82 protein-coding genes and 3 pseudogenes (2 of these 85 running past the window's edge) are annotated in these 115,343 nt (G+C 72.5%); 33 read left to right on the top strand and 52 right to left on the bottom strand.

Features of this window, described 5'->3' with window-relative positions:
• Both ACSP50_RS15460 and ACSP50_RS15455 read left to right on the top strand, forming a co-directional pair.
• Positions 1-12, top strand: partial view of a hypothetical protein gene (locus tag ACSP50_RS15460; protein ID WP_014690155.1) — the 3' end only. It extends 183 nt beyond the left edge of the window; the window shows 12 of its 195 coding nt (coding positions 184-195); its start codon lies beyond the left edge, outside the window; its stop codon occupies positions 10-12.
• Between the two features lie 106 nt (positions 13-118).
• The gene (locus ACSP50_RS15455) at positions 119-835 is read left to right on the top strand and encodes a hypothetical protein (protein ID WP_014690154.1); all 717 of its coding nucleotides are present in this window, start codon (positions 119-121) and stop codon (positions 833-835) included.
• Between the two features lie 36 nt (positions 836-871).
• Here ACSP50_RS15455 and ACSP50_RS15450 read toward each other — a convergent pair whose 3' ends face one another.
• Together ACSP50_RS15450 and ACSP50_RS15445 are read right to left on the bottom strand one after the other, a co-directional pair.
• A complete protein-coding gene (locus tag ACSP50_RS15450) occupies positions 872-1,534 on the bottom strand; it encodes a response regulator transcription factor (RefSeq protein WP_014690153.1) in 663 nt (220 codons plus the stop codon).
• Positions 1,535-1,642: 108 nt separating this feature from the next.
• Positions 1,643-2,776 (bottom strand): sensor histidine kinase, encoded by a 1,134-nt coding sequence (locus tag ACSP50_RS15445; protein ID WP_014690152.1) that lies wholly within the window; start codon positions 2,774-2,776, stop codon positions 1,643-1,645.
• 130 nt (positions 2,777-2,906) lie between these two features.
• Here ACSP50_RS15445 and ACSP50_RS15440 point away from each other — a divergent pair, with 130 nt between their 5' ends.
• Positions 2,907-3,347, top strand: a complete 441-nt coding sequence (locus ACSP50_RS15440; protein WP_014690151.1) for a DUF6069 family protein — start codon at positions 2,907-2,909, stop codon at positions 3,345-3,347.
• Between the two features lie 50 nt (positions 3,348-3,397).
• Positions 3,398-4,201 carry a sugar nucleotide-binding protein gene (locus ACSP50_RS15435; protein WP_014690150.1) on the top strand — a complete coding sequence of 268 codons (804 nt, stop codon included), beginning with the start codon at positions 3,398-3,400 and terminating at the stop codon, positions 4,199-4,201.
• Here ACSP50_RS15435 and ACSP50_RS43390 read toward each other — a convergent pair.
• Positions 4,130-4,480 (bottom strand): low temperature requirement protein A, encoded by a 351-nt coding sequence (locus ACSP50_RS43390; protein ID WP_080127838.1) that lies wholly within the window; start codon positions 4,478-4,480, stop codon positions 4,130-4,132. The two genes, ACSP50_RS15435 and ACSP50_RS43390, sit on opposite strands and share 72 nt — an antisense overlap.
• Positions 4,481-4,601: 121 nt before the next feature.
• On the opposite strand from ACSP50_RS43390, the gene ACSP50_RS15425 reads away from it, so the two are divergent.
• Positions 4,602-5,180, top strand: a complete 579-nt coding sequence (locus ACSP50_RS15425; protein ID WP_014690148.1) for an alpha/beta fold hydrolase — start codon at positions 4,602-4,604, stop codon at positions 5,178-5,180.
• Here ACSP50_RS15425 and ACSP50_RS15420 read toward each other — a convergent pair.
• The 3 genes from ACSP50_RS15420 to ACSP50_RS15410 are packed head-to-tail and all read right to left on the bottom strand — an operon-like array spanning position 5,177 to position 7,563.
• Positions 5,177-6,037: a HEAT repeat domain-containing protein gene (locus ACSP50_RS15420; protein WP_014690147.1), complete on the bottom strand. Its 861-nt coding sequence runs from the start codon at positions 6,035-6,037 to the stop codon at positions 5,177-5,179. The two genes, ACSP50_RS15425 and ACSP50_RS15420, sit on opposite strands and share 4 nt — an antisense overlap.
• A complete protein-coding gene (locus ACSP50_RS15415) occupies positions 6,027-6,614 on the bottom strand; it encodes an RNA polymerase sigma factor (RefSeq protein ID WP_014690146.1) in 588 nt (195 codons plus the stop codon). The genes ACSP50_RS15420 and ACSP50_RS15415 overlap by 11 nt, the downstream gene beginning before the upstream one ends.
• Positions 6,556-7,563 carry a CPBP family intramembrane glutamic endopeptidase gene (locus ACSP50_RS15410; protein WP_014690145.1) on the bottom strand — a complete coding sequence of 336 codons (1,008 nt, stop codon included), beginning with the start codon at positions 7,561-7,563 and terminating at the stop codon, positions 6,556-6,558. Before ACSP50_RS15410 ends, ACSP50_RS15415 begins: the two co-directional genes overlap by 59 nt.
• Before the next feature lie 200 nt (positions 7,564-7,763).
• Here ACSP50_RS15410 and ACSP50_RS15405 point away from each other — a divergent pair, with 200 nt between their 5' ends.
• The gene (locus tag ACSP50_RS15405) at positions 7,764-9,938 is read left to right on the top strand and encodes an RICIN domain-containing protein (protein WP_014690144.1); all 2,175 of its coding nucleotides are present in this window, start codon (positions 7,764-7,766) and stop codon (positions 9,936-9,938) included.
• A 122-nt stretch (positions 9,939-10,060) separates the two neighbouring features.
• On the top strand, positions 10,061-10,555 hold the full coding sequence (locus ACSP50_RS15400) for a CAP domain-containing protein (RefSeq protein ID WP_014690143.1): 495 nt from the start codon (positions 10,061-10,063) through the stop codon (positions 10,553-10,555).
• 53 nt (positions 10,556-10,608) lie between these two features.
• Here the strand turns inward: ACSP50_RS15400 and ACSP50_RS15395 are convergent, their stop codons facing one another.
• Positions 10,609-11,271: a hypothetical protein gene (locus ACSP50_RS15395; protein WP_014690142.1), complete on the bottom strand. Its 663-nt coding sequence runs from the start codon at positions 11,269-11,271 to the stop codon at positions 10,609-10,611.
• Between the two features lie 17 nt (positions 11,272-11,288).
• Entirely contained in the window at positions 11,289-11,525 is a 237-nt protein-coding gene (locus ACSP50_RS15390) for a CU044_2847 family protein (RefSeq protein ID WP_014690141.1), read from the bottom strand.
• A gap of 41 nt (positions 11,526-11,566) precedes the next feature.
• On the opposite strand from ACSP50_RS15390, the gene ACSP50_RS15385 reads away from it, so the two are divergent.
• The 3 genes from ACSP50_RS15385 to ACSP50_RS15375 are packed head-to-tail and all read left to right on the top strand — an operon-like array spanning position 11,567 to position 15,125.
• Entirely contained in the window at positions 11,567-12,946 is a 1,380-nt protein-coding gene (locus tag ACSP50_RS15385; RefSeq protein WP_014690140.1) for an MFS transporter, read from the top strand.
• Positions 12,947-12,986: 40 nt separating this feature from the next.
• Positions 12,987-13,862 (top strand): LLM class flavin-dependent oxidoreductase, encoded by an 876-nt coding sequence (locus ACSP50_RS15380; protein ID WP_014690139.1) that lies wholly within the window; start codon positions 12,987-12,989, stop codon positions 13,860-13,862.
• Positions 13,863-13,871: 9 nt separating this feature from the next.
• Positions 13,872-15,125: an LLM class flavin-dependent oxidoreductase gene (locus ACSP50_RS15375; protein ID WP_014690138.1), complete on the top strand. Its 1,254-nt coding sequence runs from the start codon at positions 13,872-13,874 to the stop codon at positions 15,123-15,125.
• Positions 15,126-15,252: 127 nt separating this feature from the next.
• Here the strand turns inward: ACSP50_RS15375 and ACSP50_RS15370 are convergent, their stop codons facing one another.
• The 4 genes from ACSP50_RS15370 to ACSP50_RS15350 form a co-directional block, all read right to left on the bottom strand.
• Positions 15,253-16,590 (bottom strand): trypsin-like serine protease, encoded by a 1,338-nt coding sequence (locus ACSP50_RS15370; protein WP_080127836.1) that lies wholly within the window; start codon positions 16,588-16,590, stop codon positions 15,253-15,255.
• Between the two features lie 65 nt (positions 16,591-16,655).
• Positions 16,656-17,894, bottom strand: a complete 1,239-nt coding sequence (locus ACSP50_RS15365; RefSeq protein WP_155123740.1) for an IS701 family transposase — start codon at positions 17,892-17,894, stop codon at positions 16,656-16,658.
• Between the two features lie 611 nt (positions 17,895-18,505).
• Positions 18,506-19,336: a hypothetical protein gene (locus tag ACSP50_RS15355; RefSeq protein WP_014690135.1), complete on the bottom strand. Its 831-nt coding sequence runs from the start codon at positions 19,334-19,336 to the stop codon at positions 18,506-18,508.
• Positions 19,337-19,345: 9 nt separating this feature from the next.
• Positions 19,346-19,912, bottom strand: coding sequence for an NADAR family protein (locus ACSP50_RS15350; RefSeq protein ID WP_014690134.1), 567 nt, complete (start codon positions 19,910-19,912; stop codon positions 19,346-19,348).
• Between the two features lie 86 nt (positions 19,913-19,998).
• Between ACSP50_RS15350 and ACSP50_RS15345 the strand changes: the two genes are divergently transcribed.
• Positions 19,999-20,793 (top strand): SAM-dependent methyltransferase, encoded by a 795-nt coding sequence (locus tag ACSP50_RS15345; protein ID WP_014690133.1) that lies wholly within the window; start codon positions 19,999-20,001, stop codon positions 20,791-20,793.
• 1 nt (position 20,794) lies between these two features.
• Here ACSP50_RS15345 and ACSP50_RS15340 read toward each other — a convergent pair whose 3' ends face one another.
• The 6 genes from ACSP50_RS15340 to ACSP50_RS15315 all read right to left on the bottom strand — a co-directional run bounded on the left by ACSP50_RS15340 (position 20,795) and on the right by ACSP50_RS15315 (position 26,642).
• The gene (locus ACSP50_RS15340) at positions 20,795-21,439 is read right to left on the bottom strand and encodes a DUF4232 domain-containing protein (protein ID WP_043514203.1); all 645 of its coding nucleotides are present in this window, start codon (positions 21,437-21,439) and stop codon (positions 20,795-20,797) included.
• A 38-nt stretch (positions 21,440-21,477) separates the two neighbouring features.
• Positions 21,478-22,611, bottom strand: a complete 1,134-nt coding sequence (locus ACSP50_RS15335; RefSeq protein WP_043511484.1) for an NAD(P)/FAD-dependent oxidoreductase — start codon at positions 22,609-22,611, stop codon at positions 21,478-21,480.
• The gene (locus ACSP50_RS15330) at positions 22,608-22,811 is read right to left on the bottom strand and encodes a ferredoxin (protein WP_014690130.1); all 204 of its coding nucleotides are present in this window, start codon (positions 22,809-22,811) and stop codon (positions 22,608-22,610) included. Before ACSP50_RS15330 ends, ACSP50_RS15335 begins: the two co-directional genes overlap by 4 nt.
• The gene (locus tag ACSP50_RS15325; RefSeq protein WP_014690129.1) at positions 22,805-24,010 is read right to left on the bottom strand and encodes a cytochrome P450; all 1,206 of its coding nucleotides are present in this window, start codon (positions 24,008-24,010) and stop codon (positions 22,805-22,807) included. The genes ACSP50_RS15330 and ACSP50_RS15325 overlap by 7 nt, the downstream gene beginning before the upstream one ends.
• A gap of 249 nt (positions 24,011-24,259) precedes the next feature.
• Positions 24,260-24,991, bottom strand: a complete 732-nt coding sequence (locus ACSP50_RS15320) for a hypothetical protein (protein WP_014690128.1) — start codon at positions 24,989-24,991, stop codon at positions 24,260-24,262.
• A gap of 10 nt (positions 24,992-25,001) precedes the next feature.
• Complete coding sequence (locus ACSP50_RS15315) at positions 25,002-26,642, bottom strand: serine/threonine-protein kinase (protein WP_080127833.1); 1,641 nt, start codon at positions 26,640-26,642, stop codon at positions 25,002-25,004.
• A 195-nt stretch (positions 26,643-26,837) separates the two neighbouring features.
• Here ACSP50_RS15315 and ACSP50_RS15310 point away from each other — a divergent pair, with 195 nt between their 5' ends.
• Positions 26,838-28,028, top strand: a complete 1,191-nt coding sequence (locus tag ACSP50_RS15310) for a putative acyl-CoA thioester hydrolase (protein WP_014690126.1) — start codon at positions 26,838-26,840, stop codon at positions 28,026-28,028.
• Here the strand turns inward: ACSP50_RS15310 and ACSP50_RS15305 are convergent.
• The 10 genes and pseudogenes from ACSP50_RS15305 to katG form a co-directional block, all read right to left on the bottom strand.
• Positions 28,022-29,164, bottom strand: a complete 1,143-nt coding sequence (locus ACSP50_RS15305) for an acyl-CoA dehydrogenase family protein (protein ID WP_014690125.1) — start codon at positions 29,162-29,164, stop codon at positions 28,022-28,024. The genes ACSP50_RS15310 and ACSP50_RS15305 overlap by 7 nt on opposite strands.
• A 1-nt stretch (position 29,165) precedes the next feature.
• A complete protein-coding gene (locus ACSP50_RS15300; protein WP_043514200.1) occupies positions 29,166-31,037 on the bottom strand; it encodes a biotin carboxylase N-terminal domain-containing protein in 1,872 nt (623 codons plus the stop codon).
• Positions 31,037-32,630: pseudogene (locus tag ACSP50_RS15295) on the bottom strand (acyl-CoA carboxylase subunit beta); the annotation flags it as partial. The gene ACSP50_RS15300 and the pseudogene ACSP50_RS15295, both read right to left, overlap by 1 nt.
• Positions 32,608-34,500, bottom strand: coding sequence for an acyclic terpene utilization AtuA family protein (locus ACSP50_RS15290; protein ID WP_014690122.1), 1,893 nt, complete (start codon positions 34,498-34,500; stop codon positions 32,608-32,610). The pseudogene ACSP50_RS15295 and the gene ACSP50_RS15290, both read right to left, overlap by 23 nt.
• Positions 34,501-34,572: 72 nt before the next feature.
• Positions 34,573-35,205, bottom strand: a complete 633-nt coding sequence (locus ACSP50_RS15285; RefSeq protein ID WP_014690121.1) for a TetR/AcrR family transcriptional regulator — start codon at positions 35,203-35,205, stop codon at positions 34,573-34,575.
• A 139-nt stretch (positions 35,206-35,344) separates the two neighbouring features.
• Positions 35,345-36,082: a YqjF family protein gene (locus ACSP50_RS15280; RefSeq protein WP_014690120.1), complete on the bottom strand. Its 738-nt coding sequence runs from the start codon at positions 36,080-36,082 to the stop codon at positions 35,345-35,347.
• A gap of 265 nt (positions 36,083-36,347) precedes the next feature.
• Complete coding sequence (locus ACSP50_RS15275) at positions 36,348-37,319, bottom strand: phosphotransferase family protein (RefSeq protein ID WP_014690118.1); 972 nt, start codon at positions 37,317-37,319, stop codon at positions 36,348-36,350.
• Positions 37,320-37,534: 215 nt separating this feature from the next.
• Positions 37,535-38,527, bottom strand: a pseudogene (locus tag ACSP50_RS44800) (WD40 repeat domain-containing protein); the annotation flags it as partial.
• 74 nt (positions 38,528-38,601) lie between these two features.
• Positions 38,602-40,765 (bottom strand): annotated as a pseudogene (locus ACSP50_RS15270) (NAD(+) hydrolase ApTIR).
• Positions 40,766-41,201: 436 nt separating this feature from the next.
• On the bottom strand, positions 41,202-43,394 hold the full coding sequence (katG, locus tag ACSP50_RS15265; RefSeq protein ID WP_014690115.1) for a catalase/peroxidase HPI: 2,193 nt from the start codon (positions 43,392-43,394) through the stop codon (positions 41,202-41,204).
• Positions 43,395-43,974: 580 nt separating this feature from the next.
• On the opposite strand from katG, the gene ACSP50_RS15260 reads away from it, so the two are divergent.
• Positions 43,975-44,988: a ketopantoate reductase family protein gene (locus tag ACSP50_RS15260; RefSeq protein WP_172898757.1), complete on the top strand. Its 1,014-nt coding sequence runs from the start codon at positions 43,975-43,977 to the stop codon at positions 44,986-44,988.
• Between the two features lie 5 nt (positions 44,989-44,993).
• Here ACSP50_RS15260 and ACSP50_RS15255 read toward each other — a convergent pair whose 3' ends face one another.
• From ACSP50_RS15255 to ACSP50_RS15240, 4 genes are read right to left on the bottom strand one after another with little or no spacing between them, the layout of a single operon-like run.
• On the bottom strand, positions 44,994-45,956 hold the full coding sequence (locus tag ACSP50_RS15255; RefSeq protein WP_014690113.1) for a hypothetical protein: 963 nt from the start codon (positions 45,954-45,956) through the stop codon (positions 44,994-44,996).
• On the bottom strand, positions 45,931-47,307 hold the full coding sequence (locus ACSP50_RS15250; RefSeq protein WP_014690112.1) for a CHAT domain-containing protein: 1,377 nt from the start codon (positions 47,305-47,307) through the stop codon (positions 45,931-45,933). The genes ACSP50_RS15255 and ACSP50_RS15250 overlap by 26 nt, the downstream gene beginning before the upstream one ends.
• The gene (locus ACSP50_RS15245) at positions 47,304-50,252 is read right to left on the bottom strand and encodes an NB-ARC domain-containing protein (RefSeq protein ID WP_014690111.1); all 2,949 of its coding nucleotides are present in this window, start codon (positions 50,250-50,252) and stop codon (positions 47,304-47,306) included. Before ACSP50_RS15245 ends, ACSP50_RS15250 begins: the two co-directional genes overlap by 4 nt.
• 1 nt (position 50,253) lies before the next feature.
• Positions 50,254-52,563, bottom strand: coding sequence for an NB-ARC domain-containing protein (locus ACSP50_RS15240; RefSeq protein WP_080127830.1), 2,310 nt, complete (start codon positions 52,561-52,563; stop codon positions 50,254-50,256).
• 428 nt (positions 52,564-52,991) lie between these two features.
• Here ACSP50_RS15240 and ACSP50_RS15235 point away from each other — a divergent pair, with 428 nt between their 5' ends.
• From ACSP50_RS15235 to ACSP50_RS15225, 3 genes are all read left to right on the top strand, one after another.
• Positions 52,992-55,988 carry an FAD-linked oxidase C-terminal domain-containing protein gene (locus ACSP50_RS15235; protein ID WP_014690109.1) on the top strand — a complete coding sequence of 999 codons (2,997 nt, stop codon included), beginning with the start codon at positions 52,992-52,994 and terminating at the stop codon, positions 55,986-55,988.
• A complete protein-coding gene (locus tag ACSP50_RS15230) occupies positions 55,985-56,389 on the top strand; it encodes a GNAT family N-acetyltransferase (RefSeq protein WP_014690108.1) in 405 nt (134 codons plus the stop codon). Before ACSP50_RS15235 ends, ACSP50_RS15230 begins: the two co-directional genes overlap by 4 nt.
• Before the next feature lie 153 nt (positions 56,390-56,542).
• Complete coding sequence (locus ACSP50_RS15225; RefSeq protein ID WP_014690107.1) at positions 56,543-57,568, top strand: hypothetical protein; 1,026 nt, start codon at positions 56,543-56,545, stop codon at positions 57,566-57,568.
• A 279-nt stretch (positions 57,569-57,847) separates the two neighbouring features.
• Here the strand turns inward: ACSP50_RS15225 and ACSP50_RS15220 are convergent, their stop codons facing one another.
• Positions 57,848-60,094, bottom strand: coding sequence for a catalase (locus ACSP50_RS15220; protein WP_014690106.1), 2,247 nt, complete (start codon positions 60,092-60,094; stop codon positions 57,848-57,850).
• A gap of 244 nt (positions 60,095-60,338) precedes the next feature.
• Between ACSP50_RS15220 and ligA the strand changes: the two genes are divergently transcribed.
• Positions 60,339-62,447, top strand: a complete 2,109-nt coding sequence (ligA, locus tag ACSP50_RS15215; protein WP_014690105.1) for an NAD-dependent DNA ligase LigA — start codon at positions 60,339-60,341, stop codon at positions 62,445-62,447.
• Between the two features lie 149 nt (positions 62,448-62,596).
• Here the strand turns inward: ligA and ACSP50_RS15210 are convergent, their stop codons facing one another.
• Positions 62,597-63,136, bottom strand: coding sequence for a hypothetical protein (locus ACSP50_RS15210; RefSeq protein ID WP_014690104.1), 540 nt, complete (start codon positions 63,134-63,136; stop codon positions 62,597-62,599).
• 10 nt (positions 63,137-63,146) lie between these two features.
• Here ACSP50_RS15210 and ACSP50_RS15205 point away from each other — a divergent pair, with 10 nt between their 5' ends.
• Positions 63,147-63,518, top strand: coding sequence for a hypothetical protein (locus ACSP50_RS15205; RefSeq protein ID WP_014690103.1), 372 nt, complete (start codon positions 63,147-63,149; stop codon positions 63,516-63,518).
• Here the strand turns inward: ACSP50_RS15205 and ACSP50_RS15200 are convergent.
• A complete protein-coding gene (locus ACSP50_RS15200) occupies positions 63,500-64,114 on the bottom strand; it encodes a class I SAM-dependent methyltransferase (protein ID WP_014690102.1) in 615 nt (204 codons plus the stop codon). The genes ACSP50_RS15205 and ACSP50_RS15200 overlap by 19 nt on opposite strands.
• 155 nt (positions 64,115-64,269) lie before the next feature.
• On the opposite strand from ACSP50_RS15200, the gene ACSP50_RS15195 reads away from it, so the two are divergent.
• The gene (locus tag ACSP50_RS15195) at positions 64,270-65,127 is read left to right on the top strand and encodes an AraC family transcriptional regulator (RefSeq protein WP_043514188.1); all 858 of its coding nucleotides are present in this window, start codon (positions 64,270-64,272) and stop codon (positions 65,125-65,127) included.
• A 283-nt stretch (positions 65,128-65,410) separates the two neighbouring features.
• Here ACSP50_RS15195 and ACSP50_RS15190 read toward each other — a convergent pair whose 3' ends face one another.
• From ACSP50_RS15190 to ACSP50_RS15180, 3 genes are read right to left on the bottom strand one after another with little or no spacing between them, the layout of a single operon-like run.
• Complete coding sequence (locus ACSP50_RS15190) at positions 65,411-66,511, bottom strand: DegT/DnrJ/EryC1/StrS aminotransferase family protein (RefSeq protein WP_197688140.1); 1,101 nt, start codon at positions 66,509-66,511, stop codon at positions 65,411-65,413.
• Between the two features lie 17 nt (positions 66,512-66,528).
• Positions 66,529-67,494 carry an NAD-dependent epimerase/dehydratase family protein gene (locus tag ACSP50_RS15185; RefSeq protein WP_014690099.1) on the bottom strand — a complete coding sequence of 322 codons (966 nt, stop codon included), beginning with the start codon at positions 67,492-67,494 and terminating at the stop codon, positions 66,529-66,531.
• The gene (locus tag ACSP50_RS15180; RefSeq protein ID WP_014690098.1) at positions 67,491-68,549 is read right to left on the bottom strand and encodes a Gfo/Idh/MocA family protein; all 1,059 of its coding nucleotides are present in this window, start codon (positions 68,547-68,549) and stop codon (positions 67,491-67,493) included. The genes ACSP50_RS15185 and ACSP50_RS15180 overlap by 4 nt, the downstream gene beginning before the upstream one ends.
• Before the next feature lie 252 nt (positions 68,550-68,801).
• On the opposite strand from ACSP50_RS15180, the gene ACSP50_RS15175 reads away from it, so the two are divergent.
• Positions 68,802-69,401: an acyltransferase gene (locus ACSP50_RS15175; RefSeq protein ID WP_014690097.1), complete on the top strand. Its 600-nt coding sequence runs from the start codon at positions 68,802-68,804 to the stop codon at positions 69,399-69,401.
• An 86-nt stretch (positions 69,402-69,487) separates the two neighbouring features.
• Here ACSP50_RS15175 and ACSP50_RS15170 read toward each other — a convergent pair whose 3' ends face one another.
• Positions 69,488-71,248, bottom strand: coding sequence for a hypothetical protein (locus tag ACSP50_RS15170; protein ID WP_043511474.1), 1,761 nt, complete (start codon positions 71,246-71,248; stop codon positions 69,488-69,490).
• Between the two features lie 162 nt (positions 71,249-71,410).
• Here ACSP50_RS15170 and ACSP50_RS43935 point away from each other — a divergent pair, with 162 nt between their 5' ends.
• Positions 71,411-72,664, top strand: a complete 1,254-nt coding sequence (locus ACSP50_RS43935) for an acyltransferase (RefSeq protein ID WP_014690095.1) — start codon at positions 71,411-71,413, stop codon at positions 72,662-72,664.
• An 889-nt stretch (positions 72,665-73,553) separates the two neighbouring features.
• Here the strand turns inward: ACSP50_RS43935 and ACSP50_RS15160 are convergent.
• Together ACSP50_RS15160 and ACSP50_RS15155 are read right to left on the bottom strand one after the other, a co-directional pair.
• Positions 73,554-74,771, bottom strand: a complete 1,218-nt coding sequence (locus ACSP50_RS15160) for an MFS transporter (protein WP_014690093.1) — start codon at positions 74,769-74,771, stop codon at positions 73,554-73,556.
• Positions 74,772-74,779: 8 nt separating this feature from the next.
• Positions 74,780-75,889 carry a DegT/DnrJ/EryC1/StrS aminotransferase family protein gene (locus ACSP50_RS15155; RefSeq protein ID WP_014690092.1) on the bottom strand — a complete coding sequence of 370 codons (1,110 nt, stop codon included), beginning with the start codon at positions 75,887-75,889 and terminating at the stop codon, positions 74,780-74,782.
• A 329-nt stretch (positions 75,890-76,218) separates the two neighbouring features.
• On the opposite strand from ACSP50_RS15155, the gene ACSP50_RS15150 reads away from it, so the two are divergent.
• From ACSP50_RS15150 to ACSP50_RS15140, 3 genes are read left to right on the top strand one after another with little or no spacing between them, the layout of a single operon-like run.
• Entirely contained in the window at positions 76,219-77,154 is a 936-nt protein-coding gene (locus tag ACSP50_RS15150; RefSeq protein WP_014690091.1) for a thiamine pyrophosphate-dependent dehydrogenase E1 component subunit alpha, read from the top strand.
• Positions 77,151-78,161: an alpha-ketoacid dehydrogenase subunit beta gene (locus ACSP50_RS15145; RefSeq protein ID WP_014690090.1), complete on the top strand. Its 1,011-nt coding sequence runs from the start codon at positions 77,151-77,153 to the stop codon at positions 78,159-78,161. The genes ACSP50_RS15150 and ACSP50_RS15145 overlap by 4 nt, the downstream gene beginning before the upstream one ends.
• Before the next feature lie 10 nt (positions 78,162-78,171).
• Entirely contained in the window at positions 78,172-79,278 is a 1,107-nt protein-coding gene (locus tag ACSP50_RS15140; RefSeq protein ID WP_014690089.1) for a biotin/lipoyl-containing protein, read from the top strand.
• Positions 79,279-79,281: 3 nt separating this feature from the next.
• Here ACSP50_RS15140 and ACSP50_RS15135 read toward each other — a convergent pair whose 3' ends face one another.
• Positions 79,282-80,619 (bottom strand): lipase family protein, encoded by a 1,338-nt coding sequence (locus ACSP50_RS15135; RefSeq protein ID WP_014690088.1) that lies wholly within the window; start codon positions 80,617-80,619, stop codon positions 79,282-79,284.
• Between the two features lie 504 nt (positions 80,620-81,123).
• On the opposite strand from ACSP50_RS15135, the gene ACSP50_RS15130 reads away from it, so the two are divergent.
• Genes ACSP50_RS15130 through ACSP50_RS15115 form a run of 4 tightly spaced genes read left to right on the top strand, consistent with a single transcriptional unit; the run spans position 81,124 to position 99,463 of the window.
• Positions 81,124-81,327, top strand: coding sequence for an MbtH family protein (locus tag ACSP50_RS15130; protein WP_014690087.1), 204 nt, complete (start codon positions 81,124-81,126; stop codon positions 81,325-81,327).
• A 36-nt stretch (positions 81,328-81,363) separates the two neighbouring features.
• A complete protein-coding gene (locus tag ACSP50_RS15125) occupies positions 81,364-87,630 on the top strand; it encodes a non-ribosomal peptide synthetase (RefSeq protein ID WP_014690086.1) in 6,267 nt (2,088 codons plus the stop codon).
• A complete protein-coding gene (locus ACSP50_RS15120) occupies positions 87,627-98,249 on the top strand; it encodes a non-ribosomal peptide synthetase (protein ID WP_014690085.1) in 10,623 nt (3,540 codons plus the stop codon). Before ACSP50_RS15125 ends, ACSP50_RS15120 begins: the two co-directional genes overlap by 4 nt.
• Positions 98,246-99,463 carry an MFS transporter gene (locus ACSP50_RS15115; protein WP_014690084.1) on the top strand — a complete coding sequence of 406 codons (1,218 nt, stop codon included), beginning with the start codon at positions 98,246-98,248 and terminating at the stop codon, positions 99,461-99,463. Before ACSP50_RS15120 ends, ACSP50_RS15115 begins: the two co-directional genes overlap by 4 nt.
• Before the next feature lie 63 nt (positions 99,464-99,526).
• Here ACSP50_RS15115 and ACSP50_RS15110 read toward each other — a convergent pair whose 3' ends face one another.
• Genes ACSP50_RS15110 through ACSP50_RS15080 form a run of 7 tightly spaced genes read right to left on the bottom strand, consistent with a single transcriptional unit; the run spans position 99,527 to position 109,606 of the window.
• Positions 99,527-100,561, bottom strand: coding sequence for a glycosyltransferase family 2 protein (locus ACSP50_RS15110; protein ID WP_043511471.1), 1,035 nt, complete (start codon positions 100,559-100,561; stop codon positions 99,527-99,529).
• Positions 100,562-100,620: 59 nt separating this feature from the next.
• Positions 100,621-103,815 (bottom strand): DUF4082 domain-containing protein, encoded by a 3,195-nt coding sequence (locus ACSP50_RS15105; RefSeq protein ID WP_172898756.1) that lies wholly within the window; start codon positions 103,813-103,815, stop codon positions 100,621-100,623.
• Between the two features lie 26 nt (positions 103,816-103,841).
• Positions 103,842-105,032, bottom strand: a complete 1,191-nt coding sequence (locus ACSP50_RS15100) for a hypothetical protein (RefSeq protein WP_014690081.1) — start codon at positions 105,030-105,032, stop codon at positions 103,842-103,844.
• Entirely contained in the window at positions 105,029-105,829 is an 801-nt protein-coding gene (locus ACSP50_RS15095; protein ID WP_014690080.1) for a glycosyltransferase family A protein, read from the bottom strand. Before ACSP50_RS15095 ends, ACSP50_RS15100 begins: the two co-directional genes overlap by 4 nt.
• Before the next feature lie 12 nt (positions 105,830-105,841).
• Positions 105,842-107,335 carry an oligosaccharide flippase family protein gene (locus ACSP50_RS15090; protein WP_014690079.1) on the bottom strand — a complete coding sequence of 498 codons (1,494 nt, stop codon included), beginning with the start codon at positions 107,333-107,335 and terminating at the stop codon, positions 105,842-105,844.
• Complete coding sequence (locus ACSP50_RS15085; protein WP_014690078.1) at positions 107,332-108,714, bottom strand: O-antigen ligase; 1,383 nt, start codon at positions 108,712-108,714, stop codon at positions 107,332-107,334. The genes ACSP50_RS15090 and ACSP50_RS15085 overlap by 4 nt, the downstream gene beginning before the upstream one ends.
• Positions 108,689-109,606 carry a hypothetical protein gene (locus ACSP50_RS15080; RefSeq protein WP_014690077.1) on the bottom strand — a complete coding sequence of 306 codons (918 nt, stop codon included), beginning with the start codon at positions 109,604-109,606 and terminating at the stop codon, positions 108,689-108,691. The genes ACSP50_RS15085 and ACSP50_RS15080 overlap by 26 nt, the downstream gene beginning before the upstream one ends.
• A 228-nt stretch (positions 109,607-109,834) precedes the next feature.
• On the opposite strand from ACSP50_RS15080, the gene ACSP50_RS15075 reads away from it, so the two are divergent.
• From ACSP50_RS15075 to ACSP50_RS15060, 4 genes are all read left to right on the top strand, one after another.
• Positions 109,835-110,494, top strand: coding sequence for a hypothetical protein (locus tag ACSP50_RS15075; RefSeq protein ID WP_043511466.1), 660 nt, complete (start codon positions 109,835-109,837; stop codon positions 110,492-110,494).
• Between the two features lie 64 nt (positions 110,495-110,558).
• Positions 110,559-111,803: a glycosyltransferase family 4 protein gene (locus ACSP50_RS15070; RefSeq protein WP_014690075.1), complete on the top strand. Its 1,245-nt coding sequence runs from the start codon at positions 110,559-110,561 to the stop codon at positions 111,801-111,803.
• Positions 111,800-112,639 (top strand): glycosyltransferase, encoded by an 840-nt coding sequence (locus ACSP50_RS15065; RefSeq protein ID WP_014690074.1) that lies wholly within the window; start codon positions 111,800-111,802, stop codon positions 112,637-112,639. The genes ACSP50_RS15070 and ACSP50_RS15065 overlap by 4 nt, the downstream gene beginning before the upstream one ends.
• A complete protein-coding gene (locus ACSP50_RS15060) occupies positions 112,632-113,294 on the top strand; it encodes a polysaccharide deacetylase family protein (protein WP_014690073.1) in 663 nt (220 codons plus the stop codon). The genes ACSP50_RS15065 and ACSP50_RS15060 overlap by 8 nt, the downstream gene beginning before the upstream one ends.
• Here ACSP50_RS15060 and ACSP50_RS15055 read toward each other — a convergent pair.
• A complete protein-coding gene (locus ACSP50_RS15055) occupies positions 113,186-114,103 on the bottom strand; it encodes a DMT family transporter (protein WP_155123505.1) in 918 nt (305 codons plus the stop codon). The genes ACSP50_RS15060 and ACSP50_RS15055 overlap by 109 nt on opposite strands.
• Before the next feature lie 81 nt (positions 114,104-114,184).
• Between ACSP50_RS15055 and ACSP50_RS15050 the strand changes: the two genes are divergently transcribed.
• A complete protein-coding gene (locus ACSP50_RS15050; RefSeq protein WP_014690071.1) occupies positions 114,185-114,640 on the top strand; it encodes an Lrp/AsnC family transcriptional regulator in 456 nt (151 codons plus the stop codon).
• 18 nt (positions 114,641-114,658) lie between these two features.
• Here the strand turns inward: ACSP50_RS15050 and ACSP50_RS15045 are convergent, their stop codons facing one another.
• The gene (locus tag ACSP50_RS15045; RefSeq protein ID WP_014690070.1) at positions 114,659-114,841 is read right to left on the bottom strand and encodes a hypothetical protein; all 183 of its coding nucleotides are present in this window, start codon (positions 114,839-114,841) and stop codon (positions 114,659-114,661) included.
• 54 nt (positions 114,842-114,895) lie between these two features.
• Positions 114,896-115,343, bottom strand: the end of a protein-coding gene (locus ACSP50_RS15040; protein WP_014690069.1) for a glycosyltransferase. Its footprint extends 476 nt past the window's final position; 448 of the gene's 924 nt are visible here — the last part of the coding sequence; its start codon lies off the right edge, out of view; the stop codon is at positions 114,896-114,898.

The following is a 115,343-nucleotide window of genomic DNA, read 5'->3' as shown; positions in this document are numbered from 1 at the left end:
TTCGCTGTCTGATCTTTTCCGGCTCCATTCCGGCCCCGCCGCTTCCGCGTTTCGGCCGATTTCCATCCAGCTTTTGCCAGCTTTTCATCAGTCTTCCGTCAGCTTTCCCGGAGGAACAATGCTGCTCGCCGACTCCATCGCCTCCGTCGCGATCTGGCTGGTTCTGCTGCTGTTCGCCCTGCCCGCCCTGCTCCTGCTGGCCAACCCGCAGGCGGTGCGCCACCCCCGCGAGTTCGCCCTGGAGGCGCTCGGCCTGGCCCGCTCACGGCGGGAGGCCGCCGAACTCGCCCGGTACGCCGAGGAGATCCAGGTCGCCGCCGACCGCGCCGACCACGCCGCACAGCGCTGGCAGGAGCACCGGCAGCGGGCCGAGACGCACGCCGCCGACACCTGGCACGCCTGGCAGGCCGCCGAGCAGCGTCTCACCCGGGCCCGCGCCGCGGCCGCCTTCGCCCCGCCGGACAGTCCGCGCACCGCCGCCGAATACGCCGACCGGGAACGCTTCCTGCACCGCTCGGTGCGCGCCGCCGTCGACCGCGGAGACCTGCCGTCCGCCGCGCTGCCCGCCGCGATCGCCGGACGCGACGGCTGGAACCCGCGCCTGCACCCGGCCGACCAGGAACTGATCCTGCTCACCGCGGTCACCGCCCACCGCCGCACGATCCACCGGCAGGCCACCGTCGCCGAACGGACCGCGGCGCACGACGCCCGGCTCGCCGCCGCCACCCGGCACAGCCTGCGTCGCGAGGCGGCCACCCTGCGCCGCTTCCTGCCGGCCCCGGAGCGGCGCACCGCCCCGTCCCTCGCCCGCGCCTGGGTTCAGCGCACCGCCTGACCGGCGCACGCCCGGCTTCGGTGACGGTGGCGGAGATCAGGCGAGGCCGGCGTCGTGGGCCAGCAGCGCGATCTGGGTGCGGTTGTCCAGATCGAGCTTGGTCAGGATGTGCGAGACGTGGGTTTTCACGGTGGCCAGGGTCATGTCCAGCGCGGCGGCGATCTCCGTGTTGGACCGACCCCGGCCGATCGCCACCACCACGTCCCGTTCCCGCGGGCTCAGCGCCGCCAGCGTGTTCCGGGCCCGCGCATACGCTCCGGCCTGCACCGCCACCCGATCCATCAACCGCCGGGTGATCCCCGGCGACAGGATCGGCTCCCCGGCCGCCACCTGCCGCACCGCCTCGGCGATCCGCGCCGGCGGCGTGTCCTTGAGCAGGAACCCGCTGGCCCCGGCGCGCAGCGCGTGCAGGATGTCGTCGTCGGTGTCGAAGGTCGTCAGCACGATCACCTCGGGCGCCCGCGGCCGGCCGCGCACCCGCCGGGTCGCCGTGATCCCGTCCACCCGCGGCATCCGCAGATCCATCAGCACCACATCCGGCGCGTGCGCGTCCACCACCGCCGCCACCTCGTCGCCGTCCGCGGCCTCCCCCACCACCGCGATCCCCGGCGCGCCATCGAGCATCATCGTCAGCCCGGCCCGCACCAGCGCATCATCATCCACCACGATCACCCGCACCGGCCGCGTCATGCCGGCCATGCTAACGACGCCCGCGGACCACTGTCGGGGAGACCGTCAGCGGCCGGAAGGCGGCCGGTCCGGTGCCTGTCTGACGCGGCACACCACCGTCTGTCACCGGCGCGACGGTCACCGGGGCCAGGGCAGGGTAGCGTACAGGTGGAATTCGCCGGCGGTGGACTCGTGGTCGAGGTGGCCGCCGGCCAGGTGGACGCGTTCGGTGAGGCCGACCAGGCCGGCGCCGCCGCTCCAGCCGGGTGGGGTGGGGTGGTCGGGGGCCAGCTCGTTGCGGACGTCGATGAGCAGGCCCGCGCCGGGACCGCCGCGCAGCTCGACGCGGACCGCGCGGCCCGCGGCGTGTTTGCGGGCGTTGGTCAGAGCTTCCTGGATCACCCGGTACGCCGTGCGGGCCACCGCGGGCGGCGCCTGACCCGGCTCGGCGACCGTGTCGCGCAGCCGCACCTCGGTGCCGGCCGCCCGGCTCTCCTCGACCAGTCGCGGCACGTCGGCCAGGACCGGCTGCGGCCGGCTGCCGTCGTCGTCCGCCGGGGTGTCGTCGCGCAGCAGCGAGATCACCTCGCGCAGCTCCTCCAACGCCTGGTGGACGCCGTCGCGGACCACCCCGGCGGCCGCCGCGACGCGCTCCGGCGGTGCGTCGGGCCGGAACTCCATCGCCCCGGCGAAGGTGGCGATCAGCGACAGCCGGTGCGCCAGCACGTCGTGCATCTCCCGGGCGATCTTGCGGCGTTCCAGCATCCGCGCCTCGGCGACCCGGCGGCCCTGTTCGGCCTCGGCGCGCCGGGCCCGCTCGCGCAGGGACCGGACGAGTTCGTCGCGGGCCCGCCACCAGGCGCCCCAGCCGAGCAGCGCGCCGTAGCCGACGGTGACCAGGGCCAGCCACCAGCCGTACGACATCCCGTCGTTGGGCCGCCACCAGCCCTGCACCGCGTGCGCCACGACGCCGGCCGCCGCGCCCGCGAGCCCGACCGGGAACCGGTGCCGCCGGGCCACGTGCAGCGCGACGATCGTGGCCGGTGGGCTGGCCGCCGGGGAGAGCGCGGCCAGCACGGCGAGCACGCCGGCGACCGGCACCGGCCGCCACAGCATGAGCGGGGTGATCAGACAGGCGAGCACGCCGGCCACCACGTCCAGGGTGAGCAGCGGGGCGACCATCGGGCGCCCGGCCCACCAACCGGTGACGGTCGCGGTGACCAGGGCGCCGGACACCCCGAGGACCATGCCGACGGCACCGTTGGTTTTCACGCGGTCACCGTATCGGCGGCGCTGCCGGCGCCGACACCGACCAAAGTAGGAGAGGCTGCAACTTAGGAGAGCGGCGCCGCCGACTTCGGTCCGATGTGGGCGACCGGCCGGGTCGGCCAGGCTCATCGGCATGACGAACCAGACGCACCGTCCCGCCACCGCCACCGACGCCGACTGCCCCCGTCCCGCCCGGCGCCGCGCCGGCCGGGCGATCACCGTCGCCGCCGGCGCGGCCGGAGCCCTGCTCCTGTGGACGGTCACCGACCCGTGGGGCGGCACCGACCTCACCGTCCGCTCAAGCGGGGGCACGACCCACATCGGCCCGGCCGCCGTCGTGATCACCGCGCTGCTGGCCGGCCTGGCCGCCTGGGCGCTGCTCACCGTCCTGGAGCGCCGGACCCGGCACGCCACCCGGACGTACCGGATCATCGCCTTCGTGGTGTTGCTGCTGTCGCTGGCCGGCCCGCTCGGCAGCGCGGTCGGCGCCACCGGCACGCTCACCCTGATCGGCATGCACACCACCGTCGGCCTGGCCCTGATCCTCGGCCTGCCCGGCCGCCGCGGCTGCTGACCGGTGAAGCCGTGGGCGACGGTGGCGACGCGGGCGCATACGATCCGGCGATGCGACTTCTGGTGATCGGTGGCAGCGGGTTGCTCGGCCGGGAGGTCGTCCGGCAGGCCCGGCTGGCCGGGCACCGGGTGACGGCGACCGCGTTCCGCCGGCCGACCGGTCCGCGGCTGGACATCCGGGACCGGTCCGCGGTCGCCGCTCTGGTCGCGGCCGATAATCCGGAGGTGGTCGTCAACGCCGCCTATCTGCAGTCGGATTGGGCGACCACCGCTGACGGCGGCATGCACGTGGCGGCGGCCGCCGCCGGCTGCGGCGCCCGGCTCGTGCATGTCTCCAGCGACGCCGTCTTCTCCGGCCGCGCGCCGTCCTATGCCGAGACCGCGGCGCCCGACCCGGTCACCCCGTACGGCGCGGCCAAGGCCGCTGCCGAGGTCGCGGTCCGCGGCCTGGTGCCGGCCGCTGCCGTGGTGCGTACGTCGTTGATCATCGGCGCCGGTGATTCGGTGACCGAGCGGCACGTCCGCGATCTGGCCACCGGCCGGCGGTCCGGGGTCCTGTTCACCGATGACGTCCGCTGCCCGATCCACGTCACCGACCTGGCGGCCGCCCTGCTGGAGTTCGCCGCCCGTCCGTCGCCCGGCGTGCATCACGTGGCGGGCGCCGAGGCGGTCAGCCGGCACCGGCTGGGGGTGCTGATCGCCCGCCGTGACGGTCTCGACGAGTCGGCGCTGCGGACCGCCCGGCGGGTCGGCAGCGGCCTGCCCGGTGCCGTCGACGTACGGTTAGATTGTCGTGCGACGCAGCGCCGGCTGGTGACCCGCCTGCGCGGGGCCGGTGAGTTTCTGTCGCTCTGACAGCGGGGGCCGCAGCACCAGCACCGCGACGACCGCCACCATGATCACTGCGGTGAGCAGGACCGGGACCCCGGTGATCGGGTCGAGCAGGACGAGCAGCGCGCCGAGCGGGACGGCGAGGTCGTCGCTCAGCGCGTGGTGCAGCTCTCCCGCCGCGATGCTGACCGCGACCACGAACACCAGGTCGAAGAAGAGTTCCAGGGGTGTCGCGGTGCGTCCTGGTTCGCCCGGATCGCGGGGTCGCATCGGGGTGAGTCGGAAGGATGTCGCCGCGGTCACCGCGGCAGCGTAACCGGTGGCCCCCCGGCGCTCGTTACATCCGTAGACCCGCCGCTTTATCCCATCCGCGACCGAAAAGTGCGGGTTCCGGCCGCCGTCATCCTCAGGGAAGTCCGACTTCGTGCATCCACAGCCGCCACGCCGCACCACTCACGCCCACGGAACACCGCACAACCGGCTCGTCTACGACCGCTGGGGGCGGTTCGGCCGCCCGGTGGTCCTGCTGCACGGGCTGTTCTACGACCGGACGATGTGGTGGCCGGTCGCCGCCGAACTGGACGCGGGCTGCGCCGCGGTCGCGGTCGACCTGCCCGGACACGGCGAGTCCGCGCCGCGCGCCGACCTCAGCCGGCTCACCGAGGACCTGGCCGCGCTGATCCGCGGGCTGGACCTGCACCGCGCCCCGATCCTGGTGGCGCACGCCGGGGCGGCGCGGCTGGCCCGGGCCTTCGCGGAGAAGTACGCGGTGCAGCACGTGCTGACGGTGGACGACGGGACGGACACCGACCTGTCGGTGGTGCCGGCCGCGTACCGGCAGTTCGCCGTTCCCCGGCGACCGGATCGGGCGGTGACCGCCGCCTACCGCGAGTGGGCGGCGGTGCCGGTCGGCGCCGGTCACCCGGCGAGCCGGGCCGAGGGCACGTTCCCGCACCTGCGGGATCCGGCGGCTTTCGCCGCCCTGCTGCACAACCTCGTTTAGCCGGGCCACCCGGGAGCCAGCGCCGCGAGCCGGTTCTCCAGCCCGAACGCGATGTAGGGCGGCGGCGGTTCCCACCGGATGCCGTCCGGCGCATCGATCAGTGCGGCCTCCACGAGCGCGACCGCGCGCGGATCGCCGGCCATCGCCGGGGACAGCGCCGCGCACGTGCGGATCAGCCGGTCCGGGTCGTCGAGCAGCACCCCGGTGTCGACGCCCGCCCCGGCCAGCCCGAGGACACTGTCGACCCGCACGTCGCGACAGCCGTCGCCGGTGGCGATCTCGCGCAGGCGGGCGATGACCGGCTCCGGCACGGGCGGGCCGAGCGCCGCCCAGCAGGCCGCCGCGTACCGGGCCCGGCCGCGTTCGTGCGGATCGTCGGCGTCCAGCCACGGCGTGAGCGCGGCCAGCACCGCCGGCGCCCGACGCACGCAGGCCGCCTGGACCGGGCCGGCGATCAGGATGGCCGGGTCGCCCTCGAAGTCGTCCCACACCTCGGGGAAGGCGGCGGCCTCCGGATCGTCGCGCCGGATCGCCAGCATCGTGCTCTCCGACTCGGACGCATATCCGCCGCACCACGCGCCGACCTCGCCGAGCAGCGCCAGCAGCGACGCCCGCATCGACCGGCCGGCATCCGGGTCCGGTACGCCCAGCCGGTCGTCGGCCAGGATCCCGGCGACCGCCTCCACCATCGGGCCGGTCGCCGGATGGATGGTCTGGCGGTGGCAGACCTCGTGGTACAGGTGCCGCAGCGCCCGGGCCCGCGCCGCCGGCTCGACGGCGGTCAGGTCGCGCAGGTGTCCCGGGGTGGCGACCGCCGGGCCGTACGCGTGCGTCGTGCGCCCCCAATCAAGATCCACGCTGGTGAGAGTAGTGAGCGGCCCGATCCTCGTCGAGCAGCAGGCGGCGTAGCCGGCCCAGAGCACGTGCCCGGGTCGGCCCGATCGCGCCGACCGGGATGTCCAGCCGGGCGCTGATCTCGGTGTACCGCGCGTCCGGGTCGGTCGCCATCTGCCACAGCAGGCGGCGCTGGCGCTCCGGCAGGCGGGCCAGGGCGCGGCGGACCGTGGCGGCCTGCTCGGCGCGCAGCAGGTCCGCCTCCGGCGCCTCACCGGGCTGGGTCAGCCACTCGTCGAGGCCGGTCACCGGGCATTCCCGGTCCCGGCCGGCGACCGCGTGCAGGCAGAACCGCCGCATGGTGACGGCCAGCCAGGCGCCGACCGCCTCCGGGCACTGCAGCCGGCCGATCCCGTTGAACAGTTGCAGCCACGTCGCCTGGACCAGGTCGCCGGCCTGGTCGGGCGGGATCCGGAACCGCCGGGCGATCATCCGCAGTCGCGGGTCGTAGGCTTCGACGAGCCGGCTCCACGCCCGCTCGTCACCGGCCCGAGCCTCGCGGACCACCGTGGCAAGATCCTCCGCCACCGCCTGTCGCATAGCCGTCTCCCCCCACCTCGCGCCGGTCGCCGGCCGGGCACGACCGCCGGTCGCCGACTCCTGAAGCCTGCCGACGGTCGCGGCTGTTTCGCGCCGGGGAAATCCCCGGTGTCATGCGATCGGGTGAGTTCCGGCGCTCCACCGGGGGGCATTCATTCATCCGGCCGCCCGGGCCGGTCCCGAACACCGGCGACCCGAGTAGGGGCAGGCAGAGCAGCGCCAGCCCCAGGTCGGTGCAGATCAGCGTCTGCACGCTGGTCAGCCCACCGAGCAGCTGCTCGGACACCATGCTCATCACCACGTTGTTGCCGGAATGGGCGAGGCTGGTCACCCACACCGAGCCGCTACCCGCGTACAGCCAGCCGAGCAGCACCTCGAAGAGCAGGAACATGACGGTCCACAGTGGAATGCTGACCGCCCGGTCGGTGAAGTCGGCGTAGCCGAGAAAGGCCAGCGGATAGTGCCAGAACGCCCAGATCAGGCCGGTGGCCAGCAGCGACAGCCGGGGCCGGCCGGGCACCAGGCGCGGCCAGAGGAAGCTGGTCCAGCCGAACTCTTCGCCGAAATAGGCCGGGATGAGCACCACCTGGACGGCGAGCAGCATCGGCACCCCGCCGGGCCCGCCGGCCGGCCCCACGCCGGACCGCCACCAGCCGGCCGAGTACGCGCAGCCCAGCATGACCGCGGTGGCGGCGAGCGGGGCCAACCAGCCGGCCGCCCACAACCGCCACGGCGCGCGCAGGCGCAACCCGGCGGTGGCGAAACCCTCCCGGGTGACCCAGCGGCGCACCACGGCCGCGCCGATCGCCGGCACGAACGCCACCGGCAGCTGGACCAGCGGATCGACCAGCGACCAGCCGAAGCCGAGCCGGACCACGAACAGGTACGGCCACACCCCGCCGAAGGCGATGGCCAGATAGACGACGATTCCTCTACCCCGTGACGACATGCCGGAAAGTCGATCATCAGCCGCCCTGCGGGGTCACTATCGATGGCCACCGTCCTGCGGTATGCCCAGCTACACCCGGGCGGCTCTGAAACAAGTCAGAAAGATTGTTCCGGAACCATTAAGGGAGTCTTAAAGAACATTGAGGACCGTCCGGCGTACGGAAATCCTGTCCCCGTCTCCCCCGACGGAAGGTCCCCACCATGCCCCTGTCCCGCAGAAGCTGGCTCGCCGCCGGCACGATGACCGTGGTGGTCGCCGGCCTCGGCGTCGCCGGCATCACCGAGGCGCTGGCCGCCAGCAGCGGCACCCTCGTCAGCTCGGCCAACGGCAGATGCCTCGACGTCACCGACGGCAGTACCGCGAACGGCAACCAGCCGCAGATGTGGCGTTGTTCCGGCGGCCCGAACCAGAACTGGACGCTGGCCGACAACGGTCAGGTGCGGGCGCTCGGCAAATGTCTCGACGTGGCGAACAACGCCACCGCCAACGGCGCGGTGGTGCACCTGTGGGACTGCTATGACTCGGTGGCCACCCAGAAATGGACGCTGACCGCCTCGAAGGACCTGGTCAACCTCGCGGCGAACAGGTGCCTCGACATCAAGGACGGCAATCTCGCCGACGGCGCCAAGCTGCAGCTCTGGGACTGCTCCGGCGGCGCCCACCAGAAGTGGACGTTCTCCGGCAGCGGCACCACGCCCCCGACCACCGTGCCGACCGACCCGGCGAACCCGGACCTCGGTCCCAACGTCACGATCTTCGACCCGTCGATGCCCGCCTCGACCATCCAGAGCAAGCTGAACGCGGTCTTCAACGGCCAGGTCAGTAATCAGTTCGGCAACGCTCGCCATGCGCTGCTGTTCAAGCCGGGCGTCTACCCGGTCGACGCGAACGTCGGGTTCTTCACCCAGGTGGCCGGGCTCGGCCTGACCCCGGACCAGGTGACCATCAACGGCCACGTGCACGCCGAGGCGGACTGGTGGCCGGACGGCTCACAGAACGCCACGCAGAACTTCTGGCGGTCCGCCGAGGGCTTGTCGGTCAGCCCGGCGGACGGGCTGGACCGCTGGGCGGTGTCGCAGGCCGCGCCGTACCGGAGAATGCACGTACGCGGCAATCTTGCGCTCTCCGACGGGGGCTGGTCGTCAGGTGGGTTCATCGCCGACTCGAAGATCGACGGTCAGATCCAGTCGGGCACCCAGCAGCAGTTCCTGACCCGCAACTCGGCGATGGGCAGCTGGTCCGGCTCGAACTGGAACCAGGTGTTCGTCGGCTCGCCGGGCGCACCCGCGCAGAGCTTCCCGTCCCCGCCGTTCACCACCGTCGGCTCGGCGCCGGCCATCGCCGAGAAGCCGTACCTGTACGTCGACAGCGCCGGCGCCTACCAGGTCTTCGTTCCCGCCGTGCGGACCAACGCGTCCGGCCCCACCTGGGCGAACGGCACGCCCGCCGGCACCTCGCTGCCGATCGGCGGCTTCTACGTGGTGAAGTCCGGTGACACCGCGGCGACCATCAACGCGGCCCTGGCCGCGGGCAGGAACCTGCTGGTCACGCCGGGCGTCTACCACCTCAACCAGACGCTGAACGTGACCCGGGCCGGCACCGTGGTCCTCGGCCTGGGGCTGGCCACCTTCGTGCCGGACGGCGGCGTCGACGCGATGCACGTCGCCGACGTCGACGCGGTGCGGGTCGCCGGGCTGCTCTTCGACGCCGGCACCACCAACTCGGCCATCCTGCTGCAGGTCGGCCCGACCGGCTCGACCGCCACGCACGCGGCGAACCCGACCGTGCTCTCCGACGTGTTCGTCCGGATCGGCGGCGCGATCGCCGGCAAGGCCACCGTCAGCGTCCAGATCAACAGCAACGACGTGATCGGCGACCACGCCTGGATCTGGCGCGCCGACCACGGCAACAGCGGCACGGTCGGCTGGACCACCAACACCGCCCGCAACGGCCTGGTGGTCAACGGGAACAACGTCACCTTCTACGGCCTGTTCGTCGAGCACTACCAGCAGTACCAGACGATCTGGAACGGCAACGGCGGCCGGACGTACTTCTACCAGAACGAGATGCCGTACGACCCGCCGAACCAGGCCGCCTACCTGAACGGCGCCACCCGGGGCTGGGCCGCCTACAAGGTGGCCGACACGGTGACCAGCCACGAGGCGTGGGGGCTGGGCAGCTACTGCTACTTCGCCGTGAACCCGTCGGTGGTCAACGCCCGCGCCTTCGAGGCCCCCGCGGTCAGCGGCGTCAAGTTCCACGACATGGTCACCGTCTCGCTCGGCGGCACCGGCACGATCAGCCACGTCATCAACAACACCGGCGCGGCCGCGAACAGCGGCCACCAGGTCACCGACCTGACCAGCGGCCCGTAGCTCCGGCAACCGGACAGCGACCCGACAACCACCGGCCGGCAATCACCGGAACCGGGCAGGCGACGAAGAGAACGGTGAGCCCGGCGCCACGCCGGGCGCCACCTCTCGAAAGGGTCCACGTCTTGCGCTCTCTCCTCCGCAGCTTCGCCCTGGCCGCCCTCGTCGTCCCGGCCGCGGCCGGCGTCATGATGACCGCGTCCCCGGCCCAGGCCGCGCCGGCGAAGGCCAAGGCGGCCGAGCAGGCCCTGCAGGCCGACATCAACCGGCTGATCAACGAGCAGCGGGTGCAGCACGGGTGCGGCGAGCTGACCGAGAACGCCGCGCTCACCCAGGCGGCCCGCGCGCACAGCGCGTGGATGGGGCAGACCGGCGAGTTCTCGCACACCGGCCGGGGCGGCTCCAACTTCGTGGCCCGCGACCGGGCCGCCGGGTACGCCCGCCCGTCGGCGGAGAACATCGCCTGGGGCTACCGGACCGCCGACGACGTGGTCACCGCGTGGATGCACAGCCCGGGCCACCGCGCCAACATCCTGAACTGCCGGTCGAAGACGGTCGGCCTGGGCGCGGTGTACGCCGCGGACGGCACCCCGTACTACACCGAGGACTTCGGTTACTGACCACGAACGCCGGCCCCGTCGCTCTTCGCGGCGGGGCCGGCGTCGTCGTCGGCTCAGAAGATCGGCCCCAGGTTGGCGACCGTGAACAGGTGGTCCTCGGCGACCTGGTCGGCCGGCGGCGCGGTGACCCGGACCGGCAGGCCGTAGTCGGCGTAGCTCACGGTCATCGCCGGGTCGGTCAGGGTGATCCGGCTGAACCGGCCGGCCACGTCCAGCTCGGCGGTGCCCCCACCCAGCCGGAAGCGGCCGGAGGCGCCCGGGGCGGCGCCCGGTTGACCGGCCAGCGTCCGGGCCGCGGCCCACGGGAAGCCCTCGGCGAAGGCCGGGGCGGCATCCGTCGGGACCGTGGTGTGCACCCACCGGCCCAGGTCGTCGGCATACTGGCCGGGATACATGCTGTGCGCCGGCTCGGCGGTCAGCCGGACGTAGACGGCCGGCCCGATCCGGCGTACGACATAGCCGTCCCCGGTCATCTCCCAGTTGCCGGTGGCCGGGTCGATCACCCCGGTGGCCCGCTCGGCGGCGCCCAGGGTGACGGTGAAGCGGGCCGTCTCGGTGCCCAGCCGGGTGGCCGCCTGCGCCAGGGTGGGCGCGGCACCGGACGGGGTGGGAGCGGGCACGGACTGGGCGGACGCGTGGGCCGAGCAGCCGGCCGCCGCGAGAACCCCGGCCAGCAGCAGGCTTCCGGCGACGAGCCGTCGTGAGTGATCATGCACGGCGGCAACTATAAGGGTCAGTCGAGTCCCAGGCGGCCGACCAGCCGGTCGCTGATCCACTCCAGGTGGACGGTGAAGTTCGCCTCGCTGGTCGCGCGGGCGCTCACCACGCCGGCGTCGACGGTGACCCTGACGCCGAAGTCGACGGCGATCCGGTCCGGCGGGTCGCGAATGGCGCGCCGGCTGTCCCGGATCGTCCGGCACCGATCATCGTCGATGACCGCCGGCCGCGGCAGCCCGGCGCGGTGACGCATATCCCACTCGACCCATAGGTTGAATCGAATATGGTGACCGCGTGCGGAACCGGTCGAACGCTCCCCTGGTCGTCTACCTCTGCGCCGCCTTCACCACGCTGCTCGACCAGGCCAGCCTGACCACCGCGCTGCCGGCGCTGCGGGGCACGCTCGGCGCCGGGCCGGCCACCCTGCAGTGGATCATCGCGGGGTACTCGCTGACCTTCGGCCTCGCTCTGGTCCCGGCCGGGCGCCTGGGCGACGCGCACGGCCGCCGCCGGTTGTTCGCCGGCGGGGTCGCCCTGTTCACCATGGCGGCGATCGTCGGCGGCACGGCCACCGCGCCGTGGGTGGTCGCGATCGCCCGCCTGGCGCAGGGCGCCGGCGCGGGCACCGTCAATCCGCAGGTGTACGGCATCATCCAGGACCTGTACACGGGCCGGGCGCGCACCCGGGCACTCGGCGCCTACGCCACCGTCGGCGGGATCGCCGGGGTGATCGGGCCACCACTGGGCGGGCTGGTGCTCAACGCGGCCGGGGAGCACCTCGGGTGGCGGCTCATCCTGCTCTTCACCGTGCCGTTCGGGCTGACGACCGTACCGCTGGCAATCCTCCTGCTGCCCCGCGGCCGCGCGCCGCAAGCGGCCCGGACCACCCTCGACCTGCCCGGTCTCGGCCTGCTCGCGGTGACCACTCTCGGTCTGCTGCTGCCGTTCACCCTGCCCGCCGGAAGCGGTCCGCCGCGCGCGGTGTGGGCGCTCGCCGCCGGCGCGGCGCTGCTCGCGCTGATCGCCTGGGAGCGCCGGTACGCGCGTCGCGGTCGCACCCCGGTGCTCATCCCCGATCTGCTGCGCCGGCCCGGCTTCAGTCTGGGCACGCTGACCGCGATGTTCCAGTTCGGTGCGTCGCTGGCGACCACCCTGGTACTCGTCCTCCACCTGCAGGACGGTCTCGGCTGGTCGCCGCTGCGCGCCGCGCTGACCACGCTGCCCAGCGCGCTGGGTTTCGCGGTGGCCTCGGCGCAGAGCTGGCGCCTGGTCACCCGGTACGGCCGGCCCAGCGTGACCGCCGCCCTGACCGGGGCCGGCCCTGTCGATCGCGGCCACCATCCTGGTGCTGCACACCCTGTCCGGCGCCGCGCTGGGCGTCGCACTGGCCGGCACCCAACTGGCCATGGGCGTCACCGGCGGGCTGGTCGTCTCGCCGAACCAGGCGCTCACCCTGGCCGGCGCGCCCGCCGCGGTGGCCGGGCTGGCCGGGGCGTTCCTGCAGGTCTCGCAGCGGATCTCGGCCACGTTCGCGACCGCCGCGGTGACCGGCGTGCTGAGCGGCCGCACCGGGCTCCTGCTGTGCCTGGCCATGATGGCCGCCGGGGCCGGGATGTCCGCCCTCGACAGTCGCCCGCCTGTGACGCAGGCAACCACCGCCAAATCTCTATCTAAGCTATAGGCTTTGCAGGGAAATCGCCGTACGGGAGGTTCGATGGCTCACCGACAACCGCATCTGGCGCTGGAGCTCGGCGCGACCGCCGGCCCGGAGCACGTGGCCGCCGCCGAGGCCGCCGGATTCGCCCTCGTCACCATCGACGACACGCCCGGCGCCGCACAGCCCGAAGCCGGGGTGCGGGCCGCCTACCTGGCCCGGCGCACCCGGCGGATCGCGCTCGCGCCCACCCTGCACGCCACCGTCACCGAGCCGTTCCACCTGGCCACCCAGCTGGCCTCACTGGACCACGCGTCGCTCGGGCGCGGCGCCTGGGTGGTCGGCGCGGCGGCCGGGCCCGCGGCGTACGCGACGGTCGGCCTCCCCCTCCTCGACGGCGCCGCCCTGCGCCGGGAGATCGCCGACGTGATCGACGTGGCCCGCCGGCTGTGGGACTCCTGGGAGGACGACGCGATCATCCGCGACGTGCCCAGCGGACGCTTCCTCGACGCCGACCGGGTGCACCACGTGAACTTCACCGGCGAACGCTTCTCCGTGGTCGGGCCGCTGATCACGCCGCGGCCGCCGCAGGGCCAGCTGGTCGTGCTCGGCGCCGACACGCTCGGCGTCACCGACCGGCTCGACATCGCGCTGATCCCGTTCGACACCGTCGACGCGCTCTCCGCCCGGGCCGGGCAGGCCCGGACGGACGGCGCGCCGCTGGTCTTCGCCGACCTCGACCTCGCCGTCGCCGGCGACGACCCGGCCGGGCTGATCGACCGGCTGGGCCGGGTCGTCGACGGGGTCCGGCTGCACCTCGGCGACATCGACGCCGACCTGCCCCGGATCGCCGCGACGCTGTCCCGGCCCCCGGTCACCGGGCCGACCCTGCGCGACACCCTCGGCCTGCCCCGGCCCGTCAACCAGTTCGCCTAGGAGGTTCACGTGCTGCACCTGGGAGTCTTCTTCACCGGTGTCGGGCCGCAACTGCTGTGGACCGATCCGGCGTTCAGCTCGCACACCCACATCGACTCGTTCATCGCCACGGCGCGGACCCTGGAGCGCGGGCTGTTCGACGCCTTCTTCCTCGGTGAGGGCCTGCGCGTCCGGGAGAACCGCGGACGCGTCCACGACCTGGACGTCGCCGGGCGGCCGGACGCCATCACCCAGCTCGCCGCCCTGGCCGCCGAAACCACCCGGATCGGCCTGGTCGCCACCCAGAACACCACCTACAACTTCCCGGCCGACCTGGCCCGCCGGCTCGCCTCGCTGGACGCGATCTCCGGCGGCCGGGCCGGCTGGAACATCGTCACCACCGACAACGCGTGGACCGGGGAGAATTTCCGGTACGGCGGATGGCTGCCGCACGAGCGCCGCTACGAGCGGGCCGCCGCGTTCGTCGAGACCGCCAAGGCGCTGTGGCGCGGCGAGACCGTCGACCGGCACGACGACCTGATCGACGTGACCGCCGGCCCGACCGTCCCGGCGTCCCCGGTGCTGTTCCAGGCCGGCGACTCCGCGGGCGGCCGGGACCTGGCCGCCCGGCACGCCGAGGTGGTCTTCTCCGCCAACACCGACTTCGACAAGGCCGTCGATTACGCCACCGACCTGCGCCGGCGGCTCGCCGGTCACGGCCGCCCGGCGGACGCCGTCCGGATCCTGCCGGGCGCCTCGGTGGTGCTCGGCGACACCCCGGCCGAGGCCGAGGAGAAGGCCCGCTGGATCGCCCGTGAGCAGGTCACCGGCCCGCGCGCGCTGGCCTTCCTGGAACAGTACTGGGGCAAGGACCTCAGCGGCTACGACCCGGAGGGCCCGCTGCCCGACATCGAACCCGCCGAGGGCGAACTCGACCCGTCCCGCGGCACCATCTCCATCGAGCACCGCACCGGCAAGGCCGAACGCATCGCGGGCTGGCGGCGGCTGGCCGAGGACCGCGGCTACTCCATCCGCGACCTGGTGATCGAGGTGACCCCGCGGCACAGCACCTTCGTCGGCACGCCCGGCCAGATCGCCGACCGGTGGGCGCGATACGACGAGGCCCGGGCGGTGGACGGCTTCAACATCCTGCCGCAGCTGCTGCCCGGCACGATCGAGGACATCGTCGACCGGCTGGTGCCGGAGCTGCAGAGCCGGGGCATCTACCGCACCGAGTACACCGGCACGACCCTGCGCGAACACCTGGAGCTGCCGCCGGCCTGAGACCAGCGGGCGTTCTCTGCTGCGATCGTGTCACAGAAGCCGGCGCGGCCATCCGCGGCTCACCTTCGAAGGCGGAGAGCGAATGGCCGCACTCGACATCGATGCCGGTTAGTCGATCAGAAGCGACTTAGCCGAGCACCAGGGACGCATTCGGAAGAGTGTTGACGATAGTCCTCATGCTGGTGATCCATCCGCCTCGGAAGCAAGGAAGCACCATGTACCTCTCCGAAATGGAAAACGCGGGAAGCTCGTACCGGCCGTCGCCCTTCTGAACCATACCGACAGCGAGCACATCCGAGGTGTTCCGAGGGGTGAGCATCGGTCCACCGCTGTCACCCTTGCAGGCGAAGACGTCACCGAACACATAGATTGCGCTGAAGTTGGCGCCGCCCGGATAGTTGTCGCTGATCATGTCGCTCTCCTCGACCCGGAGGCCGCAGTGCACCCCCGACTCGGCTCCGCTGCTACAAATCCTGTCCCCGATGCTCACGTCACCGTATCCGATGACCTTCTTGTCGTAGCCAGCCGAGTTGTCCCAAGCGCCGTCAAACACACGCCCGGACCCCTTGGCGCTCATTTGACGAGCGGCACCGTCACCGGAGTTCCGTACTCCATCCCCGTAGGAACGGCTTCCGGAAAGGGTCTGATAATGGTGGTCCACGCAATGCCGGGCCGTCGTGACGTACGGAGATCCGTTGACGTTCACCGAGAAGCCCGTCGAGCAGGTGTCGTTGCCTTGAACCATGAGCCCGCCCGCATTGAAGGGCGAATAGTCACTCCACCGCTGGCCGTCCAGGTTGACAGATGCGCCGGCTTCAACCATTGCGGGAACGTCGGTCAAGGCAGCAATGCGCCGAGAAAGTGCAGATGCGGCATCCGAGTCGAGAGCGTTGGGGATGCTCTTGCCTTTTATGTTTGCTCCGGTCGCGCCCTTCACTACGATACCGTCGAACTTCGGATTGACCGTCGAAATCGCTGACCACTGGAAGCCGCCCATCCCATCCCTACCTTGGGCCATCACCTTGGCGGCCGCCTGGTCGAGCTGGGCTCTACTGAATTTGCGGCGCTCGAACGTGACGGTAATCCCCCGACGCTTCCCCTCGGCAGCTATCGACTTCTGGAGGGCGGTCTCGTCTCCACTCCAGAGCAGGGTCGTAGAAAGATTCGAAGAGTCGTTTATCGACTCGATGTAGCCGCTGTCGGCGAGCTCCGGCAGGCCGATAAGCCAGCTTTTGAAGTCCATGAGCCGGTCCTGGTTGGGATCGATGGACGAGTCAAGGATGTCCTTTGCCCCCGCGGGAGCGAGGTGACCATGGGCTTCGGCCGGCGACACGGCGAGGGCCGATAGTAATAAAGTGGACACTACGGTGCCGAACGTGACCATCTTCTTCCGCTTGAGCAAGGATGCCTCCCTCTCCCCCCGCGAGCAGCTCCCCATGAAGGGCACCCCGCGATCCCCGTTCACTGACCCCCACCTTCCGCATGGGCGATGGGGAGCCCGAACGCTAGTACTCCAGCAGGAGATCCGTTTCAGGGTTCCGTGAGTGCTTGGCGGGCGTAGTGGCTGGTCCTGGCGGCGGCTTGATGACGGCGGCGATAGATTGACCAGGCAATGACGTCGACGACGCGTCTGCCGGGTTCGATGACCAGAGCGTGGAACAGCCGGCGGAGTTCGTTGACGGTGATCACGATCAGGCCGTCCGGGCTCGTGGTGCTGGCCGTGGTCGCGGCGGCGAGAAATGCGTGGGCGGCGATGACCAGGGTGGTCCAGCGGTGCCAGGCTTTCCAGCGGCGGTGCTGGTGCTGATCCAGTCCGAGTCCGCTTTTGGTTGCTTGGAACGACTCCTCAATGCTCCAGCGTCTTCCGGCGACGGCGACCAGGTGGTGCAGCGGGACGAGTTGCGGTGACCAGCAGCGGTAGAACGCCAGTTCACCGGTGGTCCGGTTGCGGCGAATCAGTAGCCAGTGATGGCCTTGGTGCTGGTCAGCTGCGTGCGGCAGGGTGATGAAAGCCCAGTCGTAGTAGCGGTGGCCTTTCGCGCCGTTGCCGGCCGATATCCGCTGCCATGCGTGTTTCGGTAGTCCGGCGGCGATCTGGTCGGCCCGCTGGACGCCGAGGCCGGTCGGTGCTCGGTGTGAGCAGGCGACCGCGAGGACGTAGCCGAGCTGATGCCGGCGTAGTGCGGTGGCCAGCTGCGGGTCACCGCCGTAAGCTTCGTCGCCGGCGACCCACCGGCATGGCAGCCCGCCAGCTACTGCGGTCTCGATCAAGCGGCGTGCCAGCTGCGGTTTCGTAGCGAACGTGACGGCGCCAGGAACCCCTGCCTCTGCCCGTCGCTGAGGGTCGTCGATCCAGGATTTCGGTAGGTAGAGAGCAACGTCGACCAGGCTGTGCCCGAGTGGGGAAGCGTATGACAGGTGCACCGCGATCTGGCAGTTCTCGATCTTCCCGGCGGTTCCGGAGTACTGCCGTTGCACGCCGACAGTGTGGGTGCCTTTCTTAAGATCGCCGGTCTCGTCGACCAGCAGCACCCCGTCCGGGTGCCCGAGACGGGCCGCCACGAAGTCGCGCACATCGGCCCGCACCAGGGCGTCGTCCCAACTGGCACGGCTGATCAGATCTTGCATCCCGCCCGGACCGTCGTCGCCGGCGTGCTCGGCAATCGTCCAGCAGTTCTTCGTCGGCAACGGTGCGAGCAGCCCGGCAACGAAGTCACGGACCCGGCGCCGGGGTTCGGGTCGGGCGAAACGTGCCTCGATCGTGTTCATCAGCTCGCTGAACAGCTCAGACCATCGTTGAGCGTCTACTCTGTAGGCGGCAGCCACCGCCGCATCTTGGGTCCACACAACCTTCAAGACTTGGCGGTGGCTGCTTGCTGTCCACGGACAAAACCACACCATCACAGCAGCTCAGAACGGATCTCCTGCTGGAGTACTAGCACGATCGGTGTACTTCTATGTGCTTATGATTCAGGAGCGTCGATGGCCGCGCTCTTTCGGCTGCGGATGGTTCGCCGAGTAACGCCGGGCGAACCTTGCGTCGACGACGCAGACCACCCACACCGCACCGGCGCCATGTCGTCGTTGCACCGCTCGGCACCACATGCGGCCGATCGTGGTCCTCGAGCCAGACCCGCAACGACTCGACTGCCCGTACGTCTCGGCACATTGGGGCGGCGAACGAGTCGATCGCCGCCTCAGTGGACTCGTCTGCAGAGCAAGGGACGCCGAACTGCTGCTCATACCACAAGTGCACGCGCGATTCGTTGCGGATCTCGACGTCGGCGGCCAGCCCATCACAAGACCGCCCGGGTTCACGCGCAGGCTGACCGCTCGCCGGCCGGTCCCGGGCCTCGGCGGGGCCGGGGTGGAGGCTCGGCTCAGACGGGATGCTCGACCGGCGGACCGGCCGGTGGCGCGGCCGGTTGCCGCGCCGGCTCGGCGAAGCTGGACAGGCTCAGCGCGCCGGCCACGGCCAGGACGAAACCGAGGACGGCGGGGACCGCCCAGCCCGGGCGGGTGCGGTCGTGCCACAGCAGGATGCCGATCGCGGCGGGCAACGCGGTCTCCCCGATCACGGCGAGCGCGGCGACCGCGGTGACCGAGCCGCGTTGCAGGCCGGCCGCGAAGGAGGCGAACGCGCAGACGCCGCAGATCGCCGCGGCGTAGGCGGCCGGGTCGTGCAGCAGTGCCGCCGGCTGCAGCGACGGCACCGCGCGCACGGCCAGCGCGGTCAGCCCGAAGCCGAGGCCGGCGACCGCACCCTGCACCACCGGGCCGGCCGGCGCGCGCAGGCGGGTGGCCAGCGGTGTGATCGCGGCCAGCAGCAGGGCGGCGGCGAGCAGCACGAGGCGGGTGCGGGTGCCGACCACGGTGGAGCCCTCCGCGCCGCTGGACGCCCCGAGCAGCGCCAGTCCGGCGCAGACGGCGAACACCGCCGACCACTGCCGGGCGTTCAGGCGGATGCCCAGCAGCGGCACGCACGCGACGGCGGTGACGGCCAGGTTGCCGGCCTGCGCCGCCTGCACCACGAACAGCGGCCGGTAGCGCAGGGCCAGCAACTGGGCGCCGAAGCCGGCCAGGTCGAGCAGGATGCCGAGCAGGAACGGGGCGCGCCGGAGCATGCCGAGCATGGATCCGGTGGCGGCGGCGCGGGCCTGCAGCGCGGTCGCCACGCCGTAACAGAGGGCGCAGAGCACGGCGGCGACCATGCGCCGATGCTACCCGCCGGCCGGGGCCGCCGCGCGCAGCCGCTCGCGGACCGTCATCAGGGCGAAGCCGAGCAGGTTCAGGCCGCGCCACCGGGCCGGGTCGGCGGCGCGCGGGTCGTCGCGGGTCAGGCCGATGCCCCAGATCCGGTCCGTCGGGCTGGCCTCGACCAGCACGCGGTCACCGGTGCCGAGCAGGAACGCGGCCAGGTCGGGATGCTGGCCGAACTTGGCGAGGTTGCCGCGGGTGACGATGTCGGTGCGGCGGGCCCGCCAGGTCGGCTCGTCGAACGGGGTGACCCGGCCGCCCAGCAGTTTCGCGTCGCGCGGGTGGCCGGCGGCGAGGATCCGCTCGGCCGCGGCGGTGTCCCCGAACAGGACCGCCTTGCTCCACATCATGTAGTGCTCGGCGGTCGCATACCGGATCCCGTCGACGGTGCAGCCCTCGGGCGACCACTGGCTGAGGCAGGTGGCGCTCACCGACCCGTCCCGTGCCGGTGTGTGTCCCCAGAAATACAGGTACTTCGGGTGCCGGCCGGCGGCCAGGGCGGTGAGCAGGGACGGGACGTCGGAGATCATGCCGGCCAGTCTGCGGCATCCCCATTCCGGGCGAAAGGCATTAAGATCTTCGTGAATCGCCTGGCCGGTGTGGAAGGGGACATATCGTGGGGGACAGGATCGACACGTCCGTCGCACATCCGGCCCGGCGCTACGATTTCCTGCTCGGCGGCAAGGACAACTTCGAGGCCGACCGGCAGTCCGCCCTGGAGATCGAGCGCCGGCATCCGACCGCGCGGCTCAGCGCCCTGGAGAACCGGTATTTCCTGCACCGCGCGGTCCGATTCATGGCCGGGCAGGGGATCCGGCAGTTCCTCGACATCGGCACCGGCATTCCGACCTCGCCGAACACGCACGAGATCGCGCAGGGCGTCGACCCGCAGGCGCGGGTCGTCTATGTGGACAACGACCCGCTGGTGCTGGTGCACGCCCGGGCCCTGCTGACCGGCACCCCGCAGGGCCGCACCACCTACATCGAGGCGGATCTGCGGGAGCCGGCGCGGATCCTGGCCGCCCCGGACGTGCTGGCCACCCTGGACCTGCGCCACCCGGTCGGGCTGCTGCTGATCGCGGTGCTGCACTTCATCCGGGACGACGACGATCCGCGCGCGATCCTCGACACGCTGATCGACGCGTTGCCGCCCGGCAGTGTCGTCGCGGTCTCCCACGCCACCCCGGAGTACATGCCGGCCGAGCAGGTGGCGGCACTGCGCGCGGTGATGGAGAAGCAGTGGCAGGACCGGACCGGCGACGAGCTGCGGGCGCTGTTCGACCGCCCGGACCTGGAGTTCACCGGTCCGGGCGTGCAGTCGGTGGCGGCCTGGTGGCCGCAGGACGCGCCGCAGCCGCGCCCGGCGGTCGAGGACATCGCGTCCAACGGCCTGGTGGCCCGCAAGCGCTGACTCAGACCTTCGAACCGGCCGCGATCGCCCAGATCGTGCCGACGCCCTGACCCTTCACCGAGCAGGCCTGGCCGGGCAGGCTGACGAAGATCGAGGTGGTCTCGTCCGGCGGGTAGACCCGGATGCCGCGCACGTCGACCGGCTTGCACTTGTCCTTGTCGAAGAAGCCGACGTTGGTGGACTGCAGGACCGCGTTGGCCGCCTGGCCCGGCTTGAGCGTGACGGTCACCCGCTTGCGCTGCTCGCCGCGCTTGAGCGGGTCGTTGACCTGGGTGCCGTTCTCCCCGGTGACCCACGAGACCCCGGGGTAGCCGTACAGCGTGCAGGTGCGGTGCGACGCGTTCGTGAAGACCAGCGGCTCGTACGCGGTGCCCGCCGCGCCCTCGCCCGCGCCGACGCTGAGTTTCAGGTCGCCGGTGTGGCAGCGCGCCGACGCCGGTTTGCCGCCGCCCTGGCCGGCGGGTGCCGCGGCCGGTCCGCCGGTCGCCGGGGTGGTGGCCGGGGCGCCCGAGTCGCCGGACGTGGCCGGGCCGGCGGTGGTGGTCGCCGGAGCGGCGCCGGCGGTGGTGGTCGAACTCCCGGTGCTGGAGCAGCCCGTCGCGAGCAGGAGCGGGGCGGCCAGCAGAACGATCATGGTGCGCTTCATGACTACTTTGTAGTCGCCGGGCCGGCCGGCGGACCTCATCAAATCGTGCCAGCCGCCAGCAGCCGCTGCCGGTACGGCCGGATCGCCTTCGGCGGCATGTCGACGGCGAGCGCGCCGACCATCCGGTCACCCCGGTGGTACACCGCGACGAACCGGCGTTGCGCCAGGGACCCCTCGGTCACCTCGACCCGGTCGTGCAGCCGCGGATGCCCGTACGCGTGGATCTTCAGGTCGTACTGCTCGGACCAGAAGTACGGCACCGGGGCGAACGGCCGGCCGGCGCCGAGCAGGTTGCGGGCGGCGGCCATGGCCTGCTCCCCCGCGTTGGTCCGGTGCTCGATCCGCAGGTCCACGCCGAACAGCGGGTGATGCCAGCGCGCCACGTCCCCGGCGGCGTAGACGCCCGGGCCGGCCGCGCAGAACGCGTCGCAGACCACGCCGTCGCCGATCGTCAGGCCGCTGCCGGCCAGCCACTCGGTGTTCGGCAGGGAGCCGATCGCGACCAGCACCTCGTCGCCTTCCAGGTGGGTGCCGTCGGCCAGCAGCACGCCGCGCCCGGTCACCGCGCTGACCGCGACGCCGGTGCGCAGATCGACACCCCGGTCGGTGTGCACCGCGGCGAGCACCCGGCCGATCTCGGTGCCGACGGCGTGCGCGAGCGGCACCGGCGCCGGTTCCAGCAGGGTCACCGCACACCCCAGGCCGCGGGCCACGGCGGCGCATTCGGCGCCGAGGAAGCCGGCTCCGACGACGATCAGGTGTACGCCGTGATGCAGTCTCCCGCGCAGCGCCAGAGCATCGTCGAGGGTGCGGATCGCATGGGCCCCGGCGCCCGGGAGGGTGCGCGGCCGGACCCCGGTGGCGATGATCAGAGCGTCGAAGCCGGCCGTGTCCCCGTCGTCGAGCAGCACCGTGCGATCGGCCAGCCCGACCGCACGCACACCCCGACGCAGATCCAGATCGAGAGCCGCCAGCTGCTCGGCCGTCCGTAGAAGGATCCGGGACGGTTCCCACTCGGCGGCCAGGATCTGTTTGGACAGCGGCGGACGATCGTACGGCAGATGGTTCTCCTCGCCGATGACCGTGACCGTGCCGGTGAACCCGGAGCGGCGCAGGGTTTCGGCGGCCGTGATCCCGGCCGCCGAAGCCCCCACGATGACGACGCGCCTCACGTGTCGATCAGGTGGAGGGCGGCCGCCGGGCAGATCGCGACCGCGTCCCGCACCGCGTCGAGGTGTTCCGGGGCGGGCGTCTCCTCCAGGATGATCGCCACGCCGTCCTCGTCGCGCTGGTCGAAGACGTCCGGGGCGGTCATCACGCACTGACCGGCGGCAATGCACCGGGGCTCGTCGAGCTGGACCCTCGTCACCACCGGACCGGAACCTCCTCGAGGCCGCCGACGATCAGGCCGGTGCGGCGCCGCAGCTCCTCCGGCGGGACCGCCAGCTCCAGGGTGGGCAGCCGGTCCAGCAGCACCGCAAGGGTGACCTGCAGCTCGGTGCGGGCCAGCGCCTGGCCGAGGCAGGAGTGCGGGCCGGCGCCGAAGCTCAGGTGCGGGTTGGGCGAGCGGTCCAGACGCATCTCGCCGGCCTGCTCGTAGGCGGTCTCGTCGCGGTTGCCGGCGGCCATGCTGGCCATCACCACGGTGCCGGCCTTGACCGGGCAACCGGCGATCTCGATGTCCTCGGAGATGTAGCGGGGCAGGCCGATCCCCGGGTTCGCGTCGAACCGCAGCGACTCCTCGACCGCCGAGTTGATCAGGCCGCGGTCGGCGACCAGCCGCTCCCAACGGGCCGGCCGGTCGGCGAGCAGCATCGCGACCATCTTGCCGATCATGTTGGCGGTGGTCTCGTGCCCGGCCACCAGCAGGCCCTGGGCGGTGAGGACCAGCTCGGTCTCGGTCATCCGGCCGTCCTGGCTGTCGACGATCGCGGCCAGCTCGCTGAGCAGGTCGTCACCCGGCTCAGCCCGCTTGTCCCGCACGTGCTGGGCCATGAACTCCTGGAATTCCACCGCGGCCTTGGTCAGCTCGGCCTGGTCGAACCTGGTCAGGTTCAGCATGGCGTCGGACCAGTGCGAGAAGGTGTCGCGGTAGCCCGGGTCGACGCCGAGCAGCTCGCAGATCACGAACACGGGCAACGGGAAACCGAGCGCCGACTGCAGGTCGCCGGGCTGCCCGGCGGCCACCATCTCGTCGATCAGCCGGTGGGCGATCTGCTCGATCCGCGGGCGCATCGCGGTCACCCGCTTGACCGTGAATGACCTGTTCATCATCCGGCGCCAGCGCGGGTGGTCCGGGCTGGCGATCATCGCGGACTCCTCCCGGTTGAACACGCCGCCGTCGTCCGAGGCGGAGATCTTCGCGGCGTCCGGCCGGGCGAGGCTGTGCGTGAACCGCGGGTCGGCGAGCAGCCCCTTGACGTCGTCGTACCGCGTGACCAGCAGCGCCTCGTCGCCACTGACGAGGCGGATCCGGGCGACGGGACACTCGTTGCGCAGCTGCTCCCATTCGGGAGACGGGTCGAGGGCGGCGGGGTGAGCGAACGGGTAGGCGGGAACCGTATCGGTCATCAGTCCTCCAGACGGTCCGAACAGGAAGGACCGTAGGACAGCCCGCGCCCCGGAACAAGGGCGCGAAAACCGATCAAGGAATTGACCTGCGACAATTGATTCTGCCATTTTTCGATATACGGCACCGGCCGCCGCCGGGATCTTTCAGCGTTTCTCCGCCGTCGCGGACCCCGGCGTGCGGCCATCCCCGGACCCCGCGGCCGGCGGTCGGCGGTCGGCGGTCGGCGGTCGGCGGTCGACCCTCCCGCCTCAGCCCCGGCAGTGGTAGGCGACCCGGGTGCCGGCCTGCACCGGGGTCGGCTCGACGATGTTGACGGTGGCGGTCTCGGCGGCGGTGCCCACCCCGCTGAACGCCCACTTGAGGGTCAGCGTGACGGTGCGCTGCCCGCGACCGACCCGCTCGGTCAGCATCGCGCCGGATGCCGCGTCGGAGCGGAACCACTGGTAACGGATGGTTCCGCCACGGCCGTTGGTGCGCACGGTGGCGACCACCGGCACGGTGACGTCGCAGCGGTCCCCGGCCGGCTGGGGCACCGCCACGGTGACCCCCTCGACCACCAGCGGGCTGAGCCGCTGCCACAGGTAGAGCCCGACCACGCCGAGCAGCACCAGGGTCAGCAGGCTGGACAGCACCGACACCAGCCGGCGCCACCGCGGTCGCGGGCGGCGGGCCGGACCGGGCCAGGCGGGGGCGGTGGGCGGGGCCACCGGCACGCCGGGGCCGAACCGCAGCTGTTCGCCGGCGTGCACGGTGGGCCCGGCCGGGTCCAGGTGCACGGTGGCGGCGGTCGGGACGGCGTGGGCGGGTGGCGGCGGGCCGGGCTGGCGGACCGTCGGCTGGGCCCGGCCGAAGTCGACGGTGGCGCCCGGGTCGCCGAGCTGGACGGTCGGGTCGGGGCGCTGCGTCACCGCCCACGGGTCGGACGGTGGCGGCAACGCCCGGTCGCCGGCCGGCTCGCCGGGCCGCTGTGCACCAGACATGCCTTGTCCCCTAACCGGGTGTGCAGTAGTTGTCGAGGGTGACGTACACCGGGGCCGCCGCGCTGCCCGCGTTGCCGGCCGCGTCGGCGGCGACCACGGTGACCGGGATCCGGGTGGTGGCGTTCGGCATCGGCAGCGGGCCCAGCGTGCCCCGGAAGACGTTCCGGCCGGCCGAGCTCATCGCGACGGTGGAGGTGGCCCGGCCCAGCGGGTAGCGGAAGCTGACCTTCAGCGCGGCGGGGCCGCTGCGGTCGTCGGTGACGGTCGCCGTGATCGTGGTGGAGCGGACCCCGTACGGGCAGCCGGCCGGGTCCAGCACCGTGTACGTGGTGTCGGCCGGCCCGACCGCGGGCGCCGTGGCGTCCGGCGGGGTGGTGCTCACCGACGGGCTCGGACTCGGCCTGGTGGTCGGCGTGGCCGAGGTGGTCGGGGTGGCCGAGGTGGGCGTGGCGCCGGGCCGGGCGGATCGGCTGGGCGAGGCCGACGGCGCCGCCGACCCGCCGGTGACGGCCGGCCCGCTCACCGCGGGCGCCGCCGACGGGCTCGGGTCGGCGGCCGGCGGCCCACCGGTGGCGGGGGCCGGCGTCTCGTCGGCGAGCGCCGTGTGCTGGTCGGCGACCGCGAAGTGGTAGCCCGCCCCGCCGAGCAGCACGGCCGCGACGAGCGCTCCGGCGGCCAGCGCGGTGGTCCGCCGGCCCCGGCGCAGCCGACGTGCCGGGCTCACCGCGCTGCTGCCGAACGTGGTGGTGGCCACGCTGGTCGCGCCGGAGGAGCCGTCCGGGAACGGCCACAGCGCGGCGAGCAGTGCCGCGCGACGGGCCAGGTCGCGCAGCCCGTGGTCCTCCCAGTCCGGGCCGTAGGCGGCGCCGGCCACCCGCTCCAGCAGGTCGAGGAAGGCCAACGCGTGCGGCGGCCGGTCGGCGGGCTGCTTGGCCATCCCGCGGCGCAGCAAATCGTGCACCGGCTCCGGGGTCGCCCCGGTCGGGATCGGGGCGTGCGCGTGCTGGTCGTGCAGGGCGAACAGGTTGGCCCCGTCGTACGGCGGGTGGCCGGTCAGGCACTCGAAGAAGGTGGCGGTGGCGGCGTAGATGTCGCAGGCCGGGGTGACCGCGCCGCCGGTCCACTGCTCGGGGGCCATGTAGCGGGGCGTGCCGGAGACGACGGTGGCGGCGCCCTGGCCGACCGGCACGGCGATGCCGAAGTCGGCGAGTTTGCTCCGCCCGTCGCCGGTGACCAGCACGTTCTCCGGCTTGTAGTCGCGGTGCACGACGCCGTGCGCGTGGGCCGCGGCCAGCCCGGACAGCGAGCCCTTCAGCACGCACAGCGCCGCCTCCGGGGTGCCCGGGCCGTGCTCGCGCAGCATCTGACGCAGCGACACCCCGTTGACCAGCTCCATCACGATCGCCGCGCCGTCGGCGGACTCCACGTACTCGTAGAGGCGGCAGACGTGCGGGTCGTCGATCTCGCCGAGCAGCCGCGCCTCCTGCCGGAAGGCGGCCCGGAACGCGGCGTCGTCGCTGATCTGGCCGGTCAGGTGTTTGATCGCCACCGGGGTGCCGGTCGCGTCGTGGGTGGCCAGCACGACACTGCCGGAGGCGCCGGCGCCGAGCGCACGAACAGGTGTGTAGCCGGTCGGCTGCCAGCCGCTCATGCGGGATGCTCCACAGTCTCGTCGAAGGGCGGGGATCGGTCCCCGCCGCGCCGCCCATTGTGACCACCCCCGGTCAACCGGGCATCGACGCAACGGCTGCTCTCTCGCGTCGGATGGCCGACACCATCCGCGGGACATCGACCACAATCGACGGTATGGTGCAGCAGGAAAGCGCATTCCTGCAGAGGAGGCTCCATGAAAGCGGTGCTGCTCATGCTGGCCGGCCTGCTCGCCGCGCCGGGCACCCCGGCCCGGCCGGTGCTGTCCGCCGCCGAGGCCGCCCCCTACACCGCGGCGAACTACCTCGGTTTCTCCGGGACGTACGCGCATCCGGTCGCCGACCCGTGGCGTCCCACGCCGATCCGCACCCCGCGCCGGCCGGACCTGGTGGTCGGCGGGCGGGCCGGGCTGCCCGACGTGCAGCAGGCGGTCAACGCGGCCTACCGGGCCGGCGGCACGCGGCGGCTGGCGATCGCGGTCCGGCCCGGCACGTACCCCGGCACCGTCTTCATCCCGGCCGGCACGCCACCGCTCACCCTCTACGGCGACGGCCCCGCCGACCGGGTGAGACTACAGTTCACGGTGGACGCCACCAGCACCCCGGCGCAGTGGGCGGCCCAGGTCAACGCCACCGGACGGTACGCCGAGGGCGACCCGGCCTGGCCGATGTTCCAGTCCTGCGCCACCAGGACCACCGCCACCGTCGGGCTGTGCGCCACCGTCGTCTGGGCGCAGAGCACCGACCTGCAGCTGCGCGGCCTGACCATCACCAACACCCTGCTGGACACCGTGGACCGCGGCACCCACCAGGCCCTGGCCCTGCGCACCGACGCGGACCGCACCCAGCTGCAGGACATGCGGCTGATCGGCCGGCAGGACACCTTCCTGGCCAACGCGAACGACGTCACGTCGATCGCCCGGGTATCGGTCCGCCGCAGCTACGTCGAGGGTGACACCGACTTCGTCTTCGGCCGCGCCGCCGCGGTCTTCGACCACTGCACGTTCCGCCTGGTCTCGACCCGCAAGCCGGCCGGCGGGGTGATCTTCGCCCCGAACACCGACCCGCATTTCCGGTACGGGTTCCTGGTGACCCGCTCGCGCCTGCTCACCGACGCCGCCTACCGGGCCGCGCCGACCGGGCACCTGGGCCGGGCCTGGGACCAGGGGGCCGGCGCCACCGGCTACCTGCCCGGTGTCACCCCGAACGGCCAGCTGGTGATCCGCGACAGCCATCTGGGCGCAGGCTTCGACACCGCCGCCCCGTGGGCGCCGGCCGCCACCACGTCCCGCCCGTTCCAGGCCCGGGTCGACGTGGGCCGCGACCTCGACGACGTCGCCGCCAACCGGCTGTGGGAGTACCGCAATCACGGGCCCGGCGCTCAGTAGGAGCGGGGCAGCCCCAGCGAGAACTGGGCGACGAAGTTGAGCGCCATCTCCCGGCTGACCGGGGCCAGCCGGGTCAGCCGGGACGTGGCCAGGGCCTGGACCAGGCCGTACTCGGTGGCCAGGCCGTTGCCGCCGTGCGTCTGGATGGCCTGGTCGACGGCGGCGCAGACGGCTTCGCCGGCCGCGTACTTGGCCATGTTGGCGGCCTCGCCGGCGGCCTTGAGCTCACCGGCGACGTGCAGCGCGGCGGCCTTCTGGGTGAGCAGCCGGGCCGCCTCGATCTCGATGTGCAGCTTGGCCAGGGGGTGGCTGATCGCCTGGTGGGTGCCGATCGGTACGCCCCAGACGGCACGGTCGCCGGCGTAGCCGACGGCTTTGCGCAGCGCCCAGCGGGCCATCCCGGTGGCCGAGGAGGCGGCCATGATCCGTTCCGGGTTGAGGCCGGCGAAGAGCTGATCGAACCCGGCCTCCTCGCTGCCGATCAGCGCGTCGGCGGGCAGCCGCACCTCGTCCAGGAAGAGGGTGAACTGGTCCTCCGGCGCGACCAGGCCCATGTCGATCCGGCGATACGTGAAGCCGGGCGCGCCGACCGGCACCATGAACAGCGAGGGGCGCTTGCCGACCCGGGCGACGATCAGCACGTACGAGGCTTCGTCGACCCCGCTGATGTACGTCTTGGTCCCGCTCAGGATCCAGTCGTCGCCGTCGCGGCGGGCCCGGGTGGCGATCTGGTGGGTGTTCGAGCCGGCGTCCGGCTCGGTGATGCCGAAGACGTAGGTGGCCGCGCCGGTCGCCAGGCCGGGCAGCCAGCGCCGCTGCTGCTCGGCCGTGCCGAACTGGGCGATGACCGTGCCGACGATCGCCGGGGAGACCACCATCAGCAGCAGCGGGCAGCCCGCGGTGGCCAGCTCCTCCAGGACCGCGGCCAGGTCGCCGATGTCGCCGCCGCCACCGCCGTACTGCTCGGGAATGGACACCCCGAGGTAGCCCAGCGCCGCGGCCTCCTGCCACAGTTCGGTGGTCTTGCGGCCCTCGCGGGCGGCGGCGTAGAAGTACTCCTCGCCGTACTTGCGGCCGAGCCGGGCGACCGCCCCACGCAGCTCCCGGCGTTCCTCGGACTCCACAAAAGCGGTCACGTCAGCTCCCGTCGATCACTGCTAGCACGTCGCCGGCGGCGACCTGGCGGCCGACCGCCGCGGACAGGGCGGTGACCACCCCGTCGGCGGGCGCGGTCAGGGTCTGCTGCATCTTCATGGCCTCCAGGACGACCACCGGGGCACCGGCCGCGACCCGGTCGCCCTCGCCCACGTGGACCGCGACGACCAGGCCCGGCATGGACGCCAGCAGGGAGCCGGCGGCCAGGGTCGCGGCCGGGTCCCCGAACACCGGCACGGTGAGCAGGTCGTACGGGCCGGCCGGGCCGTGCACGTCGGCGCCGCCGGCGTGCGGCGTCACCCGGTACGTCTCGCGGACCCCGTGGTCGTCGAGGACCACCCGGTCGCCGTCGACCGACACGACGCCGACGCCGGGCAGCCACGAGGACTCGATCCGGCCGCAGCGGGCGGTGTAGGTGACCGCGTACTCCCGATCGAGGCAGCGGTAGGTCCGGACGCGGGCGGCGCTGGGCACGTTGCGCCAGGCGGCCGGGATGCGTGCCTGAACATTCGCGGACCCGGCGGTCCGGACCGCCGATCCCACGGCGGCCGCCAGCGCCGCTTTGCGGACCGCGTGGTCCTGCCCGACGCCGGTCCACGCGGCGAGCTTGCGGTCGAGCAGGGCGGTGTCGAGGCGGCCGGCGGCGAAGTCGTCGTCGGCCAGGATCGCGCGCAGCAGGGGCAGGTTCGTGGTGAGACCGTGCAGGCGCCCGCGGCGCAACGCGTCGGCGAGCAGGCGAAGCGCGGCGGGGCGGTCCGGTCCGTACGCAATGATCTTGGCGAGCATCGCGTCGTAGCGGACCCCGACCCGACTGCCCGCCTCGACCCCGGAATCGACCCGGACGCCGGCGGCGGCGAAGTCGAAAGCGCGCAGCTCACCGGTCTGCGGGGCGAAGCCCGCGGCCGGGTCCTCGGCATACAGGCGGACCTCGACGGCGTGGCCGGTGATCGGCGGCGGCGCCGGCGGCAGGGCGTGACCCTCGGCGATCGCGATCTGCTGGGCGACCAGATCGAGACCGGTCACCGCCTCGGTGACCGGGTGCTCGACCTGCAGCCGGGTGTTCATCTCCAGGAAGAAGATCCGGTCGCCGTCGACGAGGAACTCGACGGTGCCGGCGCTGCGGTAGCCGACCGCCTCGGCCGCGGCCCGTGCGTGCCGGTGCAACGCGGCCCGCACGTCGTCGGGCAGCAGCGGCGCGGGCGCCTCCTCGATGATCTTCTGGTGCCGGCGCTGGACTGAACAGTCCCGGTCACCGACGATCCAGATCCGGCCGTGCCGGTCGCCGAGGACCTGGACCTCGACGTGTCGGGCGCGGGGCAGGTACGGCTCGGTGAAGACCGTGCCGTCGCCGAACGCGGACTGCGCCTCGGCGGCCGCGGCGGCCAGTTCGGACCGCAGGGTCCCCGGGTCGGTGACGATCCGCATGCCCCGGCCGCCACCGCCGGCGGCGGCCTTGATCAGCAGCGGGTACGTGTCGGCGTCGCCGCCGAGGATCGGCACGCCGGCCGCGGCGACCAGCTTCTTGGCGCGGATCTTGTCGCCCATCGCCGCGATGGCGTCCGGGTCGGGGCCGATCCAGATCAGGCCGGCGGCCTCGGTTCTGCGGGCGAAGTCGGCGTTCTCCGACAGGAAGCCGTAGCCGGGGTGGATGGCGTCGGCCCCGGCCCTGCGGGCGGCGTCGATGATCTGTTCGGCGTCGAGGAAGTCGGCGGCCACGGCGATGTCCGCCTCCCGGACATGCAGGTCCGGCTCCTCCCGATGAACAGCGACAGTCTCGATGCCGAGATTCCGACACGTCCGGAATATCCGGCGGGCGATCTCGCCCCGGTTCGCGACCAGCAGCCTGCGGATCATCACAGCCGGAACACTCCGTAGCCACGAGCGCCCTGCACGGGCGCGTTATGAATGACGGACAGGCAGATCCCGAGCACGGTACGGGTGTCCCGCGGATCGATCACCCCGTCGTCGTAGAGCATGCCCGACGTGAAGTACGCCAGGGACTCCCGCTCGATCTGCGCCTCGATCGCCGCCCGGGTCCGCGCGTCCGCCTCCTCGTCGAACGGCCGACCGGCCGCCGCGGCAGCCTGCCGGGACACGATGGACACCACGCCGGCCAGCTGCGCCGGGCCCATCACCGCCGACTTGGCCCCCACCCAGCTGAACATGAACCGCGGGTCGTAGGCGCGCCCGCTCATCCCGTAGTTGCCGGCCCCGTACGACGCGCCCATCACCACCGACAGGTGCGGCACCCGTGAATTCGACACCGCATTGATCATCTGAGCGCCGTGCTTGATGATGCCACCCTGCTCGTACTCCTTACCGACCATGTAACCGGTCGTGTTGTGCAGGAACAGCAGAGGCGTGTCCGCCTGATTCGCCAACTGGATGAACTGGGCGGCCTTCTGCGCCTCCGCACTGAACAGCACACCCTGCGCGTTCGCGAGGATCCCGATCGGATGGCCGTGCAACCGGGCCCAGCCGGTCACCAGGCTCGTCCCGTACAACGGCTTGAATTCGTCGAACTCGCTGCCGTCGACGATCCGCCACACCACCTCGCGCGGATCGAACGGCACCTTCAAATCCGACGGAATCAGACCGAGCAGTTCCTCGGCGTCCAGCACCGGCTCGGCATACCCGGCCCGCGGCGGCGGGCCCAGCTTGCGCCAATTCAGCCGTCGCACGATCTGCCGGCCGATCCTGATCGCGTCGGTCTCGTCCACCGCCAGGAAATCGGCCAGCCCCGACGTGCGGGCGTGCATCTGCGCGCCACCCAACGACTCGTCGTCCGACTCCTCCCCCGTGGCCATCTTCACCAGCGGCGGGCCACCCAGAAACACCTTCGCGCCGCCGGCGACCATCACCACGTAGTCGCTCATGCCCGGCACGTACGCGCCGCCCGCCGTCGCATTCCCGAACACCAGCGCGATCGTCGGCCGCCGATCCGCGCTCGCCTCGGTCAACCCGCGGAAATGCCGCCCACCCGGAATGAAGATGTCCTTCTGCGTCGGCAGATCCGCGCCACCCGACTCCACCAGATTGATCGTCGGCAGCCGGTTCTCGGCGGCGATCTGCGCGGCCCGGAAACTCTTCTTCACCGTGACCGGATTGCTCGACCCGCCGCGCACCGTCGGATCATTGGCGACGATCATGCACTCGACGCCCTCGACGACGCCGATCCCGGTCACCACCGAACCGCCGACGGTGACATCGGTGCCCCAGCCGGCCAGGGTGCTCAGCTCCAGGAACGCCGAATCCTCGTCGAGCAGCAGCTCGATCCGCTCCCGGGCGGTCAGCTTGCCGCGGCGGTGGTGCCGCTCGACCGCCTTCGGGCCGCCGCCGGCCACGGCGACGGCGTGCTGCCGCTCCAGATCCGCGACACGCTCCAGCATCGCGGTCCGATTGAGGTCGTACGAGGGTGGCAGGGTCACAGAAGCTCCGTAGGGATGTCGGCGAGACGGGAACGAAGCCACTCGCCGAGGGCCTTCGCCTGCGGGTCGGGGCGGGTGGAGGCGGCCACGCCGTCGCCGAGCAGGCCGGCGATGACGATGTTGAGGGCGCAGAGATTCGGGAGGGGGTGCAGGGAGATCGGGAACGGGGTGGATTCGGGGAGGAGGGTGCGGAGGCGGTCGGCGGTCAGCCAACGGGTCAGCCAGCGGAAGGCGGCCAGGCGGTGGGGGTGGGCGGCGGGGATCCAGATGCCCAGGTTGGCGGTGCCGGCTTTGTCGCCGGAGCGGGCGTGCAGGAGGTGGCCGAGGGGGGCTCTGGTGTGGTGGCGGTAGCCGTCGGGTGCCGGGTGGTTCGGGGGTTCGGTGGTCGTCGGGTGGCTGCGCTGCCCCCCGTCCACCACGGCCCGCCCTCCCAGGGGGACCATCCCTGAGCCAGTATCGTCGCCAACGCCACGATCATGCGGATCCCCTGTGGACAAGCCGCCAGTGTGGACAACGTCCCCGCGCTCCGAGGCGGGCGGACCAGCGTGAACCCCGTCAGCGGACACCACGCGACCCGGCCGCCCCGACCCGGCGGAAACCCCGGCACGCTCCCACCCCGGCGCCGCCACCTCGACGCGCACGCCGTCCGGCAGCACCACCACGTGCGGCACCTCACCCTGAGGCAGATAGGCCGCTTCGAAAACCCCGTAGGGAGTCGCGCCCGACGGTGGCCCCGTCACGTGGAATCCCGGGTACGACGCCAGCGCCAGCTCGATGGCCGCACCGCTGAAGGGCCGCCCCACGACATCCGGGTCGGCATCCTTGCCGTGGCAGTGCAGAACCGCCGCGCCCTCGGCCTGAGTGCCCGGGTCCGGACGGTCGGTGCGGATCAGGTCCCAGACGAGAGTCTCCGGCCTCCTGCCGAGACCGGATTCGAACTGCTCCCGGACCCACGCCGCTTTGGCTTCGATGTCGAGCCCGGTGAGGACGAACGAAACCGTGTTCCGATATCCACCCAGGCGGGTGATCCCGATTTTGGTCGTGGCGGGTGGAGCTTCACCCCGTACCCCGCAAATCGCTACCCGGTCCTTTTCCGGCGCGGCGAGCCGGATGGTGTCGAGGCGCGCGGTGACGTCCGGGTTGAGATATCTCGGGCTGTCGATCTCGTAGACGAGCTGGGCGGTGACCGTGTCCTCGGTGACGGCCCCGCCGGTGCCCGGATGTTTGGTGATGACCACGGCACCGTCGTCGTCGATTTCGGCGATCGGGAAGCCGAGCGGCCGGCTGGTGTCGATGGTGGCGAATCCGCTGAAGTTGCCGCCGGTGGCCTGGGTGCCGCATTCCAGGATGTGACCGGCGACGATTCCGGCGGCCAGTTTGTCGTATTCGTCGCGCCGCCAGCCGAATGCGGCGATCGCGGGGCCGAGGGTCAGTGACGCGTCGGTGACCCGGCCGGTGACCACGATGTCGGCGCCGGATCGCAGGGCTTCCGCGATGCCGAAGGCACCCAGATAGGCATTCGCGGTCAGCGCGCCCGGAAAGGCCCCGGTCAGCAGGTCGTCGCCGGCCACGTGGGCGACCCGGACCGTCGGATCGAGTGCCCGGATCGCCCCGGCAAGGGCGCCCGGGTTGACGCCCCCGGCGTTGGCCACGATGCGGACGTGGCGGGCCCGGGCCAGCGACAGGCAGTCGGCGACCTGCCGGAGGAACGTCTTGGCGTACCCGGTGTCCGGGTTCTTCTGGCGGTCGCGGCCGAGGATGAGCATGGTCAGCTCGGCCAGGTAGTCGCCGGTGAGGTAGTCGAGCGGCCCGCCCTCGAGCATCTCGCGCATCGCGGTCAGGCGGTCGCCGTAGAAGCCGGAGCAGTTGCCGACGCGGATGGTGCGCATCTGTGCCACCCCTTAGAACCGCTCGAAGCCGCCGCTGGTGTGGATGCCACGTTAGGCAATCTGACAAAATTGTCAAGGATGCCCGCGGAGCCCGATCGCCGCGGCCCACAGCTTCGACATGTGGCTGACCACGACCTCCTCGTCGAGCGGCTCGCGCAGCGAGTAGATGACGTGCGCCATCTGCTCGACCATGGCGCCCAGCACGATCGCGGTCAGCCGCGGATCCAGATCGGTGCGGGCCAGCCCGGCCTCCTGCAGGCGGCGCAAGCCCTCGGCACCGCGATGCACATACCGCTCGCGCACCTCCAGCAGCAGCTGCCGCAGCGTGTCGTCGGCCGCCGCACCCTGCTCCACCAGGCGCAACACCCGCGAGGCGTTCCGCCACGCGCGCAGATAACCACGGTTCGAGGCGACGATGCGGACGTACGGGTCGTCGGCGGTGTCCGGCGCGACCAGACTGTCGGTGAACATCTCCTCGGCGACCGCCCGCACGATCGCGCCCAGCAGGTCGTCCTTCGACTCGAAGTACGTGTAGAAGGTCCCGTACGAGACCCCGGCGGCCGCCGCGACCTGCTCCGGCGTGAAAGCCGGCCAGCCCCGGGTCTCCAGCAGCTCACGCCCGGCGGCCAGCAGCGCATCGCGGGTACGCCGGCCGCGCGCGGTGACCGGGGCGGTGGGGGCGGGGTTGGTTCTCGATCGGCCCATGCGTTCATCATGGCCGCCCCGTCCGGCTACGACCGAACGGACATCGACATATCAGGCGCCGCCGGTCCAGGATCACCGTGGACGCGCTCCCCGATGAACACCGCCGGACCAACGACCGTGCACCCGCTGAACGGATGGCTCAGCGGGACACGCGGCCGGTCGGCCCGAAGACGACCGGGACACCGGGCGAGTAGAGGACACTGACCGGCGGGGTGTCGATGCCGGGCAGCCCGGCCGCCGCCAGCAGGCTGTCGTCCAGGTCCAGCAGCTCGGCACGGTGCAGCGGCCACCGGGGATGATCGTTGGCCAGGTGCCGGGTCCGTCCCCACGCCCGGGTGTGCAGTCCCCACCGGGCGGTCAGGAAGTCCTCCAGGGGCGACGGTTCGGCGATCGGTGCGCCGACCCGGATCCGCATCCGGTTGGTCGCGGGCCGCGGGCCGGGCCAGCGACGCCGGGAGACGTAGGCGAGCTCGTCGCCGTCGCGGACGATGCGCATCCGCGCCCACATGTACGGCAGCTGCAGGCTGGCCCGGGCGACCAGCACCGGAATCAGCCGTTCGGCCTCCAGCGAGCGGAACACCACGGCCCGCCGGCCCTGCGCGTCGACGCTGTAGAGCCGCACGTTCGTCTCGCAGAACGTGCCCAGGTACGGCACGCCGGGGCTGCCCAGGAAACCGATCCGTTCCATCCGGAAACCGATCACGCCGGCGTACGTGACGCCACCGATGACATCCGGCACGGTGCCGGCCGGCAGCAGCGGCGCCACCCGGTCCGGGTCGACCGCCCAGTGCAGGAAGGCCAGGTCGGTCCAGCGCTGCCCGAGCACGGCGCGGGCCACCGGCCGCACCGTCTCGCTCGTGATCTCCTCGACGTCCACCCGCTAAGGATGACCCAGCCGGTCCAGCCCGGCGGGGTCTACCCGCACCTGCGCGGCCACCTTCGTCAGCTCGTCGAGGCTGAGCCCGTCGCCCCGGCTGCTCAGCGTCATCAGGTGGGCCGGTTCTTGCCGGGTGCGTCGGTGCGCTGCGGGTGCCGGGCCGGGTGGCCGGCGACGGTCAGGGTCGCACCGCCGGGACAGGAACTCGGTGACGGCAGGAAAACGCTCCCACGCCCGTCGAATGGTGACACGGCGGCGGCGAAGGTCAGAACAGCGCCATCGTCTCCTTGAGCCGCTCACTGGCCCAGTCGTAGTTGCCGGTGCCGGGAAAATTCCGGTAAGCGGTCTCGATCGTCATGATCAACGCCAGGTACAGGCAGTAGAGGCGCCGGCGGATCCGCTCGGCCTCGGTGGCCGGGCCCCGCCCGTACCCCTGGATGAACGCCGACGAGTCGCCGTAGGCGGGCACCTCGCTGCCGGTGAACCCGGCCTCGATCAGCGGATCGCCGAAGAACGCCCGCTCGTGGTCGATGATCGCGACGACCCGGCCGTCGCGGACCATCACGTTGTTGTCCCACATGTCCCACTCGACGAACCGCGGCTCGGTCACCTCGTCGAGGCTGCCGGCATGCGCGGCGATCACCGCGCGGACCTCGTCGTAGCCGAAGCCGAGCGGCACGTCGCGGCGTTCCCCGTCGCGCAGCACCCCCTCGATCATCGCGGTGAACACGACCCGCCAACTCGGGTCGCCGGAGCCGTCGAGCGGCCCGAACCGCTCGCCGCGGATGGCGTTGAGCCGGCGATTGATCTCGCCCAGCGATAGGTTGTACGCGGCACGCTCCCGCGGCGATTGCTGCCCGCGCAGCATGCCGAGGTTGTCGCCGTCGATGAACGCCATGAAGAAGTAGTCGGCGTCGCACAGCTCGTGGCTGCGGTCGACGAACTCCACCTCCGGCACCGGCACGTCGGTGTGCTCGCGGATCAGGCGCAGCGCGGCCAGCTCGGTCGCCATCGCACCCCGCTCGTACGTCATCACCTCGACACCGGGCGGCGGCGCGATCTTCAGGACCGTCCGGTGTCCGGACCGCAGGCGGATCCGGTACGCCACGTTGAACCAGCCGTGGCTCAGCTCCACGTACCAGTCGTCACCGGCGGGCACCTCCGCCCGGCCGTAGGCGCGCTCGACCATCGCGCGCAGCACATCCGGGCTCTGGCGGTTCTTGGTGATGCTCTCCACGACCAACCAGGATGCCGAAACCTCCGGGCGGGCGCAGCCCCCGCTACGGCGACCCGACGGATGATCGCCGGTGGGTGGAGGACGTCATCCGGGGCAGCATCCGGGCTGCGGCCGCGTGACCTCGGCGAGGAGGTTTCTGCGCTACGGCCCGGCGTCCTGCCGGCCTTCGTCCGCCGACCCGACGGCTGGCAAGCCGTTCATGATCTCCACGAGGGCTAAGGGCAGGTGGGCTCGTAGGCGAGTTCGGGAACATAGAGGGCCCAGTCTTCGTGGCTGAGTCCGCCGGTGATCGCGCAGGCCCGTTCGCTCGCCCGATCGCGGAGATCGTTGAAATCGGTCAGGTCCCACAGCATCGCGGTGTGGTCGTGGCTGCCGGTGGCGAGGGTGCGTCCGTCCCCGCTGAGCGCCACCGCGTCCACCGCATCGGTGTGGCTGGTGAGCTGGGCCAGCCGCCGTGGGGCGGCGCGGTCGGTCACATCCCACACCATCGCGGTGTGGTCTTCGCTGCCGGTGGCGAGGGTGCGTCCGTCCCTGCTGAGCGCCACCGTGTACACCCGGTCGGTGTGGCCGGTGAGCCGGGCCTGCCGCCGTGGGGCGGCGCGGTCGGTCAGATCCCACACCATCGCGGTGTGGTCGAGGCTGCCGGTGGCGAGGGTGCGTCCGTCCCCGCTGAGCGCCACCGCAGTCACCGGAGCGGCGTGGCCGGTGAGTTGGGCCAGCCGCCGTGGGGCGGCGCGGTCGGTCAGATCCCACACCATCGCGGTCTGGTCGGCGCTGCCGGTGGCGAGGGTGCGTCCGTCCCCGCTGAGCGCCACCGCGTCCACCGCAGCGGCGTGGCCGGTGAGCTGGGCCAGCCGCCGTGGGGCCGCGCGGTCGGTCAGATCCCACACCATCGCGGTGTGATCGCCGCTGCCGGTGACGAGGGTCCGTCCGTCCCCGCTGAGCGCCACCGCGCTGACCAAGGCGGTGTGGTCGGTGAGCCGGGCCAGCCGCCGTGGGGCCGCGCGGTCGGTCAGATCCCACACCATCACGGTGTCGTCATAGCTCGTGGTGGCGAGGGTGCGTCCGTCCCCGCTGAGCGCCACCGCAGTCACCGCGTCGGTGTGGTCGGTGAGCTGGGCCAGCCGCCGTGGGGCGGCGCGGTCGGTCAGATCCCACACCATCGCGGTGCCGTCAAGGCTGCCGCTGGCGAGGGTGCGTCCGTCCCCGCTGAGCGCCACCGCGTCCACCGCACCGGCGTGGCCGGTGAGCTGCGCCAGCCGCCGCGGGGCGGCGCGGTCGGTCACATCCCACAACATCGCCGTGTGATCGACGCTGCCGGTGGCGAGGGTGCGTCCGTCCCCGCTGAGCGCCACCGCGTCCACCGCATCGGTGTGGCCGGTGAGCTGCGCCAGCCGCCGTGGGGCGGCGCGGTCGGTCAGATCCCACACCATCGCGGTGTGGTCTTCGCTGCCGGTGGCGAGGGTCCGTCCGTCCCTGCTGAGCGCCACCGTGTACACCTGGGCGGTGTGGCCGGTGAGTTGGGCCAGCCGCCGTGGGGCGGCGCGGTCGGTCAGATCCCACAACATCGCGGTGCCGTCATAGCTGCCGGTGGCGAGGGTGCGTCCGTCCCCGCTGAGCGCCACCGCATCCACCCCAGCGGTGTGGCCGGTGAGCTGCGCCAGCCGCCGTGGGGCCGCGCGGTCGGTCAAGTCCCACACCATCGCCGTGTGATCGTCGCTGCCGGTGGCGAGGGTCCGTCCGTCCCCGCTGAGCGCCACCGCAGTCACCGGAGCGGTGTGGTCGGTGAGTTGGGCCAGCCGCCGTGGGGCGGCGCGGTCGGTGACATCCCACACCATCGCGGTGCCGTCAAAGCTGCCGGTGGCGAGGGTCCGTCCGTCCCCGCTGAGCGCCACCGCATCCACCACGTCGGTGTGGCCGGTGAGCTGCGCCAGCCGCCGTGGGGCGGCGCGGTCGGTCAGATCCCACACCATCGCAGTGCCATCTTCGCTGCCGGTGACGAGGGTCCGTCCGTCCCCGCTGAGCGCCACCGTGTACACCGGAGCGGTGCTGCTGGTGAGCTGGGCCAGCCGCCGTGGGGCGGCGCGGTCGGTCGGATCCCACACCATCACGGTGCCGTCAAGGCCGTCAGTGACGAGGGTGCGTCCGTCCCCGCTGAGCGCCACCGCGCTGACCACGGCGGTGTGACCGGTAACGGTGCCCGCATAGTGAGTCCTTACGAGGGTTTCGACCAGTCCGGCCTGCGACTGCGGCCCCGGGTAGATGTGCCGGGCCGCGATCCCCAGCTGAATCGCGGTTCTCGGATCCCGGTCGCGGGCTTCGCCGGCCTGCCCCAAGAGTCGCCGGCCGATGGCGATGCGCTGCTGCTTGACGGCTTCCTCCCGCTGCCGCTCGGCCTCCGCAGCAGCCTCGTGCGCCTTGCGCTGCTCGTCGGCAGCGATCTTCCGCTGCCGCTCGGCCTCCGCGGCAGCGCGGTTCGCCTTCGCCTTCTCCGCATCAGCGACACCCCGCTGGCGCCGCGCCTCCGCGGCGGCCTTCTGCGCCCGCCGCTGTTCAGCCGCCGCGATGCCCTCCTGGCGCCGGGCCTCCCCCGCCGCCCGCAGAGCCCGTTGCTGCTCAGCCTCCGCGACAGCCTGTTGGCCCCGCGCCTCCTCGGCGGCCTTCTGCGCCCGCTGCTGCTCAGCCTCGACAATCTGCTGCTGACTACGAGCCTGGTCGGCAGCCTCCTCAGTTCGGTGTTGCTCGGCCGCCGTGGCAGCACGCTGCCGCTGCAACGCGACATTCGTCGCGGTCACCTCACCCCGGGCGTTGCGCCACGCCACGGCCGTACCGGCCACCAACAGCAGCAGCGCACACACCACAGCAAGCGCGCCTCGACGCATCCGCAGCATCTGCCGGTGACGGATGACGTCCTCACCGTCGAGGTCCTCCTTGCTCATCCCGTGCATACCGGCCGCCAACTCGGCGATCGCGTCCCGGAACCGGCCGTGCCGCAAGTCGAGTTCGTGTTCCGCCCGGGCCCACCGTAGGTCCAGGTGCCGCGGCTCCTCACCGAACACGCCCCGCAACGCCGGCGGTACCGCAGTCGAACGCTCCAAGTCCACGTCGCCGGCGTCGGCGTCCCACACCCACTCGCCGGACGTCACCACCGGCAGCAACCGGTCAACCGAATGCCGCGACAGCCAATGCTCGATCTCCTGGTTCACCCATGGTGACGCGGCCGCCTCCGGGGAGGCGAGCAGCACGAAGAACTCCGACTGATCCAGTGCGACTTTGATCGACGACCACAGGGCGTGACTCACCGCCAGGCCGGTCTGATCCCGGAACACCTCCAATGCCCGCGGCCGGTGCCACCGCCGCGCGAGCCGCTGCAGGCCACGCTGAACCGCCGGCGCCAACGCCCCATCAGCGGCATGGCTGTACGAGATGAACGCGTCGTAGCGCATCGGAGCCCCCGATCCCCAGGAATTCAGCGACCACGATATACGGCGGCCACCCGGAGTCAGGAAAGCCCGCGGCTTCGCCGGTAGCCGCGATGCCGGGGGTCTCGCTGGCGCGGAGATGAACCGGTCGGCCGGGAACGCCATGTTCAGCGACTGATGCGGCCGGTTGGTGTCGTCCTCATTCCGGAACGCGCGCCTCACGCCTTCGGCGACGTCGCGCGCCGGCCCCGGCCGCGCATACTCGGGTTCCACCCAGACACGACGAAGCCCGACCGGATTCCGCGCGGGAACCGATCGGGCCTTTCGTTCGGGGATCCGGACGGTGATACCTCCGGCGGCCAGGATCTCCGACCCTGCCCCGGATGATGCCTCCGGGTCCAGGGCGCTGCCCTGGACCCGGCGCTCCGGCGGGCTGGGGTGGTCGAGGTAATGCGGGCGCTCAGAACAGGTCGTTCTCCATCACCTTGGTCCACGCGGCGACGAAGTCCCGCACGAGCCGGTCCCGCGCGTCGGCGCTCGCGTACACCTCGGCGAGAGCCCGCAGCTGCGAGTTCGACCCGAAGACCAGGTCGACGGCGGTGGCCGTCCGCAGCAGATCCCCGGTGCTCGCGTCGCGAACCTCGTAGACGTGCTCCTCGGACTCCGACGCCGTCCACCGGGTGCCCGGCGCCAGCAGGTCGACGAAGAAGTCGTTGGTGAGCCGCCCCGACCCGGTGGCCCCGACCCCGATCCCGCGCAGGCCGCCCAGCAGGACGGTCATCTCCGGCGCGGTCAGGTTCAACATGTAGGCCCGCTCGACCAGCAGCACCTCGGGCTGGAGCTTCTCCCCCGGGCGCAGGTAGTTGCGGAATCCGTCGGCGCGCGGCTCCAGCACGGCGAACGACTCGACGTCGGTCTGCTCCTGCGTCGCGTCGGTGCGGCCCGGCTTGAACGGAACGCTGACCTCGACGCCGGCGTCACGGGCCGCCTTCTCCACCCCGGCCACACCGGCCAGCACGATCAGGTCGGCCAGCGAGATCTTCACGGTCGACGACCGCTGGATCTCCTCCAGCCTGGCCAGCACCGGCAGCACCGGCTGGTTGACCGCCCAGGAACGCTGCGGCTCCAGGCGCAGCCGGGCACCGTTGGCCCCGCCACGCTTGTCGGTCGACCGGAACGTCGCGGCCGACGCCCACGCGACACCGACCAGGTCGGCCGTGCTCAGCCCGGACTCCAGAATCGTCGCCTTCAGCTGGGCGATCTCGGCGTCACCGGGCAGCGGGTGCTCGACGGCCGGCACCGGGTCCTGCCACAGCTGCGCCTCCGGCACCCACGGGCCGAGGAACCGGGACACCGGCCCCATGTCCCGGTGCAGCAGTTTGTACCAGGCCTTCGCGAACGCCAGCGCGAACTCGTCGGGGTGCTCCAGGAAACGGCGGGAGATCTTCTCGTACGCCGGATCGACGCGCAGCGACAGGTCGGTGGTCAGCATCGTCGGCTTGTGCTTCTTCGCCGGGTCGTGCGCGTCCGGGATGATCGCCTCGGCGTCCTTGGCGACCCACTGCTTGGCCCCGCCCGGGCTGGTGGTCAGCTCCCACTCGTAGCCGAACAGGATCTCGAAGAACCGGTTGCTCCACTGTGTCGGCTTGTCGGTCCAGGTCACCTCGAGACCGCTGGTGATCGTGTCCCCGGCCCGGCCGCTGCCGTGCGTGCTCAGCCAGCCCAGGCCCTGCGCCTCCAGCGGCGCACCCTCCGGCTCCGGACCGACGTGGTCGGCGGCGACCGCGGCGCCGTGCGTCTTGCCGAACGTGTGACCACCGGCGATCAGCGCGACGGTCTCCTCGTCGTTCATCGCCATCCGGGCGAACGTCTCCCGGATGAAGTGCGCCGCCTGCGCCGGGTCGGCGTTGCCGCGCGGCCCCTCCGGGTTGACGTAGATCAGGCCCATCTCGGTGGCGCCGACACCCTCGGACATCGTCTTGTCGGAGACATACCGCTCGTCACCGAGCCAGGCGTCCTCCGGACCCCAGAAGATCTCCTCCGGCTCCCAGGTGTCGACCCGGCCGAAGCCGAAACCGAACGTCTGGAACCCCATCGACTCCAACGCCACGTTGCCCGCCAGCACCAGCAGGTCGGCCCAGGAGATCTGCTGACCGTACTTCTGCTTCACCGGCCACAGCAGACGGCGCGCCTTGTCCAGGTTCGCGTTGTCCGGCCAGCTGTTCAGCGGCGCGAACCGCTGCCCGCCGTCGCCCGCGCCACCCCGGCCGTCCTGGATCCGGTAGGTGCCGGCGGCGTGCCAGCTGAGCCGGATCATCAGGCCGCCGTAGTGCCCGAAGTCGGCCGGCCACCAGTCCTGCGAGGTGGTCAGCACCTCGGTGATGTCCCGCTTGAGCGCCTCCACGTCCAGCTTGGCGAACTCGGCGGCGTAGCTGAACGCCTCGCCGAGCGGGTTGCTCTTCGATGAGTGGGCATGCAGCACGGACAGGTCGAGTTGGTTGGGCCACCAGTCCCGGTTGCCCCGCGGGCGGCCGCCGGTGCGCGCCTGCGGCGAGGGAATCCCCGGGTTCTCACTCTCGCTGCCGCCGTGCCCGGTGGCCGAGTCGTGGGCGACCGGGCAGCCCGACGCCTTCTGATCCTGGATGTCGCTCATCACAATCCTTCCGAAGGGGCCGCCGTTGGCCCGACGCCGCCCGACCAGGCTAGGCAATTCTTCTGGAACACTTCAAGTTCTGCCCCGATGACGCGGCCCAATCTACCCCCCGGCGGTCCGCCGAAACTGGGAACCGCACTCCGGCCGGCGTCCACCGGGCCGGCCGGGTCCTCCCCGTCCTCGGCCATCCACCGGCCGATCTCGACGGCGCCGCGCAGCAATCCGGCGAACGGCGGCATCGACCGACCCGCGTCCGCGTGCAGCAACGCGACCAGGGCCGCCCGTCACAGCGCTGAAAAGCATCGGTATATCGCGTTGCCAGATCGGTCTCCGCATCGCTCAGCCCGCGCGGCGCCGGCTCCGCGGCCCGCAGCCACGCTCATGCCCCCGATCGTAGAACAGCCCCCTGACGATTTCCGCCCTCGCACACACGGTCTACAGCATCCTAGGAGGCTGGGTTGCGGGGTGAGGATCGAAGGCTCCATCGCCGTTCGAACCGCTCGTGGATGCCGCCGCGAGCGCTGATCGATCAGGAATCAGGATTGGACACGGCCGTCGGCGCGGAGCCATGCTGAGCTGCATGACACCGGCAGCAATTCCTACTGGAACAGATCCGCGGTACGTCGTGATCGGGGCCGGCGCGGTGGGCGCCTCGATCGCCGCTGAGCTCCACCGGGCCGGGGCGGACACCCTGCTGGTGGCCCGCGGCGCCCAGCTGGCGGCGCTGCGCGCGGACGGGCTCCGCTACGTTCGACCGGACGGTGTCCACCAGGTGCGGATCCCGGTCGTCGCCGGACCGGAGGAGGTCGAGCTGGGCGAGCACGACGTGCTCGTGCTGGCGACCAAATCGCAGGACACCGCGACCGCGGTACGGGACTGGGCGTGGCGTCCGGTGAAACGCGCCGACGGCGCCACCGGCCTGTCCGCCACCGACCTCCCCCTGGTCACCCTGCAGAACGGGCTGGACAACGAGCGGGCCGCACTGCGCTCGTTCGCCCGGGTGGTCGGCGGCGTGATCGGCATCCCGGCCACCTTCGTGGTCCCCGGCGAGGTGGTCAACCACGCCGCCGACGCGCCCGCCGTCCTGTTCCTCGGCAGCTACCCGGCCCCCGCGAGCGACCCGCTGGCCGAGCGGATCGGGGCCGGGCTGCGGCGGGGCGGTTTCCGTGTGCACGTGGTGGCGGACATCGTGGCGTACAAGGCCGGGAAGCTCCTCGGCAACATGGCCAACACGCTGGACGCGCTCTATCCGGAGAGTCCCCTGCGGGACGCCGCGCTCAGGACGCTGCAGGCCGAGGCCACCGCCGTCCTCGCCGCCGCCGGGATCACCCCGGCCGCCCTGGATCTCCACGAGTTCCGGCTCGGCGAGATCCCCTCCCACCCGCGGGTCGGCGCCTCCACCCGGCAGAGCCTGGCCCGCGCCACCCCGCCGGAGACCGACTACCTGGACGGCGAGATCGTCCTGCGCGGCCGGCTGCACGGCATCCCCACCCCGGCCGCCGCGGCGATCCAGGCCCGGCTGCACCGCGCCCTCGCCGACGGGACCCCGCCCGGCTCACTGACCGACGACGATCTGGCCCGCACCCTGCCCTGACCGGATCAGCCGCCGGTGGGCCGGGCCAGCGCGGCCAGGCTCAGCAGCAGGTGGATCGAGTGGGCGTGCCAGTAGTCGGAGTGGGCGCCGGTCACGCTCAGCCGCGGCCGGGTGAAGACCGGCGAGGCGTCCACGTTGACGATCGGGGTGGCGAAGTCCGCCCGGTGGTACGGGTCGCCGGGACGGTGCAGCGGAATCGTCGAGACCAGACCGGCCGGGGCGGTCGCGCCGACCGCCCCGATGCCCGGCCTGCGCTCCATCGCCCGGTGCCAGATCGCGTTGGCGTGATCGAGCCGGCTGTAGGTCAGCACGATCCGGCCGTGCACCACGCCGTCGGTCAGGATCCCGGCCAGCCGGCCGTCGAAGATGTCCGGCGGCGCCGCCATCTGGAACGCCAGATACGTGTCCACCCCGAACGGATGCCGGCTGCGATGGTCCCAGCCCAGCGTGCCGGCGGGACGGTCGGCGGCCCGGCGGATCGCCTCACCCAGGAACCGACCGCCGAACGAGTGCCCGACGCAGTGCACGTACTGCCCGGCCGCGTTGGTCAGCCGGTCCGCGCCGCGCCGCGGCCGGTCCCGCTGCTCATCGAGGTAGCCGAGCAGCTGGCCGAGCACGAAGGCGGCGTGCCCGCCGGTGCTGACCGCGTGCGCCCGCTCCCGGATCCGCTGATAGCCGCCCGGGGTCGGCGCACTGCTCGACGGCCACTGCACCCCGATGAACCACGGCACGAACGGTCCGGCCGCGCCGGGCAGCGACGCCCATCGCTCCCGGCCGTTCCACACCGCACCGAAGAACCGGGCAAAAGACGATTGCGCGGTACGGTGCGGCGTCCGCCAGCCGTGCACGAACACGAAGATGTCGGTCACCGACCGGGGCAGCCGCAGCCGGGACGCCAGGTGCTCGCGGACCCGGGCGGCCGGCACCGGCTCGGCGGCGTCATCAAGCAGGCGTCCGGCGGCGTTCAACCGGATCGTCCGATACCAGGAGAATCCGCTGCGTCGCGGGAGCCGGGTCGGCACTGTTCGAGACGTCAAAATAGGTGTCCATCCCTCGGTACGACGAGATCGCCAGACCCAGCGGGTTGGCGTGCCGCTCGGCGAAACCCCGGGCCAGCCCGCGCACCACGGCACCGACCGACACCCCGCGCAGCAGCTCCCGGAAGAACTCCACGGCGTACCGCGCGGCGAACGACGCCGGAATCTCGATCTGCGGGCCGATCAGGCAGTTCGCCTCGGCGGCCAGCAGCGCCAGGCCGAACGAGTCGAGAAACATCGAGGACAGCTGGGCGCCCTCGCACGCGTTGATCAGCACCACCGGGCTGTGCACCAGCGGCCGGCCGGTCAGCCACTCCCGGAAATGCGTCTTGTAGATCGGGCGGCCGTCGGTCAGCGCGATGTACGCCTCCTCCGGCCCGGCCGCGGTCACCCACCCGTGACAGTTGAAGTACATGATCTGGTCGTTGTAGTCGTCGGCGCGCAACGCCCGGTCCAGCGCCGGGAACGTCTCCCGCCAGCGCCGCTCGATCCGCTCGGCCGGCAGCGACTCCAGCATCTCGCGCAGCGGCCGCAGCACCGGCGGCGTCATCCGGTCCAGGGCCGCGTCGTAGTTCAGCCCGGCCCGGATCCCGCCGGTGGCGTCCAGCCGGTGCCGGAACGAGTCCGGCCGGTCCGAGAAGACGTGCTCGACGTGGTGCCGGAAGCCGAGGAAACCATCGAACTCCCAGGCGCAGTCGTCGTCCAGCAGATCCTGCCCGTCCGGCGGGACGTAGAGCATCTGCCAGGGCAGGAAGATGACGTCACTGTGGAACGAGATGACCTGCGGACCGGCGCGCAGCATGTCCCGCAGCCGCTCGCCGGCCCGGCGCAGCCCGGCGTCGCCGGTCAGGAAGACCGCGCGGAACACGTCGTAGCCGGTCCGGGCCAGCCGGCGCAGCGCGGCGTCCCACTCCGGAGTGTCCCGGTGCGCGGACAGATCGAAGTCGGCGGCGAACCGGCACCGGTCGTCGGCCACGTCGTCGTCGGCCAGGAACAGCACGAAGCCGTCGGTCCACACCTTGCGCAGCCGGTCGGCCATGGCCAGCAGGTCCTTCTCGGTACTGGCCAGGCGGCCACCGAGCGGGCCGCCGCCGTCGTCACCCAGCCCGTCACCCATCAGGGTCATCCGGCAGCTTCCGTCCGGGTCCGCGTCCAGCCGGAGGTAGATGGTGCGGTGCAGCGGCAGCCGGGCCGGTTCCGGGGTCCGCTGGCCCGGGAACGGGTCGGACCCGCCCAGCCGGTTCTGCACGGAGCGCCGCATGCCGAGGTCGTCAGCGGTCAAGCCGCCTCCCGCTCGGCCCGCGCCACCGGTGCCAGACCGGCCTCGAACTCCTGCAGGAGCACGCCGTCGCCCGGCGCGTACAACTGCACCTTGACGCTGAACGGCCCGGCGATCCGCGGGCGCAGCTCGTGCACCAGCCGCACGTCGTCGCGCAGGTCGCGCAGGTCCACCGCCGCGCCCATCGGGACCACGTCGGCGCCGTCGGCGCAGACCAGGACGGTCAGCGAGGTGCCGCTCACGACATCCCGGTAGCGGCGCAGGTGGGCCGCCGAGATCTCGACCCGCAGGGTGACCGCCTGCCCCACGGTGATCGGCGGCCCGTGGTCCAGGTAGGCGCGCACCGCACCGGCCGACCCGGCCTCCGCCTCCGCGTCGCGCCACAGCACCGCCGGATCGTCGCCGATCAGCCCGGCGATCTCGGCGACCGCCCGCCGATCGCCGTTGGCGGCCAGCACCAGCGCCGCCCGGCGCAACTCGTGCACCGCCTCCTCGTCCCGGCCGGCGTGCCGGGCGGCCTCGGCCCGGGCCCGGCGCAGCAGCGCGTCCAGCGGATTCCCGGGCCGGGTGAGCCACGGGTCGACCCCGGCCCGGGCCCGCCGGGCCTCCTGCAGCTGCCGATCGGCCAGATCCGTCCGGCCGGCCGCGAGATACGCGCTGACCAGCACACACCGGGTCCGGACCTGACCGGCCGGGTCACCGAGCAGCAGGTGGTCGTGCAGGCTGCGGTGCGCCGCGCGCAGGGCCGGCCGCAGGTGGCCGGATCCCGGGGCACGGTGGTGGCGGGCCAGGTGCAGCCGCGCCTGCCAGTACGCGATGGTCGCCGCCCGGCGCAGGTCGTCGTGGTAGTCGGCGGCCGCCGCCGCCAGGATCCGCTCGGCGGTGTCCCAGCCGTCGCCGGCCACCGCCCGGTCACACCCGGCCAGCGCCGACCAGTACGCCAGCTCGTCATCGGGCTGCCCCGGTCCGGCCGGATCGACCGGCTCCACCGGCTCCGGCGGGCCCGCATCCGGATCGGCCAGCCGGCGCAACGTCCGCAGCAGCGGCAGCATGGCCGCCCCGGCCGGCAGCCGCGCCGCCAGCTCCTGCGCCCGGGCGAACCGGCCGGCCGCCGCGGTGAACTCGCCGGCCCGCAGATGCGCCTCCCCGCAGCGGCGCTCCAGCAGCACCCGGCGCGAGGCCAGCGACCCGGTGCGGCACAGCGACTGCGCCTCGGCGAAATCCTCGAACGCCGCGGTGTACCGCTCCACCGCGGTCCGGTAGGCGCCCCGCGCCAGCAGCACGTCCGCCCGGGCCGCCGCACCCAGGTGCTGCGCCGAGTCGACCGCGATCCGGAACCCGTCCAGCACCTCGGCCGCCGGCACGCCCCGCGGCGCGCAGCCACCCAGCCAGGAGGCGATCCGGGTGATCAGGGCGTGGTCGCCGCGCTCGGCGGCCAGCCGGATCACCCGCAGCAGATTGCCGTACTCCTCCCGCACCCACACCTTGGCCTGCCCCCGGCCGGCGACCCGGTGCGCGAACCGGGCGTCGGCCGGCAGCCAGCGGACCGGCGACGCCGGCCGGGCGGCCGCGAACCCGGCGTCCAGCTCCCGGATCACCCGCTCGGCGGCCTCCAGGTACGCCTCGTCGATGCGCCGCCGCGCCCCGTCCGGGTCGTCGCCCGGCTCGGCCAGCGACACGGCCAGCTGCCGGGCGATCGGCGGCAGCGCGTACCGGTCGATCGCGGTCACCTCGTCCCGGCCGGCGGCCAGCACCAGCTGCGCCGAGGCCAGGTCGGCGATCAGGCTCTCCGCCTCGGGCAGCGCCACCCCCGAGGCGGGCCGCAACACCCACGGCACGAAGGTGTCCGAGCCGACGAACGACAGCAACCGGAACGCCTTCTGATGGTCCGGGCCGAGCGCCTTGTACTGGCCGCTGAGGCGGTCGTGCAGATCCCGGCTCGGCGCCCGGAGCACGGCGCGCAGACCGCCCGGCTCGCGCAGCTCGTCGGCGAGCGCGGGCAGCGACATCCGGCGCTGCGCGGCCAGATCGGCGGCCGCCCGCAGGGCCAGCGGATGCCCGCCGCACGCGTACACGATCGCGGTGGCCGCGCCCAGATCGAACGGGACACCGTAGCCGAGCACCGCGGCCAGCAGGTCGATGCCGTCGTCGGTGGACAGCGGCCGCAACTGCAACGACCGCGCCCCGAACGCCGGGCTCATGTCCCGCCGGCTGGTGACGATCACCGCGCACCGGCTCTCACTGGGCATCAGGTCGCGCAGCTGGGCCTGGTCGCGGGCGGCGTCCAGCACGATCAGCATCCGCTTGTCCCGGGTCAGCGTCCGGAACAGCCAGGCCCGCTCGGCGGTCGAGGTCGGGATCCGCTCGACGTCCCAGCCCAGCGCGGGCAGGAAACTGTGCAGCACCTGGGCCGGGGACCGGGAGGTGCCGGCCACCCCGAGGTTGGCGTACAACTGGCCGTCCGGGTAATCCTCCTTCAGGGCGTGCGCGAGGGACTGCGCCACCGCCGTCTTGCCGATCCCGGCCATGCCGTGCAGGAAGATCAGCACCGGCGCCTCGGTCTGGCTGGTGCGCTGCCGCTCCCGCCACCGGTCGTGCCGCTCCCGCAGCGTGCTCAGCTCGACGGCCCGGCCCCGGAAGGTGCTGTTGCCCGGCGGCAGCTGGGCCGGCACCGGCTGGATCAGCGCCTCGCTGTACGACTTCCACTGCGCCGCCGGCGAATCGGCCTCCCCTGCGTCGGCCGGCCGGCCCGGCCGGGTGGCGGCGAACGCGCGCACCCCGGCGCCCGCGCCGAGCGCCGCGGCCACCCCGGTCAGCACGGTGGCCGCCGAGGTGGACGGCAGCGCGACCCCGATCAGGCCGGCCGCGACGCTGAGCACCGGCAGGCCGCGCGGCAGGAGCGAGCGGGACAGCCGGGCCCGGCGCTGCTGAAAGTGGGTGACCGACACGTCACCACCCGACCGGGCTGGACGGCGCGATCGGTTCCACCCGGCGTGGCGCGCCACCGCCGGCCATCCGACGCAGGCGGGCCCCGGTCAGACGCAGCGAGGTCTGCCAGTACCGCTGCCCGGTCTTGAGCTGCTTGGCCCGGCGCAGCGCGTCCGCCGCCGCGGCCAGCGAGCCCTCCCGGAGATGCACGCTGGCCAACTCGGCCGCGGCGTGCCCCTCGATGAACCGGTCCCCGCAGTTGCGGAAGGTCTCCAGCGCGTCCTCGATCACCGTGCGGGCCGCCGCGTACTGCCCGGCGTCGGCGTGGATCCGGCCCAGCAACAGGCGACAGTGGCCGGTGCCGTAGCGGTGCCGGATCCCGGTGAACCCGGCGAGCGCCGCGATCGCCAGATCCTGGGCGCGGACCGCGTCGCCGGAGCGGACGTGCAGTTGCGCGTCCCGGTAGTCGACCCACTGCCGCCACAACCGGTACCCGGCCCGGTCGGCCGCGGCGCGCGCGTCGGCGAACCGCTGCTCGGCCTCGGCGTACCGGCTCAATTTGATCAGTGTCATGCCCTCGGCCAGCAGAATCCGCGACCGGTAGCGGATGCCGCCGTCGCGGCGGCCCTCGGCCAGCGCCATGGCGCGGCCGGTGTGCTCCAGCGCCTGAGCGGCCCGGCCGCCGAGCCGGTGCACCAGGGCCAGCTCGGTCAGCACCCGGATCTGCTCCGGCTCGTCACCGGCCTGCCCGGCGTGGCGCAGCGCCCGGGACAGGTTGCGCTCGGCGACGTCGAGCTGCCGGACCCGGCGCTGGATGTGGCCCATCACCCGGTACACCCGGGCCCGGATCCCCGGATCCTGGTGCTGCCAGGCCTGCTCGGCCAGGTCCACCACCTCGTCGGTGCCGCCCAGCTCGGCGCGCAGCTCGGCCAGCGCGGCCAGCGCCTTGCCGACTCCTGGCTGGTCGCCGGCCTGCCGGGCCCGGTCGAGCACCTCGCGGACGTTGACGTCGGCCGCCACCAGACTGCCCTTGTCCAGCAGGTCATAGGTGTGGATCCGCTGCTCGTCCAGCGGATCGCGGGTGCGCGGCCGGGGGTGCGGCGGCGCCGGACGGTCGCCGCCGGCCCGCAGCCGGGCGAAATCCTGCACGTGCTCGACCGTCTCGTAGACCGGCACGCCGGCCGCGTCGGCGGTCCACCGCTCGACGAACTGGGTGGCGGACAGGCGATCGGCCAGCGACCGGGCCTGATCCTCGTCCAGATTGGTCTCCGCGGCCAGCATCCACGGCTCGAAGCGACGGGACAGCCGGCCCAGGCTCAGCACGGCGTCCCGGTCGCCGCGGCTGAGCAGCTCGTAGCTGACGTTCAGCGCCCACCGGCGCGGGTCATGACCCGGCTCCACCGACCGCGGATCGCGGCCCCGCTCCGTCGGCCGGGAGTCACCGGACGCGACGTCGGCGCGGGACAGGACCACCGACATGTCCGCCGACGGGCGGGCCACCAGGGCCTGGCCGGCGATCTGCAGGGCGAGCGGCAGCCCGGCGCAGGCCCGGGCGAGTGCGGTGGCGGCCGGCAGACTGTCGCGGACCCGCTGCTCCCCGACGATCTGGGCGAGCAGCGCGACCGCGTCCCGGTCGGCCAGCGGCTCCAGCGGCAGCAGCAGGTGCGGCGCCCGCCCGGGCCGGACCTGCGGCGAGGTGAGCAGCACGGCACTGCCCGCGCCGGCCGGGATCAGCGGCTGCGGGTCCAGCCCGTGCACGTCGTCGAGCACCACCAGGAGCCGTTTGCCGGCCGACATCCGCTGGAACTCCTGGCGGCAGACGTCCAGCCCGGCCGCCCGCTCGGCCGGGTGCCCGAGCGCCAGCAGGAACCGGATCAGCGTGCGACGCACCATCTCGTCGGGGTCCCGGCCACGGGCGTCCAGGGTGGCGAACAGCTGGCCGTCCGGGTAGCGGGCGGCCACCCGGTGCGCGGTGAACAGGGCGACGGCGGTCTTCCCGATCCCGGGCGCGCCGGCGATCACCACGGTGCGCACCGCCGGACCGGTCGCGGCGGACAGGTAGGCCACCGCCTCGCCGACCCGGTCGGCGCGGCCGAGCAGCAGCGGCGGGACGGCCGGCAGCTCCCGCGGGACCAGCGGGACCGGCGGGCGGGGCCCGTCCTGCCGGCTGACGACGACGGCCAGGCCGATCCCGAGCACGCCGACCAGATAGCCGGCGAACAGGGCGAGCCAGGCGAACAGGCCGTCGCTGTGCGCCGAGGCGGAGACGATCCGGGCGAAGGCCACCGGCATCACGACGAGCGTGACCGCGCCGAGCCGGCGGATCCACAAGCGAACGGTTCCCGGTTCCCGGTGCACCACACCTCCGCTCCGCGCCGACGGCCGCTGCCTTGATGTCAGGATGCCCGAGTCGGGCCGGGCAATCGAGGGTCGGTCACCTTCCGTACGCGAAGTTGGCATTCCCGCGCCTGTCCCGGGTTGCGCTGCGGTAGTCTCGCGACAAGGGGGTGGGCCAGCCGGAATCGCGCTCTGCCACGGTGTTCGCACGGAACGCGGATCACCCGATGGACGGACGTCCGGTGTCGGCAATCCGGCGGTGCCCGACTGCGGTGCGTGACCGCCACCGCCGCCCGCTCCGGACCCGTTCCCCGGGGCGGCCGGTGCACCCGGTTCCCGAGCTGCGGGAAGCGGCCGCCGGGGCGGACCGGCGGGTCGGTAGTGTTCGAGCGACCAGCCCGCCGACAGATTGCCCTGACACCGTGACAACCGCCGCACTCTCCACCGACCTCGTCCGGAGCCTGAACCAGGCCGGCGTCACCGATGTGCTGACCGACCCGGCCCACCGCTCGGCGTACGCCAGCGACGCCTCGCTGTACCGGGTGGTCCCGCGGGCGATCGTCCGGCCCCGCCACGACGAGGACGTGGCGGCGACCCTGCGGGTGTGCCGCGAGCGGGGCGTCCCGATCACCGCCCGGGGCGCCGGGACGTCGGTGGCCGGCAACGCGATCGGCCCCGGGGTGATCCTCGACTTCAGCCGGCACCTGAACCGGGTGCTCGAGGTCGACGGGGACGGCCGGTGGGCCCGGGTGCAGGCCGGCACGGTGCAGGCCACCCTGCAGGCCGCGGCGAAACCGTTCGGCCTGCGGTTCGGGCCGGACCCGTCGACCCACACCCGCTGCACGATCGGCGGCATGATCGGCAACAATTCGTGCGGGTCACGGACCTTGGGCTACGGCCGTACGTCGGACAACGTCCTGGCCCTGAAGGCTCTGACGATCGACGGCGAGCAGCTGGTCACCGGCCCGGTCACCACCGGCGCCGACAAGACGGTCGCCGCCCTCAAGGACCTGATCGGCGCCCACCTCGCGGTCGGCCGCACCGAGTTCGGCACCTTCGGACGGCAGGTCTCCGGTTACGCGGTCGAGCACCTGCTCCCGGAGAACGGGTTCAACCTCACCGAGTTCCTGGTCGGCAGCGAGGGCACCCTCGCGGTGGTGACCGAGGCCACCGTGCGGCTGGTCGCCGACCCGGTGCACCGCACCCTGGTGGTGCTCGGCTACCCCGACTTCGGCACCGCCGGTGACGTCATCCCGGCCATCCTGGAGTTCAAGCCCACCGCGTGCGAGGGGCTCGACCACCGGATCTGCGACGTGGTCCGCAGCCGCCGCGGGCCGGACGCGGTGCCCCCGCTGCCCGGCGGCGCCGCCTGGCTGATGGTGGAGATCGCCGGCGACGACCTCGACGAGGTCCGCGAGCGGGTGGCCGGGCTGGTCAAGGCCGCCCAGGCGGTCGATTCGCTGATCGTCGAGGACACCGCGCAGGCCGCCCCGCTGTGGAAGATCCGCGAGGACGGCGCCGGCCTGGCCGGGCGCGCTCCCGGCGGGCTGCCGGCGCACGCCGGGTGGGAGGACGCGGCGGTCCCGCCCGCGAGAATCGGGGCATATCTGCGCGACTTCGACGCGCTGACCGCGCGGCACGGCCTGCACGCCATGCCGTACGGCCACCTCGGCGACGGCTGCGTGCACGTCCGGCTCGACTTCCCGCTCGACAAGCCGGGCGGACCGGGGAGATTCCGCGCGTTCCTGGAGGACGCGGCCGACCTGGTGGTGAGCTACGGCGGGTCACTCTCCGGCGAGCACGGCGACGGCCGGGCCCGCAGCGAACTGCTCAGCCGGATGTACTCGCCCGCCGCGCTGGACCTGTTCCGGCGGATCAAGCACACCTTCGACCCGGACAACCTGCTGAACCCGGGCAACCTGGTCGACCCCGACCCGGTCGACGCGAACATCCGGGTGTCGCAGGCCCGGCCGGTCACCACGAAACTGGCGCTGGCGTACCACGCCGACGGCGGCGACTTCAACCAGGCCGTGCACCGGTGCACCGGGGTCGGCAAGTGCCGGGTCGACACCACGGTCCTCGGCGGCGTGATGTGCCCGTCGTTCCTGGCCACCAGAAACGAGAAGGACTCCACCCGCGGCCGCGCCCGGGTGCTGCAGGAGATGCTCGACGGCGATCTCGCCCCCGACTGGCGGGCCGAGGCCGTCCACGACGCCCTCGACCTCTGCCTGTCCTGCAAGGGCTGCGCGTCGGACTGCCCCACCGGCATCGACATGGCGGCCTACAAGTCGGAGGTTCTGCACCAGAGCTACCGGGGCCGCGCCCGCCCGCGCTCGCACTACTCGCTGGGCTGGCTGCCGCGCTGGTCCCGGCTCGCCTCCAGGGTGCCGGCCCTGGCCAACCTGATGACCAACCTGCCCGGCATCCGGCGCCTCGCGCTGTACGTCGCCGGCGTCGACGCCCGGCGCTCCATCCCCACCTTCGCGGACCGCACGTTCCGCTCCTCCTTCCGCGGCGTCCAGACCGGCAAGCCGGTCATCCTGTTCGTCGACAGCTTCACCGACCACTTCGCCCCGGACATCGCCCGGGCCGCCGTCGACCTGCTCACCGACGCCGGCTACGCCCCACGGGTGACCAGCCGCACAGCATGCTGCGGCCTGACCTGGATCACCACCGGCCAGCTGGACGCCGCCCGCCGCATCCTCGGCGCCACCGTCCACGAACTGCACCAGGCCGTCAAACAGGGCATCCCGATCGTCGGCCTGGAGCCCTCCTGCACCGGCGTCCTGCGTCAGGACGCCGTCGAACTCGTCGACACCGAGGCCGCGAAGGAGGTCGCCGCTGCCACCCGGACGGTCGCCGAGCTGCTGGCCGCCACCCCCGGCTGGACCCCGCCCTCGCTGGCCGGGGTCCGGGTCATCGCCCAGCCGCACTGCCACCACCACGCCGTGATGGGCTGGGAAGCCGACGCCAAACTCCTGAAGAGGGCCGGCGCCACGGTCAAACGCCTGGGCGGATGCTGCGGCCTGGCCGGCAACTTCGGCGTCGAACGCGGCCACTACGAGGTCTCCGTCGCCGTCGCCGAACAGCAGCTGCTGCCCGCCCTGGCCGCGGCCGAGGAGGGCGACATCTTCCTGGCCGACGGCTTCTCCTGCCGCACCCAGGCGGACGACCTGGCCAAGGTCTCCGGCCTCCACCTGGTCCAGTTGCTCGCCGACGCGCTCCCCGCCAACCGCTCCGCTGCCACCACCGGCGACTCCGGCACCGGCCTTGCCGGCGCGGGTGACTCCGCTCCGGGCGCCCCCGCTCCGGGTGCCTCCGCTCCGGGCGCCTCCGCCTCGGGTGCCTCCGCTCCGGGCGCCTCCGCCTCGGGCGCCTCCGCCCCGGGCCACGAAGCTCGCCTTGGGGACGAGGAGTGACCGGCGACATCCGCTCGTTCGAGGGGGCCGACTACGAGCCGGTCGCCGCGGTGTGGGCGGCGGCCGGGGCGGGCGTGCTGTCCCGCGACGAGCTGACGCGGAAACTGACCCGCGACCCGGACCTGTTCCTGGTCGCCACCGACGGCCCGGAACTGACCGGCGCCGTGCTGGGCACCTGGGACGGCCGCCGCGGCTGGATCTTCCGCCTCGCGGTCCACCCGGACCACCGCCGCCGGGGAATCGCCACCGCCCTGGTCCGCGAACTGGAGTCCCGCTTCCGCGCCCTGGACTGCCCACGGATCAACCTGCTGGTCCTGCCCGACAACGAGGCCGGTCTGCGTTTCTGGCAGGACCTCGGCTACCTGCCCGCCCCGGACGTCCTCTGCACCAAACCGCTCTGACCACCACCGCCGGAAAAGCCGATTCCCCGACGACACCCTCGGCCGGCACCAGCCGACGACACCCGGCGCGTGCGGCAGCCGGGTGCCGAGGTGCGCGATGAGCAGCAGTGAGCCGGGTTTCGAGGGCCGGGTGGTGGGGGGTGTGGCGCGGGCATGGTCGAATGGGGCATGCTGCTCGCCCCGTTGCTTGTGGCCGCGGTGAATGCGGCGCCGGTCTGCAGGATCGCCGACAAGCGGATGGACGAGCTGTCGGGGCTGGTCACGACCGCCGACGGGTATGTCGTGGTGAACGACGGGTCGGATGAGGCGTCGCACCGCAGGATTTTCTACCTGCGGAAGGACTGCTCGGTGGCCCGGGCGGTGTCCTATCCGTCCCGTCCGCGGGACACCGAGGATCTGCAACTGGGCCGGGACGGCATCCTGTGGGTCGCGGACATCGGCGACAACGGCCGTTCCCGGGACACGATCGCCCTGTGGCGGCTGACCCCCGGCTCGTCGAAGCCGCAACTGCTGCGGATGTCCTACCCGGACGGCGCCCACGACGCGGAAGCTCTGCTGATCACGGCCGAGGGCAGCCCGATCGTGGTGACCAAGGAGCCCGGAGCGGCCGGGATCTACGTCCCGGACGGCGGTCTGCGCGCCACCGGCACCACCCGGCTGAAGCGGGCCGGTGACGTCTCGGTGCCGTTCACCTCGACCAGCAACCCGTTCTCCCTGGCCGGCCGCCTGCTGATCACCGGCGCGGCGACCAGCCCGGACGGCTCCCGGGTGGTGCTGCGCACCTACGCCGACGCCTTCGAATACGACGTTCCCGGCGGCGACGTCGTCAAAGCCCTGGTCTCCGGCACACCCCGGCAGATTCCGCTCCCGGACGAGCCACAGGGCGAATCGGTCGCCTACACCACCGACGGCACCGCCCTGCTCACCGTCTCCGAGGGTGCGAAACCGCCCATCCTCAGACACCCGCTGCCCGACACTCCCGCCACACCCCGCTCCCCCGCGTCGTCAACAGCCGACCAGGCGGCCCCGTCCGCCGCCGTCCCACCCGCCGCCGCCGAAGCGGTCCGGGCAACACCGAAGAGCTCCTCCTCCCGCCTCCCCCTGGTCCTCCTCCTCATCGCCGCCACCGCCCTCTGCCTCGCCGCCGCCATCGCCGCCGCCCGCCGCCGCAAGCGCTAGCCGGAAGTTCACTACCGCCCGCCGCCGCCACCGGCCGCAAGGCCACAGCCGGGCGGCCAGGGTGACGACCGACCGGACGTACGAATCGATGCCGGCCACTCCGCTCACCGTGGGCAGTCCTGGTGGTGCCGGGGGCGGCGCTCGGTCGCCGAAGGTCCCGGTCGCGGCCGCGATGGGGGCGCTCGGTCTGGTCGTGGCGGCGCGGCGGTGGGTCGTACGCCAGCTAGTTAATCTTGAAAAGGGACCGCGCGACCCTGGGGCCGCGCGGTCCGTGAGAGGTCAGGCCACCGTGGCCGGGAAGCGTTCCCACACACGGTGGTTGGCCATCAGCTGCTGCAGCGCGGTCAGCACCTCGGTGGCCGAGTCGCCGACCACCACGCCCGGCGTGTCGGCCAGGCCGGTTCGGCGCAGCAGGTCGGCGCCGGTGCCCCAGCCGCCGATCGCCTTGGCGTGCCGCCACGCCTCGTCGACCAGCATGTTCACCCGCGGGTCGACGGCCGCGGTGCGCGGCGCGCCGGCCTTCTCGTCGCGGGCCGGCACCGCGTCCGGCGCCGGGACCGGGGCGGCCGCCACCAGCACCGCGTCGTACTCGATGGACCGCGCGGTGGCGAAGGTCCGCTGCACCGTCAATCCGCCGACCTTGCCGCCGTGCGGAGCGATGATCAGCGGGACCATGCCGGCGGCGGCGATCGCCTCGCGGATCTCGGCCACCGCGGCGTCGCCGCCGGTCTCGTCGACCACGATGCCGACGATCCGCCCGTCGGCCGGCCACTGCTGACCGATCTGGGACAGCGCGGCGCTCGGCGTGACCTCGGGCAGGTCGATCGACGGCGCCGGGGCGGGCAGCCCCAGGCCGAGCGCGACCTGCTCGCAGAGCACCGGGTCGATGTTGGCCAGGCACTGCAGCTGCCGTTCCTTGATCGCCTGGTGGTAGCACTTGCCGAGCTCGAAGGTGTAGGCCCGGATGATGTGCTCACGCTCGACCGGCGTCATGCTCTGCCAGAACAGCCGCACCTGGGTGTAGTGGTCCTTGAACGACACCGGCAGGTCGCGGATCTTGGGCGCCTCGGTGACCACCACGGGCACATCGACGAAGCTGCCCTCGGTGGTGGTGAACGGGTTGCCGCCGTCCAGCGAGTTGGGGCGGTAGGGTGCCACGCCCGCGTGCACCGCGTGCTGGTGGAAGCCGTCCCGCAGCATGTCGTTGACCGGGGCGTGCGGCGCGTTGATCGGGATCTGGTGGAAGTTCGGCCCGGCCAGCCGGGTCAGCTGCGTGTCCAGGTAGGAGAAGAGCCGGCCCTGCAGCAGCGGGTCGTTGGTCACGTCGATGCCCGGCACCAGGTTGCCCAGGTGGAAGGCGACCTGCTCGACCTCGGCGTGGAAGTTGGTGGGCGTGCGGTTGAGGACCAGCTTGCCGACCGGCTGCACCGGGGCCAGCTCCTCCGGCACGATCTTCGTCGGGTCGAGCAGATCGATCCCGGCGAACGTCTCCTCCGGATTGTCCGGGAAGACCTGCAGGCCCAGCTCCCACTCCGGGTAGGCGCCGGCCTCGATCGAGTCGTACAGGTCGCGGCGGTGGAAGTCCGGGTCGACGCCGTTGGTGATCTGCGCCTCCTCCCAGACCAGCGAGTGCACGCCCAGCTTGGGTTTCCAGTGGAACTTCACCAGCACGGTCTCGCCGGCGTCGTTCACCAGGCGGAACGTGTGGACGCCGAAACCCTCCATCGTCCGGTACGACCGCGGAATGCCCCGGTCGGACATGTTCCACATGGTGTGGTGCTGTGCCTCGGTGTGCAGCGAGACGAAGTCCCAGAACGTGTCGTGCGCGCTCTGCGCCTGCGGGATCTCCCGGTCCGGGTGCCACTTGGCGGCGTGCACGATGTCCGGGAACTTGATCGCGTCCTGGATGAAGAACACCGGCATGTTGTTGCCGACCAGGTCGAAGGTGCCCTCGTCGGTGTAGAACTTGGTGGCGAATCCGCGGGTGTCGCGCACCGTGTCGGCCGAGCCGCGCGAGCCGAGCACCGTGGAGAACCGCACGAAGACGTCGGTCTGCTTGCCCTTCTCCTTCAGGAAGCCGGCCTGGGTGAGCGCCGCCGCGGTGCCGTAACTGGTGAACACGCCGTGCGCGCCGGCGCCCCGCGCGTGCACCACCCGCTCCGGGATCCGCTCGTGGTCGAAATGCGTGATCTTCTCGCGGAAGTGGTGGTCCTGCAGCAGAATGGGTCCGCGGGGCCCGGCCTTCAACGAGTGGTCGGTGTCCCGCAGGCGGGCACCCTGCGCGGTGGTCAGATAAGGACCCTGCTGGCCGTACGCCGTCGGCGGCGCACCGGTGGGCGCGCCGGTCGGGGTGCGGGTGTCCGGCTGGCCCTGCTCGGGTTTGGGCGGGAGGGGCTCCCGCGGCGTGGCCGGCTCCTCGACCGTGGGCGTGCCGCTGCCCGGGGCGCCCGGCACATCCGGCTTCTTCTCGCTGGTCACCGCGGTGACGGCATCCTTGATCACTTCGGCGGGACTACGCGCTTCCATCCGGACAAACTCCTCGATAAGGGTATGTGATCGGATGGCGGATACCCCGCATGAACCCCGGCAAACGGTCCGGCCGAGCATCGGCCCGGCCCGGACGGCGTCTCGCGGACGCGTCACGACGACCATCCGGCCCTGTTCGTGGCCGACGATCGGGTCGGTCCGGACGTCGGTGGCGGTCCCGGTTTTGTCGTACCCCTCCAGTATCAAGGTCACTGTCACGAGAGCCCGACGAAACGAGTGCCTGATGCCTACCGAGCCCGAGATCGCCCCCGTCGTCGACGCGGCGCACGCCGAGCCGTTCGACACCGCCGCGGACTACCGCGCGGCGATCGAGCGGATCCGGGCGGCCGCCGCGGCCTACTACGCGGGCACCGACCTGGCCATGGACGACGCCACCTACGACGCGCTGCTGGCCCGGGTCACCGCCACCGAGGCCGCGCGACCCGGGTGGACGGTCGCCGAGTCGCCCAGCGACACGGTCGGCGCCGGCGGCGGCGTCACCGGCGACGTGCAGCACAGCACCCCGATGCTGAGCCTGGCCAACGTCTTCGACCCCGACGAGCTGCTCGCCTGGGCGGCCCGGCTGGACCGGGTCCTCGGCCGGCCCGCCGCCGGCTACACCGTGGAGCCGAAGATCGACGGCATGGCGATCGCCGCCCGCTACACCGACGGCCGGCTGGTCCAGGTCGCCACCCGCGGCGACGGGCGGGCCGGGGAGGACGTCACCGCCCAGGCCCGGACGGTCGCCGGCCTGCCGGCCGAGCTGACCCGGCCGGTCACCGTCGAGGTGCGCGGCGAGGTGTTCATGACCGATGAGGACTTCACCCGGGCCAACGAACTGCGTACCGGGCACGGCGGCGCACCGTTCGCCAACCCGCGCAACGCGGCGGCCGGCACGCTGCGCGCGCAGGACCGGGCGTACGTCGCGCCACTCTCCTTCCTAGCGTACGCGGTGCACGACCTGCCCGGCGGCGAGGGCCTCACGCACAGCGCGGCGATGGCGGCGATCGCCGAGCTCGGGGTGGCCACGACCGGTGGCTCGGCGGCCGGCATGGCGGTCTGCGCCACCGCCGACGAGCTGGTCGCGGCGATCAGCCGCCTCGGCGCGCTCCGCGACAAACTCGGCTTCGACATCGACGGCGTGGTCGTCAAGGCCGACTCCCCCGCCGACCGGGACGCCGCCGGGTCGTCCAGCCGGGCGCCGCGCTGGGCGATCGCCTACAAGTTCCCGGCCGACACCCGCACCAGCCGGCTCACCGCGATCGAGGTGCAGGTCGGCCGGACCGGGCTGATCACCCCGGTCGCGGTGATCGAGCCGGTCCAGGTCGGCGGCGTGGTGGTCACCTCGGCCACCCTGCACAACTTCGGCGACCTGGTGCGGCGCGACGTGCGGGTCGGCGACACGGTCTTCGTCCGGCGGGCCGGCGAGGTGATCCCGGAGATCACCGGGGCCAAACTCGACGAGCGGCCCGAGGGCGCCGAGCCGTTCGCCGCGCCGGAGCACTGCCCGCGCTGCGGCGGCGACATCGACCGGTCGCAGAAACGCTGGCGATGCGTGCAGGGCCGGGCGTGCGGCGCCACCGAGTCCCTGGCGTACTTCGCGGCCCGCGACTCGATGGACATCGAGGGTCTCGGCGACAAGGTGATCCGCGCGCTGGTCACGGCCGGCCTGGTCACCGACCCGGCCGATCTGTACGACCTGGACGCCGACACGCTCGCCCGGCTCGAGCGCCTCGGCCGCACCTCGGCGGCGAAACTGGTCGCCAACATCCAGGCCTCCAAACAGCAGCCGCTGTCCCGGGTGCTGACCGGCCTCGGCGTGCGGATGACCGGGCGGTCGATGTCGCGCCGGCTGGCCCGGCACTTCGGCACCATGGAGGCGCTCTGCGCGGCGACCGTCGACCAGCTGCAGGAGGTGGCGGCGGTCGGGCCGGAACGTGCCGCCACCATCGCGGCCGAGCTGGCCGACCTGGCGCCGGTCATCGCCAAGCTCACCGAGCGCGGGATCACGATGAGCGAGCCGGGAGTGACGCCCTACCACGAGCGGGTGGTGGCGACGGCAGAGACCGGGCTGCCGTTGCAGAAGGAGGACGGCACGCCGATGACGGTGGTGGTGACCGGATCGGTGCCGGGCCTGACCCGCAACGAGGGCAACGAGGCGGTGGAACGCCTCGGCGGCAAGTCGTCCGGGTCGGTGTCGAAACGGACCGACCTGGTGGTGGTCGGTGACGGCGCCGGGTCGAAAGCGGCGAAAGCTGAGGAGCTGGGGGTCCGGATCATGGCGTCGGACCGGTTCGCGGCGCTGCTCGCCGCGCACGACGCCGGGGAGGCGCCGGCGCTCGACGACTACTGATCCGCGACGACCGGCGGCGCGCGCGGGCAAGCAGCGGGCGGGCAAGCGGCGCGCGCGGGCAAGCGACGGGTGCGGATGCCGGTCGCCCCCGGCCCGGCGCCGCGCTGGGGTGGGCCGGTCGGGGGCGGTGGCTGTCTCCGGTGCGGTGGCTAACGGCGGGCGGCGATGATGCGGGCCGTCACGCCGGTCAGGATCATGGCGGCTCCGGTGATCAGCAGCCAGATGACGGCCGGCCCGGTGGTGGGCAGGGTCGGTGTCTCGGTGGCGGTCTTCGCGGCGGCCTTCACGTCGAGGCGGCGGACCAGGGCGTTACCGGACTTGTCGACGCCGGAGGCGACGATCGAGTGGTCCCCGATCGGCAACCCGGACGGGATGGTGACCGTCACGCTGATCCGGCCCTGGGCGTCGGCGGTGGCCGTGCCCAGGTTCAGCGGCGAGGAATAGATGATGACGGTCACCGTCGAGAACGGCGCGTATCCCTCACCGGTGATGGTCACCGTCCCGCCCGGCGCCACCGTGTTGTCGGTGCCGGCCGGCGTGGTGAGCGTCTTGTCGGTGGTGGGCACGGTGGCCGGCACTTCCGGCGCGGACGGGGTCACCCCGTTCGACGACCCGGACGCCGCCGACTCGCCACCCGGACCCACCGCGGTCACCGTCACCGTGTAGGAGGTGCCCGCCGCGGCCCCCATCACACAGCTGGTGCCGCTCGAGCTGCAGCTACCCGGGCCCGGGCTGGCGGTCGCGCGATATGAGGTGACGCCGGTGGTGTCGGCCGGTGGATTCCAGCTCACGACGATCGACGAGATGCCCGCCTGGGCGGTGACCCCGGACGGCGGGCCGGCCGGCGGCGGCGCCACGCTCGGACTCGCGGACGGCGACGCCGTAGGAGACGCGGACGGCGACGAGGTCGGCGATGCGGACGGCACGGCCGACGGCGAGGCCGACGGGGACGGCGTGGGTGAGGGTGACGCGGGCGCCGCCGCCAGGGTCACCACGACGTCGGCCGGCTCTCCGGGCCCCACCGGGTTCACCGCCCGCGGTAACGGTGCGATTCAGGCGTTGGCCCGGTAAAAGGCGTACCGCCCGATCACCCGCCCCGCGCCCCTGCCGGTATGGGCCGGATCGGTCAGCCCGGCCGACCGCATAAGGTCCACAATCCGCTCCGGAGTCTGCCCGGCGAGCCGCAGCGACAGTCCGTGCGCCGCACCGTCGGCATCCACCAGATGCAGCTCGCCGCCCGGCCGCAACACCCGCCGCACCTCCCGGAACGCCGCCGACTGCGCCTCCGGTTCCAGGTGGTGCAGCATGTAGCAGGACAGCACCCGGTCCACGCTCGCATCCGGCAGCGGTAGGCAATCCGCGTACGCCTGCTCGAAACGCACCTCGACACCACGCCGCGCCGCTTTGCGTCGCGCTTTGCGCAGCGCCGCCGGATCCGGATCGATTCCGGTCAGATCGGATTGCGGCGTACGCCGCGCCAACGCCAGCAGCAGATCACCCGGCCCGCAGCCGATCTCCAGCACCCGCTGCCCCGGCCGCGCCCCGGCCCGGTCGAGGAGTTCGGCGTGCACCCGCCGGAGCCCGGCCACCCGGGTGAACGGATCGTAGAGGAACAGCATCCCGTGCCGCCCCATGGCCGGAATGTAGGGCCGCGTGGTCTCGGTCATCACCGTGCTCCTGTCGCGATCGGACGATTTTCGGTCGTACGCTCAGCCTCATGCAGGCCAGCGTCGGGGACATCGTCGGATCCGTGGCAGGGATAGGACATTCTTCGGTTCCGCATAGCCAGGCGGCCCGGATGGCCCGGACCACCGCCGGTGGGGTGCCGGTCGCCGTCTTCGAGCGCGCGCCGGGCGTCCCGGCGGTGGCCGTGTCGCGGCTGCCCGACGTGCCGCTGACCGCGGCCGTGCTGCCCGGGCGGCGCACCCACACGCACGACTTCCTGGTCCTTTTCTATGCCGCCCGCGCGGCCGGCACCGTCGTCATCGATGACCGGAACTGGTCAGTTGCCGACGGCGACCTGTTCGTCATCGCGCCCGGCCAGGTGCTGTCCTTCCCGGAGCCGGCCGACGGGATGGTCGCCGACGGCTGGGTGGTCTTCTTCCCGGCCGACGTGATCCGCTCCGGCGCCTGTTCGTCGTGGCGCGCCCACCCGCTGCTGTTCCCGTTCGCCCACGGCGCGCGGCGCGCCCAGCGCCTGCACCTGCCACCCGCCGACCGCGACGGCTGGGTCGCCGGCCTGCGCGCCCTCGACGCCGAGCTGCGGGCCAGGGCGAGCGGTTTCGCCGAGGCGGCCCTGGCGCACCTGACCCTGCTGCTGGTCGCGGTCGCCCGCCGCTGCACCGGCGTCGCCGAGGAACCGTTGATCGCCGCCGTGCTCGACGTCGTCGAGCGGCGCTTCGCCGAGCCGATCTCGCTGGCCGACGTCGCGGCCGAGCTGTCCCTGACCCCGGGGCATCTGACCACCGTGGTCCGCCGCCGCACCGGCCGCACCGTGCAGCAGTGGCTGGGCGAGCGCCGCATGCAGGAGGCCCGCCTGCTGCTGACCGACACCGATCTGACGGTGGCGGCGATCGCCCACCGCGTCGGCTACCCGGACGTCAGCTATTTCATCCGCCGCTTCCGCACCGCGCACGGCCTGACCCCGTGCCGCTGGCGCACCTACCCGGACCCACCCTGACCCTCAGCCCACCGCCGCACACACCCGGCAATGCTGGCCGCGTACCGGGGACTCGCTCCGAAAGGCACGGCCTGAAGCGCCGGCGGTGGCGGACCGCCGGGTCCGCCGCTTGCGACGGACCGCCCGGTTCGCCGTCACTCGGCAGACCGCCCGGTCCGCCGGCACTCGGCAGTCCGCCCGGTCCGCCGGCATCCCACGAACCCTGCGGTCCGCCGCCACCCGACGAACCGCCCGTGCGTCGCCATCCGGCAGACCATCTGGTCCACCGGCGCCGCCAGCCCGGTCAGGCGAGGTCGCGCAGCACCCCCACGATGTGCTGCTGGTCCTCGTCGGTCACCCGGTGATGCAGCGGCAGGATCAGCGAGTCCCGGGTGATCCGCTCGGTGACCGGCAGCGGTCCCGGCGTCACGTCGGCGTAGGCCGGCTCCAGGTGGGCCGCCATGATGCCGCGCCGCGCCGACACCCCGCGCCGGGCGAGTTCGGCCAGCACCTCGTCCCGTCCGGTCCGGTACGGCGGGTCGAGCAGCACCCAGAACGACTGGTAGTTGGTCTGGCCGTGGGCCGGGTCACGCACCGGCACCAGGCCGTCGATGTCGGCCAACAGCTCGTGGTAGCGCGCGGCGAGGGAACGCCGCTGCGCGACCAGACCGGCGAGCCGGCCGAGCTGGACCAGGCCGACCGCGGCCTGGATGTCGGTCATCCGGTAGTTGTACGCGGTCTCCAGGTACGCCTCGAGGACCGGCTGGCTGCTGGAGTGCCGATCGGCCGCGGACACGTTCATCCCGTGTTCGCGGAGCCGGCGCAGCCGGGCGGCGACGTCCGGGTCGTCGACGGTGACCATGCCGCCCTCGCCGGTGGTGAGCACCTTGCGCGGGTGGAACGACCACGCGGCGACGGCCGCGCCGGTGCCGGCCGGTGCCCCGTAGGCGGTGGAGCCGGCGGCGCACGCGGCGTCCTCGACCAGGGCCACCCCCCAGGCTTCGGCGGCCTTGCGCAGCGCGACCGTGTCGAACGGCACCCCGCCCTGGTGGACCGCGATGACCGCGCGGGTGCGGTCGGTGCGGACCGCGTCGATCGTCTCGACGGTCAGGTTGCCGGTGGCCAGGTCGACGTCGGCGAAGATCGGCGTGGCGCCGACGTAGCGCACGGCGTTGGCGGTGGCGATGAACGACAGCGACGGGACGATCACCTCGTCGCCGGGGCGCAGGTCGAGCAGGACCAGGGCCAGGTGCAGGCCGGTGGTGCAGGAGCTGACCGCGACCCCGTGCGCCGCGCCGACGGTGGCCGCGAACTCCTTCTCGAACCGGGCGACCCGCGGGCCCTGGGCGACCCAGCCGGAGCGGACCGCGTCGGCGGCGGCCTGCGCCTCTTCCTCCCCGAGCATGGGGATCATCACCGGGATCACTGGGAGGACCGCCACCAGTCGACGAGCTGCTGCAGGCCCTCGTGCAGGCCGATCTCGGCGCGGAAGCCGATCACGTCGTAGGCGCGCTGGGTCTCGGCCAGGCGCCGGGTGACGCCGTTGACCGCGCGCGCCGGGCCGTGCTCCGGCTGCAGGTCGGATTTCATCACCGCGCTCAGCGCGGCGGCCAGCTCCTTGAGGCTGGTCTCGGCGCCGGAGGCCACGTTGAACACGTCGTCGGTGACATCGGCCTGGGCGGCCAGGATGTTGGCCCGGGCGATGTCGGCCACGTGCACGAAGTCCATGGTCTGCAGGCCGTCGCCGAGGATCAGCGGCGGGGTGCCCGACTCGATCCGCTCCATCCAGCGGATCAGCACCTCGGTGTACAGGCCGTGGATGTCCATCCGCGGGCCGTACACGTTGAAGTAGCGCAGCGCGACGTAGTCGAGGTCCTTCATCGCCTTGAAGCTGCGCAGGGTGGCCTCGTTGAAGGCCTTGGCTGCGCCGTAGAACGTGTCGTTGTTGTACGGGTGGTGGCGCTCGGTGGTCGGGAACTGCTCGGCCAGGCCGTACACGGAGGCCGACGAGGACGCGATCACCTTCTTGACCCCGGCCTCGGCGGCCGCCTCGACCACGTTGAAGGTGCCGTCGACGAGCACCTCGTTGGCCAGCCGCGGCTCCTCGGCGCACTGGGTGATCCGGATCGCGGCCAGGTGGAAGACCAGGTCCTTGCCGGCGGTGACCGAGCGGACCAGGTCCACGTCGCGGATGTCACCCTCGACCAGGGTCACCGGGCCGTTCTCGATGGCCCAGGCCAGGTTCTCCCGGCGGCCGCGGACGAAGTTGTCCAGGACGACGATCTCGGCGGCCCCGCCGCGGACGAGTTCGTCGACCACATGCGACCCGATGGTGCCGGCCCCGCCGGTGACCAGGGCGCGCGCGCCCTCGATCGATACTGCCGTCACGCCATGTGCCCTTCGTCGATCGTGATCATCGTGCCGCCCTCGGTGAGGCTACGGGAGGCGGCCTGCAGCAGCTGCAGCACCCGGAGCCCGGAGCGGCCGTCGGTGAGCGCGGGGGTCTTGGTGGTGATCGCCCGCGCGTACTCGTCCACCATGGTGCGCAGCGCCTCCCGCTCGGTGAGCGCCGGCGCGACCATGTCGCCGGAGCGGTACGAGATGAGGATGTCGCGGCGCTGCTCGTCGCCGAGCTCGTCCGGGGAGGCCACGTCGACGCCCCGGTCGTAGATGGCCAGCCGCTGGCTGGGGTTGAGGTCGTCCCACACCAGGGTCCGCTTCGAGCCGCCGAAGATCGCGGTGCGGATCTTCACCGGGGACAGCCAGTTGACGTGGATGTGCGCGATCGCGCCGTTGCTCAGCTGCAGCGTGAGATAGGCCACGCAGGCCCGGCCGGCGCCGATCCCGTCCGCGCCGTGCGCCGCGACGGCCACCGGGGTGACGCCCTCGGGCAGCACGAAGTCGAGGATGGACAGGTCGTGCGGGGCGAGGTCCCACAGCACGTCGATGTCCCGCTGGACCAGGCCCAGGTTGATCCGCACCGAGTCGAGGAAGTGCAGCTCACCCAGCTCCCCGGCGTGCAGCAGCTCACGGATGCGCAGCACCGCGGGGGTGTAGCAGTAGGTGTGGTCGCACATCAGGGTCAGGCCGCGCTCGTCGGCCTCCTCGACGAGCTGGCGGCCCTCCGCATAGGTGGCCGCGAGCGGCTTCTCCACCAGGACGTGCTTGCCGGCGCGCAGCGCGGACAGCGCCACCTTGAGGTGGGTGCCGGCCGGGGTGGCGATCGCCACCGCCTGCACGGCCGGGTCGGCCAGGATCTCTTCCAGATCCGCGGTGACCCGCACCGTGGAGTATCCGCCGAGGACCCGGCGGGCCCGGTCGGTGTCGAGGTCGCACAACCAGTGCAGCCGGAACTGGGGGCTGGCCTGGAAGTTGCGGACGAGGTTGGGGCCCCAGTACCCGGCCCCGATGACGGCGATCCCGATCGGCTCGGACGCGTTCAACTGACTTCCGTTCTGTGTCAGGGCAAATCTGTGTCAGGTCAGCAGGACTCATCAAACCCTTGGCAAGCTATCGATCCCCTTAGGAGCGACGCTAGATCGCTGTCGGATAACCGCGCGCCCGGAGGGCAAGCCGATCCGTTCGGTCGTTCCGGGTCGCCCCAACGGTCACATCGCCGGCCCGCGTCGCCTTCCCGACATCGCTTCGGGAGGCCCTCCGCTACCCTGTCCGCGACCTTACGTGAGAGGCGTTTCATGACTGACGTGACCGTGGCCGCGACGGCCGATGTGGACCCGCGCGCCGAGATCGGCGAGGGCACCCGGATCTGGCATCTGGCGCAGATCCGCGAGCAGGCCACCCTGGGCCGCAACTGCAACATCGGCCGCGGAGCGTACGTCGGGCCCGGCGTCAGCATCGGCGACAACGTGAAGCTGCAGAACCACGCGCTGGTCTACGAGCCGGCCGTGCTCGGCGACGGCGTCTTCGTCGGCCCGGCCGCGGTGCTGACCAACGACGAGTACCCGCGCTCGGTCACCCCGGACGGCCGCCTCAAGGACGGACACGACTGGACCGCGGTCGGGGTCACGATCGGTACGGGCGCCGCGATCGGCGCCCGCGCAGTCTGCGTCGCGCCGGTCACCGTCGGCCGCTGGGCGCTGGTCGCCGCCGGCGCGGTGGTCACCAAGGACGTGCCCGATTTCGCCCTGGTCGTCGGAGTCCCGGCGCGCCGGATCGGCTGGGTCGGCCGGGCCGGCAAACCGCTCACCGCGAAGGGCGACGGCATCTGGGTCTGCCCGGCCACCGGCGCCCAGTTCACCGAGACCGACGGCATCCTGACCGAAAACGAGATCTGAAAACCATGGCTTCGTACGACGCGGAACTGATCGTGGCTACGCCGGAGCGCCACCCCGTCGTGGTGGGCGGTACCCCGGCGTAGCGGCTATTTCTCCCCGATCGCCAGCAGGTTGACCAGGAAGGCGACGGTGGCCGGCGCCGGGGTGGCCCGACCGGCGAGCACCTCGCCGAGCCAGGCGTCGCGGACCAGCCCGGTGTCGCGCAGCGGCGCAACACTGTCCGGTTCGGATCGCCAGTGCTCGACCACCAGGGCGGCCATCTCGCCGGCACCCAGCTGCGGGCGCCCCTGGCCACGCACCTTCTGCCGGATCTTGCGGGCCGCCTTCTGCGCGGTCACCCGGTAGGCCGCGGTGCGCGCCGCCAGTCCCGGTCTGCCGAGCCGGTTCGGGATCAGCCCGGAGTCGAGGGGCACCGCGGCCAGCGCCGGGTCGAGCAGGCTGATCAGCCGGCCGGTGAGCAGCCCGTGGCGTTTCTCCTCGGGCCTGACCGCGTGCGCCAGCTGGATGAACCGTCGGTCGAACATCGGGTTGACGAAGTGCCGGTTGGCGGCGGCCACCGACCCGTGCGCGCCCGACCAGCGCTGCATCCGCTGATACAGGTAGAAGTGGTCGGTCGCGGCCAGCCAGTCGGTGGGGTACCCGTCGAACGACGCGGTGATCAGCTCGAGGGCGTCGGCCCGGGCGGACGCCGCGAAGTCGGGCGCCAGGGCCTCGGACTGCACCGCCTCGTTGGCGTACAGCCGCCAGGTGGCCAGTTTCTCGATCAGCCGCGGCCCGGTCGTCGCCCCGCCGGGCTGCCCGAAGTAGTAGAAGCCGCGGCACGTCTCGCCGCCCAGCCCGGACAGCCGGTGGCCCTGCTCCAGCTGGGTCTCGGCGCGCAGCAGCGGGGCCAGGGCGAGCGGGCTGGCCATGCAGTCCAGTTCCCGGGCGGCGCGCACGGCCAGGGCGAACGCCTCGGCCGGGGTGACCGCCGGGCCCTCGTCCATCCAGTGCACGTGCAGTTTCATGCCGGTCATCGCGGCGAGCCGGCCGGCGAACCGGGAGTCGGTGCCGCCGTGCACGTCCAGGGTGAGCGCGGGCAGCCCGGCGCGCAGCCCGGCCGGGATCGCGGCGAGCAGCACCCGGGTGTCCTGTCCCCCGGTCAGCTGCAGCACCGAACGCGGGTGGTCGCGCAGATACGCCTGGTGGAATGCGGTCATGATGGCCGCCTGTTCGACGGCCGCCTCCTCGAGCGAGGGGGACGGGCCGTCCACGGCGAGGGACTCCTCGACGTACCGGTGAATCAGGATCCGACCGTCGTGCAGGACCGCGAGGCAGCCGGCCGGGACCTTGTGCACGCCGGCGAAGACCGTGCGCAGGCCGACCTGCCAGCCGACCAGGCTCTGCACGGCGAGCGCCGGCCGGTCGAGATCGGCCTCGGCGAGCGCGCGCAGCGCGAGAGCACTGGTGGAGACGGCCGCGACGCCCCGGCCCTGCCACCAGAACAGCTGGCGGAAGCCGAGCCAGTCGGTGGCCGCGATCACCGGCGCGGCGGCGCCCTCGCTGTGCGCCGCGGCGAACGGCGGGACCAGCGCGGCCAGCAGCGGGCCGTCGGCCTTGACACCGTCGCGCAGCAGCACGCCGAGGGCCTCGGTGGAGACGTCGCCGGTGCGGGTGCGGGCGGCCTTGCCGAGGCGGACGGTGAACGCCCCGCTGTCCTGGTCGATGCGGTCACCGTGGTCGGCGCCGCCGGTGGCGACCCAGCCGGTGGACGTGCGGGTGACCACCGGGTCACCGCTGAGGCAGGCCAGGACCGGGGCCGGGGCGACCGGCGCGAGCGCACCGGAAACCGCGAGGAACGATCTCACCGAAGATTTCCCGTCATGCGGCCACCCTATCGTCCACATCGGCCCTGCGAAAAGCGCCGCTGCCTCGGCGAAAACCGACATTAGACCCGCATTTCCCGTACGACGTCTGTCATTCTTCCGACGAGCTGGAGAATTGCTCGGCGGGCGTGGTTTACTCCCCTGATGCGGGCTCCAATCTGGACGCGGCGATCGGTCGACGAGGCGTTCTCCGCTCCGGGCAACAGTTTCGGTTTCCTTCGTCTGCTGTTCGCCTTCGCGGTGCTGGTCTCCCATTCGCTGCCGCTGGGTTACGGGCGGGAGGATCCGGGCGGCGGGCTCACCCACGGGCAGACCGTGCTCGGCGAGATCGGCATCCTCGGCTTCTTCACCATCTCCGGTTTCCTGATCACCCGCAGCGCCGGCCGGGTCCCGCTCCCCCGCTACCTGTGGCACCGCGGCCTGCGGATCCTGCCCGGCCTGTGGGTGTGCCTGATCGTCACGGCGCTCGTGGTCGCCCCGGTGGTCGCGCTGATCGAGCACGGCAGCGTGGCCGGGGTGTTCGCCGAGCCCGGCGGCCCGTTCGGCTACGTGTTCCACAACCTGGCCGTCGCGATCCGGCAGTACGGGATCTCCGGCCTGCTGCGCGACACGCCGTACGGGCGGCTCACCGGTGAGTCGGTCTTCGACGGCTCGCTGTGGAGCCTGATGTACGAGGTGTTCTGCTACTTCATGATCGCCGGGCTGGCCCTGACCGGCCTGTTGAAGCGGGCCCGCTGGGTGGTCGCGGCACTGGCCGGCGGCCTGTTCGCGGTGATCGTGCACGACTTCCTGACCGCGCCGCGCATCCCCGGCCCGCAGGGGGTGCACGGCCCGTTCCTGGGCATCGGCGGGATCGACACGTACTCGCTGGTCTATCTGACCTACGTGTTCCTGCTGGGCGCGCTGTTCGAGCTGTACCGCTCCTCGATCGTGCTCAACGAGCTGGGCGCGATCGTGGCCGCGGTCATTCTGCTCGGCACCACACAATGCGGCGGATTCGACGTTCTCGGCTACCCGGCCTTCGCCTATCTGACGCTCTGGCTCGCCATTGCGCTACCCGCCCCATTCCGGCGCATCGGGGTGCGTCAGGACTACTCGTACGGTTTCTACATTTACGCCTTCCCGGTCCAGCAGCTGCTCGCCCTGCTCGGCGTCCCGGCCTGGGGGCTGCTGCCGTACATCCTGCTGGCCACCGCCGGCACGCTGGTCTTCGCGATCCCGTCCTGGCACCTGGTCGAGCGGCCGGCGATGGCGTTGAAGCACTGGTCGCCGCGTCAGCGGACCACCGCGGGCGACCAGGCATCCGGGACGAACACCGCGGGCGCGCCACTGCCGTTGGCCGGCACGGTCCAGACGTCGCTGGCCGACGGACCGGTGCCCGAGCGCGGCAGGCCGTAGAGCACGTGCCTGTCGTCCAGCCACTCGATCTGGTCGTCGACGCTGTGCCTCTCGGCGAGCAGCGTGGACCTGCCGGTCGCCAGGTCGTACACGGCGATCGACCAGACACCCGGGGCCTGGCCGTGGCGGGTCTTGAAGGCCACCCGGGTGCCGTCCGGCGACAGTGACGGGCACTCGGCGTCCTCGCGCAGCGTGGCGAGCTCCCGGCTCTTGAGGCTCCCGCGTACCAGCCAGGTCTTGTCGCCGGAGGCGGCGGTGGCGTAGAAGACGTCGTCGTCGGCGAACGTGACGCCCCACAGGTTCCGGTTCTTCGCGGTGGTGCGCTTCCCGTCGACCGACAGGGCGAAATCCGTCTCCAGGTTCAGGCTCCTCCCGCCGTTCAGCGGCGTGACCAGGGTTTCGGTGGAGAAGTCGCCCGGCGAGGAGTAGGCGTGCCCGGACACGAACGTGGTGGTCGCCACCCAGGAGCCGTCCGGGGCCAGCCGGGCGCGGCTGGGCACCCCGGACAACGGCAGGGACCGGCGCACCGACCAGTCCGGGCCCAGCACCTCGGCCCGGTACGTGGTGACGAAACCGACCTCCGCCGACAGGCAGACGGCCTCGCCGCGGTGCGCGTACACCCGGTCGCAGGTGACGCCGGTGAACGCGCGCGGCCCGGCCGGGGCGGCGAGCGGCACCATGGCCACCCGGCCGTGGTAGTCGCCGATCGCGGTGCTGCGGAACACCAGGTGCGGCTGCGCCTCGACGGCGGCCGGGTCGGTCATCGGAACCGGTGGCGCGGCCGCGGCCGCCTGCTCCTGCCGGTGCCGGGTGCGCAGGACGACCAGCAGCGTGCCGGCCACGCAGAGCACGAGGACGACGGCGAACGCCGCCAGTTTGGTTCGCAGACTCACCTGTCGATGCCCTTCAGCAGCCATCCGGCCGCGCCGATGCCGACCACCAGGAAACCAGCCGCGATCACCAGCGCGTCGCGCGGGCCGATCGACTCCCACAGGGCGGCGAACGCCAGCGACACGGCGAACCGGGCCAGCACCACCACGGTCTGCGCGGCCGCGATGCCGCTGCCCCGGGCCTCGGCCGGAACCCGCTTGCTGATCAGCGCGGGCAGCACCCCGTCGGTGGCCGCGTAGTAGGCGCCGAGCAGGCCCAGCGCGACCAGCGTGGCGACCAGGCCGCCGCCGGACCGCCCGGCCACCAGGTAGGTGAGCAGCAGCACGGCGTGCCCGGCGAGGAACACCCGGGCCCGGCCCACCCTGTCGGAGAGCCGGCCCAGCGGGATCGCCAGGGTGAGGTAGACGACGTTGGTCCCGACGTACATCAGCGGGAACCAGCGGGCCGCGAACTCACCGCTGTGCTGCAGCGACAGGTAGAGGAACCCGTCGCTGACGGTGCACAGGCCGAGCAGGCCGGCGGCCAGCAGCGGCCGGCGCAGCCGCGGGCTGAGCAGTTCGGTCACCAGCCGCCGGGCCGGCAGGCCGGCACCCCCGGTGCGCCGGTCCGGCACGAAAAGCACCAGCACCGTGACTCCGAGCAGGCCGAACGCGAACGACGCGACGAACACCGAGCTGTAGCCGCCGGGTACCAGCAACAGCAGTCCGAAGGCGACCAGCGGGCCGAGCGCCGCGCCGACCGTGTCCAGGGTGCGGTGCACGCCGAAGGCGCGGCCCAGCACGGCCGGATCGGACGAGTCGGCGATCAGCGCGTCCCGCGGGGCGGTGCGGAACCCCTTGCCCAGCCGATCGGCGGTGATCACCCCGGTGATCGCGGCGAAGGTGTGCGCCGGGACCAGCGCGATCCGGCTCAGCGCGGAGATGCCGTAGCCGAACACCGCGACCCACTTGGGCCGGTTGGTGCGGTCGTTCAGGTAGCCGCCGAAAATCCGGACCAGGGCGCTGACGCCCTGGTACAGGCCGTCGACGACGCCGTACGCGAGCAGGCTCAGGCCGAGCTCGGCGGTCATGTAGAGCGGCAGGACCGCGGTCACCATCTCCGACGAGACGTCGGTGAGCAGGCTGACCACGCCGAGCAGCACCACCGTGGTGGCGACCCGGACCTTCGGACCGGCCGCCGGATCCTCGGCCGGCCGGTCGCGGAGCGAGAGATACACGCGGAGTGTCAGTCCTTCAGCGCGGTGGCGAGCGCCCGCACGGTCGCCTCCTGCTGCTCGGTGGTGATCTGCGGGTAGAGCGGAAGCGAGAGGATCTCGCCGGCCGCCTTCTCGGCGTGCGGGAAGCTGCCGGCCGGATACCGCGGGTCGGCGAACGCCGGGGTCAGGTGCAGCGGGTACGGATAGTGGATGCCGGCGCCGATCCCGGCCTCGTGCAGCCGGCCCAGCACCGTGTCACGGCGCCGCGGGCCGCCCGGGATGCGCACCACGTACAGGTGCCAGACGTGCTCGTTGCCGGCCAGGGTCTGCGGGAGCACGACGTCCACCCCGGCCAGCAGCTCGTGGTAGCGGGCCGCGGCGGCGCGGCGGGCGGCGCTCCACGCGGCCAGGCGGGTCAGCTTGGCGCGCAGGACCACCGCCTGCAGGGCGTCGAGACGGCTGTTGACGCCGACCACGTCGTGCACGTACTTCTGCAGGCCACCGTGGCTGCCCAACGTTCGTACCAGATCGGCCTGCTCGTGATCGGGGGTCAGCACCGCGCCGGCGTCACCGTAGGCGCCCAGGTTCTTGCCCGGGTAGAAGCTGGTCGCCGCCAGGCCGTCGGCGCCGGCGCCGCGGCCGTGCCGCAGCGCGCCCTGGCTCTGCGCGGCGTCCTCGACCACCGCGACGCCGCTGCCGGCCAGTTCGGTGCGCAACCGCGCGGCGTCGGCCAGCTGGCCGTACAGGTGGACCGGGACGACCGCCCTGGTCTTCGGGCCGATCGCGGCGAGCATGGCGTCCACGTCGACCAGGTAGGTCGCCGGGTCCATGTCGGCCAGCACCACCCGGGCGCCGATCCGGGCGACCGGCTCGGCGGTGCCGACGAACGTGTTGGCCGGGACGACGACCTCGTCGCCGGGGCCGACCCCGGCCGCGCGCAGGGCGAGCTCGACCGCGTCGGTGCCGTTGGCCACCCCGACGCAGTGTGCGGCGCCGGAGAAGTCGGCGAACTCGCGCTCGAACGCCGCGACCTCGGGACCGCCGACGAAACCGGTGGTGGCCAGGACCCGCTTGAAACCGGCGTCGACCTCCTCGGCGACCTCGGCGTGGGCGGCTTGCAGATCGACGAGCGGAATCATGGTGTGTGAACTCCCAGGGGTCCTGGCCGGAACGAGTCGACGGACGCTACTACCGTTCGGGGGTGCGGGACAGCGCAACTGACAGCTATCCGGCAGGCTCGATTACGTCACGGCAGGTCGTGATCGACTCGTCTACTGTAATCAGCGCCGTATGCGGCCCGGTGCCATCCGTTGGGTGCGGCGGACCGGCCGTTCGGCTCGTATTCGTCGATCCCCGGCGCATCCACGATGGCTGAAGGTGTCTCCAATGGACGTCCCGCCGTCGGTAGGGTCTGGCCCGATGGGATCACCCGCCCCCGCGAGGGCGGTCATGGGGAGGGCACAGTTTGATGTCGACGGCGCTCGCGCCGGCGCGGACCGGGGGCGACGAGCGGCTCACCGGATTCGCCGGCGAACCGCTCGCCCACCGGAGGTACCGGCGCATGCGGTTCATCCGGCGGTTCGAGGAGACGCTGCTCCAGCTGTTCGAAGAGGGTGCGCTCAACGGGACCACGCACGCTTGCATCGGACAGGAGGCCGACGCGGTCGCCGTCACCGAGCACCTGGCCGCCGGTGACCACATCTTCAGCAACCACCGGTGTCACGGGCACTATCTGGCCCACTCCGGGGACGCGCTGGGGTTGCTGGCGGAAATCATGGGCAAGGACGCCGGGGTGTGCCGGGGCATGGGCGGCAGCCAGCACATCTGCGCCCCCGGCTTCAAGTCCAACGGCGTCCAGGGCGGGATCGTGCCGAACGCGGCCGGGATCGCGCTGGCCCACCAGCTCGCCGGCAGCGACGCGGTCAGTGTGGTGTTCATCGGCGACGGGACGCTCGGGGAGGGCGTCGTCTACGAGACGCTGAACATGGCCGCGCTGTGGAAACTGCCGCTGCTGGTGGTCTGCGAGGACAACCGGTGGGCGCAGAGCACGCCGATCGCGGCGAACCTGGCCGGTGACATGGCCGCCCGGTTCGCCGCGTTCGGGGTACCGGTCCGCGAGGTGGACAGCACCGACGTCGAGGAGCTCAGCGCGATCGCCGGCGAGGAGGTCGGCGCGGTCCGCTCGGGCACCGGCCCGCGGGTGCTGCTGATCCACACCTACCGGCTGTGCCACCACTCCAAGAGCGACGACGAGCGTCCGGCCGACGAGATCGCCGAGCACTGGCTGGTCGAGCCGCTCGTCGTGCACGGCCGCCGGCTCGACGACGCGGACCGCGCACGGATCGACGACGAGGTGGAGACCGCGCTCGACGAGGTCGTGGCGACGGCGAGGGCCCTGCCGTGATCTTCGCGAAGGAGCTGGGTGACACGCTGCGCGGCGCGCTCGGCGACGACGAGCGGGTGGTGCTGCTCGGCGAGGACATCGCCGACCCGTACGGCGGCGCCTTCAAGGTGACCCGGGGCCTGTCCACGGCGTTCCCGCAACGGGTGCGCACCACGCCGATCAGCGAGGGCGCGATCGCCGGGATCTCCGCCGGGCTGGCCCTGGCCGGATACCGCCCGATCGCCGAGGTGATGTTCGGCGACTTCCTCACCCTGATGTTCGACCAGGTGGTCAACCACATAGCCAAGTACCAGGCGATGTACGCCGGACAGGCCACCTGCCCGGTCATCGTGCGCGCCGCGACCGGCGGGCACCGTGGCTACGGTCCCACGCACAGCCAGAGCCTGGAGAAGCACTTCCTCGGCGTGCCGCACCTGCGGGTGGTGGCGGCGTCGCTCTACCACGACCCGCGGGTGGTCTTCGCCGACTTCCTCAGCCGGGACGAGCCGGTGCTGTACGTGGAGCACAAGCTGCTCTACCCCCAGCACCTGACGCTGCCGGCGGGTGGCATGGTCGGCGATCTGATCGCCACCGCCGACGCCTCCCCCGGCATGCTGCCGACGATCCGGCTGTCCGCGGTGCCGGTGCAGGACTGCACGGTCAGCGTCCTGGCGTACGGGTATCAGGCGATGCTCGCCGCCCGGGTGATCGAACGCCTGGCCATCGAGGAGGAGATCTTCGCCGAGCTGGTCGTGCCGGCCCAGATCGCCCCGATGGACTGGGCGCCGGTCGAACGCTCCGCCGCGGTCACCGGCAGTCTGGTCACCGTCGAGGAGGGCGCCGACGGCTGGTCGTGGGGCTCGGAGGCGGCCGCGGTGATGTCCCGCCGGTTGTTCGGCCGGCTGCGCCGCCCGGTCGACGTGGTGGCCAGCGCGCCCACCGTCATCCCGTCGTCCAAGGTCAAAGAGGCCGAGGTGCTGGTCGGCGCCGCCCGGATCGAGGCGGCCGTGCGCGCCGCCGCCCGTTAAGGAGACACTGGTGAATCCCGTCCTGGTGCCCACCAACGACGTCAACAGCGAACACGGCATCCTGGTGATGTGGTTCGCCGAGGACGGCGCCGAGGTGGAGAAGGATGAGCTGCTCGCCGAGGTGGAGACGAGCAAGGCGGTCCTCGAGGTGCTCGCGCCGGTGGCGGGGGTGCTGCTGCACACCGCGGCCAAGGGGGCCGAGGTGCCGCTGTCGCAGCCGATCGCGCAGCTGTTCGGATCCGCCGCCGAGCGCGACGCGCATCTCGCCGCACTCGCCGCGGCACCGGCCACCGCCGCCCCCGCCGGGCCGCGGGCCACGGTGAAAGCCGTACAGCGGGCGGCCGAGCTGGGCGTGGACCTGGCCGCGCTGGGCCTGGACCGGTTGATCACGGTCAAGGACGTGGAGGCGTGCGCGGCTCCGGCCGTTCCCCCGGCCCTGCTGGAGCCGTTGGCCGGCGCGCCCGGGCGGCAGCGGATCCTGATCGTCGGGGCGGCGCTCGGGGCGACCCAGGTCCTCGACATCCTGGCCGGCAGCCGGACGCAGCAGGCGGTGGCGATCGTGGACGACGACGCGTCCCGGTGGGGTGCGTCGGTGCACGGGGTGCCGGTGGTCGGCGGCAGTGACCGGCTGGGGGCGCTGTTCGCCGAGGGCGCCTACGACGCGGCGATCATCGCGATCGGCCGGTCGCCGGCCGTCCGTGCACGGCTGCGTGCCGCGTGCGCGGCGGCCGGGGTGCCGCTGGCCAACGCGATCGATCCGACCGCGAAGATCGCCACCGACGTGTCGCTCGGGCAGGGGAACATCATCTGCGCGTTCTGCCACATCGCGACCGGGGTGCGGGTGGGCGACAACAACTTCTTCTCGGCGTACAACTCGTTCGACCACCACAGCGTGATCGGGGACGACAACGCCAGCGGGCCGTCCGTGGTCACCTCGGGCAAGGTGACCATCGGCTCGCGGATCCGCTTCGGCACCGGCATCTTCATCGAACCGGACGTGACCGTCGGCGACGACGCGGCGATCGCCTCCGGTGCGGTGATCGTCAGCTCGGTCCCCGCCGAACACGTGGTGAAGACCAAGATCGTGACGACCACCGTCGTACCGCTGCGTCGTTAGGTCCTAAGGTTGGATCGGCAGGATCGCGCAGGTGGGGATCGACGGGACACCGGCCAGACGCAGGGCCAGCCAGTCGACGGCCGGGCCCTGGTCGACCAGCAGCGGGCCGAAGTGGTTGATCAGCGGGCTGATCGTCGGGGCCAGGACCACCGGGGCGTAAGCGACGTTGCCCCCGCGTGAGCACCAGTTCGCCGCCATCGTACGGGCCTGGCCGTGCGGGACCAGGTTGTCGCTGACGCCGGTGGCGATCCGGACCGCGCCGGCCGGCTTGCGGGTGCCGATCAGCTGCTCGGCAAGGAAGGCCTTGAGCACCGGCTCGGCGGCCACGATGTCGGCGAGCGACTGGCCGCCGGTCGTCCACGACGTGCTGCGCTTCGTCGCATAGCCGAGGATGGCGTCGCCGACACACATGGTGGACAGGTTCTTCAGCACGGCGCGGCCGCTGTCGCTCAGATACCGGTCCAGCAGCGGCCGCAACTCCGGATCGGACTGGACGAACCCGTTGATCGACCAGCCGAGCGCGCCGACCAGCTCACTGCCGTCGATGGCGGCGGTGACCGCGGCCAGGTTCGCCGGCGGGGCGCCGGAGTAGGTGGCGGTGAGCTGCACGTCCGGCGCGTAGCTGGACTGCAGCTCGGCGGCCGAGGCGACCGCGCCGCCGCCCTGGCTGTAACCGTAGAGGCCGATCAGCGACCTCGCCGACAGTGAGGTGGCCGGCAGGGCCCGGGCCGCCCGGGCGGCGTCCAGCACCGCATGGCCCTCGTCGACCCGGTTGACGTAGGTGTGCAGGCGGTCGGTGGTGCCCAGACCCGCGTAGTCGGTCTGGACGACCGCGATGCCCTTGGCGAGCATCCGGTACATGGCCAGCACCTCGTAGCCGATCGAGACGGTGAACTGGTTGTCCTCCGTGCCGATGATCAGGCCGCGCTGCAGGGCCAGCGAGGTGGAGCACTGGTCACCCTGCCCCATGGTGCCCGGGGCGAGGACCACCAGGGGGCGGGGCCCGGGGCCGTTCCAGGCGGCGGACGGCTCGACGTAGGCACCGGTGATCGCGACCGGGTGCCCGGTGGAGTCGGTGGACTTGTACATGATGCGCGTCGCGGTGCCGGGCAGCGGGCCGGTGATGCCGGGCAGCGAGAGCGCCAGCGGGAGCGGCTCGGTCCGCACCAGGGCGCCGTCAGCGGCCGGCAGGGTCGCCGGCGGGGTGTAAAAATCGGGAATTGTTACACCGCGGGACGTGCCGCCGGCGGCGGCATCGGCGGGCAGCGGCGTCCCGGCCCAGCCGGCTCCGGTGAGTGTCGCAGCCAATAGAGCTGCGGAAATGCGGGTACGCAGGGACATGTCCGGTCCTCCTCGGCGCGTAACCGCCCGTTCGGTGGGTGGGGCGGCCGCTGTTACCGGAAGGTAACTTTGTGAACTGAGACAAACCAGATGGCAGAGTTCTCACTCCGCCTCGCCGACGGCGGCGCGCGCTCCCGGGCCGGCCGGGCGCCGGCCGGCCGATTCCCCCTGCTTTTCCGTCGGCGCGGCCCCGCCCTTTTTCACCCGTGAATTTCTATTCGGCGCACCGCATCAAACGCGTGCACCGTCACATTAGCGGTCGTTAAGCTCGCATATTTTGCTGTTATTGCTGTCGTGTTAATTCGCTGGTCGGCCAGATCAAGCCATTCATGATTGCCACCGTGTGGCTCATCTCACGCCGCTGCGCCACGGCTGGGCAAACTCAAATGTCCGATTAGGAGCGGTTCGCTCGGATGGCTCGGCTGTTAGTGTCGCGCCCCGTCGCCTGTCACGAGCCGGCGCCGCAGTTCTCGGCCACCCACGAGACGAAGCAGAGGAACGGTCATGAATCCTTTTGAGGATGAGCACGGCACCTATCTCGTACTGATCAACGACGAGGGCCAGTATTCGTTGTGGCCGGAATTCGCCGACATTCCCGCCGGCTGGACAATCGCCAAGGCCGCCGCTTCCCGTCAGGACTGCGTCGACTACGTCAACGAGCACTGGACGGACATGCGTCCGAAGAGTCTGATCGAGGCGATGGGCTGACGGGTCACCACCGTGCCGGCCGATTCCCCTCCCGTCATGACGATTCCCCTGACCGCCGCCCAGCGCGGCATCTGGTACGCCCGGCAGCTGGCGTCCGACAGCCGGATGCACACCATCGGCGAGTACCTGGACATCACCGGCCCGATCCGGACCGACGTGTTCGAAGCCGCCCTGCGCCGCACCGTCGACGAGGCGGACTGCCTGACCGTCCGCTTCACCGCGACGCCCGACGGCGAGGTGCACCAGCAGACCGGCGCGGCGGCGCCCTGGCGGCTCACGGTGGACGACCTCAGTGACGAGGCCGACCCCTTCGAGGCCGCGATGCGGTGGATGCGCACCGATCTCGACCGGCCCTTCGAGCCGGAGGCGGGCCGGGTGTTCCGGTACGCGCTGCTGCGCCTGTCCCCCGGGCGTCACCTGTGGTGGTCCAGCTACCACCACCTGGTCCTGGACGGTTTCGGGATGGGCCTCATCACCCGCCGGGTGGCCGAGGTCTACACGGCACTGCACGCGGGCACCGCGGTGCCCGCGTGTCCGTTCGGGCGACTGTCCGATCTGGTGGCCCGCGACCGGGCCTACCAGGAATCGCCGCGGCGCACGCAGGACCAGCAGTTCTGGGCCGACTACCTGCGGGACTGCCCGCAGCCGCGCGGCCTGGCCCACGCGCAGCCGGCACCGGCCGGACCGGTGCTCCGCCGCTCCGGGTGGATCGACGGGGCGACCGCCCGCCTGCTGACCGAGAGGGCCGAGGCCTGCGGGACTCGCTGGCCGCTGGTGGTCGTCGCCGCCTGGGCCGCCTACCTGCACCGGATGACCGGCGAGCGGGAGGTCGTCGTGGGGCTGCCCGCGGCCGCGCGCCGCGATCCGCACGACCGGGTCACCCCCGCGATGGTGTCGAACCTGCTGCCGCTGCGGGTGCGGGTGGATTCCGGGGTCGGCGTCACCGCCCTCGTCGAGCAGGTCGCCGCGCAGGCCCGGATCGTGCTCGCGCATCAGAACTACCGGGTGGAGGACCTCCGCCGGGACCGGTCACCGGGCGCCGAGCTGATCGCCTCCCGGGCCAACGTCATGAGTTTCGCGTACGGGGTGAGCTTCGGCGACGCCCGCGCCCGCGCGTACAACCTGGCCGGTGGTTTTCCCGAGGACCTCGCGATGCTGGTCTGGGACCGGCGGGACGGCGAGGACTACCGGGTGGACTTCGATGCCAACCCTCGGCGGTACTCCGCGCCGGACGTGGTGGGCCACCGGGACCGGTTCCTGGCCTTCCTGACCCGGTTCGCCACCGCGGACCCACCGGTCGAGCCGGCGCGGCTCGACCTGCTGACCGACGCCGATCGGGCGGCGACGGCGCGCTGGGCCGGCCCGGGCCCCGCCATCGAGGCGGCCACGCTCGCCGAGCTCTTCGCCGCCCAGGTCACCCGTACGCCGCAGGCGCCCGCCCTGGTGGGCGACGACACCACGCTGACCTACGCGCAGTTGGACGCGGTGACCGACCGGCTCGCCCGGTCGCTGCTGGCCCGGGGCGTGGGTGCCGAGGACCTGGTGGCGCTGGCGTTTCCGCGCTCGGTGCACTGGGTGACCGCCATGCTCGCCGTCACCAAGACCGGCGCCGCCTACCTGCCGATCGACCCGGCGTATCCCGCCGACCGCATCCGCTACATGCTGACCGACGCGCGCCCCGTACTGCTGCTGTCCAGCGCGGAGACCGCGGCCACCGTGCCGTGCGCCGGTGTCCCGGTGATGATCCTCGACTCCGCCGACCCCGCCGACCCCGCCGCACCCCCGGCGAGGCCGGCACCGGCACGGCCGGCCGGTGCCGACAACACCGCATACGTGATCTACACGTCCGGTTCGACCGGACGGCCCAAGGGCGTCGCGGTCACCCACCGAGGTCTGGCCGGCCTGGCCGCCGCGCAGGGTGAGCGGCTGTGCGTGCGACCCGGGGACCGGATGCTGCAGTTCGCGTCGCCGAGCTTCGACGCCGCCCAGTCCGACATCTGGGTGACCCTGCTCGCCGGCGCCACCCTGGTGACTCCCTCGGCGGACCGCCTCACCGTCGGACCTCCGCTGGCGGCGACCGTCGCCGAGCGGGGCGTGACACACCTGAAGCTGCCACCGGCCGCGCTCGCCGTCCTGCCCGGCGACGCCCTCGACGGGATCCGCGTGCTGGCGGTCGCCGGCGAGGCCCTGCCGGAGAGCCTGGTCGCCCGGTGGCACACCGGCCGCCGCATGATCAACGTTTACGGACCGACGGAGAACACCGTCACCGCGACCCTGAGCGGGCCGCTGACCCCCGGCGGCCCGGTGCCGATCGGCACGCCGATCACCGGCACCCGGGCGTACGTCCTGGACACCCGGTTGCGGCCGGTGCCGCCGAACGCCGTGGGCGAGCTGTATCTGACCGGGGCCGGGCTGGCCCGCGGCTACCTGCGACGCCCCGCGCTGACCGCCGGACGGTTCGTGGCCTGCCCCTTCGGTGCGCCGGGAACCCGCATGTACCGCACCGGCGATCTGGCCCGCTGGACGTCGGACGGCCGGCTGGTGTTCGCCGGCCGGGCCGACGACCAGGTGAAGCTGCGCGGCTTCCGGATCGAGCTCGGCGAGATCGAGGCCGTGCTGAGCGAGCACCCGGGGGTCCGGCAGGCGGTCGCCACGGTCCGGGAGGATCGCGGTGGTGACCGGCGGCTGGTCGCCTACGTCGTCGGCGATGCCGCCCCCGCCGACGTGCGCGCGCGGGCCGCCGCCACGCTGCCGGCGCACATGGTGCCCGCCGCCGTCGTGGTCGTCGACCGGATACCGCTGACCCCCAACGGCAAGCTCGACCGGCAGTCGCTGCCCGCACCGGACTGGTCCGCCGCCGGCGAGCCGGCCCGCACGCCGCGCGACGACCGGGAGGAGCTGCTCTGCCGACTCTTCGCGCAGCTGCTGGGCGTGCCCTCGGTCGGGCCCGGCGACGACTTCTTCGCGCTGGGCGGACACTCGCTGCTGGCCACCCGGCTGCTGGGCCGGATCCGGACCGTGCTGCGCGCCGAGGTGTCCCTGCGGGAGCTGTTCGCCGCCCCCACCCCGGCCCGGCTCGCCGAGCTGGTGGCCGGCTCCCGCCGCGGTCCGCGGCCACCGTTGCGCCCGGTGCCCCGGCCGGAGGCACCGCCGCTGTCCGCGGCCCAGCGACGACTGTGGTTTCTGCACCGGTTGCAGGGCCCCGGTGCGACCTACAACATGCCGTACGCGCTGCGGCTGACCGGCCCGCTCGACGTCGCGGCTCTACGGGCCGCGCTGACCGACGTGGTGGGCCGCCACGAGAGTCTGCGCACCGTGTTCGCCGCCCCCGACGGCGTCCCCCACCAGGTGATCCTGCCCGCGGACCGGGCAACGCCCGAGATCAGCCGGCCGGCCGGTGATCCTGGGCAGTGGTTGAGCCGGGCCGCGCACCTCCCGTTCGACCTGTCCCGGGACCTGCCGATCCGGGTCCACCTGGGTGTGCTCGGCCCCGACGAGCACCTGCTGCTGATGGTGCTGAACCACGTCGCGGCCGACGGCTGGTCCCTGGCGCCGCTCATGCGGGACCTGTCGACCGCGTACGCCGCCCGGCTCGGCGGCACCGGTCCCGCGTGGCCTCCGCTGCCCGTGCAGTACACCGACTATGCGCTGTGGCAGTCGCGACTGCTGGGCACGATCGACGACCCGGACAGCCTGCTGAGCCGGCAGCTCGCCTTCTGGCGTACCGCCCTCGCCGGTGCGCCGCAGCATCTGGAGCTGCCGACCGACCGGCCCTACCCGGTCGAGCGGTCCGGGGTCGGCGGCCAGGTGCCGTTCACCGTCCCGGCGCAGCTGCACCGGGACCTGCTGCGCCTGGCCCACGACCACGACGCGACCCTGTTCATGGTGCTGCACGCGGCGTTCGCCGTTCTGCTGCACCGCGTCGGCGCCGGGGACGACATCGTGATCGGCACCCCGGTCGCCGGCCGGGCCGACGAGGAGCTGGACGACCTGGTCGGCTTCTTCGTCAACACCCTGGCCCTGCGGACCGACCTGTCCGGCGACCCCGGCTTCGGTGCGCTGCTCGACCGGGTCCGTGACCACGACCTGGACGCCTTCGCCCACCAGGACCTGCCGTTCGACCGGCTGGTGGAGGCGCTGGTCCCCGACCGGTCCACCGCCCGGCAGCCGCTGGTGCAGGTCATGGTGACGCTGCAACGTGCGGCCGACGTCGCGCTCAGCCTGCCGGGCGTGCACGCCGAGGCACACCCGGTGCACCTCGACGTCGCCAAGTTCGACCTGACCGCGACCATCGTCGAGCACGTCGGCGCCGCCGGTCAGCCGGCCGGGCTGGACGGCCGGCTGGAGTACGCCACCGACGTGCTCGACCGGCGGAGCGGGCAGGCGCTCGCCGAGCGGCTGCTGCGGTTGCTGCGGCAGGTCGCCGCCGAACCGGAGCAGCGGATCGGCCGGCTGGACGTGCTCGACCCGGCCGAGCGGCAGCGCATGCTGGTCGACGGGAACGCCACCGCCACCGCGGTGCCGGACGGCACCCTGGCCGCGCTGTTCGCGGCGCAGGTGGCTCGTACCCCGGACGCGACGGCGGTGATCGGCGACGACGTCACCCTCACGTACGCCGCGCTCGACGCCCGGGCGAACCGGCTGGCCCGGTGGCTGATCGCGGCGGGGATCGGGCCCGAGGACATCGTGGCACTGTCGTTCCCCCGCGGCGTGCGGTGGGTGACGGCGATCCTCGCGGTGGCCAAGGCCGGTGCGGCGTTCCTGCCGATCGACCCCACCTACCCGGCCGCGCGGATCCGCTACATGGTCGAGGACGCCCGGCCCCGGATGGTGCTGACGGTGACCGCCACCGAAGGCGGCCTGCCGGCTCTCGCGGCGCCCGTCACGGCACTGGACGGCGAGGAGATCGCCACCGCGCTGCCGGCGTTGCCGGACACGCTGCCGCCCTGCCCGGCCACGCCGGCCAACACCCTGTACGTCATCTACACCTCCGGCTCCACCGGCCGGCCCAAGGGCGTGGCGGTCACCCACACCGGCATCGCCAGCCTGGCGGTGGCCAAGGCCGCCCGCTTCGGCCTCGACGGCACCAGCCGGGTCCTGCAGTTCGCGTCGCCCAGCTTCGACGCGGCCGTCTGGGAGATCTGCCCGGCACTGCTGTCCGGTGCGGCGCTCGTGGTGCCGTCGGCCGACCGGCTCACCGTCGGGGCGCCGTTGGCGGCGACGATCGCCGAGGCCGGCGTGACGCACCTGACCCTGCCGCCGGCGGCCCTCGCCGTCCTGCCCGGCGACGCGCTGGCCGGGGTCCGGACGCTGGGGGTGGCGGGCGAGTCGCCGGCCGCCGAGGTCGTGCAGCGCTGGTCCCCCGGCCGGACGATGGTCAACGCGTACGGGCCGACGGAGACCACGGTATGCGCGACGGTCAGCCGTCCGCTGACGCCGCGGGACCGGCCCGCGCCGATCGGCGGGCCGATCACCGGCACCCGGGTGTACGTGCTGGACGCCCGGCTCGTACCGGTGCCGCCCGGGGTGCCCGGCGAGCTGTACGTGGCCGGTGCCGGGCTGGCCCGCGGTTACCTGCGCCGTCCCGCGATGACCGCCGAGCGGTTCGTGGCGTGCCCGTGGGGCGCCGCCGGTGAACGGATGTACCGGACGGGCGATCTGGTGAAATGGACCGGGGACGGTCAACTGCTGTTCCTCGGCCGGACCGACGACCAGGTCAAGATCCGCGGGTTCCGCATCGAACTCGGGGAGATCACCGGGGTGGTCGCCGGCCAGTCCGGCGTGCGGCAGGCGATCGTGGTGGCCCGCGAGGACCGCCCCGGCGAGAAGACCCTGGCGGCCTACGTGACCGAGGCCGCCGGCCGGACCCTCGATCCGCAGACCCTGCGGGACAAACTGGCCGCGGAGTTGCCCGGGCACATGGTTCCGGCGGTCGTCGTCCTCGACGCCATGCCGCTGACCGCCAACGGCAAGATCGACAAAGCGGCACTGCCCGCGCCGAACACCGTCGCCGCCCCCGGCCGGGCACCCCGGGACGCCCGCGAGGAAGTGCTGTGTGCGCTCTTCGCCGAGCTGCTGGGCGTACCGGAGGTGGGCATCGACGACGACTTCTTCCAGCTGGGCGGACACTCGCTGCTGGCCACCCGGCTGATCAGCCGGATCCGCGCCGCGCTGCGCGCCGACCTGACCATCCGTGATCTGTTCACCGCGCGCACCCCCGCCCGGATCGGCGAACGACTGACCACCGCCCGTCCCGCCCGGCCGGCCCTGCGCCGCATGGCGAAGAAAGAGGACGCCTCATGACCACCCTCTCCTATGCCCAGCAACGGCTGTGGTTCCTGAACCGGCTGGAGGGCGGCGGCGCCACCTACAACATGCCGTTCGCGCTGCGGCTGACCGGGGAGCTCGACGTCATCGCTCTCGGCGCCGCGCTGCGCGACGTGATCACCCGGCACGAGAGCCTGCGCACCGTCTTCCCGGCCCCCGACGGCGTGCCCGTCCAACGGGTGCTGGACCCGGGCGCGGTGGCGGTGGACCTGACCGCGCGGGACACCTCGGACGCGACCCTGCCACAGCTGCTGGCCGAGGACGGCCGCCGCCCCTTCGACCTGGCCGTCGACCCGCCGATCCGGATCCGCCTGTTCGCGACCGGCCCGGACGAACACGTGCTGCTGCTCGTCCTGCACCACATCGCCGGCGACGGCTGGTCGGCCGGGCCGCTGATGCGCGACCTGTCCGAGGCGTACGCGGCGCGGCGGACCGGGCAGTCGCCCGGCTGGGACGAGCTCCCGGTGCAGTACACCGACTACAGCCTGTGGCAGCGGGAACTGCTCGGCGAGGAGCACGGCATCCTGGCCGAGCAGATGGACTACTGGCGGACGACCCTGGCCGGGCTGCCCGCGGAGATCACGCTGCCGGTCGACCGCCGCCATCCGGCGGTACCGTCCCACCGGGGCGGCCGGGTCGCCCTGACCGTGCCGGCCGAGCGGCACCGCGACCTGCTGCGGCTGGCCGCGCAGACCGACAGCACCCTGTTCATGGTGGTGCAGGCCGCGGTCGCCGCCCTGTTGCACCGGCTCGGCGCCGGCACCGACATCCCGCTCGGCACCGCGGTGGCCGGCCGTACCGACGAGGCGCTGGAGGATCTGGTCGGCTTCTTCGTCAACACCCTGGTGCTGCGCACCGACGTCGCCGGCGACCCGACCTTCCGGGAGCTGCTGACCCGGGTCCGGGAGACCGCCCTGGGTGCCTTCGCCCACCAGGACGTGCCGTTCGACATGCTGGTGGAGGATCTGGCGCCGGCCCGGATCCCGGGCCGTACCCCGCTGTTCCAGGTGATGGTGCTGCTGCAGAACAACGCCGTCGCCCAGCTCGACCTGCCCGCCCTGCGGGTCCGCACCGAGCCGGTCGGCCTCGGCGTCGCCAAGTTCGACCTCACCGTCAATGTCGAGGAACAGTCCGACGCGGCCGGCCGGCCCGCCGGACTGCGCGTGCTGCTGGAGTACGCCGAGGACGTGTTCGACCGGGCGACGGTGCAGGCGCTGGCCGGCCGGTTGGACCGGATGACGGCCGCGGTCGCCGCCGGACCGGACCGGCGGATCGGCCGGATCGACCTGCTCACCGCCGCCGAGCGTGACCTGGTGCTGGCGGGCGGGAACGTCACCGGCACGCCGCTGCCGGCCCGCACCCTGCCTGCGATGTTCGCCGTCCAGGTGGCGCGCACCCCGGACGCCACCGCGGTGATCGGGGACGAGGTCACCCTGACGTACGCCGAACTCGACGCCCGCTCCGACACTCTGGCCCGCTGGCTGGTCGGCCGGGGGGTGGGGCCGGAGGACATCGTGGCCCTGTCCTTCCCACGCTCGGTGCACTGGGTCGTCGCCCAGCTGGCGGTAACCAAGGCGGGGGCGGCGTTCCTGCCGATCGACCCGGCGTACCCGGCCGACCGGATCCGCTACATGATCGACGACGCCCGGCCGGTACTGCTGTGGACGGTCACCGAGACCGCCGCCACCCTGCCCGACCTCGACGTGCCGGTGATCCCCCTCGACTCCTCCGGCTTCGCCGACCAGCTCACGGCATCACCCACCGACCCGATCACCCCCGCGGCGACACCGGCGAACACCGCCTACGTCATCTACACCTCCGGCTCCACCGGCCGGCCCAAGGGCGTAGTGGTAAGCCATGCCGGCATCGCCGGTCTCGTGCACGCCCTGACCGACCGGTACGGCATCGACGCCGGCAGCCGGGTCCTGCAGTTCGCGTCGCCCAGTTTCGACGCGGCGGTCGCGGACGTCTGCCCGGCGCTGCTGTCCGGCGCCGCCCTGGTGGTGCCGTCGGCGCAGCGACTGACCGTCGGCGCCGCGCTGGCGGCGACGATCGCCGAGACCGGGGTCACCCACGTGACGATGCCGCCGGCCGCGCTGGCGGTACTTCCCGAGGATGCGCTCGCCGGTGTCCACACCCTGGTGGTGGCGGGCGAGGCCCCGTCCGACGAGGTGGTGGACCGCTGGTCGGCCCGGCTCCGGATGATCAACTGTTACGGGCCGACGGAGAACACCGTCGTGGCGACCAACAGCCGGCCGCTGGCCCCGGGCCATGGTCCGGCACCCATCGGCGGACCGATCGCCGGCACCCGGACGTACGTGCTGGACGCCCGGCTGCAGCCGGTGCCACCCGGCACGGCGGGCGAACTCTACCTGGCGGGTACCGCTCTGGCCCGCGGTTACCTGGGCCGGCCGGACCTGACCGCCCAACGATTCGTCGCCTGCCCCTGGGGACCACCCGGCGAACGCATGTACCGCACCGGCGACCTCGCCCAATGGAACACCGACGGACAACTCACCTACCTCGGCCGCACCGACGACCAGGTCAAGATCCGCGGCTACCGCATCGAACTCGGCGAAATCACCAAAGTCGTCACCGGACACCCCGGCGTACAACAGGCCATCGTCCTGGCCCGCGAAGACCGCCCCGGCGACAAACGCCTCGTCGCCTACGTCACCCCCACCCACGGCCACCACCTACAACCCACCCAGATCCGCGCACACGCCGCCACCGCACTACCCGAATTCATGATCCCCACAGTGGTCGTCCTCGACACGATGCCACTCACCACCAACCGCAAGATCGACAAGGCGGCGCTGCCCGCGCCCGACCAGCTCACCACGGACGGCGGCCGCGGGCCGCGCACCCCGGCCGAACACATCCTGTGCGGCCTGTTCGCCGAGCTCCTCGGGGTCGCGGCGGTCGGCGCGGACGACGACTTCTTCGCCCTCGGCGGCCACTCGCTGCTCGCCACCCGGCTCGTGTCCCGTGCCCGGGCCGCGCTCGGCGTGGAACTGCCGGTCCGTGCGGTGTTCGCCGCGCCCACCCCCGCGCGTCTCGCGGCGGCCGCCGAGGCCACGGCCGGCACCGCCCGCCCCGCCCTGCGGCCGATGGCGCTGCCCGATCCGCTGCCGCTGTCCGCGGCGCAGCGGCGGCTGTGGTTCCTCAACCAGCTGGAGGGGCCGAACGCCACCTACAACGTGCCGTACGCGCTGCGCCTCACCGGTGACGTCGACGCCGGCGCACTGCGCGCCGCGCTGCACGACGTGGTCGTCCGGCACGAGAGCCTGCGGACCGTCTTCCCGGCGACCGGCGGCGAACCACGCCAGGTGATCCTGGACCCGGCCGACGTCACCGTGCGGCTGACCGAGAAGCACATCACCGAGACCGGCCTGCGGCGGGAACTCGCGCACGCGGCGGGCGTGCGCTTCGACCTCTCGCAGCAACCGCCGCTGCGGGCCTGGCTCTGGCATCTGGGCCCGGCAGAGCAGGTTTTCGCCCTGGTCATTCATCACATCGCCGGGGACGGCTGGTCCACCGCGCCGCTGCTGGGCGACCTTCGCACCGCGTACGCGGCACGCCTGGCCGGGACCGAACCGGGCTGGGCGCCGCTGCCGGTCAGCTATGCCGACTACACGATCTGGCAGCGGGACCTGCTGGGCGCCGACAGCGACCCCGACAGCCTGCTCAACCGGCAGCTGCACTACTGGACACAGGCGCTCGACGGCGTACCCACCGAACTGGACCTGCCGTTCGACCGGCCGCACCCGGCCGTCGCGTCGCACCAGGGCGGCCACATCCGCCTGCACCTCGACGCGGAGGTGCATCGGGCACTCCTGCGCGTCGCCAGGCAGAGCGACAGCACCCTGCACATGGTGTTGCAGGCGGCCTTCGCCATCCTGCTGCACCGCGCCGGCGCCGGCGACGACCTGCCGATCGGCGTCGCGGTCGCCGGGCGTACCGACGAGGCACTCGACGACCTGGTCGGCTTCTTCGTCAACACCCTCGTGCTCCGCGCCGACCTCACCGGGACACCCGATTTCACCGAACTGCTGGCCCGGGTACGGGAGACGGCGCTGAACGCCTACGCCCACCAGGACGTGCCGTTCGACCGGGTGGTGGAGAAGCTGGCCCCGGCCCGGTCGGCCGGCCGTTCCCCGCTGGTCCAGGTGCTGCTGACGGTGCAGCACACCGCGCACGCCGACCTCGGCTTTCCCGGCCTGAGCGGGCGAGCCGAACCGGTCGCCCTCAACGTGGCCAAGTTCGACCTGCTCGCCAGCTTCGTCGAACACGGCACCGGCACCGAGCCGGAGGGGCTGACCGGCGCACTGGAATACGCCGCCGACGTCTTCGACCGGTCCACCGCCCAGGCTCTCGCCGACCGGCTGACCCTGATCCTGCGGACCGTCGCCGCCGACCCGCGCGCCCGGCTGGACCGGATCGGCGCACTGCCCGCGGACGAGCACCAGCGGATGCTCGCCGCCGGCGACCGCAGCTCGCCGCCGCCCGCCGGCACCGTGCCGCAGCTGTTCGCCGCCCAGGCCGCCCGGACACCGGACGCCCCGGCCCTGTGGGCCGGCGGCACCACCATGACGTACGCCGAGCTGGACGCCCGCGCCAACCGGCTGGCGCACCGGCTGATCGCCGCCGGCACCGGGCCCGAGGTGCCGGTCGCCGTGCTGATGGACCGCTCCCCCGGCCTGGTGGTGGCGCTGCTGGCAATCCTCAAGGCCGGTGGCGCCTACGTACCGCTGCTGCCCGGATACCCCGCCGACCGGCTCAGCTGGATCGTCGCCCAGGCCGGGGCGACCGTCCTGCTGGTCGACCCCGACCTGGCCGACACCCGGTTCGAGCACGGCGCCACGGTGCTCGTGCACGCCGACGAGCCCGGACCCGGCCATGCCCCGGACGTCCGGGTGCACCCGGACAACCTGGGCTACGTCATGTACACCTCCGGCTCCACCGGCCGGCCCAAGGGCGTGGCGGTGCGGCACCGCGACATCGTGGCACTGGCCGCCGATCACCGCTGGGCGGGCGGCGCCCACGATCGGGTGCTGTGCCGGTCCCCGCATGCCTTCGACGCCTCGACCTACGAGCTGTGGGTGCCGCTGCTGCGCGGGGGGACCGTCGTGCTGGCCCCGCCCGGCGAACCCGATCCGCGCCTGCTCGCCCGCACCATCGCCGACGGCCGGGCCACCGCCGCGTTCCTCACCACCGCCCTGTTCAACCTGATGGTGGAGGAGGGTGTCGAGCACCTGGCCGGGCTGCGCGAGGTCCTCACCGGAGGCGAGGCCGCGAGTCCCCGGGCGATGCGCCGTTTCCTGAAGAACTGTCCCGGCACCGTGCTGAGCCACGTGTACGGGCCGACCGAGGCGACCACCTTCGCCACCGGGTACCCGATGACCGACTCCGTGGCGCTGCCCGCCGACGACGTGCCGATCGGCGAGCCGCTGGACGGCATGCGGGCGTACGTCTTCGACCGGCACCTGCAACCGGTGCCGGCCGGCGTCACCGGTGAGCTCTACCTGGCCGGAGCCGGCCTGGCGCGCGGCTACGCCGGCCGTCCCGACCTGACCGCCGAACGTTTCGTGGCCGACCCGACCGGACGTACCGGCGAACGGATGTACCGGACCGGTGATCTGGTGCGGTGGAACACCGACGGGCAGCTGGTGTTCGTGGGCCGGGCCGACGGCCAGGTCAAGCTGCGCGGGTTCCGCATCGAGCTCGGCGAGATCGAGGCCGTGCTCGCCGCCCACCACGATGTCGGCCAGACGGTCGTCGTGGTGCGCGAGGACCGGCCCGGCGACCGTCGGCTGGTCGGCTACGTCACCCCGGGACGCGCCGGCCGGCCGGTCAGCGCCACCGAGGTCCGCGCCTACGCCGTCGCCCACCTGCCGGAGTTCATGGTGCCGGCGGTCGTGGTCCCGCTGGACGCGCTGCCGCTGACCACCAACGGCAAGGTGGACCGCGCCGCTCTGCCGGTGCCGGACCCGGCCGCGTCCGGCACCGGCCGGGCTCCGCGCGACGAGACCGAGGCGATCCTCTGCGGGTTGTTCGCCGATCTGCTGGGCGTCCCGACGGCCGGCATCGACGACGACTTCTTCAGCCTCGGCGGGCACTCGCTGCTGGCGGTGCGGCTGACCGCGCGGGTCCGCACCGCGCTCGGCGCCGAACTGGCGGTCCGGGACGTGTTCGCCGCCGCCACCCCGGCCCGGCTCGCGGCCCTGGTGGCCGCCGCCCGCGGCGCGACCCGTCCGCCGCTGGTCGCCTCGGTGCGGCCCGCACGGCCGCCGCTGGCGGCCGCCCAACGACGGTTGTGGTTCCTGCACCAGGTGGAGGGGCCGAGCGCCACCTACAACATGCCGGTGGTGCTGCGCCTGGACGGTGTGCTGGACCCCGCGGCACTGCGGGCGGCCCTGGACGATCTGACGGCGCGGCACGAGACGCTGCGCACCGTGTTCGCCGACGACGGCGGCGTGGCGTACCAGCGGGTCCTCGATCCGGCGCAGGGCAGGATGCCGATGACGACGCTGCGCGTCGCGGCGTCCGGCCTGCCGGCGGCACTGGCCGACGCCACCGGCCACCGCTTCGATCTGGCCACCGAGGTTCCCGCCCGGGCCTGGCTGTTCGAGGTGGGGCCCCGCGAGCACGTGCTCGCCGTGGTGCTGCACCACATCGCCGGTGACGGCTGGTCGACGGCCCCGCTGCTGCGCGATCTCGGCCAGGCCTACACCGCCCGCGCGCTCGGGCGGACACCGGACCGCGGCGCCCTGCCGGTGCAGTACGTCGACTACACGCTCTGGCAGGAGGCGCTGCTCGGCACCCGGGACGACCCGGGCAGCCTGATCAGCGGCCAGACCGAATACTGGCGCACGGCTCTCGCCGGTGCCCCCGACGAGCTGGCGCTGCCCACCGACCGGCCGCGTCCGGCGGTGCCCTCGCACCGGGGCGGGCACGTGCCGTTCACCCTGGACGACCGGCTCCATCGGGCGATGGCCGAGCTGGCCCGGCACCACGACGCGACCTTGCACATGGTGTTGCACGCCGCCTTCGCCGTGTTGCTGCATCGGCTCGGGGCGGGCGACGACCTCCCGATCGGTGCACCGGTCGCCGGCCGCGCCGACGAGGCGCTCGACGATCTGGTCGGGTTCTTCGTCAACACCGTGGTCCTGCGCACCGACCTGTCCGGCGACCCCACCTTCGCCGACCTGCTGGGCCGGGTCCGGGAAACCGCCCTGGACGCCTACACCAACGCCGACGTGCCCTTCGACCACCTGGTGGAGCGGCTGGCCCCGAACCGGTCACTGGCCCGGCAGCCGCTGTTCCAGGTGATGTGCGTGCTGCAGAACAACGCGACCGGCGACCCCGATTTCGGCGGCCTGCGGGTCCGCCGGGAAGCGGGCGGCCCGCCGGTCGCGAAATTCGACCTGACCGCCACGTTCGCCGAGCGGACCGGCGAGCAGGGCGGACCCGACGGCATCACCGGCGTGCTGGAGTACGCCGCCGACCTGTTCGACCCGGGGACCGCCGCGGCGCTGGCCGACCGGCTGGTCACCGTGATCGAGACGGTCGTCGCCGAACCGGAGCGCCGGATCGGCCGGGTGCAGGTGCTCACCGGGGCCGAGCGGGAACGGGTGCTGGTGACCTGGAACGACCGCCAGGCACCGGTACGCCCGGGCACCATCGGGGAGCTGTTCGCCGCCCAGGTGGCACGCACCCCGGACGCCACCGCGGTGATCGGGGACGAGGTCACCCTGACGTACGCCGAACTCGACGCCCGCTCCGACACCCTGGCCCGCTGGCTGGTCGGCCGGGGAGTGGGGCCGGAGGACATCGTGGCCCTCTCCTTCCCACGCTCGGTGCACTGGGTCGTCGCCATGCTGGCCGTCACCAAATCCGGCGCGGCGTTCCTGCCGATCGACCCGGCGTACCCGGCCGACCGGATCCGCTACATGATCGACGACGCCCGGCCGGTACTGCTGTGGACGGTCACCGAGACCGCCGCCACCCTGCCCGACCTCGACGTGCCGGTGATCCCCCTCGACTCCCCCGGCTTCGCCGACCAGCTCACGGCATCACCCACCGACCCGATCACCCCCGCGGCGACACCGGCGAACACCGCCTACGTCATCTACACCTCCGGCTCCACCGGCCGGCCCAAGGGCGTCGTCGTCAGCCATGCCGGCATCGCCAGCCTGGCGGCGACCACCGGCGATCTCTACCGCACCGGCCCGGACAGCCGGGTCCTGCAGTTCGTCTCGCCCAGCTTCGACGCGTTCATCCACGACGTCTGCCCGACCCTGTTCTGCGGCGCGGCGCTGGTGATGCCGTCCGCCGAACGGCTCACGGTGGGCGGCCCGCTGGCCACCACGATCGCCGAGACCGGCGTCACCCAGGTGACCCTGCCACCGGCTGCCATCGCCACGCTGCCGGCCGAGGCGCTGGACGGGGTCGAGGCGCTGGTGACCGCCGGGGAGACGGCGAGCGCCGAGGTGGTGGACCGCTGGTCGACCGGGCGGCGGCTGTACAACGCGTACGGCCCGACCGAGACCACGGTGTGTGCGGCGATCAGCACGCCGCTCCGCGCCGGGGTGTGGCCGCCGCCGATCGGCGCACCGGTCCTCAACAGCCGTGCGTACGTGCTGGACGCCCGGCTGCAGCCGGTGGCACCCGGCGCGACCGGCGAGCTGTACGTGGCCGGAACCGGGGTGGCCCGCGGTTACCTGGGCCGGCCCGACCTGACCGCCCAACGATTCGTCGCCTGCCCCTGGGGACCCCCCGGCGAACGCATGTACCGCACCGGCGACCTCGCCCGATGGAACACCGACGGACAACTCACCTACCTCGGCCGCACCGACGACCAGGTCAAGATCCGCGGCTACCGCATCGAACTCGGCGAAATCACCAAAGTCGTCACCGGACACCCCGGCGTACAACAGGCCATCGTCCTGGCCCGCGAAGACCGCCCCGGCGACAAACGCCTCGTCGCCTACGTCACCCCCACCCACGGCCACCACCTACAACCCACCCAGATCCGAGCACACGCCGCCACCGCACTACCCGAATTCATGATCCCCACAGTGGTCGTCCTGGACACGATGCCGGTCACCAGCAACGGCAAGATCGACAAGGCGGCGCTGCCCGCGCCGAACCTGGACGTACGCCCCGGCCGGGCCGCCCGCGACGCCCGCGAGGAGACCCTGTGCCGGCTGTTCGCCGAGGCCCTCGGCGTCCCCGAGGTCGGCATCGACGACGACTTCTTCGCCCTGGGCGGGCACTCCCTGCTGGCGACCCGCCTCACCGCACGGATCCGGGACACCATCACCGAGCACGTGTCGGTCCGCGACGTCTTCCAGAGCCGCACGGTCGCGGCGCTGGCCGAGACACTCGCCGGCGTCACCCGCTCGGCGGGGGCGGCCCTGACCGCCGACGCCCGCCTCGATCCGGCGATCGTCGTCGGCGGCCCGCACCGCCGGGCGGAACCGGGGCGGATCCTGCTCACCGGCGCCACCGGGTTCCTGGGCGCGTTCCTGCTGGCCGAGCTGCTCCGGGCCCATCCGGACGCCCGGATCGACTGCCTCGTGCGGGCCGGCGACGAGGTCGCGGCCATGCACCGGATCGAGCACAGCCTGCGACGCTACCTGCTGTGGGACGACGCGGACCGGACCCGGATCTGCGCCGTCCCCGGCGACCTGGAACAACCACGGCTCGGGTTGAGCCGGGACCGGTTCGACGAGCTGGCCGCGTCGGTGGACGTCGTGTACCACAACGGCGCCCGCGTGCACCTGGCCGACCCGTACCAGCGGATGCGGGCCGCCAACGTGGACGCGACCACCGACGTCATCCGCCTGGCCGCCCGCCGTGGCATCCCGCTGCACTACGTGTCCACGACCAGCGTGCTGTACTCCACCACCGACACCCCGCCGCTGCTCACCGAGGACCGGCACGTACCCGCCGACCAGGTGCCGGCCAACGGCTACATCCAGACGAAGTGGGTGGCCGAGGAGCTCGTCCGCGAGGCCGGCCGGCGTGGCCTGCCCGTGGCGATCTACCGGCCCAGCCGGATCAGCGGTGCGACCGCGACCGGGGCGACCGGCGACGGCGACGCCTTCTGGAACATGGTTCGCGCCTGCGTCGAGATCGGCGCCGCACCCGACCGGGGACGGCTCGCCGACGTCGACCTCGTGCCGGTGGACTACGTGGCGGCCGCCCTGGTGCGGCTCTCGCACACCGTCGACCTGGACGGGACGGCGTATCACCTGGTCAACCCGGTGCACACCCGACCGGCGGACGTGTTCGCGGCGGTCCGGGCCGCCGGCTACCCGATCCGCGGCCTGTCCGGCGCCGAGTGGGTCGCCGCTCTGACCGACGCGGCCCGCACGGCGGCTCCGGGCAGCTCGATCCCGGGTGTGGCGCTGTTGCACGGCGGCACCTCCGGCGAGTCGCTCGGCACCGAGCCCCGATTCGACGACAGCAACACCCCTCGGGGCCTCACCGGCTCCGGCATCCAGTGCCCCATCGTCGGCCCCGACACGCTGCGGCGCTGCGTGCGCTTCTTCGCGTCGACCGGCTTCCTGCCCGAGGAGCGTTCATGAGTCAGCCGTTGGTCCTGCGCAACCGGGCCTTCGCCCGGGTGTGGGCGGCACAGATCTGCAGCCAGGTCGCCGGCCGGATGTTCCAGGCGGGCATCGTCTGGTGGGTGGTGAGCGAGGTGGCCGCATCGGTCCGCGGCCGGGCCACCGGGCCGTTCATGATGCTGGCGTCGCTGCCCGCCGTGCTGCTCATCCCGGTGGTGGCCCGGGCCCTGGCCCGCTACACCAGCCGGAGCGTGATGCGCACGGCCGAGCTCGCCGCCGCGGCCGTCACGCTCGTGCTGCTCGGGTGGGCGCTGCTGACCGACCTGCCGATGGCGGCGCCCTACCCGGCGGTGTTCCTGCTGGCCGTCACCCAGTGCTTCTTCAACCCCTGCCTGACCAAGTCGGTGCCCGAGCTGGTCGACGCCGGCGACATCCAGCACGCCACGTCCTTCGAGATGTCCACCCAGTCCATCGCCGGCCTGGTCGGGGCGGTGGCCGGACCGTACCTGATCCACCTCGGCGGACCGGCCCCCCTGGTGGCGGCCTGCTCCGGAGCGTTCCTGCTCGCGGCGCTGCTGATCCACGTCGCCGGTTTCCGGACCGGCACGGCACCTCGGCCATCGGCACCGGGCGGCCCCGCACCCGCCCCGCGCAAGCTGCGTGCCGTGCTGGCTGATCTGCCGTTCGTCCGTACCGTGCTGATCTGCTTCGCCGCGGCGAACCTGTTCGCCACGGCCGGGGCGGTGATCTATCCGCTGTACGTCCGCGGCGTGTTCGGCGACGACCCCGGCGTGCTGGTGCTGTTCCAGGTGGCCATCGGCATCGGCATGCTGGTCGGCTCGTTCTCCGGACCGCACGTCCCCGGCCGGCCGACGACCCTCGGCCCGCTGTGCCTGCTCGGGATCGCGGCCGGCCTGACCGTGCCCGGCCTCGTCGTCAACCGGATGCTGACCTCGGTGGCGTTGCTGGGGGTCGGCTGGTGTGCCGGGGTGCTCGGCGTCAAGTTCGTCACCCTGTTCCAGCACACCGTGCCGGCGGCGGACAAGCCGGTCTTCTTCGCCGCCATGCAGGCGCTGATGACCGCGACGTTCCCGGTGGCGTCGATCGCCTTCGGATTCCTCGGCGACCTCCTCGAACCGCGCACGCTCTGCCTCGTCCAGGGCATCGGGCTGCTCCCCGCGGCTCTCGCCCTGCTGACGACGCGCGACCGGGAGCCGGTGCCGGTGAGCTGAGCGCCGGACCCGACCGGCCGGCATCCGCCGGCCGGTCGGGTCCGGCGTCCGCGACGACGGCGCCTAGATTCCGCGGCGGCGCCAGGATTGCCACCAGAGCCACTCCTGGGCCTTGGCGCCCACCGCGGAGAGCACCAGGGGCTGCAGGTACGGCATCGTCTTGGCGCCGACCCGGCGGCGCAGGGCCAGCGCGCGGTATTCGGGAAGTCTGCGGTAGTCGGGCCAGACCTCGGCGGCGAAGGCGACCAGTTCGTCCTCCGGGGTCTGCGCGGTGCGGCCCCGGTCGTAGGCGCGGAAGGCCCGGCGCAGGGCGAAGCGGGCCAGCCGGGCGTGGACCATGGCGTCCAGCTCGTCCCGCTGGGGCAGCAGGTCACCGCATTTGCGAAGGACCGACTCGTAAGCGATCTTGCGCTCCCGCAGGTCGTCGATCGCGCCCGCGTCGGCGTGCATGTTCTTCGCGTGCAGGCGGTAGTAGGCCTGGTCCGCCTTGACGTAGCCGACGTCGGCGTGCGACGCGAGGCGCATCCACATCTCGATGTCGGCGGCGTGCGGGAGCTGGGGGTCGTAGCCGCCGACCTTGCGCTGCAGGTCGGTGCGGACCACCACCTCGGGTGAGGTGATGCAGCCGGTGCCTTCGCGGAATCGGCGTTCCAGCCACCAGTGGCCGGGGTAGACGACGGTGCCGCCGGTGCCCCGGTTGGCCGGCGGGGGCGGGCCGGGGTGCTGGAAGTGGACCGGGTGGCCGTAGGCGAAGCCGACGTTCGGGTTCGCGTCCAGCAGCGCGACGGCACGGTTCAGGGCGCCCGGGGTGAGCATGTCGTCGGCCGAGAGCAGCGTGACGTAGTCGCCGTCGGCCCAGTCGAGCAGGCCCTCGTTGTAGGTGGCGATGTGTCGCTTGTTCTCGGTGTGTACCCGGACCTGGACGCGCGGGTCGGCCGCGGCGATCGCGTGGGCCTTCGATGCCGAGTCGTCCGGGGACGCGTCATCGATGATCAGCACCCGGATGTCGAGGCCCGGGTTGTCGAGCACGCTGTCGACGCATGCCCGCAGGTAATCGCCGTACTTGTAGCACGGGATCACGACGCTGACCGAACTCAACTTCTCCCCCAGAGGTCAAAGAAAGGGGCCCGGCACCGCACGGTGCCGGGCCCGGAGAATCACTGCGCGGTGGTGCTGAAGATCGCGTCGACCCAGTAGTTGTTCGCGTTCCACGTCGAGGTCGGGAACGCCGTACCGGCGCTCTGGATGAACAGCCCGTTGTGCCCGGTGGCCGCGTCGGCGACCCCGGTCAGCGGGTACGACGTGTGGTCGGCGCTGAAGAACCCGCTGCTGTACGAGTAGAACCCGACCGTGGTGTGGTACGAGACCACGTACGGCGTCCCGGCGTCGATCGCGACCGGGGTGGCGAACTTCAGCGTCTGCCACCCGCTGCCGCTCTCGGTGGTGAACGTGCCGGTGGCCAGCTGCTGCCCGGTGGCACTCCACAGCGTCCCGGTGTGCGTGCCGGTGTTCCGGTCGCCCTTGTAGAACTTGACGCCGGTCACGTAGCCGTCGATCGCCGAGGTGAACCGCATGCCGAGTTCCAGTGAGGCGGCCTCGCCGGCGCTCTCCACGTCGGGCGTGGACGACGGGCTGAACACGGTGCACGGGCAGGACACCCCGGTGCCGGTGGTGAACGACCAGGTGGTCGCCCCGGTCATCGCGTTGCCCCACAGATCGGTGGCCTTCACCGACGCGGTGAACGCGGTGCTCGCGGCGAGCGCGCTGTCCGGCTGCAGGGTGGCCCTGCGGGTGGTGTCGTCGTAGGCCACCTTGGCCGGCACGTTCACCCCGCCCGCGGTGAGCGTGAACGCGATGGTCGCCGGGTCGATGTCGTGGTCGAAGGTCGCGGTGACCACGGCGTTGCGGGCCACGCCCACGTCACCGTCGGCCGGCGACTTGACCGTCACCTTCGGCGGGGTGGTGGTCGCCGCGCTGGTCTCCACCACGGCGTCCACCCAGTAGTTGGTGTCGCCCCAGCTGAGGTTCGGGAAGCCGCCGTCGGTGCCGTATCTGTAGACCCCGTTGGCCCCGGCCACCCCGGACTGCAGCTGCTTGACGATGCCGTCACCGGCGCCCTTGGTGCTGAAGTATCCGCTGGTGTACGAGTAGTGCCCGGTCGGCGTGTAGTACGACACCACGTACGTGGTGTTCGCCGCGATCGACACCGACTTGCTGAACGTCAGGGTCTGCCAGCCACTGGCGGTCTCCCCGGTGAACGTCCCGGACGCGAGCAGCTTGCCGGCCAGCGTGTACAGCTTGCCGACGTGCGTGCCGGTGTTGGTGCTCGCCTTGTAGAACTTCACCCCGGTGACCGAGGCGGGCACCGCGACCTGGAACTTGGCGCCCAGTTCGTTGGCCGAGCCGTCGAACGAGTCGACGTTGGCCGGGACGGTGCTCGGCGTGTAGGTGGTGCACGGGCACTGCTGCGGCCCGACGGTCACGTTGACCGTCCTGGTGGTGCCGAAGTTCAGGCTGTCGTCGATGCCGCGCACCTTGATCGTGGCGGCACCCTCGGTGACCGGCGTCCAGGTGTACGTCCAGTTCGCCAGCCCGACGGTGGCGTTCCAGGTGGTGCCGCCGTCGGTGGAGACCTCGACCCGGCCGAGCTGGCCGCCGGTGTCGGCCGCGGTGCCGGTGATGGTGATCGGCGACAGCTTCGGCACCGTGGTGCCGCCCACCGGGGCGGTGACGGTGACCGCCGGACCGACCGTGTCGGAGGTCTTGCTCGGGTAGACCAGGTTCGTCTGGAACGACTTCGGGAAGGCGTTCATGTCGGCCAGCACGTTCGCGGTGGCCTGCTGCATCCGGATGTCCTCGACGGTGGCCGGGCCGGTGTGCTGGGTGCTCAGGCCCCACGACCACTGCACCGTGCCGGCGCCGAAGACCAGCGCGCCGGAGGTGGCGTCGCGGTACATCACGACACTGTGCGTGGCGACGCCGTTGCCGTAGTTGTTGCCCTCGTCGAGCAGCATGGTGCCGTCGGTGATCTGCAGCGTGGTGGCCGAGAACCGGATCGCGCCCGGTGGCCGGACCGCATTGTCGACGTCGGAGTCCCACTCGTAGCCGAGCGTGCCGACCGGGAAGGTCACCTTCTCGCCGTCGTTCAGGGTCGGGATCCTGGTGTCCCGCCAGAGTCGCAACTTCTTGAAGTCGGAGGTGACCGTCATCGCGTCGTTGCGGTAGCCGTTGACAGAGAACAGCGTGCCGGTGATCTGGTTCTGCGGCGCGTTGCCGCCGGTGCCGGCACCGGACGGGTCCATCCAGGTGCCGGTCCACTGCCCACTGGGGTCGGGAACGCCGTTGACCGGGGTCTGCTTCGTCTTGGTCGTCTTGTAGCTGACCAGGGTGCGGTGGTCACCGCCGCCGGCGCTGATCGACGGCTCCCAGCGGGTCCGCCAGAACGCCTCGTTGCCGCTGAAGAAGGCCAGGTTCACGCCGGCCGCGCGGGCCGCCTTGACGTTGTTCCAGATGCCCTGGTCCCAGTACTCGTCGTGGCCGGACGACAGGTAGACCTTGTGCTTGGGCAGCAGCGCCGGCTTGGTGGAGACGTCGAGGTTGGAGGCGTAGCTGACGTCGTAGCCGTTGCGCTCCAGCCAGGAGATCATCGGGTACTCGCTGGCCAGCACGCCGTTGTCGCCGGCGATCCGCATCGGCCGGTTGTAGCTGACCTTGTAGGCGCGGCCGTCCGGGGCGGGCCCGCCGCCCTCGTAGAGGTTCTGGCCGCCGAACTTGTTGTAGGCCTGCCAGGTCTCGTCGGAGGTCTGCACCACGATGTCGGAGTGGCTGTTGTCGTTGGCGACGACGAACGGGTACGGCATGTAGCCGTTGCCGTCACCCTGGTCGAAGACCGCCAGGTAGACGCCGGAGACCGCGTCGGAGGGCACCGCCCAGGTGGCGTTGACCGTCCACTTCCCGCAGTCGACCAGGCCGGTCGCGTCGCTGTCGCAGCCGCCCTGATTCTTCAGCGGGAACGTGGTGGTCGGCGAGGTCGGCATCCGGCGGGCGCCGTCGCCCTTGTAGTAGCCCAGCCGGTAGATGGTCACCGTGAACGTCGAGTCCGGCGAGTTCACCTTCATCTGCAGGGTCTCACCGGGCTGCACGCTCACCTTGGTGGTGAAGCCGCCGATGTCGCCCCAGGAGGCGTCGCCGTACCAGTCCTCGAGCGGGGTGCCCGGCTTGGAGTTCTCGCAGACGATCGGGTTGGAGTTGACCCCGCACGGGTCGTCGGCCGCGAGCACCGCAGCCGGTGGCAGGACGACGGCACCGGCGACCAGCGCCGACAACGCTCCTGAGACGAGCCTTTTTATCACTTCGAGCTTCTTCCGGCCTAAGGAGATCATTTGGGTTGTGGAACCTGTTTCTTCGTGGGCACCCCGTCGATCGTTCCCACCACGTTGTTCGACCACTCGCCGAAGGTCACCGAGCAGTTCTTGTCGCATCCGCCCGCGGCATCCCAGTGCGTGGGGCCGAAGACGTTGTCCGTGATCCTGATGTCCGCGCCGGTCTGCGCGTAGAGCCCGTAGGCCCCGAGCGAGATGAAGCTGTTGCGGACCGTGTAGTTGCGCAGCACCGATCCGTCGACGCTCTGGGTGAACAGGACGGCGGTGATCGCCTTCCAGTAGTTCTTCACCTCTTTGCCGGTGTGCGCGTCGATCCCCGGCTCCAGCCGGCTGTTCTCGATGGTGACCGGGCCGGTGCCGCCGTACGGGAACACTCCCCCGGTGTGCGCCTGTCCCGGATCGGTGAGGTTGGCGATGTAGTTGTCGTGCAGCCAGCTGTTCCGGATGGTGGTGCGGGCGCCGCAGAGACACATCCCCCCGGTGTTCGCGACGTCGACCCGGTTCAGCGTGATCGTGCAGGTGACACAGTCGTTGATGGCGTGATCGTTGAGCGGGGTGCTCTTCTCACCGAGTCCGACCGGTTCCGGGCGGATGGTGACGTTCGTGAGGTTGAGGTGCAGCTGGCCGGAGCCGTCGGCGTTGACCAGGACCGCGCGGTTCTGCGAGCCGGGCGGCGGGGCGATGATCGTGTTGGTGATGTTCACCGTGCCGTGGCAGCTGGTCCCGACGTAGATGAAGCCCTTGATGTACTTGTGGTCGATGTTGACCGTGTTCTTGCAGTCGTACAGGTCCCACTCTTTGCTCTCGGCGTTGCTGGCCTGCAGCACCTTGTAGCCGGCCGGAACGGGCAGGGACGCGTCGGACTGCCGGTAGGGCTTCACCCCGGGCGCCCCGACGGAGAACCGCGCCGGGTACCGGCCGCCGCCGGTCGCGGTCACCGGCAGGGGTTTCGCCGACTGCGACGGTACGCCGGTGGGCTCCTTGGCCGGTCCCGACGCGGACGCCGAGGGATCCACACCGGTCGCCCCGGGCGGCGGGGTGATGCCGGCGACCGCCCCGGTGGTGGCGCCCGCCTCGGCAGGGCTCCTTGCGCCGGTGTCGCGCAGCACGGCGAAGACCACGGCGGCCGCGCCCAGCAGGACGGCGAGCGCGCCGGCGAGCAGCAACCTACGGCGTCGGGGTGTCACGGCAACTCCCACGGGGTCCAGTAGCTGTCCGGGTTGATGGTGTAGTTCACGGTCGGCTCCGGGATGTGCTCGACACGGTGCCGGCGGCTGAACCGGTAGACCAGCTCCCAGTCCTCCTTCGGCGCGACCGAGGTGGTGCGGCGCAGCCGGCTGAAGCGGGTGGCGGGCAGGCGCCGCAGCACGAGCGGGTTGTTGTCCAGGTAGCACCGCTCCCAGGCGAGCCGCCGGTCGAACGGGACGGACAGCACGTCGCGCACCGTCCCGTCGGGCATGATCCGCCGCATGGCGGTGTAGACCGCGTCCGGGCGGTTCGGCGCCGCCGGCCCGTCCAGCCGCGCGAGGGCCGTCTCCAGGTGGTGCTCGTCCCAGGTGTTGTCGTCATCGAGGAAGGCGACGTGGTCGGAATCGGTCAGCCCGATACCGACGTTGCGACCCACCCCGGGCACGTTGATGTTGTGCCGCAGCGCGACGGTGTGCAGCCGCGGGTCGGGCGGGAGATCCGGCACCTGCCCGCCGGCGTCGTCGACCACGATCAGGACCAGGTCCTTCATGGTCTGGGCGAGGACCGACTCGACGGCGCGGGCCAGGCCGTCGGCGCGCTGGTAGGTGAGCACGATGACGGCGACCCGGGCCCGCGGCCGGACCCCGCCGGGCAGGGTCGGCAGCAGGCGACGGACCTCGGCGCGCTCGAAGCGGGCCAGGCCGACCGCGGTGTGCCCGAGCACGACCTTGTTGCGCAGCTCTTCGAGCGGCAACCAGCCGTACCGGTCGCGCAGCCGCTTCTTCAGCGAGGGCATGTCGGCGGTCTCCTAGACGGGGTCGGCGACGGGATCGGCGGCCGGGACGACGGGATCGGGCTCGGCCGGCGACGAGGGCGCGGAAGGGGACGACGGCTCGGCCCGCAGGCGGTTGATGAGCGGGAGGACGAACGGGAGGTACGTGGCGAGCGAGGCGACCCCGGCCACCGCCAGGCCGAGGAAGCCGCCGCCCAGCCAGCGGTGCGCGAGCCAGGCCACCACCCCCATCGCCAGGCCGCCCAGGGCGGGCCGCACGCAGGCGATCAGGACCCGGCCGGCCGGGATGCCGAGCCGGCCGAGCACCACCACGAAGACCGGGCTGACCAGCAGGCCGGCGACCACCACGTGGCCGGCCGCGACGCCGCGCACGCCCCACAGGTGCGCGCCGATCAGCAGCAGCGGGATCAGCGAGAACAGCCACCAGGCCTGCATCACCATCAGGGTCTTGCGCACCCGGGTGGCCAGGCAGTCGTAGGCCAGCTCGACCGCGGTGCGCAGCAGCCCGAGCGCGACCAGGAACTGCAGGGGCAGGGCGGCGGCCGCCCACTGGTCGCCGTAGACGAACGTGATGATCGGCCCGGCGAGCACGCCGAGGACCACGCAGATCGGCACCGCGGCCGCGATCACCAGGGTGAAGGCGCGGACGAAGCCGGTCGCGAACTCGTCCGGCGAGCTGTCGGCCAATCGGGAGAAGCCGGCGAACGACACCCGGCGGGCGGTCTCCGACACCATCCGGACCGGCCAGCTGGACATGTTGAACGCCATCGCGTAGATGCCGAGCGCGGCGGGGCCGAGCACCGAGCCGACCACCACCGAGTCGACGTTGACGATGCCCAGGGTGAGCAGGCTCGCGGCGGCCAGCGGGAACCCGTACCGCAGCAGTCGTTTGGCCTGTTCGGTGTTCCAGCCGAAGCGGAGCATGCCCGGGGCGCAGAGGCCGAAGCCGGCCAGGGCGACCAGGTTGCCGATCAGCGAGCCCCAGGCGAAGCTCATCGCGCCGACGCCGGCCGCCGCGAAGGCGATCGTGGCGACCGTGTTGACCACGAAGTTGAGGATGTCGACGACGGTGCGGCCGAACTGGCGGAACTCGCGGTTGAGCTGACCCAGCGGGACGCACGCGATACCGTCGATGATCACGCTGACGCAGAGCACGCGGAGCATCGTGGTGGCGTCCGGCGAGCCGAGCGCGCGGGCCAGGGCCGGTGCGGCGAACCACAACACCACGTAGAAGGCGGAACTGGACAATGTGGACAGTGTGAGCACGGTGGGAGCGAAGCGGCGGATGTCGCCCTCCCACCGGACGAGCGCCAGGCTCACACCCATCTCGTTGAGCGACAGCAGCATCGCCAGCACGAGCAGGCCGACCGCGTACAGACCCCACTCGTAGGGTCCGAAGTAGAGGCGCGCCAGCACCACACCGGAGGCGAACGTGCCGACCCGGCGGACGATGGTGTTGACCAGACTCCAGCGGGCGGCGGTGGCCACCCGGCCGTTCAGATCCGTCACTGTGGAGAGTCTCCTTCGCGGCGGGCCACGCTCAGGTACGCACCGGACAGGCCCAACATCAGGAAAGTGGATCCGGCCACGATCGGGAAGCTCAGGGTGTCGAAAGTGACCGTTACGACGAGCATCACGAACCCGACGGCCACAAACGCCTGACCGGTCTCCCGGCGTGCCGGGTCGGTGAAACGGCGGCGACCGGCGCCGCCACAATGGATGGTCGCCACGTAGAGCCCGACGATCGCCAGCAGGCCGACCACGCCGATCTCCAGCAGGGCCAGCAGGTACTGATTGTCGGTGAAGCGGTACAGGTCGGGCAGGAAGGTGCCGGGGCCGCGCCCGAACCAGGTGTGCCCCTTCATGAACTCGCCCACGTCGGCGCTGGTCGCGGTCCGCGAGTTGGTGCTGTTGTCGCCACCGTTGAACATCGCGCTGAACAGGCCGATCAGCGTGCCGACCAGACCCGGGACGAGGATCCGGGTGGCGCCCAGGGCCGGGATCATCAGCAGCAGCGCCTTGCCGACCCGGCCGGCCGGCCAGGTGACCACCAGCACCAGGAAGACCAGCACCAGGCCGATCACCGAGGTGCGCGACACGGTCATCACCGAGGCCAGCGCGATCACGAAGACCGGCGCCCAGCGTTTCCACGGCTTGCGGCCGTCGGTGTCGTACAGCGCCTGCTGGATCGCGAACGGCAGGGCGATGCACAGGGTGGCGGCCAGCTCCAGGGTGTTCGACGCGGTGGCCGTGGGCCGCACGAAGTCACCGCGGGCGACCAACTCGGAGGCGGCGTTGGAGGACAGGCCGGGGATCACGATCCAGGCGGTCAGGCTCTGCTTGAGCACGAACTCGGCCATCGCCAGCACCGCGACCCAGGTGCACAGCCGGACGAACAGCTTGAGCAGCCGCTCGATCTGCCGGTACTCGGTGAGCGAGGTGGTCAGCAGGATCAGCGGGAGCCAGATCAGCAGCTGCAGCAGGGCCCGGTCGGCGGCGCTGTACTCGGCGGCGTCGGCGTCGCGGCGGCCGACCGCCACGTACGCCAGCAGGATCGCGACGACGTAGAAGAGCAGTGCGAGCCGGGGCACCCGGGTGAACGGCGCCGGGGTGACCCGGCGCATCAACCAGCTGATCGCGTACCACAGCAGCGAGACCAGCAGGAACAGGTTGGCGACCGTGCCGGTAGCGCCGATGCTGGCCACCACCAGCCGGGCCGGGACGACCAGCAGCAGGACGATGTAGGTGGCGAGCAGGGAATCCGGGCCGAGGGTGCGCAGGCGCTGCTGGGAGCGGTACAGGCGACCCGGGCGGCGGTCGGTGACGGTGGCCGCGTGCGGCTCGCGCGTGGTGCGGCGAGCCTCAGCTGCCGTTGACCCGGTTGGCATCTTTACCCCTACGGTCCACGGCGTTGCCGTTCGACTGGTACGTCGTGGCGAGCCCGCCGCCCTGCCGCGGCGGCGGCACCTGGATGCGCTGGGTCTTCTCCACGTCCACCGAGGCCGCGGCGGAGGAGCCGGCGACGCCCATCCGGGGCTCGTTCTTCGGCGGGAGCTGCAGCACCACGGTGCCCTCGATGTCCGGGGAGGCGACCGCGGAACCGGCGGCCGGCCTGGCGGTGCTGACCGGGGGCTCGGCCGCCTCGCTCGCGGCCAGCGCGGCCTTGCGGCGCCGGGCCCGGCTGATGCTCTCCACCGCGAAGGCCGCGACGAACCCGAGTGCCGCGGTGCCGCCGCCGGCGACGATCACCAGCTTGAGCTTCGCCTTCGTCTCCACCTGAGGCTTCTGCGGCGGGATGACCTGGGTCAGCTTGATCCGGTCCTTCTCCGCGACGTTGTTCTGCTGCTGGATCTCGGTGAGCGTCTTGTCGGCGTACTGGGCGAGCCGGGTCGCCGAGGCGAGCAGGTGCTCCTGGTCGTCGCCGGTCAGGGTGATGGTGAGGAACGGGCCCTGGGCGTTCTCGGCGAGGGCCACCACGTACTTCTCGGTGATTCCGTCGGCCCTGAGCTCCAGCTGCGTGTCGGTGGACTGCAGCCGGCGGCCGAGGAAGTCGGCGGTGGCCACGAGCGAGCCGTTGAAGTTCAGGAACGGGTTGTCCTGGCCCTCGGTGGCCGCCTTGGTCGCCGCCGGGGCGCTGAGCAGGCTGACCATGGTGTAGGTGGAGTAGGTGGTCGGCACCATGAGGTACGTGGTGATGCCCAGACCCACCGCCAGCACCAGCATGGGCACGACGATGAGCCAGCGGTTGCGCAGGACGCGCAAGATCTCGCCGAGGTCCACGGACGCCTCTCCCAATTCCCGCCAGGACGTCTTTCGTCGCCACGGAGTTCCTCATCGGAACTCCGCCAAGGCGGCCCCCGACGCACGCCGCCAAGCTATACGACGAATGCTACGGAAGCTATTGGACATCCGATCCACATCGAAGTTGACGAGCTCCGGTCGGGCAGGCTAAGGAGAGCTGCAGCAGGCCGGCACCAGGGAAACGGGTGAATCATGTTTCTGTCCGACATGGCGGGTGTACTGAAACGCCGCTGGTATCTGATCATCGTGGGCGCGGTGCTCACCGCCGCCGTGGCCAGTCCGGCCGTGCACACCCGGGACCGGTTCCTCGCCTCCGAGGTGCTGATGATCCAGCCGCCGGTGTCGCCGTACGCGCCGAACCCGGTGACCGGTCTGTACCCGTCGATCGCGGTGACCGCGGCGGCCATCGCGAACCGGCTGAACACCCCCGACTCGCAGGCCATGTTCCGGGCCAAGGGGGTCACCGGGACGTACCGGTTCGAGCCGCGCAACACCGGCACCCGGCAGGAGCCGCGGTATGTGATCGGCTCGATGTCGATCACCAACACCAGCTCGGCCGAGGCCGACGCGCTCGCCTCGCTGCAGGTCCTGAGCAGCACGTACGAGCAGGAGTTGAAGGCTATGCAGGACGAGTGGAACGTCAAGCGCGACCTGCGGATCACCGTGGCCACCCTGGTCCCGCCGACCTCGACGCTGCTCACCCACTCGCCGCTGCGCTCGCTGGTCGGCGTCGCGCTGCTCGGCGCGCTGCTGACCGCCGCTGTCACATTGTGGACAGATGAGCTGCTGCGCCGACGCCGGTCGGCACGGTTGTCCACGGCAGACTCCCCGAATTGGACTGATCCACTGGTCCGTTCAGCCCATTAGCCACGCGAGCGCGTTTCTGAAATGTTGTTCGCGTCAGTAGGCTGCTGAGCGCGGGGTGTGATTCGTGGGGAAAAGACCGAGCGTCGCGATTCTGGTGGCGAACCTGCCGGCCGAGAAGGATCGCCGCGTGATCCGGGAATGCCTGAGTCTCGAGGCGGCCGGATACGACGTGACGGTGATCGCACCGCGCGGTGACCGCAGCCTCACGATCCTCCCGGGCAGCGAGCGGACCCGACTCCGGCCGTACCCGATCGTCGTCTACGGCAGCGGGGTGCTCTCGTTCGCCGTCGAGTTCTTCTGGTCGTTCCTCTGGATCAGCATCCGGCTGCTCGGCGAGATCCTGCGCGGCCGGGCCCAGGCGGTCCAGGTGTGCAACCCGCCGGACATCTACTTCCCGCTCGCGCTGCTGGTCCGGGCGCTCGGCCGGCCCTGGGTCTTCGACCACCACGACCTCTCCCCCGAGGTCTACGTCTCGCGCGGCGGCGAGCCGAACCCGCTCGTCTCCCGGCTGCTGGTCGCCTTCGAGTGGGCGACGCTGCGCACCGCCACCGCGGTCTTCGCGACCAACGAGTCGTTCAAGGACAACGCGGTGCGCCGCGGAGTGAGACCGGAGAAGGTCACCGTGGTCCGCAACGGCCCGGCGTTCGCCGAGATCGCCTCCTCGGACGGCCCCGCCGACGGTCCGCACCGCGTCGTCTACCTGGGCGTCTTCGGCCCGCAGGACAACGTCGAGGGCGCCGTGCTGGCCGCCGAGGAGCTGATCGGGCTGCGCGGCCGCACCGGCTGGAAGATGATCCTGGCCGGGGACGGCGAGACCGCCGCCGGCCTGCGCGAGCTCACCGCGCAGCGCGGCCTGGGCGACGTGGTGGAGTTCACCGGCTGGCTGGGCGGACCCGAGGTCGACGCGCTGCTGCGCGAGGCCACCGTGGCGATCCAGCCCGACCTGCCGACCCGGATGAACCAGCTGTCGACCATGGCCAAGACCGTGGAATATCTGGGGCGCGGCGTGCCGGTGGTGGCCGCCGACCTGATCGAGACGCACGCGACCGTCGGCGACGCCGGGCTCTACGTGCCGAACGGCACGCCGGAAGAGTTCGCGGCCGCGATCGACACCCTGCTCGACGACCCTGACCTGCGGGCCGGCATGCGCAAGCTCGGCCGCGAGCGGTTCCGCGACTCCCTGTCCTGGGAGCACCAGGCGGTGCAGTACATCGCGGTGTGGGACCGGCTGCTGCGCCGTGGCGGCACACCGCGGATCCCGGCGCAGCGGCAGCCGTCCTCGGCGCCGTCCCGGGTGGACGCGCCGTGACCAGTGTGGTGATCGCCGCGCACAACGAGGCGGCGGTGCTCGGGCGGTGCCTGGACACCCTGCTCGCCGACGCGCGGCCCGGCGAGTTCGACGTCACCGTGGTGGCCAACGGGTGCACCGACGACACCGCGGCGGTCGCGCGATCCCGTGGCGTCCGCGTCATCGAACTCCCGGAGCCGGGCAAACCCGGCGCCCTGAACGCGGCCGACGAGGTCGCGGCCGGTTTTCCACGGGTCTATCTGGACGCGGACATCATGCTGACCACCAGCGGTCTGCGGGACCTCGCGGCGGCGTGTGCCTCGACGCCGGCGGCGACCGCCCGACGGGAACTCGATCTCTCCGGGCGGCCGCTGCCGGTCCGGGCGTACTTCAGCGTGCACCGGCATCTACCCGCCCTGCGAACCGGACTGTTCGGCCGCGGTGTGATCGCGTTGTCCGGGTCCGGTCGGGCCCGGTTCACCAGATTTCCGGACATGGTGGCGGACGACCTGTTCGTCGACTCACTCTTCACCACCGACGAGAAACAACAGGTGGCATCGGTCGCGTCGGTGGTCGCGACGCCGCGCCACACCCGCGACCTGATCCGCCGGCTGATCCGGGTCCGGGCCGGCAACGCGGCCATGCGGGCCGCGGCGGCCCGCGGTGAGATCCAGGCGGCGGTACGCCCGTCCGGGCGCTCGTCCTGGCTCAAGGACGTGGTGCTGCGCCGCCCCTGGCTGGCCCCCGCCGCGGTCTGCTACGTCGCCATCACCGTGTACGCAGCCGTGCAGGCCAGACGTCGCCCAGATACCGAGTGGGGCCGGGACGCGTCAACCAGGGAGTCGGCGAGTGCCTGAGCAGTTCAACATCCTGTTCCACGGGATCGGGACCCCGCGGCGCGACCTGGAGCCCGGCGAGGACCAGTACTGGATCACCGAAGACGCGTTCCACGCGATCCTCGACGAGGTCGCCGCGTGGCCCGCGGTCAGCCTCAGCTTCGACGACAGCAACTCCTCGGATATCGAGATCGCCCTGCCCGCCCTGCTCGACCGGGGCCTGACCGCCGAGTTCTTCGTTCTCGCCGGCCGGCTCGACCAGCCCGGCAGTCTCGGCGAGGCCGACCTGCGTGACCTGCTCAAACAGGGGATGGCGGTCGGCACGCACGGGATGCACCACCACCCGTGGCGGGGCCTGACCGCGGACACCACGCGGTCCGAGCTCGCCGACGCCCGGGACCGGATCTCCGCGGTGATCGGGCGGCCGGTCACCCGCGCCGCGTGCCCGCTCGGCCGGTACGACCGCGGCACCCTCGGCGCGCTGCGCCGGCTCGGCTACACCACCGTCTTCACCAGCGACCGGCGCCCGGCGCGGCCCGGCCGCTGGTTGCAGCCGCGGTTCAGCGTCTATCGGGACGACACCCCGTCGACGGTACGTGCGGCCACCCAAGGGTCGCGCCGGCTCCCGGTGCGGCTGCGCAACGCGGCGGCCGGCGTGGTCAAACGCTGGCGCTGAGGCGCGTTGTAGGCGACCACCCCACCGACGATCAGCAGCAGCGCCACGGCGGCACCGGCGGTCAGGCCCTCCCCGAAGATCGGCACGGCCAGCAGGGTGGTCAGCACCGGACTGAGCGCGCCGGTCACCGCCGGGATCGAACTGCCCAGCCGGCGGACGGCGTACGCGTAGCTGAGCGTCGACACGATTCCGGTGCCCACCCCCTGCAGCACCACGAACAGCACGATGGTCCCGGCCGGGGCGGCTTTCAGGTGCGCCGACCCGGCCAGCGCGATCAGGGCCGACGGTGTGCAGACGACCAGCACCAGGCTGATCAGATCCAGTCCGGTGCGGCTCAGCGCCATCGTGTAGACCGCCCACGCCAGCCCGGCGGCCAGCAGCACCGCGATCCCGGCCAGGCCGGCGTGCGCGACGGTCAGCACGGCCACCCCGAGCAGGATCGCGGCCAGCGCCGGCCACCGGCGGCGGTCCCGCTTGAGCAGTGCCACGAACAGCGGCACCGTGCCGGGCAGCAGCAGGCCCACCACGGCGGCCGAGGCCAGCCGCCCGCCCAGCGCGGAGAGCAGATAGTGCGGCAGCCCGGCCAGCAGGAGGGCGGCGATCGTCGTCGGCCGCTCCCGGCGGACCGCCCGGACGGCGCGCGGCAGCCACGGCGACAGCAGGACGACCGGGGTGCCGAACCGCAGCAACGCGGCGTCCATCGCGGTCAGCCCGGACCCGCCGATGCCCCGGACGGTGAGCGCGAACGACGCCCAGAGCAGGACGGCGGCGCCGAGCGCCAGCATGCCACGGTGTTGTCGCTGGACCATGCGGCCAGACTAGGAATTCTTCAGGCGCAGCCGATTGCTAGTTCTGCCCTCAACCGGCCTCCCGGTGGCAGAATCTGCTACGTGGACTCGATCGATCGCCGGATTCTGCTGGAACTGCAGAAGGACGGCCGCCTCACCAACCAGGAACTCGCCGACCGGGTCGGCCTGTCCCCCTCCCCCTGCCTGCGCCGGGTCCGCCAGTTGCAGGACTCCGGCGTGATCTCCGGCTACACCGCGGTGCTGTCCGCGGAGGCGCTCGGCCTGACGATCACCGCTTTCGCCCGGCTCACCCTGCTCTCGCACACCTCGACGGTGGTCGACGAGGTGGAGGCGCGGCTGCGCGCCATCCCCGAGGTGGTCGAGGCCTACCTGCTGGCCGGCGACGACGACTACATGGTGAAGATCGTGGTGGCCTCGTTCGCCGCCTACGAGGATCTGCTGCGCCGCGAGCTGCGCGCCATCCCGTCGCTGGGCTCGATCACGACCAGCTTCGCCTTCGCCGTGACCAAGCCGCAGTCCCCGCTCCCGATGCCCTGAGCGGGCCCCGGGTGGGGCTCAGAGGTGGCCGGAGATGCGGGGGTCGTCCTCGCGCATCTCGTGGACCTTGCCGTTGCGGTCGATGACCCGGACGACCCGGACCATGCGGGCCTTCAGCGCGCGAACAGCCAGGAACGCCGCGCCGGCCAGCGCCGCCGTGGGGACGATGGTGCCCGGAGACAGCAGGTCGGCGAGAGTCATGGGACCCAGTCTACCGCCCGTCCGGACACCGGCCAGTGCCGCGAGATCCGCCGGTCAGCTCGCCCGGACCCGGGCGACGCTGGCCGGGCCGGGGGTCTCCCGGAGGCGGGACGGGGTGAGCAGGTCGCGGGTGGCGGCGCGGCTCGGTTTCCGGCCCAGGGCGGCGCGACTGCTTTCGCGCAGCAGCAGGGCGGCCCAGTACGCCGCCGTCCGCACCGGCCCGTGCCGCCGGCCGAACAGCCGCACCCGGTTGAGGGTGAGCAGCGCCCACAGACCCGGGGAGACCCGCGAGTCGCCCTCCAGGTGCACGGCGTGCGCGTCCGGCACGTAGCGGGTGCGCAGGCCGAGATCCCGGGCGCGCAGCGCGAAGTCGGTCTCCTCCGAGTAGAGGAAGTACGACTCGTCCCACGGTGCCACCCGCGACCAGCATTCCGCGCTGATCAGCTGGGTCGAGCCCTCGGCCCAGTCGGTCACGCCCTGCGACACGTACGCCCGCTCGTCG

It is taken from the genome of Actinoplanes sp. SE50/110, assembly GCF_900119315.1.
GTDB lineage: Bacteria > Actinomycetota > Actinomycetes > Mycobacteriales > Micromonosporaceae > Actinoplanes.
Note: the sequence above shows the minus strand (reverse complement) of the source record. Positions and strands in the feature narration are given on the sequence as shown.

Bases quoted from the DNA above. Each gene is read 5' to 3' on its own strand.
- ACSP50_RS15135 (WP_014690088.1), bottom strand. From the start codon at position 80,619: ATGTCCCTGCGTACCCGCATTTCCGCAGCTCTATTGGCTGCGACACTC.
- ACSP50_RS15200 (WP_014690102.1), bottom strand. From the start codon at position 64,114: ATGACCGAGACCACGCGGCCCTACATTCCGGCCATGGGGCGGCACGGG.
- ACSP50_RS15175 (WP_014690097.1), top strand. From the start codon at position 68,802: ATGACTGACGTGACCGTGGCCGCGACGGCCGATGTGGACCCGCGCGCC.
- ACSP50_RS15095 (WP_014690080.1), bottom strand. From the start codon at position 105,829: ATGCCCTCGCTGAAGAAGCGGCTGCGCGACCGGTACGGCTGGTTGCCG.
- ACSP50_RS15290 (WP_014690122.1), bottom strand. From the start codon at position 34,500: ATGCGCACCATCCGCGTCGGCAACTGCTCCGGCTTCTACGGCGACCGC.
- ACSP50_RS15300 (WP_043514200.1), bottom strand. From the start codon at position 31,037: ATGATCCGCAGGCTGCTGGTCGCGAACCGGGGCGAGATCGCCCGCCGG.
- ACSP50_RS15410 (WP_014690145.1), bottom strand. From the start codon at position 7,563: ATGTCGTCACGGGGTAGAGGAATCGTCGTCTATCTGGCCATCGCCTTC.
- ACSP50_RS15155 (WP_014690092.1), bottom strand. From the start codon at position 75,889: ATGATTCCGCTCGTCGATCTGCAAGCCGCCCACGCCGAGGTCGCCGAG.
- ACSP50_RS15045 (WP_014690070.1), bottom strand. From the start codon at position 114,841: ATGACTCTCGCCGACCTGCTGTCTCCGGGCACCATCGTCCCCACGGCG.
- ACSP50_RS15085 (WP_014690078.1), bottom strand. From the start codon at position 108,714: ATGCCAACCGGGTCAACGGCAGCTGAGGCTCGCCGCACCACGCGCGAG.
- ACSP50_RS15315 (WP_080127833.1), bottom strand. From the start codon at position 26,642: ATGAGCGGCTGGCAGCCGACCGGCTACACACCTGTTCGTGCGCTCGGC.
- ACSP50_RS15120 (WP_014690085.1), top strand. From the start codon at position 87,627: ATGACCACCCTCTCCTATGCCCAGCAACGGCTGTGGTTCCTGAACCGG.
- ACSP50_RS15220 (WP_014690106.1), bottom strand. From the start codon at position 60,094: ATGGAAGCGCGTAGTCCCGCCGAAGTGATCAAGGATGCCGTCACCGCG.
- ACSP50_RS15075 (WP_043511466.1), top strand. From the start codon at position 109,835: ATGGCGGGTGTACTGAAACGCCGCTGGTATCTGATCATCGTGGGCGCG.
- ACSP50_RS15350 (WP_014690134.1), bottom strand. From the start codon at position 19,912: ATGATCTCCGACGTCCCGTCCCTGCTCACCGCCCTGGCCGCCGGCCGG.
- ligA (WP_014690105.1), top strand. From the start codon at position 60,339: ATGCCTACCGAGCCCGAGATCGCCCCCGTCGTCGACGCGGCGCACGCC.
- ACSP50_RS15380 (WP_014690139.1), top strand. From the start codon at position 12,987: ATGGCTCACCGACAACCGCATCTGGCGCTGGAGCTCGGCGCGACCGCC.
- ACSP50_RS15340 (WP_043514203.1), bottom strand. From the start codon at position 21,439: ATGAAGCGCACCATGATCGTTCTGCTGGCCGCCCCGCTCCTGCTCGCG.
- ACSP50_RS15325 (WP_014690129.1), bottom strand. From the start codon at position 24,010: ATGACCGATACGGTTCCCGCCTACCCGTTCGCTCACCCCGCCGCCCTC.
- ACSP50_RS15405 (WP_014690144.1), top strand. From the start codon at position 7,764: ATGCCCCTGTCCCGCAGAAGCTGGCTCGCCGCCGGCACGATGACCGTG.
- ACSP50_RS15225 (WP_014690107.1), top strand. From the start codon at position 56,543: ATGGTCGAATGGGGCATGCTGCTCGCCCCGTTGCTTGTGGCCGCGGTG.
- ACSP50_RS15390 (WP_014690141.1), bottom strand. From the start codon at position 11,525: ATGCGTCACCGCGCCGGGCTGCCGCGGCCGGCGGTCATCGACGATGAT.
- ACSP50_RS15310 (WP_014690126.1), top strand. From the start codon at position 26,838: ATGAAAGCGGTGCTGCTCATGCTGGCCGGCCTGCTCGCCGCGCCGGGC.
- katG (WP_014690115.1), bottom strand. From the start codon at position 43,394: ATGAGCGACATCCAGGATCAGAAGGCGTCGGGCTGCCCGGTCGCCCAC.
- ACSP50_RS15320 (WP_014690128.1), bottom strand. From the start codon at position 24,991: ATGTCTGGTGCACAGCGGCCCGGCGAGCCGGCCGGCGACCGGGCGTTG.
- ACSP50_RS15435 (WP_014690150.1), top strand. From the start codon at position 3,398: ATGCGACTTCTGGTGATCGGTGGCAGCGGGTTGCTCGGCCGGGAGGTC.
- ACSP50_RS15440 (WP_014690151.1), top strand. From the start codon at position 2,907: ATGACGAACCAGACGCACCGTCCCGCCACCGCCACCGACGCCGACTGC.
- ACSP50_RS15415 (WP_014690146.1), bottom strand. From the start codon at position 6,614: ATGCGACAGGCGGTGGCGGAGGATCTTGCCACGGTGGTCCGCGAGGCT.
- ACSP50_RS15150 (WP_014690091.1), top strand. From the start codon at position 76,219: ATGTCGACGGCGCTCGCGCCGGCGCGGACCGGGGGCGACGAGCGGCTC.
- ACSP50_RS15355 (WP_014690135.1), bottom strand. From the start codon at position 19,336: ATGGTCGCCGCCGTGCTCTGCGCCCTCTGTTACGGCGTGGCGACCGCG.
- ACSP50_RS43935 (WP_014690095.1), top strand. From the start codon at position 71,411: ATGCGGGCTCCAATCTGGACGCGGCGATCGGTCGACGAGGCGTTCTCC.
- ACSP50_RS15115 (WP_014690084.1), top strand. From the start codon at position 98,246: ATGAGTCAGCCGTTGGTCCTGCGCAACCGGGCCTTCGCCCGGGTGTGG.
- ACSP50_RS15055 (WP_155123505.1), bottom strand. From the start codon at position 114,103: ATGGTCCAGCGACAACACCGTGGCATGCTGGCGCTCGGCGCCGCCGTC.
- ACSP50_RS15190 (WP_197688140.1), bottom strand. From the start codon at position 66,511: ATGCTCGGGGAGGAAGAGGCGCAGGCCGCCGCCGACGCGGTCCGCTCC.
- ACSP50_RS15210 (WP_014690104.1), bottom strand. From the start codon at position 63,136: ATGGGGGCCGCGGCGGGCACCTCCTACACGGTGACGGTGACCGCGGTG.
- ACSP50_RS15125 (WP_014690086.1), top strand. From the start codon at position 81,364: ATGACGATTCCCCTGACCGCCGCCCAGCGCGGCATCTGGTACGCCCGG.
- ACSP50_RS15130 (WP_014690087.1), top strand. From the start codon at position 81,124: ATGAATCCTTTTGAGGATGAGCACGGCACCTATCTCGTACTGATCAAC.
- ACSP50_RS15285 (WP_014690121.1), bottom strand. From the start codon at position 35,205: ATGGGCCGATCGAGAACCAACCCCGCCCCCACCGCCCCGGTCACCGCG.
- ACSP50_RS15450 (WP_014690153.1), bottom strand. From the start codon at position 1,534: ATGGCCGGCATGACGCGGCCGGTGCGGGTGATCGTGGTGGATGATGAT.
- ACSP50_RS15365 (WP_155123740.1), bottom strand. From the start codon at position 17,894: ATGAACACGATCGAGGCACGTTTCGCCCGACCCGAACCCCGGCGCCGG.
- ACSP50_RS15260 (WP_172898757.1), top strand. From the start codon at position 43,975: ATGACACCGGCAGCAATTCCTACTGGAACAGATCCGCGGTACGTCGTG.
- ACSP50_RS15455 (WP_014690154.1), top strand. From the start codon at position 119: ATGCTGCTCGCCGACTCCATCGCCTCCGTCGCGATCTGGCTGGTTCTG.